The following is a 114185-nucleotide window of genomic DNA, read 5'->3' on the forward strand; positions in this document are numbered from 1 at the left end:
CACCACCGCCAAGAACGCCCAGGCCACCGCGGAGAAGGCGGAAAAGACCGCCCAGGCCGGCGCCGCCGAGGCCAAGAAGCAACGCGGCATCGCCGAAGCAGAGAAGGCCAACGCCGAACGCGAGGCGGCTACCGCCGCCAGCGAACGCAAGAAGGCCGGGGAAGCCGAAGCGCGGACCCAGACGGAACGCGACGCGGCGGGCCGCGCCCGCACCTCCGCCGAGGCGGCGGGGGCGACGGCGAGCGACAAGCGCAAGGAAGCCGAAGCAGCGGAGGCCAGGGCATTCACTGCTCGGAACAAGGCTCTCCAGGCCGAAAAGGAGCAGAAGGCACAGGAGGCCCGGGCCGCCGCACTGGAAGCGGCTGCGGACGCCGCCGAGAGCGAAGGCGCGGCAGGCGGAGCGCGGCAGGCAGCCACCGAGGCGCGCACGGCTGCCAACGATGCGGTGACGGCAGCGACCGCGGCCCGTGCAGCTGCCAACGACGCCTCCACGGCGGCGGTTAACGCCCGGGCCGCTGCGACCCGGGCCCAGGCCGCAGCATCACGCGCGAAGGCGGCAGCTGATGCCTCATGGTCGGCGTTCCAGAAGACCACCGCGGCGGCGGCGACCGCGCACGCGGCGGCCGCAAAGGCCATCGACGCGGCGGCAGCAGCAAAGGCGAAGGCCGAGCAGGCCGACGCCGAGGCGAAGAAGGCGCAGGCCGCTGCGAAGAAGGCCCGCGAGGAAGCAGACGCAGCCAAGGACGAGGCGGCCAAGACCTCTGCCTGGTCGGCCAAGACCTCCGGCTTCGCCCAGGCTGCGGCACTGGCAGCCCAGGGGGCCCGCGACTCCGCCACTGCGGTGACCAAGGCCGCCGACGAGGCAATCTCCATCGGCTCCCCGTATCAGGAGCTCGACACTTCGGCAGCCTTCGCGGTCCTCATCGGCCAGAACTCCAAGACCCTGGCCGAGCAGCAGGCATCGGCAGCCGAGGCCAAGAGCAAGGAAGCCGCAAAGGCCGCCGTCGACGCCAAGGCCCTCGCTGACAAGGCCGCCGGAGACGCCAAGATCGCAGCCCAAGCAGCCGCGACAGCAGCAGCCGACGCCGCCCGCGCCGTCAAGGCCGCAGAAGCGGCCCGCGCCTCGGCAGCCGAGGCCGACAAGGCGGCCAAGGCCGCCCAGAAGGCCGACGACAACGCCCAGAAATACGCCGCCGAAGCCGGCACCGACGCGTACTACGCGGGGATGGCCGCCAACGACGCCCAAACGGCCGCCAACGACGCCGACCGCGACGCCACAGACGCCGAGAAGGACGCGGCCAGCGCCGACGCGGCCGCCACCGCCGCTGAGACAGATGCCGCCAGCGCCGACGCCACTGCGACGAAGGCGGAAGGCGACGCCACCGCGGCCGAGACCGCGGCGAAGAACGCCGACGGCGCCGCCAAGGACGCCGACACCGCAGCCACCCGTACCGAGAACGCGGAAGCCCGCAAGACCATCGACACCGGCGGGGCCACCGGCGTGGCGCACATGTTCACCACGCAGAAGATCGACCCTATGGAGGACCCCAAGCCCCTGAACGACTGTGTGCTTGGCATGGGCAACAGCGGCTGCGACGTTAAGTTCCGGCTGCACTTCAAACTGACCCTCGACTTCTTCCTGTGCACCGACCCCGGAGCTCCCGACGACGTCGACGCCGCCACCTGCCCGGGGGACAGCATCGTCTGGCTGGGCCGCGACACCAAGGAGCACACCGCCGAGGTCACCAAGCACTTCAGCAACTGGGACATCACCAAGATCTTCGACAAAGCGATCCTCAAGGCTCTGTGGGACGGCCTTACGCAGGACTTCGTCGATTGCGCCAAGGGCAGCATCGGCGGGTGCGCCTTGGCGGCGACCTGGTTCATTCCGCCGTCCAAGATCACCCAAGCCGTCGACCTGATCCGTGCGCTTGACGGCGCGCTGCAGACCGGAATCGGCGTCGGCGACGCCTACAAGGCACTCAAGGCGCTGGGACTCGACGCCGAGGTAATGGCCAACATCGAGCGCGAGACCATGATTGTCGAGGACGCGCTCACGTCCTGCACGCGAAACAGCTTTCCGGGCGATACACAGGTGCTGATGGCGGACGGCGCGCACCGAGCAATCAGCTCGCTGACCATCGGCGACCTGGTCCTGACGGCTGATCCCGAGACCGGCGATCGACGGGCCGAGCCCGTCGGCTCGACCTTCAAGCACGAGACCGACCGTCTCGTGGACGTCGCATTCGCTGACGGAACCAGCCTGACCAGCACCGCCGGACACCGCGTCTATGTTGCCGAACGTGGTTGGACCCTCGTGTCGGACCTGCGGAGAGCCGATCGGCTGCGCGGTCCCGAAGGTGACTTGCACACGGTCATCGGTCTGGACGATCGGACCGGGATCGCGCCACGAACGGTGTACGACCTGACTGTCGACCACCTGCACACATTCTTCGTGAGCACCGAGGGGGAGGGTTCCAAGGACGTACTGGTCCACAACTGCATGAACCTCCAGTTGCACGAGGACGACCGAGGGGCGCACACCATCAAGGACCACGTCAACATCGACGATGAGCGTGCGTTCAATAAGGCCATGGACGAGTACAAGGCTGGCCGCCAGGGGGTGACCGGTGTCTGGACCAGCCTGGATGTCGCCCAGGGCGCGGTGGACGAGGCCATGAAGAAGTGGCTCACCGGCGGTACCCCGAAGCAGAACATGGCGAACCAGAAGAAGCTGAAGAACTGGATGGCCAAGACGGCGAAGGACTCCAACAGCCCCTTGGAGCTGTTCCCGATCAAGATCGACATCGGCGGATCCTCGCTCGGTAAGGTCTTTAGCTACGACCGCACGTCGCGTGCGGCCGGGAGCACCGTGGCAATCACCCTCAAACGAACTCCCCACAAGCCCGGATACATGGTCTACACGTCCTACCCGATCTGAGAGAGGACCATGGCACACGAACGTCAGGACATCTGGGTCGACTTCGGGCTCAGCGGTCTCACCAAGTGGTTCCACGGGCCGTGGGGCGGCGAAGCGACTCCGCACGAACTCGTTGCGGCCGCTGCCGACTGGGGCAGCGGTGTCTACGCCTTCACGCTTTCGGAGGATGCCCTCCGACTGCTGCAGTCACCACTGCCCACCCGAGTGATCACCGTTCTGTGGTACGCCGCGACAGGTGGGAATTACGACCTCGACCGCCTCGGGATGGACGGCCGCGCATGGCTGCGCCAGATCGTGGACGTCTGCGCCGAACGAATTGGCCAGGACGACCCGTCCTTCACGCCCGGCGCTCCAGGGCCCGCCCGTGACGAGCTGAGGGAGGAGGTTTTGGCAGAGATCCGGACGGTCCGGCCTGGGGTGGAAGCCGCCACCGGAACCCACCCCTATCACCCCGTCTCGGACGTGGTGTCGGCGTTGGAGCAGGTCGTCACCCAGGTCGACCCGGATCTGGGGTTCAGGCTCTTCCTACGGATCATGAAGGTCTATCAGGTTCCGATCAGCGAATCCCGGTACGACCGGTACCACGAGCTCGGCCAGCGCTTTAGCTATAACGAGTTCCTCGTCGACGACGGGGACCTCTGCGTCAAGCCGGACCTGGACTGACGGGCACACGTCACAACGGCGAGGGCGGCACCCCGAGTATTTCGGAGTGCCGCCCTCGGCTGGTGCCACAGCCACCGGGGCTGGACCGCCGCAAACACTGATTCCTAATGCGGTCTGTCAAGCCGCGAGAACCGTGGGTGGGGTCGCCTCATAGCACCGTCCGTCACGCAAGAGGGCCCAGAGCACATTGACGCGGCGGCGTGCGAGCGCGAGGACGGCCTGTGTGTGACGCTTGCCCTCGGCTCGCTTGCGATCGTAAAACCGGCGGGACTCGGGGCAGTGGCGGATGCTGAACAACGCCGAGATGTAGAAGACCCGTTGGAGACGGCGGTTGTATCGCTGCGGGCGCCGCAGGTTGCCGCTGACCTTCCCGGAGTCGCGAGGCACCGGAGCGACACCGCCGAAGCCGGCGAGACGGTCGGCGGTGCCGAAGAGGTTCATGTCGCCGCCGGTGGCTGCCAGGAACTCGGCTCCGAGGATGATGCCCAGACCGGGCATGCTCGTGATCACCTCAAAGGTGGCGTGGTCGCGAAACCGTGCCTCGATAGCCTTGTCGAGCTCGGCTATCCGCTGGTTGAGGGCCGTCACCTCCGTCGCGAGTGTGTGCACCAACTGGGCGGTCAGCTTCTCTCCGGGCAGGCTGGTGTGCTGTCGCTCGGCGGCCTGGACGGCGATCTCGGCGAGCCGGTCAGCGCGAAGTACGTGCCGGTTGCGCAGCCAGGTCTCCAGCCGTTTGCTGCCGATCCGGCGGATGGCAGCAGGGGTCTGGTAGCCGGCCAGCAAGGTGAGCGGGCCGGTGTTGGTCACATCCAACGCCCGTTCCAGTCCGGGGAAGATGCCCGTCAGCTGGGCACGGAGGCGGTTGACAGTCCGCGTGCGGTCGGCGACCAGGTCCGTGCGTCGGCCCGTGAGGATCTTGAGGTCGGTGACGGCTCCGTCGTCGGCGTGTAAGGACTGCAGATCACGGCGGACGCGGACCTGGTCTGCGATGACGGCAGCGTCCTTGGCGTCGGTTTTGCCCTCGCCGCGGTAGCTCTCGGATGCACGGTGGATGGCTCGGCCGGAGATGTAGTGCACCGGCTGGTCGTGGCTGAGGAAAATCGCGATGGCCAGGGCGGCTCCGCCATCGGCCAGGTCAATGCCCCAGGTCACCTCGTCGCTGAGAGCTTGGACGTCGGCGAGGAGTTCGAGCAGTTGGGGTTCGTCGTTGGCGACGCGTCGTGACAGCAGCCGGCGGCCGCTGTCGTCGATCGCGACGCAGTGGTGATGGGTCTTGCCTGCGTCGATGCCGGCCCAGATCGCGGCCATGTGGTGCCTCCGTGCGGTGTGCTGCTGGTTCCTCCTACGGACGACCTCGCTGTCGATTCCCTACTCAGCGATCATTCGCAATTCCTAATTGGCAGCCGAGTCGTCGTGGGGCACCGGGCGGCCAATCAGTGAGAGCCACAAGCGGCAGAGCCTTTTCAACCACACCCGGTGCCCCTGGGTGAGTGAACCATACGAAGGGCTCACCGCCTCCCGCAGAACAATGTAGGGAGCCTTTTCCAACCTACCTATGAGGCACGGCAGTTGTGCTGATAAGGTGATGAAGCCCCTGGTAGATGGGTTTTCGATCAAGAGAACCATCCCCCAGAGGCTTCACATGTTTGTCTACCCGTCGGGTGTCGACGTATCCAGCTCTGCCTTCCAGTTCCTCTGTCAATGGCCATCTCTCGTGCTCCCCGTCGGCGGCCGTTCTGTTTCCCCGTCTGTGGCCGTCGAGTGCGGCTCATCCAAGATTTCCGGATGCTGTTGGTGATCTTCGTTCGTCCCAGTGAAGGCCGGTGGTGAGGTCTTCCGTCGGCGTGCCGAGCGTGCTCCGCTGGTTGCAGCGGGGTGGTTCGAGCGGTCGGAGGGGTGACCGCGATGGCGATGGGGTCGAGTTCTGGGCGGGTGATCCCGCCGTTGACGGTGCGGATGGCGCGGGCCAGCAACCCGCGGGGGACCGCGGCGATGTGGGTGCGTGACCGGCTGGACGAGCTGTTCACGGACGAGGATTTCGCTGATTGGTTTCCGGCCGACGGGAGGCGGGGGCTGTCGCCGGCGCGGCTGGCGATGGTGTCGGTGCTGCAGTACGCGGAGAACCTCACCGACCGGCAGGCCGCCGAAGCGGTCCGCTGCAGGCTGGACTGGAAGTACTGGCTCGGGCTCGAGCTGGATGATCCGGGCTTTGATTTCTCGGTGCTCAGCGAGTTCCGGGACCGGATGGCTCAGGACGGTCGGGCGGATCGACTGCGCGCCGTGATGATCGAGCACATGGTGGCGGCGGGCCTGGTCAAACGGCATGGGCAGATGCGCACGGACTCCACTCATGTACTGGCCGCAGCAAGGAAGTTGAACCGGGTGGAGCTCGTCGCGGAGACTCTGCGGGCCGCGCTGGAGGAACTCGCCGCCGCGGATGACGCGTGGCTGGCACCGATGGTCACTACCGGATGGGCAAAACGCTATGGGCGTCCGGCCCGCTACGGCCGGCTGCCCAAGGCGAAAGAGGACTTGGCCGCGTACGTGTTGCTGGTCGGTGAGGACGGCATGCGGCTGCTCCGCTTGGTCTACCAGGACGGCGCTCCGCCCCGACTGCGTGCGCTGGTGCAGGTGCAGGTGCTGCGGCAGGTGTGGATCCAGCAGTACTGGTACGACGCGGACGGCCAGCTGAGCTGGCGCGGCCCGAAGGACAGCCACGACCGGCTCAGCCGACGCGGTGCCCCGCGACGCCTGGACGGACCGGGCGAGGGCAGCCCGGGCATCGGCACGGCGCGGTTGCCCTGGTCGAGCACAGAGACCGTCACTCCACACGACGCCGAGGCCCGCTTCGCCCACCGGCCGGGCAAGGCGGCCTGGGTCGGCTACAAAGATCATCAGACGGAAACCTGCGACTCCGACGGGCCGAACGTCATCGTCCACGTCACTACCCAGACGGCCCCCGAACAGGACATCTCGACGCTGGAACCGATCCATCGCGCCCTGGCTGAACGGGACCTGCTGCCGGCCCAGCACCTCGTCGATGCCGGCTACGTCTCCCCGGCCGCCATCCCGCAGGCGGCTGTCGACCACGGCGTCATGCCGCTCGGGCCGGTACGGCCGGGCTCTCCCCGTCTGCGCCACCCCGGCTTCGACAAGCAGGACTTCCACATCGACTGGGACCAGCACACCGCGACCTGCCCACGCGGCGTGACCAGCCCACCCTGGAACGACACCCAGATCGCCGGCCAGCTCGGCCACTCGGTGCTCTTCCCCCGAGCCGCCTGCCGGGCCTGCGAGGACCGGCTCTCCTGCACCGGCAACACCGGCGGCCGCGGCCGCCATCTATTCCTCATGCCCCGCCCACAGCAGGAGATCCAAGACAGGGCCCGCGCCGAGCAGGAAACCCTTGCCTGGAAGGCCCGTTACGCGATGCGTGCGGGCTGCGAGGCCACCGTCTCCGAGACCGTCCACGCCCATGGCCTGCGCCACTGCCGCTATCGCGGGCTGGCGAAGGTACACGTTCAGCACGTCCTCACCGCCGCCGGAACGAACATCATCCGGCTCAGCGAGTGCTTCCCGCCCGGCACCACACCCCCACGCACCCCACGGCCACTCACACCATTCCAACGCCTCTGCCAGAACACCGAAAATCCGCCCGCCGCTTGATCGAACGAAGATCACCAACAGCATCCGGAAATCTTGGATGAGCCGCACGAGATGGCCATTGACAATCCCCCACCAACACCCCGTAACACCGTCCAGGGATCTCCAACCTCGCCCTCCAACCCTTTGGCACTGACGGCAGTCGAACGATCGCCCCATTCACAGCGCCCAGAAGCCTCACATGACCCTCCCGCCTTCCACCGACCTCCCCCAGCCCGAGGCATCCCGGCTTCCTCCCGGCGCAGCCGAGCTGCTTGAAGGGATGACCGAGGAACAGACGGCGTTGACTCTTGGCCTGGGAGTGCTCGTGCAACGCGCTGCCGAAACCGAGTACATCCTGCACGGCCTCTACGCCCACCTCGGTGGCGTCGAACGACCCTATACAGACAAGCCCAGCGCCCCCGTCTCACACTTCATCGACAACGCCAAGCCCCGGCTGGCCGCAACCCCCAACGACCAGATCCCGGACCAAGCCCGTTCCGCATTGCTGCACGACCTGAACCGATGCAGGGCCAGCTTCGATGCACGCAACCGGTACCTCCACAGATGCTGGGTGTTCGACGACGAAGTGCACGGATGGCGGACCGTCAAAGGAACAAAGGGCCTCAGCCGCCCAGAGATCAGTCTGGTCTCGAGCGATGACGTGTGGGACCCGGTCCGTGAGTTCGCCCGCCTGCGAGACAAGTTGATCGCGTGGGACGCCCACTTCTTCGGAACGCCCGACGATCCGGATATGGGGCTGTCTCCGACATCCTTGAAGCATCTGTGACACCAGTCCCTTGGGTGGCACGCAGCAGGCCCACCAACCGGAACTTCACCCCGGCTGATCGCTTCCACCCTCAGTGGCCCGCAGGCTCTGGGGAAGACTCCCTGCGGCGCTGCAATCGCCGTCCAGCTCAGGTTCGCGCGGCTCAGGTTCGCGCGGCGCCGGCAGCCCGTCAGCAGACCAACCACGGCCCGGCGCGTCACCGGTCCGAGGCAACCCAATCACCTCAACGAGGGGGTACCTGCGCCTTGCCCCGGCCTGTCCGCCCCTCAGGGCTGCGTCGCCTGATAGCCCCGCGGCGCGCCCGGACCGCCTTCTCTGACTCCGTCCTGTCACAGGCGGCACGCACCCGTGACAGGTTCTGCTCGATGATCTCCCGTGTGTCCGGGGGCAGTTCACGCCCCCTGAACAGCGGCACCAGACGGTTGGTGGAGGCCATGAACTTGTGGCAGGTGCCCACCAGGTCCAGGAACTCCAAGGTGCGGTCGATCGCCCGGACCACCGGGGCCACTGGGCTCTCCTCCTGGTTCCTCATCGACTGCGGGCTGGGAGTCGCCGTGCGGACGCAGCCGCTCTATCTCCAAGGCGTCGTCCCCGATTTTGAACTGGATCTTCGTCTCGTCCAGGACCAGCTGACGGTCCTCGGCGACCAGCTCCTCGTACCGGGTGCGCGTGACGCTCCCGACCTTCGTACTCGCGGGCATGAAACCCACCCCCTGCGGTGCGGGGCGTCGACACTCCCATTGCCGGCGACAAGCCCCGGCCCCACCCCCGCAGCTCTACCCCGCCGACCGATCCACAACAACCCGTGGCCACAGCTTGCGTGTACCGGCCTTCCAGTTCAGGTTCTTAGGGGGCGGCGTCGTCACCGGAGGACGAAGGCCTGGTCAGCCGCTCGGACAGTGACAACACCACAGCCAAGACCGCGAGATGACCCAACCCGGGCGCGCAGTCCAGTGGGCAGGAAGATGCCCCGCTGGGGTTCCAGCGGGGCATCCATGGGAGCTGCTCAGCGCTACCTCATCGCCGATCGGTCCGGCTCAGCCGCAATCGTGCGATGCCTGGACAACCCGGCGGCCTTCGCCGAGCGCGTAAGTACCGAAATCAGGGGCCAGGACCTCCATCGCCCCTCGGGCCGCGGCCTCCACGTCCCATACGAGAACCGGATACTCGCCGTCGGAGTCTGGCTGCGAGGAGTCGAGAACGACCGTTCCCCCCATGCCGTCGTACTCCACGGCAATCAAAGGATGCGGCATGCCCCATCGAACGCGTGCGTCCAACGTTTCGTAGGACGAGCCCCAAAGACGATCACCGCCTGCCTCAGTCTGGTATACGCCGAGGAACCCGGTTCCCCCGATATCGCAGGTTCCCAATTCCTCGAGGAGTCTGCGGTAGGACGGGGGGAACTTCAGGCCGAGATCGTTCTCCGCCGCAGCGATCATTTCCGGGGTGCAGCCATCCGCGTGGTTCGCGATGTCCTCACTGGCGCGCACCAGGTCGATGAACTCATCGACCGCTTCCACTGCCGCCGTCATCCGCCAAGCTCCTTGAGTCGATTCTTCCAGTACCGCTCCTTCCACAGCTTGAACTCCGGGCGGTCGATCCCGCTGGGGATCTTCGTGCCGGACTTCCAGTGCAACTGGTGACTGTTCTTGCTGTGCATGGTGGCGGTCACCTCGGCGATCGGACCGTCCTGTGTCTGCAGCATGTGATGCAGGATGATCCAGTCGTCGTTGCGTGTGTACGGGGTGAGCCCCTGCTTCATCAGCTTGCGGTTGCTGCGCCCGTACTTGTCCTTGGGGGAAACATAGTCCAGGTCGAGCAGGTCATCGCGCTGGTAGACACGCTGGTCTTCGAAGCTGGACCGCTTCCAGAATTTGCAGCCCGAGTTGTGCACCAGCGCGGTGGCCGCGCCCGCCTCCACAAAGTAGGTGTGGATGCCGTTGACGGATAGGTTGAATACCTGTTGCTGTTCGGACCAGGTCTGGGTCGAGGTGACCTTGACCCAGGTGCCCGATGCGGTGCGTAGAAGAGCCCCGGGCCGGACCTTTCCGGCTGGGGTCCAGGTCTTCTGGTCCTCGAGCCAGAAGGGATGGCCCTCCGTCGCGGTGACGGTGCCGGTGGCTTGGCCCTTGTCTCCGTCGGTGTCGACGGTGAGTTTGACCAACTGCTTGCTGCCGTTGCCGGTGATGAGGTCGTCAGCTGCCCGTGCCCCGGTCTCGCCGGTTACCGGGTCGGCCGCCAGGACTTGGTCGCCGACCTTGATGCTTTCAATGGGCTTGGTGGTGCCGTTGGCCAGGACCACCGGGGTGCCGGGGACGAAGCTATTGGTCTTGCACGCGGCGGCCATCGCCTCGTCGAGTCGCTTCGCCGAGGAGCCCTTGCCGCCGCCGAACAGCTTCTTGGTGTAGTTCCAGAGCTTGCTGCCGCCCTTGGTGGCCTTGCCGCCGTTGGCGACGCCGCCGCCCGGAATGATGCCGATGCAGGACGTGGCCGCGTCAACGGCCTGTCCCTCCGCGCCGTACCACACGCAATTGCCCGCATTGGCGGCATTGCTCAGAATAGGGATGTTGGTGCTGCCGACACCATCGAGGGTTAGGTGGCCGACGTCCTTCCAGAAGGTCCCCCAGTCGAAGTCCTCGTCGTCGGCCGCAGCAGCGAGGGCTTCCATCATCTTCTGGAATTCGGCAGCCTCCTCCTGCTGCTTTGCGTTCTCGCGCTGTGCCTTGGCCTCGGCCTCCTTCTTGTCAGCGACGATCTTCCACGCGTCAACGGAGGCCTGATGGGCCGCATCCTTGTCCTTGCCGGCCTGGGTGGCGTCAGCACGGGCCTGGTTGGCAGCAGACCATGCCTCGTCGGCGCTGGCGTGGGCCCATGAAGCGGAGTTCTCCGCGCGCGCCGCAGAGGCCTCTGCCTCGCGGGCCGCGGTGTGAGCCTCTGCCTCAGCCTGGCGGGCACGCTTGGCAGAGGCCGCGGCGTCCTTCGCCGACGCCTCCGCCCGGTCGGCGGACTTCTCTGCTTCCCTGGCGAACGTGTCGGCCTGCGCGGCAAACTCCGCTGCCAGCTTCTTGTACTTCTCGGCCTCAGTGGCGGCCGTCTTTGCCCAGGCAGCGGCCTCCAGGGCCGTGTGTGCGTCCTTCTGCGCAGTCGCTGCGATGCCTGCGGCTTCGGCGATCAGGCGCTCGACCTGGGCCACATGGGCCGCGGCGAGGCCGTCCTTGCGCTGGGCCATGTACTGGCCTGTCTGGATGAACGCGTGCAGCAGCTGTGGCGGGCCTTCCAGCGCGATGCTCGCCGCGGCCTTGACCTCAGGTCCGCCGCTGCTCAGCAGCTGGGTGGCGCGCAGCCGTTCATCGGCGGCCCGGGACGCGTACTGCCCCTCGGTGAGGAACTTCAGCAGGGCTTGGGGGGAACCGTTGTCCAGCGCGGCCTTGGCGGCGCCCTTCACATTGGTGCCGCCCATACTGCTGGCCTGCACCACCTTCAGCTGGTAGTCCCCAGCAGCGGCTTCATGCTGGCCGGTGCGCAGAAACTCCTGAACGGTCTTTGTATCGCCGCCGAGTGCCTTCTCGGCCGCCTGCTTGACCGGCGGGACCAGGCCTTCCTCGGCCAGGCGCGCGACGCGTGCCCGGTCGTCCTGCTCGGCCGCGCGCTTCCAGCCCGAGCGTACGTATTCGCGTACCTCCTGGTCGGAGTCGGCAAGGGCGACGGCGGCGGCGGTCTGGCTCCAGGGGCCGCGTGCCTTCATGGCGAACATGGCCAGCTGACGGCCCTTGGCGACCACCTGGTCGTCCGGCACACCAGGCTTAGCGGCATCCTGTGCGAGCTGGGCCGCCTGCGTGTCGAGGGCACTGGCTTCCTTGACCGCCTTGGCCTCGTCCGCCTTGCTCTTGTCATCTTCGGCCTTGAGGTCCTTGGCCCGCTGGACTGCCGCCGCGGTGCGGGTGGCGAGGTCCGCTGCTTCCGCCTTGCCTGCCAGTTCATGTGTCTGGCGCGCAGTCCTGACCGCCCTGTCCGCGACGGCTGCGGCGGCCTGGGCGGCCTCGGCATGCGTCTTGGCCTCTACTGAGGCTTTCCCCGACTTTTCTGCCTCGTCGGCGGCCTTGTCTGCTGCGGCAGCTGCATTGCGGGCATGCTGGGCGGCCTCCTGGGCTGCTGCACGTGCCTCCTTGGCCGCGGCGGCGGACTGGCGGGCCAGCGCGGAGGCCGCCCTGGCCGCCCGGGTCGCCTCGTTCGCGTACCGCTTGGCACGGGCGGAAGCCGCCCTAGCCTCGGCCGCGTGCTCATCGGCGACGCCGGCGAGCTGGCTCGCTTCCCCGGCGGCGTTGGCTGCGGCGTCCGCGTTGGCGCCGGCGCGCACCGCGGCGTCCGCGGCGTCTCCCGCCTCGGTTGCCGCTATGCCGGCCTGCGTCGCCGCGGCCCCGGAGTCGTCGGCGGCCTTCGCCGCATCCCGGGCTCGCTGGGCTGCCTGTCGCGCGGTCGAGGCCTTGGTCTTGTCGTTGGCGGTGTCGGCCGCCGCACTCTGGGCCCGGGCCGCGGCCTGAGCCGCACCGGCTGCCGCCGCGGCCGCCTGCGAGGCCGCACTCGCTGCGACTTGGGCCGACTGGGTCGCCTTGCGTGCTGCGGTGATCGCCTGCTGGGCGGCTTGTGCCGCGCCATTCGCCGCCTCTGCGGCCTGATTGGCCTTCTGCGCTGCCAGCGTGGCGTTCGCACCGGCTTGCGCCGTCTCCTTGGCTGCCTCTTCGGCCGCCTCCTTGGCGAGCTTCGATGCCTCAACTGCGCGGTCGGATGCCTCCTTGGCCTCGTCGGTCTCCCGCTTGGCCTGCTGCCCTGCCTCCTTGGCCTGCTGCGCAAGCTGTTCGACGGTGGCGCGCTCCTGATCCCGGGCACGGGCTACGTGCTGGCCCACCGCGATGAACTCGCGCACATCGTCGGCCGAGCCGGACAGTGCCAGCTGCGCTGCCTGCTTGGTCGCCGGCCCGCCGGTGCTCAAAATCTGGGTAGTCAGGAGCCGGTCGTCCGCCTCCAACGCCTTCTTCTGCGCTGTCTTGAGGAACTCGCGGACATCGTCGATCGAGCCGTTGAGGGCCTGCTGCGCGGCTCCCCTGACCACAGGGCCGCCGGTGCTGAGGATCTGGGTCACCTGCAGACGCTGATCTGCCTCCAGTGGCCTTTCCCAGCCGTCCTTCAGAAAGTTCTGCAGACTCTGCGGTGTCTTGAGCGCCTCGGTCGCCGCACCCCGCACATTGGGACCACTGAGCGAGATCATCTGCACGGTCTCGAGATAGTCGTCCGTGTGCTCGGCAGCGGGCTTTTCGCTGTCCAAGAAGCGCTTTACATCGGTGTCGGTGCCCAGCAGAGCCGCTTCTGCGGCCAGCCGCACAGCTGGACCGCCGTCCTTCCAGAACTGGACCACCCGGCCGCGGTCCGTCGCCGGAATCGGGGTGTTCCCCTCGTCATCATCCGTTCCCTCGACCGCATGGGCGGGAGTGATCCCGACCAGGCCGGCAAGGAGTGCAAGCGGCAGTGCACCTGCGCACACGGCCCGTATGCCTCGCGGCGGCCACTTCCCCTTCGATCTCATCACATGGTTCTTTCTCGCTGGTTCAGTTGTCACCGAATTCTCGGCGCGGCGACCTTAACCGCCTCGACCTACGGGGATACGCGAGGTCGGCCCTGGACGCCAGCGGCCAGGCGTACGGGGTTTTAACTGCCGTGAAGCGGCTCGGGACCGAGCATCCGGCACGCTCTCACACACCAACTCGCCGCCGTTCACTGAAGTTTAGGAGTAGTTACGGGGCCCCATCCGACCGCCAGATCTCCCCTTGACACAGGTATAGGTATCTCCATGAAAGAGTAAAGAATCGTGCCCAACTTGTAACCTTGGAGCCCTCATTGGCTCACCTGCTGGCATAAGTGGTAAGTTCTGGGCCGCCTATGAGCCCGCCAATTCTTGCGGCTCAATCAAGGCTTTCTTCGAGCCACTCCTGAAAGGACCCTTGGTGACACTTCGCACCCGGAAGAGGTTCATCGCCCCCATAGTCGCCACTGTCGCCGCGATCGGCGCCCTCAGCGCCGTTGCCCAGGCCGCCCCGACCACCACTGCGACGGCCATCGCCAATACCGAGCCGCCCTCCGCTGTCGAGGACTTCAACTACCCCGGGGCGGACCGGATCCTCGCAGAGCAAGACCTCAAGCTTGGCAAGGGCGACGGTGGAATCCTCCTGACGGAATGCACCGCAGATTCCTGGAATATCAAGGTGGCGGCCATCAAGAACTGGGCCACTTCCGAGCACTGCTTCAAGACCCCAGGCAAGACCGGATACCTCTCACTGGAGGTCACCGGCACCTTCAGCATCCAGACCGCCGACCGCTCGGTGCGCGCAACCCTGACGTCCGAAGGCAAGAAGAAGACCGTCGACGCCCCGAAGGGCCTTGTGACGCCGGTAGGCGCCGGCGACATCCCGGGGGGCGGCAAGGACGCCACCCTCGTTGAACTCCGCGTCACCGGCTGACCCGAGCCGCTACCGCAAACCGGCAAGCCCGGGACTCCGCCACCCCAGCACCACGGGACGCTGCCCGCGACAACATGCGCGGCCAAGCGCTGCGTGAAGTCCGCGCATCTACACCACTCGGTCCCGACGCCGCTCACAGCCGAACTCTGCGCATTCTTGCGACCGCATGCCTCCCGCACGCGCACGCCGCACGCCCACTGGACGCCCCACAGTCCTCTTCGCCGGCTGCCTGTGCCCGGCCCCGAATTTCTTTGTTTAAGGACCCCTTAATGTCTGCACTGAGGTCACGCGCGGCGTGGACCACCAGCCTGCTCGCCCTCGCCACGGCCAGCGGTCTCGTCACCGCATCCCCCGCCGGTGCCGTCTCCGGCGACACCGTTCCCTCCGGCAGCTACGCCTTCACCGCGAAGCTGACCATCGGGGACGGGAAGCGCAGTTGTTCGGGTGCGCTGGTGGACGGGCAGTGGGTGCTCACCGCTGCCAGCTGCTTCGCCGACGCCAATGGCAAGGTGGCGGCCGGCGCGCCGGCGGAGAAGACCACCGTGACTGTGGACGGGCCGTCGTTGTCGGGGGCGGTCCCGGTCACCGTCCTGCGGCTCGTCCCACATCCGGACCGCGATCTCGTCATGGCCCAGCTGCGCACGATCGTGCCCATTGCATCCACGGTTCCGGCGTTCAAGGTGGACCCGATTGATGTCGCCTCGAAGCCGGTGACGGCGGGCGAGAGCCTGCGGGTGACCGGGTACGGGCGGACCAAGACCGAGTGGGTGCCCGATGCCCCGCACACCGCCACCCCCACCCTCGCCGGGGCCGACGACGCCACGCTGACCCTGGCCGGCAGCAACGGGCAGACCGCGGGCGTCTGCAAGGGCGACGCGGGCGGGCCCACCTTCCGCCAGACCAGCAACGGGCGTTACGAGCTCGTCGGCATCCACTCCCGCACCTGGGAGGCCGGCTGCTTCAACTCCGACGAGACCCGCGACCAGGCGATCGACACCCGCGTCGACACCGTCAGCTCCTGGATCCAGCAGACCCGACTGACCACCAAGTCGATCCTGACCACGAAGGTCGTCACCGGCGCCGACTTCAACGGCGACGGCCGCACCGACATCGCCGCCGTCATGACCGATGGCAGCCTGCACGCCTTCTACTCCGGCCCGGACGGGACCCTCGAATACGGCCGCGCACTGTGGAAGGACAGCACCTGGGACAAGGTCAAGCGGATCGTCGCCGGTGACTTCAACGGCGACGGCCGCACCGACATCGCCGCCATGTGGGAGGACGGTGTCCTCTACCTCTACCCGGGCCAGGCCGACGGCTCCCTCGGGGAGCGCACCAAGATGTGGTCCGACAACTCCTGGGGGACCATGCGCCAGGTCGCCCGCTTCAAAGCCGACCGAGGCGGACGCGATGGCCTGCTGGCCATCTGGGGCGACGGCTCCCTCTACGCCTACACCACCAACGCCAACGGCACCCTGAGCACCGACAAGCGCCGCATGTGGCCCGACAGCACCTGGGACGGCAAGACCCAGTTCGCCACCGCCGACTACAACGCCGACGGCCTCGACGACATCGCCACCGTCGCCCCCACCGGCGCCCTCCAGCTGTACGCCAACAACGGCAAGGGCTCCTTCGACGCGGCCCGCCCGCTGTGGCCCGACACCAGCTGGAAGAACATGCAGATCATCGCGGGCGGCGACTTCAACGGCGACGGCAAGGGCGACCTCGCCGGCCTCTCCGACGTCGCCTCCGGCCACCCCCTCACCCACCCCAACCTCCGCTGGTACCAGGGCGACGGCAAGGGCAACCTCACCTCCGGCCGCTCCATGTGGCCCACCCGCCCCTGACCGCTCGCCCACAAGCCCGTGGGTCGGCGCACCCATCAAGTGCCGGCCCATGGCAACCGTTTGTCGGGCGTAACCAAATGCCTAGAAGTTGGTCCAGTCTGTGCGGGGAGGAGAATTTACGGCGTAAATCTCGCCGACGATGGCGATTGCCCTGCCCGTCAGCCTGCCGAACTATGGCAGCACCCACGCGTTGAGCGAGCAGACGAAGCCCGTACGGAGACCTCGGGTTCACGGCACCGGCAGGACTCGGGAACGGTCAGCAGCGCAGACCGATGGTGCCCCATCCACGGCGCTCCGCTTCTATAGCCACCTCACCCCAGTCCGTGAGAAGGGCGGTGAACTCCTCGTAGGTCTGTCAATGGCCCTTACTTCTCTAGTGCGACTTCGTGTCGCACTCTCATGAGATCGGTGCCAGGGAACCGTAATCGGCGAAGTTGTGGCCCTCTTCAGGAAGGACGATGAAGACCCTGGATTCAGCAGGATCCTCCGCGGATGCCGCGTCGACGGGCAGGGCCAGCACGACCTTGCAGACAACGGCGGTTGAGCTTCTGACCGCTGGTGGACCGCGATCCCTTCGTACGGTCTGGGAGTGTGGAAGAAGCCCCCGCCAGGTTCTGGCGGGGGCTTCTTCCACACTCCGGGGTGGGCTTCACGGTCACCGGCCTCGCCGCCAAGTCCGACGGCACAGACGAGGCGATGCAGTGGAAGTGCAGGCCCGGCGGCGGCATGAGGATAGGCAGGCTCGACGCCGTCGCCGACGCGGACCTCTCGCACGATGACATCTCCGAGGCCAGGACCCAGCTCTTCTCCACCCAGGACAGGCCCCGGACCCCGGTCGGAACCCTGCGCCGCCAGAAATCGGGGGAGAACTACTTCGTGTACCGCTGGGGCCGGGGCGCGATGGGCCGCTACGACTGGATCTAAGCCGACGAGAAGGCCCCGGCCCGTACCGCACCTACCACCACCCAGAAGACGGCGAGCAGACCGACAGCGCCACCTACAGCAAGCTGACCTCGCGCCTGGCCGTACAGCTCGGCTGGGACGACCACGGCTACCAGCAGGCCACCCTCGTCTTCCACGGCCAGCCGTACTACTGGGACTCGGTGGCCTGGTTCAAGGAGACCCTCTGATCGACAAGTACATTCCCACGGTCACGGGGACACTGACGCTCACCGGGCCTGCGACCCTCAACCTCCCGGAGAAGCCCGTGATCAGCACCGAGGAGGTCAAGTTCAAGGGCACCGGGTCGAACTACCCGATCGACTTCACCCGGGACGTGCCGCTCAAGGACCTGTCGCCAGGCACCTACACGCTGTCACTGACCAACGCCATCAAGAGGGGCGGCTACTCGTTCGGCAGCAACGTCACGACCTTCACGGTGAAGGACCACATCGTCACCTTCACCGTGGGCGGCTGAACTCGGCACCATGGCCCCGGCCCACTCCGCGAAGGAGCGGGCCGGCACGCCCCTCAGGCGTTCGGCATCGTCGGCGACGAGATGTGATTCCGGCCGCCGCGTTAAAGCCGCGAGGAGCGCGTCGACCAACTTCCCGGAACGGCCGTCCGCGAGCATGCGGGCGCGCGACCCCACGGGGACAGGCTCGAAGCGCAGGTCGGGGCCGCTCCGTGGGGAGAAGAGCTCCGCCTGCGAGGCGGGATCGGTGGCCCCGCCGCAGCGGACGCAGCATGGCGCCGGGCGTTGGCGTTCGGCGAGCGGGACAACCACCCGCCGAAAGTCAGGCACGGCGTTCCACCCGGTCCTCGCACGGCAGCAGGTCCCTGGCCCTGCGCTCCATCAGGACCGGCAGGTAGGTACGCACCCGTGCGTACCGGAACCCCTCGTACGCCGTCCGTACCGAGCTGCGCACCACGGCGGCATCCAGCTGGGGATACGCCCGCATCAGCCGCTCAGCGACCGTGCGCACCGCCAGGCCATCGTCCGGATCCACCCTCATAGCCTCAGCCCTCCCCGGGAAACCGCACTCTCCCAGACTCACAGCGCGGTCCTTCAGCCAGGAAGCCGACCTTCCGCCGTAATACGCGGCGGCCCCGCAGCACACACCGGCCGAAACGCGCAGGCCCCTCCCCGGCCATCACTGCCGCCAGACCCTGCCGCGCTCTCGGGCGTCCATCCATCGGTGAGAGCGGTGCGGATGCTGTCAGCCACCTGGGCAGGCAGGATCGGGCTCCCTTGGGTGACGACCCGAAACAGGCACGGAAGGCCAAACCGCCCCGGTGCCAGCTAACCCTCGGCGCCCTACAGGCTGGCCATGGCCAAGGTGGTGACCAGCTGTCCTGCCTCAAGGTGGTGGGTGAGGTCGAGACCGCTGTCCATCATGGTGAGGACGGCGTGATGCCGGGCGGCGGGGATGGCGGCGATCTGGCTTCCGTCGCGGTTGACCCTGATGGTCGCCGGCTTCTTTCCTGGGTGGGTCAGGGTGACGGGCCCGTCTTCGGTGCCCGGGCCTACCCATGTAAGGGGGATGGTCGCGGGGCGGCCCCGCAGCAGTTCGTTGAGCGGGTTAGCCGGCGTGCTGACGTAGTCGAGGAGGTCCTCGACTTCGTACGTGTTGGCCTTGTACGCGGTGACCCAGCCGTCGATCTGCTGATTGGCGACCCAGGTGCGGAGCTCGCCGGGGCCGATGTCGGCCTCCGAAGCGGCCCGGCCGATCTGGTGGGCCAGGCGGCGGGAGGTGATGCCGGAGGTCAGCAGCGTGATGGCCTGCTCGGTGTCGACACCGTGCCGGATGTGCCAGGCCGTCTGTGCGAACAGGCGGGGTGTGGTGGGTGTTAGCAGGGGGTGGGTGTTGACGAGGTTGACCAGGGCTCCGGCTGTCCAGCTGATCGCGTGCTCGAAGGCCTGCTTGATGCTCTGGACGGTCAGCTCCAGCAGCCGGGGATGGGTCGGCATGCTGTCGGGCATCCAGATGCGGGCCAGTTCCGGGATGGAGGTGCCGGAGATCCAGTCCCGGACTGCGTCGTCGATCGGCACGTCGACGTTGAAGCTCTCGCTGTGCTGGCTGGTGAGCCTCCAGCTCCCGAGAGCCTCGGGCGTCAGGAGAAGGTCTTTGAAGGCGCCCTGCTCGGCAAGGAAGTCCAAGGTCTGGTCCAGCGGCCACTCGGGCGGCCCGAAGAAGACGCTGATCTCGTCCAAGGTGTCCTCGGGGGCCGCGTAGGCGACGAGTTGCTCGGCAAGGCGTCGGGCTACCTGGTCGAGGAAACGGGCGGATCCGATGCTGGTTCCGGTGCTGGCCCACCGGCGGGTCGAGACGGGGTCGGTGGCGTCGTAGACCGCGGTGACCTTCTCCGCGAGCGCCATCCAGCGGGCTGGGATCGAAGGGTCGTCGGCCTGTTCCATCGCAAGCAGCGACCGCACCGGGTCCAGCCGGTCGCCGGGCGCTTGGAGGGTCTCGGCGTGGGTCTGCAGGACCAGCCACACGAACGCGGCGAAATCGGCCGCGACGGTTCCCACCACGCCGAACAGGCCGTCGAGCGTGTCCTGTAGCTGCCCCTCGGCATTGGACAGCGACCGCAGGGCGTCTTCGCTGAGCAGTTCGGAGGTGGCGGTGAGCCGCTCGCTGTCGGGGGTGAGCGTCTCGAACTCCGCAACCCGGGGCGGGTAGGGGCGTGTGAGGATGATCCATCCCTCGCTCTCGCGCCCGGCCCTGCCGGCACGGCCGATGGCATTGAGCAGTTTCGCGGGACTGAGGCCGCGTTGGTTCCCGCGTGTGGGATCACCCTCGACCGTGTGATGGATGATGACGGTGCGCACCGGGAGGTTGACACCGTCGGTGAGGGTGGTGGTGCTGGCGATGGCCAGCAGGTCTCCGTCACGAAGTCCTTGTTCGACGGCGTGGAGGACGTCGTCGGGAAGGTCGGCGTGGTGGAAGGCGACGCCGTGGCGGGTGCAGTCGACCAGGGGATGCTGCTCTCCGAGGGTCTCGGCCAGGAACTCGGTGAGCGCCGCAGCCTCGGGGCGGACGTCCATGTGCTCGGCCATGGCGTGCGCGGCGTTCCTGGCGATGACTTTGCTGGCGACGACCATCAGGACGCTGCCCGCCCGGGTCAGGGCGGCGGCGCCGGCGGCGAACACCTTGTAGTCGGGGATGCCGCTGAGCTTGGTGGCAGCCTTCCACTGCCGGGAGTTGGGGGAGGCGTATGCCCTCGTGCCGACAGGCGGGACGGTAAGACCGAAGGTGTCGCTGTTGGCGGTCGGCCGGATGTCGAGCCGGGGAGCCACCGGCACAGTGGCCCGGGTGGTGGACGGCTGGTTCTTGCTCGGCTTGCGTGGAGTGCGCTCGGCCTGATCCTTGAGCAGCTGCGGGTACATGAGGCCGTGCAGCCGCCGGGGGCCGCGCCAGTCGTCGGTGAAATACACCTCCTCCGCCGGCCGCGTCGGGTCCAGCCACGACGCCAGGGCAGCTCGGTTGCCGACAGCGGCGGACAGCAGCACCAGCCGGATGTCGGAGCGGGTCCGCAGAAGGGCGAGCAGGCTCTCCAGCACGAACCCGCGCCGGCCCTGCGCGAGGTGGTGGGCCTCGTCAACGACGATGAGGCTGACCTCGTCCAGCGCGGTGCCTGGGTTGTTGCGGATCATGTGCATGAGCCGCTCCGGGGTCACGATGTCCACGTCCCCGACAAGGGAGCCGCTGCCGTCGGCGAGCGGGAAGTCCGGCTGCTCGGCGACCAGCTTGCGCTCCAGCAGCCGCAGCCGGCCCCGCAGCGCGCCCCGCATCTCCCGGCCCAGGCTGCGCATCGGCGACACATAGACCACGCGGCCGGGCTTCTGCGCCAGGTGGGAACAGATCACCAGCTGGGCCATCAGTGTCTTGCCCGCGCTGGTGGGCACGCTGATCAGGCTCCGGCCGGTGGCAGGGTCGACCGGGTTGCCGCGCTCCAGGCTCAGCAACTGGCGCTGCGGGCGCCACAGGGTCATCACCGGCGGATCGGACATCGCGAAGGTCCGGGCGACCGCATCGGGGGTTCCCTCCGGGAGCAGCGTGTACAGGCTGCTGGCGGCCATCTCGCCGCTCAGGCCGAGGAGGTGGGCCGCGACCCATCGGGCGGCCGGGTCGCTGCGGCCGGCCCGGCCGTCGAGCACGCTGCCCAGCAGGTTCCGTGCGTCCTGCAGGCGGTCCAGATCGCCGAACGAGAGGAACAGGCGCAGGTGGTGGACTGCTTCGACGACGGCTTGGGCAGGTCCATACATCGTGCCGGCGAGCGGATCGCCGTCCATCAGCCCACGGAGCTCCGCGAACTGCCGACGCCAGGCGGACAGGACCCGGTTCAGGTCGGGCCGGTCGAAGCCCAGGAACACGACGCCGGCCTCCAAGGCCAGGGTGTCGATGTGCGCCGGGAGCGAGGAGGTGAAGTTCACCAGGTTCTTGACCTGACGGTAGACGGCGGTGGCGTTGGGCTCCTGCTCGCACCTGCGGTACCCCGCCTGGGCGGCGAAGGCGATCCGCAGCCGCTCGGTGGGGGAGTGTCGCTCGTCGGCCAGGGCGAGGTCCATCACGTGCGCGCTGACCGCGAGAGCCTGTCGGGTCCGCATCGGGTCGAACCCCGGCGTCTCGGGCTCGACCGCGGCTAGTCCGTGCAGGAGCCACGCCGTCGCCAGCACGTCGTCGGGGATCTCCCGGTCGCTGCCGAAGGCGGCGATCTCCAGGTGCGTGATAGCCGTCAGCAGTTCCTGCGCCGAGGGCAGGACCCCGCCGGGGCGGTGTTCGCCGAGTGCGGTCGCGAGTACGGCTGGATCTAGAGTGCGGTCCACACGTACTTCCTCACCTCATGGGCGAAGCCCTCGAGATTGTCGATCGCCACCACCAGCCCCTGCAGCGCGCCGGGGTGTTTGTGGGTGGTGAAGTGTTTTTGCGCGAGGTGGAAGGCCGTCGTAGGGATCGCCGTGGTGTTCAGCGCGACGCTGACGCCGCCGCCCGCCGACTCTTCCTCATCGACCCACTGCTCGGCCAGGCTGCCCACGAACTCCCGGGCGTCATCAGCAAGCTCTTTGTCGCCCCAGGAGAGCATGCCCAGGTAGGTCGCTCCCTTGGTGCTGAGCTGCATCCAGCCGTTGCGGATTGCCCCGTCCGGCTGGTTCGCCTGTCCGGTGTACTTCTTCATCTCCCACAGACGGAAGGAGAAGCCCCGGGCCGTTCCGCTTTCCCGGTAGACGATGAGTCCGTCGCCGCCTCCGTCGTTGACGGCGGCCTTCGGCGGGCCGAGGATCTCCACGGGGCGCGCTGGATCCTCGGGCAGGTCGCGGGTCAGGAGGTACCACAGCCACTCGCCCACGTACCCGGCCAGCCCGTGATTGCCCTGCTTCTTCGCGGCGGCCGCTTCGAAGACAGGCTCCGCGAATGCCTTCACCAGGACGTGCTCCTTCCCGGTCAGCTTCGCCCCGTTCAAGGTGGCCTCGCGCCACACTCCGTAGGTCCGGGGGCGCCCGCCCGTGCGCTCGCGCATGATCTCGTCGGCGATGATCCACCCGGCGGCCGCACGGTCCTCGGGGCTGGCACTTAGGGTCACGACGAGCTCCCAGCGGCACGTCTGGTCGTCTCCTCGGGGCTCCCGTCGTACCAGGTGGGCCACCCGCCCACCGACGGCCGTCGCTCGGGCCAGCGCCTGCGCGGGCGAAACGTCCGCCACCCGAACCCCCTGCTCGTCCCCGACCACCCGCGCCATACCAATTGGTTGGGCGCTGGGGGCCGAGGCGGCCCTCGGCGAGACCACCCTACCGAGTGACGCTCTTGGCGCACCCATTGGTCGCGGGCGCCTTCCATCTGCAGACGGCCCTGTGCCAGGACGGCTGCGGCGTTAGTTTCCGCGCCAATCCGCGCACCGCGCACTGCCGCCATGCCGCCATGCCGCCATGCCGCCGACGACAGCACCGCCTACGGCACTGATGAGGCCGACTCCTCCCGCAATGACCGCTGCCCACCCTTGATCCACGGGTGCACGGTTGCATAGTGCCGAGGCGGCCGTGACTGCCTTTCAGAACCGCGTCCGAATTCGTGCACACCGCAGATCGAGCAACGCGCACTTCGACGGACCCGCGACAACCACAAGGGATTGCGCAGAGATTCGGCGGGTGGAGTCAGGAGCTGGCTGCCGCTATTGCGGTCGTTCCCTGCTGGGAGCGGGGGGTTTTCTCGCCGACGCGGCCGGGTTCGATGGTGCGGGGGTCGATGGCTTCGCCGGGGGCGCCGATCTGGTAGACGCCGTGGGGCTGGGTGTCGCGGTCGTGGGGCAGGAGGAAGAAAACGCGGCGGCGGTGCAGGCCGCTGTCGGGGTCGGCTTCGGCGTGCTGGTCGAGTTCGGTGTAGCCGATCATGCGCCCGTCGCGGTGGTAGCGGGGCTTGCCGCGCCGGCGGGGGGTTTTGTCCAGGGCCTGGCGGACGTAGTCGAGCGGCGTCGGGTCTTCCAGCCACACCACGTCGCTCTCGTGGCGCAGTTCGCTCTCGTGCAGTAGCGAGCTCACAGCTGCGGCCCCTTCCGGTCGGTGGTGCGGGCTGGCGTGTGGACGGCTGCCCGGGTTTCGTCGTACGTGCGTGCAACAGGGTGCGGCAGGGCGCGCGGTTCAGCCACGGCCGCCCCCGCCGTGCTGGTCGGGGTCGGTGTCCTCGGGCAGCAGGCCCAGGCCCGGGTAGTACTTCTTGCCGCTGGACCCTTGGTCATGTCCGCCGGTGAGGCCAGGCCCAGTTCACTGCGCACCCGGGTGGCGAAGGCGCGGGCGGTCGCGGGGCGGATGCCCTCCCCGGCCAGACACCAGGAGCAGTAGGCGCTGTAGAGGAGGCCTTGCTCGACGCGCAGGTCGCCGCTGTCGCCGACGGCCGGGTCGCGGGTGCAGCGTTCGGTGAGGAAGCGGCCGATGTGGTCTTCGGTGGGCCACCTCAGGGGCCGGGGCCCTGCCGAGGGGTTCGCCTGGCGACCATGACCGCCGCGATACCGGTGCAGAGACCGCCGAAAGCAGATGCGATCGCCGCTCCGGCAAGCGCGATATCCGTGGCACTGGTCGTCTCCCCACTGGCCTTCGCAGGCGGGGAGGTCTCCCCACCGTCCGTCTCCCCGCCACTCGTCTCGGAAGGAGGCGTCACCGCCCCGACCCCTCCGCTATCAGCGCTGCTTTCTGTCGGAACGGCCGTGGACGTGGGCGATCCGCTATCAGCGCTGGTCTCCGTCGGAACGGCCGTGAATGTGGCCGAGGTGGAATCGACCGGCTCGGGGAGACTGGAACGTTCCGGTCGGCCCCAGAGGAAAAGAACCAGCACGAGACTGGTGACCAGACAGAGCCCGGCGAGGACCGCGAGCCACGCGATCAGGCGCTTCCGTGCTTTCACTGCCATGGCATGCCCCTCGCGGACCTCTGGGTGACCGGCAAGATCCTTCCTACGTCACGAACTGCTCCGGCGCCGCTCGGCGCGACGGCGTGTCATGTGGGAAAACGCTTCTGCGACCCGGACGTGCTTCACGTCGCCCCAGGGCGGGAGCAGGTGGATTCAGCAATGGCCTCCATTGGCCGCCCAGGACGTCAGCCGGTTCGTCGAGCAGCGCCGGGGCGGGGCGCCCCGCGGGTTCTAGGGATAGCGCCGAGGCAAGCCCAGAAGCCGCAGGTACTTGATCTTGGCGGGTGGTGCTCGGTCCGCTCAACGTAGGCTGGCAGCCGGGAGTGCGTTGACGCGGTTCTCGTACCAGCGGGGGCCTTGCGCTGGGCCGGGCTTGCCGCGGTGCCGTCGAAGGCTGGCAGGGGCCGAGGAGTTGGCGGTGGACGGCGGGCGCGACAGTGACGCGAAGGGTGCAGCCCTGGCCGCGCCGTACGGTCACGCACTGGTCGAGCGCTGTCCGCTCGGCGGCCTCCAGTTCGGCGGCGCGGAGGAAGTCGGCGACCTTGCCCGGCATGTCGAGGGTAACCGGTAGCTCCGAGGCGTCCTTGTGGCCGGTGGTGTGCTTGGGCATGGGGTCGGCGACGGCGATACAGATGGCACCCTGTCAGAAACCGAGGCGCAGCAGGGCGACGGCGGTGGGCAAGTACTGGAGATAGTCCCGGCTCAGACGGCTACACGAGTGGGCGCAGCGTCCGCACGTCCGTAGGCGAGCACCTGGGCAAGGACCTCTCGGAAGCGGATGGTGTCCTCGGCCGGTGCTTCGATGACGGCCTCGATCTCGCCGTCGCTCAACCGCAGGTCCTCCAGTGCTTCAGGACGGAGCGAGACGCGAAGGACATTGCCCGTCAGAACGGCTTCGCGGACACAGCCATACGCGGTGTCCGGCGGTGACGAGGCAGTGTGTGTCCATGCCCGAGGCGACTTCCTGATCGTCTGGGTCGTCCTCGCCCGCCATGAACATCAAGACGAATCCGCTTCCGTCCTCCCCTTCGGCGAGAGCAGCCTCGGTGAAGTAGCCGTCAGGGTCGATCTCGGTTATGGCGACACGAGCAGTGAATCGGTACGTCATGACGGGGTTCTACCAGCGCGCTCAACCGAGGCAGGACGCAGGGGCGGGGCGCCAACGTTCCCCCTTCCCAACAACGGCGCCCATGACGCGGACTCCCGGATCCCCCTGGGGAAAGGCCCCGCCGTAACCCTGCTGGCCCGGCGGCCGTTGAATCAGACGTCGCGTGTGTGCACCCGGTCCCCCCGGATACGCGAACCGTCGGGGGCCTGACCCCCGAGCTCAGGCCCCCGCAGCCAACCGCACGGGGACCGGATCCGTTCCCGCTCACATGGCCCTGCGCACGTCCACGCGGGCAGGATGGTCCCCGTCCACAAGAGCGAGCCTGCGCGCACCGATCGGTCTCGTGTGCCATCAGGCGGCGTCTTTTCGCAACTCTGTACATGCGCCAGGAGAATTGATGAGCAACCTCGCCACCGGTTTGAGGGATGCCGCCGGCCAGTACCCGCAACGCCCGGCCATCAGCCTGCGCGGGAGCGTCCTGACCTACGCCGATCTCGATGAACTCAGCGCCCGGGCGGCCGGCGGAATGCTCGCGCGGGGCGTCCGTGCCGGCGATCGGGTCGGACTCGCGTTGCTTGATGTCCCGGCATTCGCGGTCCTCCACTTCGGCGCCCTGCGTATCGGCGCAGTGGTCGTCACGGGTGACGCGCGCAGCGGGCACCGCAACCTACGGCGCCACTTCGGCTCGGTCGGGCCGCAGCTGATCTTCGTCGCGTCCGGCGCGATGCCGCCGCAGGACCACAACGCTGCCAGCATGTGGGTGCCCGCCGGCCCGGGCATCCTGGCCGAGATCGCGTTGTGGCCGCGACACGACGACCTCACCCAGCGGGACGACGACCCGGCTGTCGCCTACGTCCGTCCCGGGCTGGCGGACATTTGCACGGCGGCCGAGCTGACGCACGGCACCATGCGAGGGGACGCGTACGTGGCGGCCGTGGCGCTTCTGGGTTCGACGCCGGAGGACACCGTCGTGGCCACACTGCCGGTGATCCATCCAGCTGGCCAGAGCTGCGGACTCAACGCAACTGTCCTCGCTGGCGCATGCCTGACGCTGCACCCGGACGCAGAAGCACCCCGCGCACTGTCGGCCCGCGAACCCCTCTCCGAGGCCGCCCTCGTCGCCGGCAAGACCCACCAACTGCACAGCGATGTCCCGCCGAACGTCACAAGGCTGACGCCGCGTACGCCTTCGGCGGCATCCCGGTGCTGAGCATAGGTGACGAGAAGTATCGCGTAGGTGGAAGACCGCCTGGTGCACTCCAGGGGCCTGCGCAAGCCCGTCATGGTGCGGCTGTGCGGTCGCTGTCGTGCGATGCCAACCTGGGGCCGCGACTGACCGCGCGGCAGTACGGTCAGCGCCGGATCGATTCCGTCGCCGAGCTGGGCCGCCTCCTGGGCACGCACGCCGTTGCGACCGGCGGGTTGATGGAGCGTCCCGTCCCAGCCCACGCGACCGTAGGCGGGCTGAACGTCTTGGGCCTGCTCCCCCTGATGCCCGAGTACCCAGGACACTCGAGCCTGCTGGGGGCCACGGCCATGAGCACGTCGCATGAGACCCGCAGGGGTGGGTGCAGGCTGTGCTGTTCGACCTGGACGGCACGCTGGCCGACACCGAGGCGATCAGCACGGGCGCGCTGCGCGGGGCCTGGGCCCGCGCGCAACAGGCAGGAGAGGCACCGCTGGAGGAGTTGCCGGCCATGGCCGGCCAGCCGCTGGAGACCATCCTCGCCCGCCTGGGATTGCCCGCGCGCCTCGCGGAGCTCTACCGGCAGGAGGCCGCCACGCTGACCAGCCGGGCACGGTTGTTCGATGCGGCCCTGACATGGCTGACCATACTGCGCGCACGCCAGGTACCCGTTGGAGTGATCACCGGCAAGCAGCGCGCCCGCGCCACCGGGCTGCTCCAGCAGCTGTGTATCGCTGATCTGATCGGCGCGGTGGTCGACGGGAGTGGCCATGAACGTCCTCAACCGGCGGCGTACGCCGGCCCTCTTCTGCACGGCACCGATGATCGCGGCCGGTTTGGCAGCGGCGCCCGGCGCGGCCGCCGCGCAGGCACCGGTCACGTCTGCGGAGCGCGGGTGTACCGTCCGTGACGGATACCCACCGGCCGCCCGGAACACCAGCGTCGGCGGGACCCTGACGAAGTACAAGTACACGAACTCTCCCTACATAGGCGACCGCTACGACAGCTGCGCCCACAGCCTCAAGCTGTACTACGGCGGTTACTCCAGCCCCCGGTGGCGTACTACGAGGTGTCGTACGCCCATCCCACCGGGCGCGAGTGGAGCACCTGGCAGGGACGTATGGGTGAGAACCGGGTCGTGACCTGGAACGACCCCGAGATCGGCAGCTGGAACTTCAAGGTGCGGGCGTGCGCACAGTCGATCGACGAGGACCAGAGGCGCAGCTGCACGTCCTGGTCGCCGCGTCGGCCGCTTACATCCACCCACGGACGCGCCCGTGCTCGTCGTCGGCCATCTCCGCCAGGGCGACGGCACCGGCCGTGGCTGCCAGGGTCCTCGCCCGTCCCAGCTCGGCGAGGGCTTGGGGGCCGGAGCGGGAGGCGGCCAGCGCGCTTCCCGCGATCAGGCGTGCCCTCGCCTCGTATAAGGGCATGCGGGCCGCCGCGAACACCTCCGCCGCCCGTAGCGCGGTCGACGCCGCGGCGGCCTCCCGCCGGAGGAGCTCCACCTCGGCACGGGCGAGCAGGGCGAAGCCCGCGGAGGCCGGCGGCCCGCCCGGTGTCACGGCGGCCGCCGCGCAACGCACCCACCGCCCGGCGGCCGCGATATCGCCCCGGGCCAGTTCCGCACTGGTCAGCACGCCGAACCACAAGGGGCGCAACGGCGCCTCGTAGCCGACGAGTTCCGGCCCGCCGCCCCCGTCGAGGACGGTGCGTACGCATCCCTCGGGGTCGCCGGTGAGCAGCAGTGCCTGGCCGAGCAGCGCGGTCACCGTCGCTCTGCGGGACTCCGGGTCGGTGCTGGTCCGGGACAGGGAATCCCGGCAGAGCTTCTGTGCTCCCGGGGCGTCCCCCCGCCACAGGAGGACCGCGGCGCGTACAGATTCGGCCAGCGAGCAGGGTTCGTCGCTGCCAACCAGCGCCGCCGCCTCCAGGGCGTCGTCGGCGCCGGCCGCGGCCTCGTCCAGGCGACCCAGCCACAGGTGTACGTAGGCCCTGGCCTCCAGCAGGTCGGCCAGGAGCGTGCTGCGACCGGTGCGCTGGCAGATGTCCAGGCCCCGGTCGATCCGTTGCAGCGCGGCGTCGTAGCGGCCCTGGAACATCTGCGTCCATCCCACCGTGACCAGGGCGTTGAGCCAGTCGGCCGATGGCTCGTCGGCCATGCAGGCGAGTGCGCCCAGAGCCCGGTCCAGGTGGTGGGCCGAGCGGGCGTCGTCTCCCGCCTGTATGTGGGCCAGGGCCAGCAGGCCGTGCGCTTCGGCGAGGCACGGCAGGTTCCCGCTGCGGTCAGAGGCGTCCCGTGCGCGTTCGGCCCAGTCGACGGCCGCGGGCAGGTCGAAGGAACGCAGTGCCGCAGCCGCGGCCGCCAGGTGCAGGGCCGGGGCCGGGGAGTCCGCTCGACCCGCTCTGCGCGCCAGTTCCTCCCGCAGGAGCGACAGCGCTTCCCCGTACCGGCCGAGCAGCCACTGCGTCCTGGCGAGCGAGGCGGTCAGACGGGCCCGCGCGTCCCAGGCGTCGGTGGGCAGCAGCGTGGCGACTTCTCGCAGGACGACTCGGCTGTCCCTCAGCCGCCCGGCCAGGCTCAGCGCTTCGGCCTGCTGGAGCAGGAGCTCCGGCCGATCGGCGCCGGTCGCACCGAGTAGTCGTAGCGCCTCGCCCGTCCAGGAGGCCGAGGTGACTGGGGCGGCGGCCATGATCTGACGGGCGGCCCGCACCAGCAGCCCGGCCGCGTCCGTGTCACCCAGGCGGGCCGAACGCTGGACGTGCGAGGCCCTGTCGGCCGGCGAAGCGCCGCGTGCTGCAAGCCCGTCGGCGGCTCGGGCATGGGCCTGGATCCGCCATCCCGCCCCCAGCCCCTGGTACACCGCCGCACGCACCAGCGGATGGCGGAACCGGAACCGCCGGGTGAAGTCCACCTGCCGCACGAGGTCCCGCTCCACGAGCTGGTCCAGAGCTGACAGGGTGCGGGGCAGGTCGATCCGCGCCACGGCCGCCGCCAGCTCCGCGTCGAAGGCGTCCCCGAGCACGGCACCGGCACCGGCCGTGGCCCGCGCGGCGGGCGACAAGGCCTCCAGCTCCTCCTCCAGCGCGGCCCGCACCGAGTGCGGCAGCTCGTCCACGCACCCCGGCGCGCCCGGGGCGGAGGGCGGACGGCTCCGGGCGCTGCGAGCCAGCGCCTCCAGGTAGAACGGGTTGCCCTCCGAGGCCGCGTACAGTCGGCCGAACTCCCAGCTCCGCGCCGCCGCGCCGCACAGCTCGGCACTCTCGGCCGGTGTGAGCGGTCCCACCTCGACCCGGGTGCAGTGGCCCGCCCTCTGGGCGCGGGCCAGCGCTGCCACCAGCCGGGGCGGGGACTGGCGGGCCCGGTGGGCGAGCACGAGCAGCAGCGGCGTGCGGGGCGGGTGCCTCACCACGTGGTCGATGAACTCGACGGTCGCCGGGTCCGACCAGTGGAGGTCGTCCAGGCGGAGGACGAGCCCGCCGGAGCCGCCGAGCGCGTTCAGCAGCGCCTGTAAGGAACGGTGGAACCAGTACCGTTCCGCTTCCACCGGCTTCGCTCCTGGGCGCCGCTCGGCCAGGGCGGGGAAGACCGTGCCGAGCAGGTCGAGCGAGAGGTCCGGCAGTTCGAGGGGCGCGCCCAGGTGTTCGTCCAGCGCGTCCACCAGCACGCCGTACGGAGCCTGGTCGAACTCCGGGCAACGGCCGGTCAAAACCGTCAGACCGCGTCGGCGGGCCCGCTCGCCCACCTCCTCCAGCAGCCGGGTCTTCCCGATGCCCGGCTCACCCACGAGCTCCAGCACGGCCGGCCCGCCGGTCAGGGTGTCCTCGATCGCCCCCTCAGCGAGCGCGAGTTCGGCCGTGCGCCCGACGAGCCGGCGGGCCGGGGCGGCGCGGAGCAGGACAGCGGGCTCGGCGACAGCGGCGGGTCCGGCGCCGACCGGAAGGTCGAGCGCGGGGTCGGTGGTGAGGATCCACTGGTGCAGCTCCCGCAGCCGGGGGCCCGGGTCGCAGCCGAGTTCCTCGCACAGCCGCTCCCTGAGCTGCCGGTAGTGGTGCAGGGCATCTGCCGGCCGACCGCACCGGTACAGGGCGAGCATGAGCTGCCCGGCCAGTCTCTCGTCCAGCGGGTGTGTCCGTGCGCGGCGGGCCAGTTCGCCCGACAGCTCGGCGTGGCGGCCGCACCGGAGCCGGGCGTCGGTGCGGTCCAGCTCGGCCCCGAAACGCTCGTGGTCCAAGGTGTCGCGCAGTTCGTTGCTCCAGAGCGTGTCGAGGCCAGCCAGGGCGTCCCCGCGCCACAGGCCAAGGGCCCGGTCGAACAGGTCGGCCGCCCGGTCGTCGCGTTCGGCAGTCCGGGCCCTGCCCACGAGATCGCGGAACTCGCGCAGATCCACCACCGCCCGTCCGACACCGAGGACATAACCACCGGAGCTACGGGAGATGTCCACGCCTTCCACGTCCGCGAGCGCGCGCCGCAACCGGGAGACGTAGCCGTACAGCGTGTCGCGGGCGCGCCGGGGGGAGGCGGGGTCCGCCCACACCCTCTCGACGAGCCGGTCGGCCGGCACGACGCGGTCGACGTCCACCAGGAGTGCCGCCAGCACGCACCGCTGCCGTGCGTGGCCGAGGTCCAAGGGCCGTCCGTCGACGCGTGCCTCGACGCTGCCGAGCAGACCGAACTCCACCAGCCGGTTCAAGGTTTCCCCCAGATCCACCACAGGCCGACCGTGCACCGTAACGGAACGAACGATGGCATGAGCACGCGTGGGGAATCCACCGCTGCTCAGCCCTTCCACCCACCCATCAAGGGAGCGTGCACCATGCGGAGAATCGGCACGAAGGCCGGAGCCCTGCTCGGCGGGGTCGCGTTGATCGGGGGCGCGGCCCTCGCGACCGCACCGCTCGCCCAGGCCGACAGCGGCCCGGCGGTGAAGACGGCCGGGACAGCGGCGCGGTTCGAAGGGAGGACGATCGACCTGTCCAAGGACTGGGGCGCCGCGAAGGCGTGCACCATCTGGCGGAGCCAGGGCGTGGTCGAGTGCTACCGCACGCAGAAGGAGCAGGAGCAGGCGGCCACGAAACTGGCGCGACTTCGGACCGAGAGCGTGGCCCTCGCCTCCTGCTCCACGCCACTGCGCCTGTACGAGCACGGCGAGTTCAACTACAACGGCAGCGTCAACGGCCGCACCCTGTCCTTCTACGACCGGGGCTCCTGGCAGAACCTGACCGACTACGGCTTCAACGACGAGACGTCGTCGTACCGGACGGGCAGCTGCGGAGCGCACCTGGCCGAGCACATCGGGGGACAGGGCTACTGGTATCCGGGCAACACCAACGCCTGGTACTCCGAAGGGGTCTTGTACCAGGGCTGGAACGACCGGATCAGCTCCATCTACAACGCCTGATCCCGCCACCGGGCACATCGGCCCGACCGCGTGGGCAGCTCCTGCCGGAGAGGAGCTGCCCACGCGTGTCAACGGCCTCTTGATCGTCCCCGCTGGCGGCAACGACAAATGCCAGCCTTGCCGCGATGGCTGGCGTCCCCGGGTTCCCCGCCGTCGCCGTCGGCGGCCCCGGCAACGACACCATCGCGATCGAAGGTCTCGGTGACCTCAGCAATGACCTCGGATGCTTCGTTGCGAGGGTGCAGGGCGCTGACGGCCAGGACGCCATCACCAGCCAGGGAGCGGTTTCCGCCTTCTGCACCTACCGCGGCGGTGAGGGAAACGACACCATCACCGACACCTGCACCGTGGGCGATGGGGGGCTAGAGCCTGTCTCCTTGATAGGTCGATCCACCGATCGGCGGCCCCTCTGAATGCCTGCGGCATCGTGCGTGGAAGCCTCTCCACATGGACACGTTCGCGGAGCGACTCGACGGCGGGTGGAAGTGGTGGGAGGTCGCCATCGAAAAGGCACAGGAGGGGCGCTGGGTCCGTGATGCCGTGGAACGGCAAGTGATCGAGGACATCGGCGCCGCCACAAACCCTCTCCATGGCGGGCGGATGGCCCCGTTCACCGAGGACTCGTGGCACGTACACATCGGGAGGATCGCGAACTGGGCCGGGGTGCTGCGGCTCGCGGCCCGGTCAGGCGGCTGGGTACTCCAACCGGTCGCCGGGCGCAACCCACCGCGCCCTTCAGGCATGACCGAGTTGCTGTCTGGCATCTACGCGGTTGCCGAGCAAGGAGAAATCTGGATGCAGCAGCTCATGAAGGGCGAACTGCCGCCAGAAGACGAGGTGGCCCCACCGGCCAGGTGCTCGCTCAGCGACCGCTGCACAGGCGCAGCTCTTGGTGTACCGGGGGTCTTCAAACTCGGCAGGCGGCTGCTTGGGCCGGGCTCCGCTGCGGGTCTTCGCATGGCCTGCCGACTCCCCCACGGCTCCCGGCGGGTTCTCCGGTAGCGTCCGATCCATGATCGCCCTCGATGCGCTTGTCCGTCTCTGCCGGCCGCCGGTCAATCCGCCACTCGCAGTGGACTGGGCTCATACAGAGCTGGCCCTCGGTACGGCGCTGCCCGCCGACTACAAACAGCTCGTCGAGACATACGGCGACGGCGTCTTCGACGAGACGATCTGGCTGCTTGTACCGGACTCCGCCTACGACGACTGCGACCTGCACGCGCAGACGGCAGAACGGGACGAGATCCTGACCGACTTGTGGGAGTTCGAGGACAAGCCGGCCGGCCTACAGGAGGCGGGAGCGAAAGTCCTGCCGTGGGCATTCGAGGAGGGCACAGGGGCGTTCCTGTACTGGCTCGCGCGGCCCGGTCAGCACCCCGACGAGTGGACCGTGCTCTACAACGAGGGGCGCGGCCCCCTGTGGGAGCACCACGACATGGGGTGCCTGGCCTTCCTGCTGGCGGTGCTCACCGGAACGGTGAAAACGGAGTACTTCGGCCACCTGTACGAAGTGCTGAAGCCGGCGGAGCACCGCTTCGCGACGGCCGACCAGACCCTTGGAACGACCGGGCAATGACGCCGCCCACCGCTCTCAACCACCTGACTCGCCACATACCGCACAGCTTCTCGAAATCCTCACTTTCACGGCCCCGTTCACGGCAATTCCGCCCAACAGGCGGTCATCGGCAGATGATTTGCGCCATGCTGCTGGCTATCCACGGAGATGAGAGGGGTCTGTGTGGCAGATGCCGTCCACTGTCCCTAAAAGCGAACATCAATTCCCTTTGGCGCAGCCGCATCGCTACTGAACCCTTCCGTGATCGCCAAAGCAGACAAGGCTCCCTCCCCGGGGTGTGCCAGCCGCCCGGGGGCCTGGTCCTTCGGCGTCCGCCCACACCCTCCTCTCAGCTGTTCAGAAGGAAAGAGGTTCAGCGACGGTGAACGGGGACACCGTCGACGGCCACCGAACACACCCCGACCGCGATCCCGTGCGCCCCTTTGCGACCGACGGCGGGGCGCCTGTCGAGCACGCCCGCCTGCGCGCCCGAGGCGTCATCCCCTCGGCGGCGTCATCCGCCTGGTCGCCCTCAGGGACTTGTCCGAACTCTCCGAGCCAACTGCGCTGTGCACAGGGAAGTGCCGGTTGGTGGCGTGTTATCGCTCTGTTAAGGGGTGGTGCCAGCATCGTCCGCGTCGGCCACGAAGTTGCGACCCGCTCCAGCGGTCAGCTGCCGGGTGTCTAGGGCAGTCGGCTGGCAATTCAGCTCCACGGACGAGAAAAGAGACTGGCGTGAAGAAGATTTCCTTTGGACGCATAGCCAAGGTCGCCGTTCCGGCAGCCGCCGCGCTGGCGCTGGTGACGGCCGGAGACGCGACCGCCGCGACGGAATACACGGGCCATGTGACCGCGAGCTACGGCAACGCCACGCTGATGACGTACGCCACCAACTCGAACCTGGGCCTCCAGACCGTGGTGGCCGACACCGCGGCCGACAGCCACTCGGTCCAGCTGAACTGGACGGTGCACATTCCCGGCGGAGAGCAGGTGGCGAATGACTCGTTCGTGATGTCGGCGGGCAGCGGAAGCGGCCAGGGCAAGACGTGGTGGTACTCGCCCTCCACCCTCAAGGGCAACACGACGGGGTACATCGAGTACAACATCTGCAAGTACTCGGGCGGGTTCAACAGCTCATGCACCCAGACGTACTCGATGCGGTTCGACATCAGCTGACAACGGCCCGGCCGGCGATCCGGCACGGGGCCGCTGTTCCTCGTGCCGGCACACGCCGAACGTGGGCCCGCGAGCCTGGTGCTCGGCTGTTCTGCGGGGCAGCCGATGTCCCGGCGGAGGTGGCCTCGATGGCGTGGCGCTCCCCGAGCAGCCATGGAGGGTGCACAGCTCGGTATTTCCCGCCCCGGTCGCGGCCGCGCTCGCTCCGCTGGCTCCGCAGCACGCCTGTACGGCCTACCAGGCCCGCTACGACGAGCGCGGCCACCGTCGTCAGCCCGCTGACGACGGTGCGGGCAGGGCTGCCGTACGCCTCGCGGGCACAGGAGATCCGCGCTGTGGCAGGCGCCCTCGTCGCGGGCGCGGCGAACCGTGCGCTGCCCTTGCCACCCTCTCCGCCTCCTGTCCGTCGTCCGAAGCAGCCGGCCCCAGCGCAGGCGCAGCCGCGACCGACGACGCCCGCCGCTAGAGGGCCCTGGTCAGGCACAGCCTCCAGGACTCTGACCGGCACGGCACCAGCCGAAGTCCCCATCCCTCCCGGGCTGCGAAGCCTTCGCAGCCGTCGTGCTCGAACGCGCCCACAGTGCGGTGCCGTTGTGGCTCGTGCTGAGCGGGGGCCTCGGAGCAGCTTCAGCACCCTCCGGGGCGACGGACTCAGCGGCCGGGGGCTGTCGACGAGCCGAGCACCGGCGGCGGAAGCTCGGGGCGCTGGCTCGCTGACTGTTCGGGCGCGCAAGCCTGTCCCGCCGCGGACCGCTGAGCCACGGCTTGGGTGATGGCCCGCAGTCGGGCTCCGTGCCCGCTCGTCAGCTCAAGCCCCTGGGGCTGCGGGTGCCACGGGGCCTCGGAGGGATTCCACTGGCCCGGCTGGCGGGAGGCAAGGAGCAGAGTGAGAAAGGCATCGGCCGCAGCGGCCGCCTGGCTCCCGGTGACGCAGCCGTTCAGGCCGGGGACCTGGCGGGCTGCCACCGGGTAGCGGGCAGGCCAGGCAGGCCCGGGGGGGCTCAAAGGACGTGGGGACTGCGTGCCCCGAAGCAACCCAACTACTACCCGGCCGATACGGGGCTGGGGATCCCGGGTGAGCGTCACAGCCTGGGCCTGCGCCGACTGGCGGTGCTAGAGGCCGTCCGCGGCTCCTACGGCCACCCCCTCCTGCGACGGGGTGCGGAGTATCGGTCCTCCCCCGGCCCGGCCGCACGGTCACTACGCTCCTGCCATGACGCAGACGCCTACCGCGAAGAAGCCTCCGCGCGGCCCCCCTCCTCGCCCGGCCGGCCCCCCGGGCCCACCACGCCCGACAAGAACCCGCCTACGCCGCCCCAGCATCCCCCGCCGCCCGGAGCCTGACATGCCCGTTCCGCGCCTGGCCTGGCGCCAGCTGCCTGGCGAGGTCCAGGCCGCCGTGGAGGCCCGCCTAAGCGGTCCCTACACGGTCACCGACATGCAAGGCGGCGCGAACTCGGGTGTAGCCGCGCTGCTGCGTCCCGCCGGGGGCGGTGCGGGCGTCTTCGTCAAGGGCCAGCCCGCCGCCTATACCGAAGGCCACGATCATGTTGACGATCTTGAGACCGAGTGGCGGATCAACCCCTACCTCCCCGGGTCGGCCCCCCGGCTGCGGTGGCAGGTGAAGGCAGACGGCTGGCGGCTGTTGGCCTTCGACGCCGTCAACGGAGCGCATGCTGACTTTGCCCCCGGCGCCCGCGACCTGGATCTCATCGTGGACGCCTTGCGGCAGGCCGCTACCGTACTGGCCCGGGACATCGGGTTGCTGAGCGCGTGGGACCGCTGGGGCTACTACTGCGAGCCTCAAGACGAGCCACTCCTGTCAGGCCACCACCTCCTGCACACCGACCTCGCCGCCACCAACATCCTCATCGGCTCCGACCGCGCCCACCTGATCGACTGGTCCTGGGCTGCGGTCGGACCTGCGTGGGTGGATGCCGCACGGTGGGCGATCCGCCTGATCTCCGACGGCGGCCACAGCCCCGAACAAGCCCACGGCCAAGCCGAACGGGTCCCCACCTTCGCCACCGCGTCCTCCAAGGCCCTACGCCTCCTGGCCCACGCCGAAGCATCCCGCTGGGAAGACCTTCGCGACGAGGGGGTGCCCGGCATCGAGTCAGTCACCAAGGGAGCCCGCGCCTGGGCATAGTTCTGCGCTTAGCCGATCACGGGCTCGCACGCTTCCCCCACGACCAGCCGACACCCTCAGCGCTCCGGACTCCAACAGCCCCGAAATCACCGCAGTTCCAACCATCGCTACGCGTCCAAGAGTATCGCCAGGCCCCTCTGGGCCGCCACACCGACAAGCAGCAGAGCGCAGAGCAACACGCCCCGCCGCACCAACAACTGTCCCTATTCATCCGTACGAAGCTGGGGACGTAACTGGGGCACCGCGGCCTCACGGTCGCCATGTGCGCGGCGGTGACCGTAACTACCAGCAGCAGGCCGATACAGTCCGTTGTCACGTGCCGCTTGCGGCCCGGCACCTTCTTCCCGCCGTCGTAACCGCGCGTGGCAGTGCACCGAGCCGGCAGCCCGCACCGACTGCCAGTCGATGATGCCGGCGGTCGGCTCCGCCGCCCGCCCCTCGCCGATGCGGACCTTGCCTCGTAGCCGGTCGTGGAACTCCACGTCCAGGCCCTGGAGGCGCCAGCGGTCTGATCCATAGGCGAAACGCGTGTACCGGAACAACCAAGTTCTGCAATCGCAGGTGCCGCAGCCGCGAGCGGACCCAGCGCCGTAAGGGGCTGGCCCGCTCCCCGGCGGTACCGCTCCGGTGCTGTTCGCGTGGACACACTGAGCGCCTGGAATCCGGCGGGGGCTAGCAGGTTATGAGCATCACACCCCCCTTCGGTACGGAGGCGTGAGCTGTAAGTTCCGACTTTGAGCATTAGCCGACAAATAATCAGTAAGGAGTAACTTCCTGCAACTCCACTATGTGTCCCGGGCATGGTGCGCTGTCATATTCCTGACCCGTTCATCTCGTTCAACCCGTCAGGGGAAGGCAGGAAAATGGGCAGGTTCAGGTACGGCGCCACGGCGTCGGCGATCGCACTGGCCGCGTTGGGAGCGCTCGCTGCCGCGGGAGGCACAGCTCACGCGGAAGCGGGCCAGGACACCATCACCATGTACAAGCAGGAGAAGACCCAGTGGTGCTGGGTCGCCTCCGGGCTGACCATCGCCAAGTTCCAGGGCTTCGGCTCCACGCAGACGGACTTCTGCAACCGGGCCCAGCCCTACTACGGCTGCAACAACCAGCCCGCCACGCTCGACGACATGGCCAAGGGGTGGAGCAGCCTCGGCATGACTCACACCGGCACCGGGTTGAGCAGCGCGGCCACGTTCAACCAGGTGTACACCGACGTCAAGGCGGCCCGGCCGATCGGTGCCCGCATCGGGTGGACGTCGGGGGGCGGCCATATGAACGTGGTCTACGGCTTCGACACGTCGAACAACACGATCGCCGTGGCCGACCCGTGGCCGGACACCACCACGTACACGTGGTGGAACTACAACGACTACGTGAGCAACAGCTCGTCGAAGTGGACCCATTCCCGCATCGGTATCTCCCGCTAAGGCAGGCGACATGCGCGACACCAGCGGCACCGAAACGTCCAGCAAGCGGGCGGTCTCTCGCTCCTCCCGTCTCTCCCTCGTCATCACACTGAGCGCGTCCGCGCTGCTGTCCGTCGTCGGTCCGACGCACGCGGCCCCCGCCAAGGACCCCCTCCCGGCCGACATCCCCGACTACCAGGCCGCCCTCAACGCGGTGAAGTCCGCCGACGTCCTCAACACCGTCTGCCGTTTCCTGCGCACTCCGGTGCCCACCGACGGCGCCGGCGAGCCGGTGCAGACGATCCCCGAAACGGCCGAGCCCTGCCAGGGCCTCCCGGCCTTCACGATCAACGACCCGGTGGCGCGCAACGAGATCACCCCCGGGTTCGTCGCGGGCACCGCGAACCCACTGCCCACCGAGGCGATCAAGCTGACACAGCTCGTTTCCTCGCTGAGCGCCACCGTCAACGGCCGCAACGCCACCGTCACACTCGCCCCCACCCAGGGCGGCGGCTGGCATCTGGCAGCCGTAAGCGACGGCGACAGCGACGCCGCGTACGCCAGCAAGGCCACCCTGGGCACACTGGTCTTCACCGAGCCGCAAATCCGCGGCTGGTACCAGCTCAAACTCACCACCGTCGAGCCCCTCAACGACCAGGCACGGCAAGGACTGGGCGGCCAGGCATCGGTGTCACTCAGCGACTACCAGAAACTGGTCAAGGCCCGCTACGCCGACAAACTCCCTGACTCGGAGTACGCCACCAAGGGCTACTCCAGCGGCTACAGCCTCCAGCGCACGCAGGACAACGCCCCGTCCTCCACCCTGCTCCTCGCCAGCGGTTCCAGCGCGGCGCTCGCCCTGGTGGGCGGAGCCGTCGTGCTCCGCCAGCGCCGGCGCGCAAGCACCCACTGACCCCAACCCCGCACCGCCTCTACGCTCCTCCCGGCAACCAGCCGGGAGGAGCGTAGAGGCGGTGCGGCCATCGCACTGTGGGTTGTGTAAGTGCCATCACTGCAAACCCCGCCGCCGTCGCTCAGGAACTCCGCCTTCAGCGCAGACGAGGGCCTGTCCGGGCGCGGTGCGGCGGTCAGCATCTTCCTCTGCTCAGCCCAATGATCCAAACGAAGCACTACTAGCCCGGCGCCTCGGCTCTCCGCTGCTCACCCACATGCAGGCGGCTCCGGGGCCAGGTCCGCACCCGCAGCTCCCTGTTGACGTGCAGGACCCTGTTCTCCATGGGAAACCGCTCGGGACCCACCGTGGGCCGATTCTCCAGGTCAGCGTCCGAGAGTTCACGGACCCCCGCGTTCCATCTCCCGTACATCTCATCGAGCTGCTTCAGCGCCTCGTCAGCGGTCCCCGCGTAGGCGAATGTCTCGGAGTCGACGTCCTGGCCGCCGAAGTACCATCCGACCCGATAGCCCAAGCACGAGACGATGATGTGCGCCAGCCGCCAGGCAACCGTGGTCACCGGCGCCGGCTCCGGGCCAGGGGAGGCGAAGTCCATCGTCCACTCCCCCGAACCTGCCGACATCGGTGCGGCCGACGTGCCACGTGGGCGGATACTCCAACAGCCGCGCACCGGCTCCCAGAAGTACTCCTCATCGGTAAGACCGTCCAGCCGCGGCCGCAGGTTCTTGTGCCAGTACCAGTCCAGCTGGTCCGCGAGTCGCTCGCTTCTTGTCATTTCCGCACACTACATACAACGGCATCTCCTGCCGTGAGGTGGCAGCCGTCGCTGACCGCACACGAGCTGACCGCACTGCGGCTGCTGTGTCACCCGAACGGCGCGCCCACCATTCGCACCTCGCCCCGCAGTTCGCCGTGCGCGAGAGGCCCCTTGGCCAGCTCTTCCTCCAGGACTGCGAACAGCTTCTCGCTCAGCTTCGGCCGGACCGCCGAGCCTCTGGAGCGCAAAGAGATGTCCCCGCTTTCCCGCCAGGCTCGGTGCCAACGTTGCACAGAGCGCACATTGACCCGCAGTTGCTCGGCCACCCTCATGTTGTTCTGCCCGACGGCGAACATCTCGGCCGCCTCCAGCCGGATGCGCTCACGAAATGCCCGCCGTTCAGAGGTCAGACCACCACCTTGCGGATACCTCATACTTCGGGCCTACTCGCGGCCAACCCTTGTCAGCCCCTACGACATCACGCCCACAAGCTCAGTAACCGCGTCCCGCGACGTCTCGGTGAGCGCCTCCGGGTGGAGCGCGAGTTGATGGAGTACCTGCGCGAGGTCCGCAACGGCGTGGAGGACGCCGACGATCGGCGTCCGTGTGAGCGTGTGCTGCGGCTGCTGGGCCGGGCTCATCTGCGGCATACGCAGCTGCTGGAGAAGGTCATCGATGCCCGGCCGGCGTTCTTGCGGTCTCAGGCCGTGCAGCGTTTTCGCCCGTCGCCGCGTCTGGCGCTCGTGGGCGCTACGAGCGGCAGCCGTCACGGATGTGGTCGGACCGTCAGGGACGGTAAGACGTTCGGGTCTGACTGGCCCCCACCCGGCACCGGCGACCGGGATGCGGCAGTGTCGGCCGGTCCGCACGGATGCGCGATCTCATCACCCGATCGTGAGTTCCTGAGGCCGTGGGCAGGCTGCGCCGCGATCCTGGGAGTGACGGCATATGCCGGGCGCCCGCTCGGTCATGCCGCAGGTGAGGGGATGCCATGACCGGGGATACGGGACGGCACAGGGGCTTCGACGAGACGACGGTCCTCTTAGCGGTGGGCCTTGCCGACTTGGCGGTGAGCACGGTGGGCTCGGCCCTGGGGACCGTGTGGTCAGCGTTGCACCGCTCGGATGCCGCCGAGCTCGCGGCGGACGCCGAGCACGAGCTGCTGGCGCGCGGCCGCCTGGTGATGGACCGCTACGCGGCCGCCCCGCCCGCCCACCTGGAGGTTCTCGCCCAGCGCGCACTGGCGCGGCGGGCTGGCAATGACGGCTGACCGGTGGGAGGCGGCCGCGTTCAAGGCGCGGGTCGACAACGTACTGCAGGAGTTCGTGGCTGAGGAAGCCGGGCAGGTGGCGGCCATCGATCCTCTTCTTGACCCGGTGGCACGCGAGTTGGAGTCCACGGTCGCCGACGGCAAGCGGCTGCGGTCGGCATTCTGTTACTGGGGCTGGCGCGCGGCGGGGCAGCCGGACAGCGACGCGATGGTGCGAGCGGCGGCCTCGATGGAGCTGGTGCACGCTGCCGCGGTCGTCCATGACGACCTCATCGACGACAGCCCGCTGCGGCACGGCCGGCCCACGCCACACATCGCGCTACGCGGCGCAGTGCGCCGTCAGCCGCGTGCCGTAGCCGCCGCGAGGTCGCTTGCGATGCTGGTGGGAGACCTGCTGATGTCGCTGGCCGGCCAGCTCTTCGCCACCAGCGGCCTGCCTGCCGCCTACCTGGCGCGGGCCCGCCCGCTGTGGTCATTGCTCGCCCGTGAGCTGATCGCGGGCGAGTGCCTGGAGATCCTACGCACGGGGAGTCTTCCTGACACCTCGGCATCTCTGAAGGTCATCCGGTACAAGACCGCCAAGTACACCGTGGAACAGCCCCTGCTGATCGGTTCTGCCCTCGCCGGGGGCGGCAAGCTGCTCCGGCAGGGCTACTCCGCGTACGGACTGCCGCTGGGAGAGGCCTTCCAGCTCCGGGACGATCTGCTCGGACTGTTCGGCGACCCCCAGCGCACGGGCAAGACCACCGCGGACGATGTGCGCGGACAGCGGCCCACCGCCCTGCTGGCCGAGACCTGGCGCCTGGCCGACGAGGGCGAACGGGAGAGGCTCGGTGCACTGCTCGGCCGCCGCGATCTGGACGAGCAGGCACTGGTCGAGGTCCGCGCGGTGATGCGCCGGGTGAAGGCCCCCGACCGCATCGAGGCCATGATCACCGATCGGGTCGAGGAGGCCCTGGCCGCGCTGCACACCCTCAACGCTCCGGCACCCGCCACCGCTGCCCTGACCACGCTGGCACGCTCTGCCGCGATCCGTCTGTCGTGACCCGCCCCACCCAGGACCGCGCGTGCGCCGCCGGGGACACGCCGCGGTCTGTCGCCGACCACCCGTCAAGGACGAGGAGTGCTGTCATGACCTACACCGAGGCATCCATGGACGCCCTGCGGCGCGCTGGTGACGAACTGGCCGACGCCACCGTGGCTACGCTGTTCGAACGGGGAGAGGTGGGCAAGTTCAACACCCTGATGCGGTACGTCTCCACCGTCGGCGCCCCCTTGCCCGACGGGCTGCCCGATGTAGCGCGGGAGTACCTCCGGGTCACCAGTACGCCGCCGACCTGGGTGGACTGGGGCGAGATGGAGCGGGCCCGGCTCTTCTTCATCGACAACAACGTGCACATCTCCACCGCCCTGTCCTTCGCCTCCATGCCGGCCTGCTACGTCGTCCCGCACGTGGCCAAGCTCCTCTCGGCCACCCACGGCCTGAAGTACCCCTCCAAGCGGATGGCGGAGACGGGGCAGTTCACCGTCTATCTGATGCAACCCGATGCCTTCGAGGCAGGCAGCCGGTTCATCCCCGCGGCCCAGAAGGTCCGTCTCCTGCACGCCTCCATCCGCCACCACCTCAAGCGCGAGAACCAGTGGGACACCGCGACGCTCGGCACGCCGATCTGCCAAGAGGACATGATCGGCGGGCAGATGTTCTTCTCCCTGCTCGTCCTCGACAGCCTGCACCGCCTCGGCATCCACATGTCCACCGAAGGCGCCGAGGCGTACTACTACGCCTGGCGCGTGGTCGGTGCCATGCTCGGCATCGACCAGGACGCCGTCCCCACCACCCTTGATCAAGCACGGCAGTTCCTCGACCTGTACATGGTCCGCCACATGGCCCCGTCCGACGAGGGCGCCCATCTGACCCGGCAGCTCATCGACCTGTACGAGGAGATCGTGCCCGGCACCTTCTTCGACCCGATCGTCTCCGCCCTTATCCGCCACCTCATCGGCGACACCTGCGCCGACTGGCTCCAGGTACCGCGCAGCCGCTGGGACACCGTCGTCAAGACGGTGCCGCACCTCCTGGGCGTGCTGGAGACGATTGAGGACCACTCCCCTCTCGGCGCCTGGGCCCTCGACCGCCTCGGCCACCTGACCTCCGTCCTGGAACTGTCCTCCCTGACCCGTGGGCGCGTCATGCACTACGCCATCCCGGAACAGCTCAAGAAGGACTTCGGCGTCGACGTGGCGGTATCCCGCACCCACCGCTGGACACCACCGGCCGCCGCGGTCTCCCCCTGACGCCTCAATTCACCCGGCCACACTCTCTCCCCCCCACTGGCTGCTTGGCGGCGGCGAAGTGCAGCAGACCTTCCTCGACCAGCGTGTGCACTATCTGACGTCGGCCCTTTGCAAAAGCTCGCGATGTAGGGGCGGAGCCTCCCGCTCAGGCCGGGTTCGGCCGACGCTGTGGTTACTGCATCCGGCTCGTCCTCCCCGGGTGGGGAGGCCAGGAGGCCCTGATGAACGCACAGATCGAGGACCGTCCGGTCATCGGGATCGATCTGCACCGGCGTCGCAGCGTGGCGGTCCGGCTGGCGGCCGACGGACAGCAGATCGGGCGGGCCACGCGGTTCGCCAACGATGTACCGCATCTACTCTCCCAGCTCACAGGCGCCGGCGAGCATCCCCGTGTGGCGATCGAGGCAACCTAGGGGTGGTACTGGGCCGTTGACGCACTGGCCGGCCAGGGCGCCGAGATGCATCTGGACAAGAGGCCAATTGACACTCGTTGACGATGCCGCCCGGTGGTTCCTTCTGCAGGTCGCCCTGCCTGCGGGCCGCATGCTGGGGGCGCGGCAGACCGTGGAGTCGACGCTCAGGTCCCACGTGATCGCACCTTCCGCGTCGGCCAGGGACTGGAGCCGGGTGAGGATCCGCTGCCAGGTGCCGTTGCGCTGCCATCGGCGGAAGAGGTCGTAGACCCGGCCCCACGGCCCGTACTCGACGGGCACGTCCCGCCACGGAGCACCGGTCCGGACCCGGAACCGTATGCCGTCGATCAGCTGCCGCCAAGGCCAGACGGGCGGCCGTCCCGCCCTTGTGCCCTTCGGCAACAACGGCTCCAGCACCGCCCACTGCTCGTCCGTGAGATCTCCCGCCCCATGAACCGTGATCATTCACAGCCCAAGATCTACTTTCGACACACGGCCTAGATCAGCCGTCTACTGGACACACCCTGGCAGGGCGCCGACCTCCTGGCCGACGCCCTGTTGGTTCAGGCGAGCTGCCGCAGTATCCACAGGTGGTCGTCGGCGCCGTCCCAGGCCCATCCCTCGTGCCAGCACGGGTAGATGGTCAGCGGACTACCGTTGCCCCGATCAGTGCCGTCGTGCGCCCACCCCGGGACATCAAGGCACTTGTTGGAAGCCAGGTTCACGTAGTACCAGCCACCGGAGTTACCGGGCATGACGAACCATTCTTGGTTGTCGCCGGAGGAGATGCAATTGTGCATCCAGACCGGTGTGGTGGCAGGATTGTCGCCGGTGCTGGGAAGATCCATGCACTGGCGGCTCTTGACATTGCGTATCAAGAACAGGTCCTGCAGCGTACCGCCGACATTGACCGAGCGCGTGGGGACCAACTCCCACTGCTGATTGTCGGCCGATGTGTAGTCGCACGGGTACTGGTAGACGTTGGAGTTGTACGTGGCGCCGTAGTTCGGCAGATCCACACACCACCCGGTCGCCACGTTGTAAAAGTTCACGGCCGTTCCCGCGGCCGTTCTGGCCTGTGCTTGCGTGGGCAAGGCCACGATCGCCATAGTCGGCAGGAGCACGCTGAGGATCGCCACAGCCCTCCACCGGCTCATCCGTGCGCGGAAATTCCTGATGCTCATCGACAGCCTCCGCTGCTCGACACCATGGACGCTTGCTGGTCGGACGGCACCCACCATCGCCAAAGCCCACGTTGTCCGCCCCCCCGTGCCGACGAAAGCACAGACAGACACCGGACTCGAAGGCGGACAATTCCGGTTGTCCGCCGGACAACCCGTCCGTGTTGAGGCCTCTCCGGATGCGGCCACGCGACCGTCCCCGTGAGGAAGGCGAGGACCAGAGCCCTGCTTGCGCAGCCGGGGGGGCTCGCCGAACGCGACGTGCAGGCACTGCGCGAACTGCTGTCGGCGTGTCCCCGGACGCAGTTCGCTGCGGCCTGGCATGGGCACGGCGTGCCTGAGTAGCCGGGGACGACGGTGTTGGTCGGGTCGGGAAGGATCACGACCTGGGGAGGTCATATATCTTCCCGGCCCCACCATCCCGCACTCCCCGCCAGTCGCCCGGGCCACCGCTGCCGAAGCACCGGCCGAAAACCCCGCATTCTCCGCGCAGAACAGCGCGTCCGGGTCGTGTCCGCTCACGTGGTGAGCGGATCACATTCCGTTTAGGGGTAGCACTCCCACGGCCAGCACGGCCTCCCGTTGGCCTGCGTGATGCGGTCGCCGGGCACCAGCGCCCGTACGGCGGTGACATAGGTGACGGAGAACAGCATCCCAACGGCCTCGGCCAGCGGAAGCACCACGTACAGCAGCCGGATCCGCGGGCCGAACGCCCAGGCCAGCGGGATCAGCGCGTACAGCACCAGCCGGACCAGGTCGCACACGATCAGCAGCTTGCGGGGGTCCAGCCGGTCGACCACGATCCCGGCGAACACCCGGGTGAAGACCGGGACCGCGGCCGCGCTGGCGGTGAGCAGGCCCATCTGCGCGACCGAGCTGGTGGCGTGCAGCAGCGGCAGGGCGACCGGGTCACCGACGAAGGACAGGGTCGGCGCGGCACAGAAGACGGCGAATCGCGGTCGCGCCACAGCGAACGCGAGCGGGCCGACAAGGGCTCGTGACCGGTGAGTTCGGATCCGGGGAGGGGAGTACGCGACGGACGCCGAGTCCCCCGTTTTCCGTGTGTCCCACCCGCGGCCCGGGCCCGCGGTCAGATCCAGTCGTGCCGCGCCGCGTGCAGCGCGAGCTGGAAGCGGGAGGCGGAGCCGGCGAGCCGGTGGAGCTGCTCCAGGTTGCGGGAGAGGGTGCGGCGGCTGACGCCCAGCAGGTCCGCGATGTCGTCGTCGCTCACTCCGGTGGCGAGCAGCTCCAGGATCCGGCGCTGGACGGGCCGCAGCGCACGCGGCACCTGACCGCTCAGATGCATCGGGTACGCCGAGCGCCAGGCCGTCTCGAAGAGGCCGGTCAGGGCGGAGAGCAGGCTGGAGGGGCGGACCAGCAGCAGCGAGTCGTTCGCCTCGGCCTCCACCGACGACATCGACACGATCGCCAGCCGCCGGTCGAAGACGGTGAGTTTGACCGGCACGGCGGGCAGCACGCGGGCCTGCTCCCCCGCCGCGATGCACGGCTGGATGTTGTCCGCGTAGTACGCGGTGTTGCGCACCGCGGAGGCGGAGTACACCACGCGGTACACCACCCCCCGCGCCAGCTTCTCCACTTCGGTGGGGTTGGGGCCGCCCGCCGTGTGGTACGGCGGTGAGTCGAAGCGCAGGACCTCGCTCTCGGCGGCGCCCTCCACCTGCCAGATGCGCTCGGCGACCTGGGGCCCCGAGACGACTTCCAGGAGGTCGTCGGTGGGCTGTGAGTGCACCGAACGCCGGAAGTCGCGAAAGGCGTTGAGGGCCGCCACATGGGCCCGGCGCAGTTCGGCGGAGCGGGCGTGGGCCAACTGGTCGAGGGCGATGGTCGGTTCGACCGGCGAGACGGCGTCCGCCTCGCCGTCGAGCACGGCGACCAGACCGAGGCCCACGAGCCTGCGGGTGAGGCGTTCCGCCTCGGCGGACTCCCGGCCCAGCCGCTCGGCCAGTTCGGCCACCGGCATCCGGCCACGGCGGAGCAGCGCGGTGTACACCGCGGCCTCGCCGGGCCCCAGGCCCAGTCGGCGCAGCTCTGTCGGCAGTCCCGTCTCGTCGATGGCGGACATCGTGCCATGCCGGCGCGCCCGTGCGGCGCCAGATGCGGAAGGTGACGTTCGGGCCGGTTTGCGCCATCGGCAGGGGTGCCCGTTCTCGCCACTGGCGACGACGGGACACCACCCGCCCGTCAACGGCGGTACACCAAACGGACGCGGAAGGTCCGCCCCCGCACCGCCTCCCCCTAGGAGCTGACGTGCACGCACGTGCCCGACTCTGCGCCCTGACCGCCCTGCTGGCCACCGTTGCCGTACTGCCTCTGCAACTGGCGCACGCGGCGAACCGGCCACCCGCCGACGCGGGACCACCGGCCGGAGTCCGCCAGGTGCCGGACGCGATCGACGGCCGTTACATCGTGGTCCTCAAGGACCGGACAGCGACCGGCGGTTCGGTCGCCGCCGGACGGCTCACCCACCTCCACGGCGGCACCGTGCGGCACACCTACACCACGGTCCTGCACGGATACGCGGCCGAGATGACCGCCCAGCAGGCCCGCGCCACGGCCGCCGACCCCGCGGTGGCGTATGTGGAGCAGGACGCCCGCCAGCACTCCTCGGCGACCCAGAGCAACCCGCCCTCCTGGGGCCTGGACCGCATCGACCAGCGCGCCCTGCCGCTGGACAGGAGCTATACGTACGCCACCACCGCGAGCAACGTCACCGTGTACCTCGTCGACAGCGGGCTGCGCACCACCCACACGCAGTTCCAGGGCCGGGCGAGTGTCGGTGTGGACGAGGTGGGCGACGGACGTGCCGGGCAGGACTGCCTGGGCCACGGCACCCATGTGGCGGGCACGGTCGGCGGGAAGGACTACGGGGTCGCCAAGGGCGTCAAACTGGTCGCCGTCCGCGTCACCGACTGCCACGACAGCGCCAGTACGTCGGCGATCATCGCGGCGGCCGACTGGATCACCGCACACGCGGTGAAACCGGCGGTCGTCAACATGAGCATCAACAGCGGCTCCCCGATCAGCAGCGAGGACACCGCGATCAGGAAGTCCATCGCGGCCGGGGTCACCTGGGTGGTGTCGTCGGGCAACAAGAACACCGACGCCTGCCACAACTCGCCGGGCGACATCGCCGAAGCCGTGGTCGTCAACAACGCGGACTCCTCCGACCGGCGGCGCTCCGACTCGAACTACGGGCGCTGCACCGACCTGTTCGCCCCCGGCACCGGCATCAGCTCCGCCTGGAACAGCGGCGACAGCGCCACCAAGTCGCTCACCGGCACCTCGATGGCCGCGCCCCACGTCACCGGCGCGGCGGCCCTGTGGCTCTCCGCGCACCCCGACGCCCGGCCCGCCGACGTACAGCAGCGGCTCACCGACACCGCCACCCGCGGCGCCGTCTCCGACGCCGGCAGCGGCACACCCAACCGCCTCCTGTACACCGGCACCACCACCGCCCGGAACTGACCCCCGGCCCCCCGGACATCCCCGCCGAGCGAGCCGCTCCCTCCCCCACCGACCGCCACCCCCCACACCCACCCGCACACCGACCAAGAGGAGTCCAAGTGATCCGTCTCCCACGCGCTTCGAGCCTGCTCGGCATACCCGCCCTCGCGCTCCTGGCACTCAGCCTCTCCGCGCCGCACGGGTCCCCACCGGCTGCGACCGCCGCCCAGCCGGTGGCGAAGGCGGCCGCACTCCCGGCGTTCGACCACGTGGTGGTCGTCCTGTTCGAGAACAAGAACTACAGCTCCATCACCAGCTCCAGCGCCCCCTACTTCACCAACCTCGCCTCCCAGGGCACGCTCTTCACCAAGTCGTTCGCCCTCACCCACCCCAGCCAGCCCAACTACATCGGCCTCTTCTCGGGCTCCCAGCAGGGCGTCAGCAACGACGACTGCCCCAAGAACTTCCGCACCGGCAACCTGGGGCAGCAGCTCCTGAGCGCGGGCAAGACCTTCAAGGGCTACTCGGAGGCGCTGCCCAGCGCCGGGTACACCGGGTGCAGCAGCGGCAAGTACCGGCGCAAGCACGCCCCCTGGGTGGACTTCCCCACCGTCAACGGCGCCTCGTACAACGTGCCGTTCTCCGCCTTCCCCAGCGACTACACCAAACTGCCCAGCGTGGCGTTCGTGACGCCGGACATGTGCAACGACATGCACGACTGCTCCGTCGGCACCGGCGACTCCTGGCTGAAGAGCAGGCTGGACGGCTACGCCCAGTGGGCCAAGACCCACAACAGCCTCCTCGTCGTCACCTTCGACGAGGACCACTCCACCTCCGTCAACCAGATCTACACCGCGTTCGTGGGCGCCCATGTGAAGACCGGCTACAAGTCCACCACGCAACTCAACCACTACGGCCTGCTGCGCACCCTGGAGGACATCCACGGACTGCCCGCGCTGGGCAGCGCCGCCGACAAGTCCCCGGTGACGGACGCCTGGACCACCTCCTGACGGGGGGAGGTGAGGGCCGCGACTGATCCGCGGCCCTACGGCCGGTGTCCCGGGCCACCGCAGACCCGGGACACCGGCACTCCTTCCCGTCCATCCCGGTATCCCTCCACCCCGGTATCCGTACATCCCGCGAGGAGGCGGCCCCGCCGTGTATCTCTCCACCATCGACCGGCCGTCGCACGGCGGCGCGGGCCCCGGCCGCCGCGGCACGCTCACGGCCGTCGGCGCGAACGTCCTGGCGCTCGGCACGGTGAGTCTGCTCACCGACATCTCCTCGGAGATGGTCACGGCGGTGCTGCCGCTCTACTTCGTCCTCACCCTGCACCTCGGCCCGGCCGCGTACGGCGTGATGGACGGCCTCTACACCGGGGCGACCGCCCTGCTGCGGCTGGTCGGCGGCTATACGGCGGACCGGTTCCGCACCCGCAAGGCCGTCGCGGCGGTCGGCTACGGCATGTCGGCGCTGGCCAAACTGGGCCTGATCGCGGCCGGGAGCGTCCCGGCGCTCGGCGCCGTCCTCGTCGCTGACCGCGCCGGCAAGGGCCTGCGCACCGCGCCCCGCGACGCGCTGATCACCCTTTCGGTGCCCGAGCCGCTGCTCGGCCGGGCTTTCGGGGTGCACCGGGCGATGGACAGCGCGGGGGCGTTCGCCGGGCCGCTGGTCGCGCTCGCCGTACTGTCCGCGGCGGGCACGACGACATCGCGGGCGTTCTCCGCGCTCTTCCTCACCAGCTTCTGCATCGCGGCAGCGGCCCTGCTGGTACTCGCGGTCTTCACCCGCGACCGGACGCAACACCACCCCTCCCCGGCCGCCGCCCCCTCACCGCGCGCCGCTCTCGGGCTGCTGCGCGGCGGCGACACCCGACGCCTGCTGTACGTGGCCACCGCGCTGGGCCTGAGCACGGTCGGGGACGGCTTCGTCTATCTGGTGCTGCTGCGGCGCCAGGGCTTCGCCACCGGCTGGTTCCCCTGGCTGGCGGTCGGCACCAGCCTGGTCTACCTCGTCCTCGCCCCGGCGTTCGGCGCGCTCGCCGACCGATATGGGCGAGCGGTGCTGCTGCGCTGGGGCTTTCTGGCGCTCGGCGGGGTGTACCTGCTGCTCGGCAGCCCCCTGTCCGGCACCGCGGTGACCGTGGCCTGCCTCTGCCTGTACGGGGCGTTCTACGCGGCCACGGACGGCGTCCTGATGGCGCTCGCCGCCCCTGCCTTCCCCGAGGCGCTGCGCACCACCGGCCTCGCCTGCGTCCAGAGCGCCCAGGCGCTCGCCTACTTCACCTCGTCCGTGGCCTTCGGCCTCGCCTGGGCCGCCTGGGGCCCGGCGACCGCGTCCCGGTGCGCCGCGGCCGCGGTGGCGGTGGCCGTCGGCGTCACGATCATGGCCCTGCGGGGCCACCGTACGAAGGAGGCCGTCCGATGACCGCCCGGACCACCTGGCTCACCCACCTCTCCCGCTCGCCCCGACGGCGTCTCGTCAGCGCGTCCGTCGGCTTCACGGCGCTGACCGTGCTGGCCGGATCGGCCATCGTGGCAGCCCGTCCGGACACCACGGCCGAGGCGGCCGGACAGGGCACGGTCTCGCTCCTCCCGGTGTCGCCGTCCGTCCAGGAGGGGCCGCAGGTCGCGGCGTTGAGCACCGCGTCCGACGCCCACGGCAGAGTGATGACGCAGTCGGCGGGAACGTCCACAACCGTCGCCCCTCTGACCTGCGCACGCTTCCACGCCGCAGCCGGCACCGGGCTGTGTCTGCGCCTGGACGGCAACTTGACGACCTATCAGCTCACGGTGCTGGACGCCCGGCTCCGGGTGCGTGACGAGATCCCGCTGGTGGGTGTGCCCAACCGGGCGCGTGTCTCGCCCAGCGGGCATCTGGTGGCCTGGACGGTGTTCGTCACCGGCGACTCCTACAACGGCGGGCGCTTCTCCACCCGGGTCGGCATCCTCGACACCCGCACCGACACGCTCGTCCCCACCCTGGAGGACTGGGCGGTCACCGTGGCGGACCGCCCGTACCACGCGAAGGACCTCAACTTCTGGGGTGTCACCTTCGCCCCGGACGACCGCCACTTCTACGCCACCATGTCCACGGCGGGCCACCGCTATCTGGTGCGCGGAGACCTGGCCACGCACCGGCTGACCACCGTGCGCGACGGTGTGGAGTGCCCCTCGCTGTCCCCCGACGGCACCCGTATCGCCTTCAAGGCCGCCCGCGACGGCGACCCCCGGCACGGCTGGCGCCTTTCGGTGCTCGACCTCGCCACTGGCCGGGTCACCCCGCTCGCCGAGGAGCACAGCGTCGACGACCAGGCGGTGTGGCTCGACTCCCGCACGCCCGCCTACGCCCTGCGCCGCGGCCGGGACCACGCCGACGTATGGCGAACTCCGGCCGACGGAACGGGCCGCCCGCGCATCCTGCTCCCGGACGCGGAGTCCCCGGCGGTGCTCACCGCGCCCTGAGGCGCGCGGCGGCCGCCGTCGGTCACAAGTCGTGCACCGCCGTACGAGCGGCGAAGGCGAAGGCCAGGACCGACTCCCGGAAGGGGGCGTAGCACCAGTCGACCTGGGGCGCGCGGGCCGTACCGCGGCTGGTGACCCAGCCGGCGAGCACGCCCGTACCAACGGTCAACGACGAGATCCACAGGGCGGAGTCAGCCACGCCCGGGACTCTTCCCCGGCGCCCACCACGACTCGGCGGCGGGCCGGCCTCACGCGGCCCCGCCGTCGACCCGCAGTTGGACGACGGGAGGACGAACGGATCCCGCGCGCCCCGCGGCCGGGTTCAACGTGAGGTCGAGGGTGAGTGTGACCCGCATGGATAATCCGCCGACAGGCTGAAGGACATCACATCGCCGCCCGGTCCGACCTGGCCGAAGGGCACGGTCGTCTGGACGCTGGCGGTCAGGCTCCACCTTCCCTTGAAGTACCAGTGTGTCTCCCCGGCCCGGGCCTGTCCGCTCTCCTCCCGCCAGCCCTGCCGGACCAGAGCGGTGAACACCTCGTCCGGTACGACCCCTCGCCGGACCTCGGCTGACGGAGACTGCCGTTCCCCTCCCCCGCACGCGCCCCGGCCTCTACGCTGAACCACGTGTCCACCGCACCCGCGCCGCCGCCCGGCGGGCCTCCGCCACCGGGCCGATGGCAACGGCTGCGGGCACACTGGGCCGACCGGCACGCCCTGCCCCGCTTCGCCTTCTGGCTGCTCAGCCGCGGCACCGTCGTGCTCGGGGGCTGCGGAGCGCTGTACGGGCTCAACGGGTTCCTGATCGGCTGGGCAAATGCCTACGACGTGATGACCGGCATCACGTCACCCGCGGCCGTTCAGCCTCAATGGTGCGCGTGGCCCTTGTCCTTGACCGGCTGGGTTGCCATCCCCGCCATCGTCGGGGCCGCGGCAGGCTACGTCATCACCGAGCAGGTCCAGGCCCACCACGCCCGCGAACTGGAGGACGTCCTCGCCGAACTGCGCCGTCTGGCCGAACCGCCCCCTGCCCCCTCCCGGGGCGGCTCGTGATCACGTTGCACGACGTCTACGAGCAGGGCAACGACGCGGTCAAGGCCGCAGTCCAGTCCTTCGGCGCCCGTCACTCCCGCAGTCCAGGCGTGCCGGACATCGAGCCGGACTGGAAGGAGGCCGAAAGGCACTTCACCAACATCATCGAGACGATCATGGGATCCGCCGCGCCTCCCCCGCCTGGCAGCGCGGACGGGCCCGTACGGCGAGCGGAAAACGCAGCCATCGGCTTCCTGCTGGCGGCCAGAGTCCGGGGAGACTATCGCTGCCCTATCTGCGCCAAGCGGCAAGGAGCCGCTCGGAATCCCCCGCCTACCCTGGAGATGTGATGACGGAACGGGAGCGAGAACACCATGCAGCTGCTCTGCGTGGGCTGCTGTATCTTGCCTGCCCCGACGCCTCCGGAACCGCCATCAGCGAAACCGCAGACGCTATCGCACAGCACACACAGGAAACACCTCACACACCAGTCCCCGAAGCCTGGCACCTCGGGCCTGCGTATCGGATCACTGGCCCACTGAACCTCAAGGGTGCGGACCTGAGCGACGCGGACCTGAGCGGCGCTGTCCTGCGCCGTGCGGACCTGCGCGACACGAACATGCGCGGCGCGAACATGCACCACGCCGACCTAGAGGACGCGCTCCTGGACGGCGCAGACCTGCTCGACGCGGACCTCAGTGGTGCGGTCCTGCGCCATGCGCTCATGAACAGAGCGGACCTGAGCGGCGCAGACCTGAGCGGCGCAGACCTGGACAGCGCGGTCCTGGTCGGTGCGACGCTGCATCGTGCCGACCTGCGCGGCGCGATCCTCGAAACCGTGATGCACATGACGCTTCCGCTTGGCGCGACCTGGGATTCACACACACGTTGGCCACACGGCTTGGCAACGCGTGCCGCCGAAGAGTCCGACGAAGTGGCTCCAGGTGTCTACCGGGTGCGCGACGAGGGGATTCTGAACCGGGCGAATCCCGTACGCGTGTAAGGCACACCGCAACTTGAATGAGCGTCAGCGCCATGAGCGGGTCGGCCTGGACGCTGTCCCCCCGTCCCGCTTCACGGCGATCGCCCTACAGGGACGCGGGGCCGTATGCCCTGCCTTCGCCGATACGTCCCGCGTTGATGATCTGAGCAGTCATGCCGACCTACCGGGGCCCGTAGGTCATCAGCGAGCTGTGGGAGCCGCCCGCGATCCGCCGGGCACCCCGCGCCAGCTCCGCACCGTAGATGCGCTCGGCCGCGAGCTGCCCCATGCAGTTCACGGCCGCCACCACCAACTCTGTCTCGCCCGCCATGAACTGGCCCCAGCGACGGCGCGCCGCACCGCTGGATCCTCGCGGAGGACTTCGGGATACCCGCGCCGGCGAGGCACCGCTCGACCGCCCCCGTGTACAACGAGGACGGGCGGACAGGGCGGGCGGCCCGGCTGCCCGGCAGCAGGAGCACGCCCCCCCACTTTCCAGCTCGGCCATCGCCTCGACCGCCCCACCCCTTTTGGTCCTGCCCCGGTAAAGAGCAAGGGCTGCGCCGCCTCCGCAACCACCTTGATCCCGGCTGGATTCGTGGCTGCCACTACCTGTCGACGGCGCCGGTCACGTCCTGCCACTTGTCCAGGTCGGCGATCCGGGCCTCCAGGGCCGGGCGCATGCCTGCAGCGCTGGAGGCGCCAAGGGCCAGGCGCAGCGGAGGGTTGGGGCTGTCGACGGCGGTGCGGATACCTGCGGCGATCCGCGCTGCGGCGGAGAACGCGGACGCCGGCAGCTCCGCGATGCCCTTCTGGACCTCGCGGACGCTGTGGTCGTAGTCGCCCAGGCCGGCTGCGACATCGAGGTTGGCCAGGAAGGGGGTCGCGGTCATCCCGGGCTGGATGATCGTCACCTTGATGCCGAGCGGTGCGACCTCGGCCGCGAGCGCGTCCGAGAGCCCCTCGACCGCGTACTTGGTGGCGGCCAGCAGACCCACGCCGGGGTGGGCGCACTGTCCGTAGAGCGACGAGCCCTGGAGGATGTGCCCGGCCCGCTGGGCGCGGAGCACCGGCAGCGTTGCGCGGAGCACGTTGAGCACTCCGAAGACGTTGGTGTCGAACACGGCGCGGACTTGTGCGTCGGAGGCCTCCTCGACGGCTCCGAACAGTCCGTATCCCGCGTTGTTGGCGACGACGTCGATGCGGCCGAACCGTGCGAGCGTGCCGTCCACCGCGCCCCGGACGGCGCGCTCGTCGCGTACGTCCACCTGGAGGAGGAGCAGCCGGTCGCCGTGCTCTTGCGCCACTTCGGCCAGGGAAGAGGTGTCGCGGGCAAGTGCCGCAACGCTTTCGCCGTTCTCCAGTGCCTGGAGGGTCAGTTCTCGACCGATGCCGGACGTCGCGCCGGTGATCAGCCACGTGCGGAGGTGGGTCTGGTGGTTGAATGTCTCACTCATGTTGCGACCGTACTCAGTTAGCTCGCAACGCGTCAACTGGGATCGACCGATAAGTTGCCCACTAGCTGCATTAGCGCATCCCCTGCTGCTGTAGAGTGGGCGGATGAGCACCTCAGCAGCCAGATCCCCCAAACCCAGCCCGCGCACCCTCACGCCGACGCCGGAGACCGTTCTCTCGTTCGTGAACACGCGCGCGGACGGATCGGGCCGCCAAGAGGTGTTCGGGGACGGGGACTCGTTCGCGGCATGGCTGGCGGAGCACGCCGAATTGGGCGGAGAGACCGTGGCCACCGACGCTGACGCCGCGGTCGCGCGCGAGCTGCGCGATGCCCTGGTAACCCTGCTGCTCGCACACTCGGGCGATGAGGAAAGCCTGGGTGAACCACTACTGCGAGCCGAGCGGCACCTGCGACGTGCGGGGTCGCTTTACCCGCTTGCGACGGCGATCACGGCGGACGGTGCAGAGCTGGCCTCGCCACAGGCGGGGGTGCCGCGCGTGTTCGGAACCGTGCTGGCCGCTGTGACGATGTTGGCGCAGAGCAGCGACTGGGGGCGCATCAAGGCATGCCGCAACCCCCCCTGCCATTTCGGCTTCTTCGACCGCACCCGCAATGGCGCAGGACTGTACTGCAGTACTGGCTGCGGCTCTCAGGTGTCCATGCGCAAACACCGCCAGCGGCAGCACCGTGGCGGTGACACACCGCCCGCCCCCTGAGCCTCCTTTGGGCGCGGTTCCTCCGCAGGGGATGCGTTGAGCTGATGGCTGTGGTGATGGCCGAAATGACCGCGAATGCCACGGTGGCGTCGAGGCGAGAGCCGGAGGCTGAATGGGTAGTCGACGAGGAGGTGTCGTCGCCGTACGCGGGGGCGGAGCGGCAGGTGGTGGGAGCGCCGGCCGTGCCCAGGTGGCGGCCGGGGAGGACGTCCTGTCGCGGGGGTACCAGGACATTCTGGAGGTCATCGCGGACGCGCCGGGGCCAGTGCGGGCCAAGCAGGTCGTCCCGAGGATCGGGCTTCCCGTCCCGGTGCATGATCCACCGCAGCAGGTAGGTGTTGACGCGGTCGACTGCGGGCGTCAGCTCGGTGTGGTGGAAGGCCCCGTAGCAGGCCCCCCGCAGAGCGGCTCCGAAGGGCCAGACCTTCATCGCCCGTACAGGCACCGCTTGATCAGCGCACTCCATCACCCACACGTCCTCCACGCCGCCGATCCGCCCGGCTCTGAGGCACGATCGACAGGGTGTTGAAATCCGGATGATGCGAAAGGGGCAGGGGCACTAGCGTGCACGTATGGATCTTGAACCTGGAAAGACCGTGTCTGCCGTTGCCGTTCCTCTCGATGCCGAACTTCAGGTCGCTTATGACGCCTACCTGGCGGAGAAACCGGACTTGGCGCCGATGAGCCCCGAGAAGCTGTCGGTGATCCGCGCGGAGGACGACGCCGCAGTGGCAGCGCTCGAGGACCTCAGCCATGGCGGGCGCTTCACTGTCTTGCAGCCTTCGGTGCCCGGCCTGGACGGCGCCCCCGAGATACCGCTGCTGGTGTGCACACCCTCCGGCGCGCCCGCATCGCGGCCGGCGCTCTACTTCATACACGGCGGCGGCTTCTACTGCGGCGATCACCGCACCGGGCTCGACCAGATCCTCGAGACGGCCGAGCAGTTCGGGGCCACACTTATCTCGGTCGGCTACCGGCTCGCGCCCGAGCACCCCTACCCCGCCCAGATCAACGACGCTTACGCCGGTCTGCTGTGGGTCGCCGACCACGCGGACGAGCTCGGCATCGACTCGGAGCGCATCGTCGTCACGGGCTTCAGCGCCGGCGGCGGCCTCAGCGCCGCGCTGGCCTTGACCGTGCGCGACAAGGGCGGCCCCCGCCTGCTCGGCCAGCTGCTGATGGCCCCGCTGCTCGACGACCGCAACAACAGCGCCTCGGCCCTGCAGATGGACGACGTCGAACTCTACGATCGCAGCCGGAACGGGTTCGCCTGGGGCTCGCTGCTCGGCGACCTCCAGGGCGGATCTGACGTGCCGCAGTACGCCGCACCCGCCCGCGCCACTGACCTGGCCGGCCTGCCGCCCACATTCCTCGACGTCGGCTCCGCCGAGTGCCTGCGCGATGAGATCCTCGCCTACACCGACCGGATCTGGCAGGCCGGCGGCGAAGCCGAGCTGCACGTGTGGCCCGGCGGAATCCACGGTTTCGACCGCAAAGCCCCCGAGGCGCGGATCAGCAAGGCCGCTGTCGCGGCACGCCGCAACTGGCTGGAGCACCTTCTCGCCACCAACTGACGACCTCCTCCGACGCAGGGTCCAAGCCGCTGATGTCGTGCGGCATCGCCGCTTGGATCGCGGGGGTCTGGCTCGGCCGGTATCGGCGCGGTAGAGGTCGTCTGCGACGACATTCCGCCTGATCGGCGGGGGCCCTTCAGCCGCACAGAGCGTCGGCCGGCCAGCGCCCCGTACCCAGCCTGCCGCCCCGGGTACCTCTGCCCCGGCTACCGCGCGGGACAGAGGTACCGGCGAGCCAATCACGTCTGTCTACGCGCCTCGAGTGGGAAGCCCCCGGGCCGACGGCACGGCGATGTCAACCGCCTCCGGAGAGGCTCCCTCCAACCGGAAGTCCACCACTCGCCCACCTGATGCGAACTGCGGCCGCAGGAAAACCACCGATCCCGGCAGAGCCGCCAGCACCTCCCGCACCGCCCTCGGGTGAAGGGCCGTGACCGGGCTTGGCCGCCGCCGGCCTGTGGTCCGTCATGCTCCGATCATGTCATGGCAGCTGCACCCAGCGGCTTACGGTCACGGTGACGATGGCCGACCGCCTTGCCCTGGCGTACCTCTCAGTCGGCTGGACGCGCGTTCGGCGGCGGGTGTCTGATCGTGAAGCTGCCCCCGGAAGTGGACCTCTGTAACGCCGAGCTGGACCGGACCGTGCGCTACGGGTGCATCTCCCAACAGGACGATCCCTGGCTGCGGTGGATCCTGAAGGAGGCAGCGCAGACGGCCGAACGCTCCCCGCAGTTCGTGGCCTGATGGTGCCGCACGGCGGCGCCGATCCGCCGGTTTCGACCAGGCCCGTGGATCATCGGGGGCGGGTGTCAACAGCGTTGTTCGGCCTTGAGTTTGAGCACTACAAGCCGGACGGTGGCTCCTTCGACATGGTCGGGCGCCATGCCACCGCCGATGTTGAAGAGGATGGCGTACATCGCCTTGGGGTTACCGGGCACGGCCGTCCACACCGTTCCCATCAACTGCGCGTCCTCCTCCAGCGTGCCCGTGCCGTCGACGGGACGGCGGTACGCAGCCTTCACCTCGGCGAAGGTCGAGCCGGTGCCGATCCCCTCGGGCGTGCGCACGTTGTCGGCGGTGAGCGAGGAGATGCCGAGCCTGCCCGACCAGCCGACCGTGATGCCACTGGACCCGGTGTCCGACATGCAGGCGCCCACCGTTTCCTTGCGGCGCTTCCATTCCCCCGTCGCCTCCGCCTGGTCGAGCGTCATGCCGAGCTTGAACGGACCGAGGCCCTCGGGTCCCAGCGTCCGTGCGTTCCCGCCACCGGCCGGATCGGCGGGACCCGCCGAGCCGCCCCCGATCGCGATGTCGCAGCCGCTCATCGCGACCGCGGCCAAGCATGCGGGCGCAGCCGCGCCCAGCGCGCGCCCCATGCGTCTGTACATGCCATCCCCCAGGTGAACTGGGCGGAGTCTAGATCAATCAGCCGTGCGCGGCACTCGACTTCGCACGGTCGTGCAGGATCCGCACGCGCGCCGTGAGTTCCTGCCGGTGCGGGTCCGCGATCTTGACTTTGGCCGCGCTGATGGTTCCCTCGGCGGGATCCGCCTCAACGCGGGCGCGGTCACCGGCGACTTCCCCGCAGAGCCCCGCCGGCCAATGCGTCTACTGGCCTACGGAGGAGTCGTCGAAGGGAGCACCCATCACTCCCGAGGACTGGCAGAAGGCGATGGCCCCCGTGCTCACCTTGATCTTGCAGACCTCGATGTAGGCGTTGCCGATGTAACCGCCCGGCGCGGCGTACGTCGTCCACGTCGCGGTGTCCTGGCCCGACAGGATGGTCCGCATCCGCCATACGATGTGGCCGTTGTCACCGTTGGTAATGAGCCGGGCGCCGATGGCGTAGCCGTCGGGGGCGTCGTCCTGGACACTGATCGTGACGGGGTCCAGTGCTTGAGGCGCATGGATCCCCTAGGAAAAGACCTCACCCAGGCTGTCCCCGGACCACTGACCGATGCATGCCTAGAGAGCCGAGATGGAGGCCGGTGCGCGTTCGGCGCGGCTCAGGGCGCGCAGCACATCAGTCGCTCCATGGCGGCGCAGTGCGATCCGTGACAGCAGGTCCACGACTGTCTCAACCGCCAGGGCCGGGAACTCCGGTGTGGGCAGCCCGACACTGCACGCGAGGTCGTCGGAGTGGACGATGAGCTCCAGGGTCCGGCTGGTGACGAAGTCGTCGAGACTGATCGACCACGGTCCCCAGGTCGGGCGGCGGACGCGTCGATCCGGCGCGGCCGGCAAGGTGCCGCGCAGCTCGTCGACGCACGTGGCGACCCGCGCGGCCAGTGCGGCGGGACCATCGGCCGCCTCGTCCTCTCCGCCGGATCGGATGCCCTGATTGAACGGCGTGTCGATGTCCGAGCCTATCCAACTCACCCGCCTGTAGTACTCGTGGATCGAGATGGTGGGCTCGGAAGGTTCTGGCTCAGCCAGCACTGCGGGAATGAAGAAGACCTGCCCGGCCAGGTGGCCCGCCAGCCCACGGACACTGAGCTTCGCCAGCGCGGAGGGCTGGTGCCAGCCGCCCGCGACCGCCGGCTCAGCCAGCAGCCTCCCCGCTGATTCCGCCACGCTCAGGTAGAGCTCCCTGACCTGTGTCACCTTCTCATCCTCCTGTCGTCAGCAATCGCTCCACCCGTCAACATCGCGAACAGGTGAAGCATTCCGGACACAACTCGCCTGGTCCCGTACGGACGATGTACTGGTCCAGGCCCCGCCGGGAGGGCGAATCCCGCAGATTGAGCACGACTCGATACGCGCCCCCGGCGTCGCGGTCAACCCGACGGCGGCGCGCGGGTCGGTGCGTGGAGACATGACCGTCTCCGCACCACCTTTCAGACTGCTGGAGGATGTTCCACCGCACGTGCCTCTCGTGGCTTTGGAGGGCTGCGATGCGCCGTTCGACTTCGCTTTGACTGCAGGGCGCTTGAGGGAACTCGCGGGCATTGGTGGTGATCATCCGCAGTTCGCGGATCGCGGCGAGGGTCCGGTAGCCCGACCATCGGGTGCCGTCGAAGCCGTAGGTATCGGCGAAGGCCTGGTCGTGCGGCTGGTCGTGCCCAAAACGCCTGCAGCGGATCTCGACGGTGACCAGGTCCCACTCCGGTTGGCGGCGCGCCACCGTGTCCCATCCACAACGGAGGTCAGGCCCTCCCGACTGAGCGTTTGGTCCGGTGATTCGCGCTTGGTTCAGGGTCAGGTTCAGCGGCAGTTGGGGGTGGCTTGGCCGGTGAGTCTGCGGGCCACGGGGTCGGTCATCGCGAGGTGGGTCATGGCTTCGGAGCGGTGCGGGCGAGTTTCGTAGTCGCGGGCGAGAGGTCGGTGGTGCATGAGCCAGCCGATGCCGCGTTCGACGGTCCGGCGGCGCGGGTTGATCGTGAACCCGCGGGCGCTGGACGGGGTGGACATCGATGCCGAGGGAGCCCCGTGGTCGATGGCGGTGGCGCGGTAGCCGGCATCCACCCACGCCTTCGTGACCCGCGGGTGGGCGGCGGCGATGCGGGAGAGCAGGGTGGCACCAGCCACGGTGCCGCGGCGCGGGTAGCGCTTGACCAGCGCATAGAAGCCACGGAGGAGTTGGAGCGACGCGAGGCACTCGCGCTGGAGCGGCTCGTTGAACTGCGCGGCGAGAGCGGCCGGACGGTGCGGCCCCACCCGGTCCCAGCAACGAGCTCGGCGACCGACTCCCCGCGATGCTGAGCCGGGATACCGCAGAGCGCACGGTACGCCATGACGGCACGAGCCGCCCTGCTCTTCACCCCGTACGGACCTGGCGGAGCGCCTTCATGCGATGGTGGAGCCCTGGCGGATCGGTCGCGTCCGCCCTCACCCCTATGACGACCGATTGGATCGCGGAAGCCCAACGTACTGCCCAGGGACCGTGCTTTGAGGAGCTCAGCGGCCTTCCCTACTGCGGATGTCACGTTCTCCCACCGGGGCGGCGGGGCAGATCGCCGCGTCCAGTTCGTCGACCAGGCCGGCACGTCCGCGACCATCGTGCGCTACCGCGACTGGTGGCAGGCCGACGCCGTGAAATGCCGGGGCCCAGAGACCTGTGGGACGAAGTCGTAGCAGCATTCACCTGGTACGCGGCACACGACCGGCCCCCAGCCCCCCCATCACGGAAATCGGCCTGACCGTGGCCCCAGCAGGACAACACGCCTGGTACGGCACCCCAGACCATCTTGTGAACACCGGCCGCACATGAGGACCGCAGCCGTAGGGCTACACCCTTCGCCAGAGACGGACACTGCAAGGAGGCGGCCGGGTGCCCTGGTGTGCTTCTGGGCTGGCCCAGCGGCCCGCACCACGATTGGCCGTCGCTCATCAGGGGGTGGTGGCCGGTGGGACGTAGAAGTCGGTGGTGGCCGTCGTCATCACCGCGGCGGTTTCGGCAGGCGTGCCGTATGCCTCGTTCGCCCTGCCCCAGGCCTGGCTGCTGGCGGCCAGGTACGTCCGTGCTTCCGCGGACTCGCTCCACGCCTGCGTCGCCTCGCGGTCGAAGGCTTCGCCCTGGACGAGGTACCACCCCAAGCTGACCAAACCCAGGTCCCAGCCGACACCGGTCGCTCCAGGACCGAAGGTCTTCCAGAACGTCGGGTCGGTCATGACCGTGACGTGCTCCAGCTCGAAGACGGTGCGCTGCCCACCTTGGGGGGTCAGACGCACCTCGACCTCGCTGAGATCGCCCTCGTTCGGCTGCCCGAAGATCCAGCTGACCCGCAGCAGACGGGGCGGCTCGCAGCGCAGCACCTCGCCGCCCGCATTGCCCTCCAGCTGGTACCGACCGCCCGGCCTCAGCTCGCCGCTTACCGGCAGGAACCAGCGCCCCAGTCGCTCCGCGTCGGTGCACGCCTCCCAGACGTCGTCGACGGCGGCGTCGTAGGTGCGACGCATGATGATGCTGCGCGCTGTCCCGCTCGGGGTCTCGGTGTCCCGCACCTGACGGTGCATGGCGTTGATCTGGTCAACGATGTCAGTCATCGGAACTCTCCTCGTTGTCAGCTCCGGCAGAGCACTGCCGTATGTCTCCACCCCCTCGTGTGCCGTTCTGCAACCGGCGGGACCGCCTGCCGCGGGTCAGCTCCGTGCCTAGGGCATCCAAGCGCTGTTCCCAAAACCGCGGAGGGCCCAGCCAGACGTCCACCTCACGTAGTGGAGCCGCGCTGCACCCACACGGACATCAGCGCTCATCTACAGCTGCCACGGCGGATTGTCGCTGCCGGGGGCGATGATGTCGTCGCGAGCGTGCAGGGGCCGCAAAGTAGCTGAACCCGACATGTACTCCTCGGGATGGTAGCGGAGGATCTTGCTGTCCAGATAGTAGTCGTGATATCCCCGGGTCATCGCATTGTAGTTCTCGACCAACCCGGCCGCCTCGGCGAATTCACCATCGTCGACGCACTCGAATTTCAACTGCGCAACAGCGGCCTCGCTTGCGGCCTGGTACTGGTTCATCAGTCCGTCCAATATGTCATCAACGAGGGCGATGCTCCGCGTGACGGAGCATCGCAGGTGCCTGACCCCGATCACGACCGCGTTGTGCGGATATCCCATCGCGATCTCCTTGTCCGCCGACCAGATGTCGTTGTGCAGACCACCCCACTGTGAACTGAGCCGCCGGGCGTCGGCCAGCCCGGGCAGTGCCCTGATTTCCGGGCGGACATCGATCCCGTTGAGACGTTCGGCCAGCTGCAGGAAGGCGATGCAGTTGAAGCTCCAGGCTCGGTGGTCCAGATACTCTGCGAGCGACATTCCGGTCTTCGCCCGACGCACTTCGGTGACATACGAGCCGATCCATCTTTCGTTGTCCAACGCGAACATCTCGATCCAGCCGGAGGACTGGCTCTCATTGAGACGCTCGATCAAATCGGCCCAGGCCCGAGTGATAGAGCCTCCGCCGAATCCCCGGCGAAGCCGGGTGGCATCGAGAAGGTCCTGCGCGAACACAGCCACGGTATCGGTGTCGTGCTCGGTGATGGCATCGTCGAAGATGTCGTCGATGACGAAGGTACACGCCATGTACTGGTTGCCCAGCACCATCATCTCCCGATCACACCAAGGGTAGAAGAAGCCGGTACAGACCTGGGGGCGCGTGCGTAGCAGATGGTTACGCATCTCCCCTCGCAGCGCCCCAAATGAATCAAGCCACTCAAGGGTCTCGCCTTGCACGTCCTCGGCATGCGGGTTCATGCCGTAGCGCGGAAACGGCATGTAGAAGTCGGGAAGCTCATAGCTGAAAGAATGGCGTGTTTCGGACATGAAAGAACTCCTCGGCGATGTTGTGCGCCAAAGACCGGACAACTGCCGGATGGCATCATTCCCACACGCCGCGCCTTGATACCCCCAACGACCGCTGAAACGGCCATGTTGGCTGGCTCTGACGTTGTCACTGATGCGACGAAGGGGCGGGACCGCCCGCTCCCGCCGGGTGCGCAAGATACTCGGCACAGGCGACGGGCCCGCACCCCAGAACCGTCCAGCACCCCTGCTCCCGACACCCCGTGAAAATCACGACCACCGAGACCATGAGCCACCCCGGGACCATTGCCCCTCACCATCCGAGGGCCAGGACAGCTTCAGCCACCAGTACAGCTCGGACCCCAGCAAGCCCGAGGACACCTTCCAGATCGGCAGCATCTGCTTCCGCTGCCAGAACTACCTGCCGCAGTGGGCCCGGATCTCGCTCACCATCACCGACCGCCGCATCCCCGAGACCGTCGCGCAGGGCCAGGAGAGCTTCTGGCCGAGCGTGACCGTGGAGAACACCGGCCTGGAGCGGACCGGCACACAGACCGTCACCGTCCGCGCCGCCCCGCAGGGGATGTGGTTCACCGAACCCCGGCTGTACTGGGGGCGCAACGGCGCGCCACAGAACTACTCAACCCTGGGCGAGCTGTCGGCAGACCGCACCACCCTGACAGCACGGATTCCCCTGAACCTCAACCCCGGTGAATTCGCGACCCTCTGGGCACCGCTTCAGGTCGGAGCGGACGCGCCGACCGGCCTAGCCCATGTGGCATTCGAAGCGGGAGCGGCACGCGGGGCAGCCATACCAGGGGTCACGCCGAAGAAGTAGCACACGAGGTGGGGCCTTCCACCCGCGGAAGGCCCCACGAGGAAACGCCGGTGGGCCCACTGGTGGCTGACAGGAGGCCGCCACTGCGCCTCGGCGGTGCTCTTCGCCGCCGGACACGCCATGAGCGGTAGCGCCATGGGTGCTACTTCTCTGGCCTGCGGTTTCCTCCGGGGTCTCGCAATGTGTCGGGCGTTGGTCTCACCCCTGAGTCAGGTTCCCTGAGCTGTGGTCCGCCGGACCCGGTAGCCCCAACGTGTGAGTGACCGCACGACCGTCTCGGCGCCAATGGGGTTGGCACTGTGCACGAAGACCGTTCCGATGCGGAACGGCTGTCCGGTGAAGGCGGCTTCTTCCATGAGGGTCACCACGGGCAGAATACTGTCCTCGCCACCGAGATCGTGGTCGAGCCAGAGTTCGTTGATAAAGCTGTCGCGGTGGTCTTGCAGGAGCTGGATTCCCTCGCTGCTGGTACGGGCGATCCGTGTCGCCCGGGGCAGCGGACGGAGGTCGTCAATGCCCAGGATGACAGGCGCTGGTATCGGCTGGTCTTCTTTCACCTCACCATCATCACAATCCATCGGAGGCAGGCGGCGCGAGGAGGGCAGCGACCGCACCATCGTTGGCTTCGCGGATGTCACGAAGTTCCATTCCATCGCCCGCAGCGGCTCCACGATCCCGATGTGCATGGTCTTGACCCCGTGGCGGCGCTCACCCGGATCGCGAGGTTGACGAAGCCGCAGCAGATGATCCGACAGTGCCAGAAGCGGCGAACTCTCCCGCGGTGTCGCGGTAGTGGGAGATGCCTGCGATGTCGGTGGTCGCTGGGGAGGCGGTTCGGGTGAGGGCCGCGACGGGCGAACCCCGGGAGTTCTACGCGTCGGTCGTGCACTGCACCGCGAGGTCGTCGATACGTACAGTCCTCGATGTCCCGTCGTACGAGCTGATCACGGCCTCGACGAATACGTTGGTGTTGCCACGCGGTGACCATGCCGAGGTGTCGACGGCCTGGTATGAGGAGTTCGCGTTGAGCCAGGGCACGGTCTCCCCCAGTTTGTTGCCGTTCGCATCCCACACCCTGAGGGCGAACTGCACACCGTTCTGCGGCCAGACATAGATACGGGCCGCGCAGGTGGAGTTCCACGAAATACCGTTGAGCGCGGCCCAGGTCCCTTCGCGAGCCCACCCCTGACGTGCGTAGAGCCAACCGTTGTTCTGGCCCCAGTGGGCGGTCGCGGTGTTGACTTCGAAACCCGCGCGGGCATCGTCCCCAGTGAGGTGGTCCCACTTGTCGAGCTGGCTGCCCTCGAATCCGTTCGAGAACACGAGCACTCCGGCGTGCGCGGGAGTCGACAGCGCCAGGACGGCCGCCGGCACCACACCGGCGGCGAGCCATCTGGTCAGACGCCGGGCACGGCTGCCGACGGTACGTCGGGGGTCTACATCTTGGCGACGTATTCTCATGTGTTCCCTCCTAGGGTCGCCGTCCAGGCTCGCAGCCCCCATCCGCCCCACCAATCCCCAAAGTTGGGGATTGCGAGACGGGGCGCCGAGCATTCCGTGCCACCGAGTGGGATGGCCAACGGATGCCCATGCGTGCGGTGTACGGCCGCCTTCTGGGAAGCCCGCTGTGATCAGGCGAACTCGTCCGCCCCGCTGGGCAGTGCGGCGACGCACCCCGAGGAGCAGGCGTTCACCAGCAGGGGCAGCACGTCGGTCGCCACACGCAGGGAGATCCACACCTGGTGGAGCCCGGCCTGCACGATCGGGCGGGTACAGACGCCGCAGCTATGGATGACAGTGACGCCCCAACGCCGGGGATGCAGGACTGAAGGGTCGAGGTCCGCAACGAATTCCGGGGATGGCTGCAGGCGCGGGAAGGGCGGGCGCAGCTTGTAGTTACCGATCAGGGATCGCGTGCTGACAGTACTGCGGGTCAGCTTGCGGCACCGGGTGATCTCATACGGGAACCAGTGGAGCCGGTAGGAGGTGTAGGGGGGTGAACTCCTCCAGGCTGGTCATAGCTCCGATCTCGGGCGGGATCCGCACCAGGTTGCTGCCGCAGAGCACGAGGTGCCTGACCTCGGTGAGCTTGGCGATGCTCGGCAGGAGGGTGACGACCTGCCGCCGCTCGCCGGCGCTGAGCTCGGTCAGCGGGCGGAACTCCTCACGCCCGTCGGCGCTCCCAGCAAGACCTGGACCGCCACAACGCCACGCCCCCGCTGCGCGCCTTCCTGGAAAACCTGCCGGCTTTCCTGGAGCAGTCCCCGGAGGGCTACTTCGACACCATGCTCAGCCCATACCCCGAAACCGAACCGAGTCCCGCCTGAGAGACCCGCCACATCGCCCGCCGACTCGCCCGCACCCCTTTCATCGCCGTGTCCCGCTCAAGCGGAGAGGCACAGGATCGCTCCGGCACCAATGTATGTGTCGGTCGCAACGCCCTCCATCTGACCTCGTACAAGGACGAACCTAGGACGGAGTCAGGACGACCGAAGGATCTTTGCCCCTAGCCTCACTCATGAATTCCCTGGTAGTTGTCAAACGATGGGGGAAGCAATGAAGTCGAAGATCAGATCCGCACTCATGGCGCTGGCCCTGGCGGCCGGATCGACCGTCGGCATGGTGGCGGCACCCACGGCACAAGCGGGCACCTGCACGAGGACCGTCGGTGCCGTGATGGAGGTCGTCACCACGGCCAACTACGACCTCGGCACCTTCTACCAGGGCTATGACTTCTGTCAGAAGCGGGCCTACGCGGAGTTCCACTTCAAGGACATGTGGGTCTCACAGGTAGCCTCGGCCAGCAGCCAGGTCTGGATCGTCAGCGCCGCGCCGGGCGATCCCGGGATGCACCACTACAACCCGGCGGGCATCGAGTGGTGGGACGCCGGAAGCCAGGGCATCTACAGCACAAGCAGCGAGGACTACCAGGCCGGCTTCTACCTGGCCTGGAACGGCAACATCTGCCAGGGGTACAGCGACTGGTACTACGGCACCGGGAAACAGCTCGGTTACGGCGTCGGCGGCCCCAGCTGCAAGAAGATCGGCACCGGGGCGACCCCGTAACCATCCCTCTCCGCCTCCACGTCGGCCCCGGACCATTCGCGATTCGACGTGGAGGCAGGGGACTTTCGGGCGCGGCCATGCCCGAGCTCACGGCAGGAACCGCCGATGAATAGATCAACCCCCGGACGCAGCCCCAGCGTTCGACAGTGTTGCCAGACCCACCCCCACAGGGGTGCTGGGCCGCGGGCGCGCTCAGTGGGCCGCTCATAGCGTCGGAACATGACGGATGCCAGGAACGAACAACGAACGGACACCACCAGGCGAACGGCGCTGCGCGGTCTGGGGCTCGCGGTGGGGGCACGGCCCTGGCCGGCGGACTCGGGGCCTCACGAGCGGTGGCACAGCCACGACGCGGGCCCACCACCTACGTGCTGGTGCACGGTACCCACAGCGCCGGCGCCTTCTGGATGCCGATCGCGCGGGAGCTGACGCTGCGCGGTCACCGCGTCGCCATGGCGGACCAGCCACGGCACGGCGCGGAGGCCTTCGTCGCCGAGGCGTATCAGCGCCAGGACCTCAGAGCGATGGCGGTCGAGTCATCCCCACTGAACGGCCTCGGGCTGGACGACTACGAAGCGCGCGTGACGGGCATCGTACGGCGCGCGGCGCGAAACGGCCCGGTGGTGCTGGTCGGACACAGCCTGGGCGGTGTATCGGTCAGCCGTGTCGGCAACGCCGTGGCGCCTGTGGACCAGACCACGTTCAGGGCCCGGTCAGGTTGGCGCTCGCGTCGGTGGTCTTCCGGAGGGGGCCGCCTTCTGCCACCACGGGTTCGGCGTGCGGTTTACCGGTACGCAGGGCATGGTTGACGCGCTCGGTGTCCAAGGCGTTCTCCCAGCGGGCGACGACCAGGGTGGCCACGCTGTTGCAGCGAGGTTGGTCATGGCAAGACGGCTGCCGGGGACGGGTAGAGGGGGCTGCCGTCGAGTTGAAGGAGTAGCCGGTGGGGATGAACAGAGCCTGCCCAAGGCCCCCGCTGACAGACCCCAACGGCCAAGACACCGGGGCGCCGGAGGGACTCCGGGATCGGTCGCGCCGTCTGCCCGGCCTTCCCACGAGAAGGCGCCGACGTCGTCTTCACCCAGCACGCTTCCTGGGCTGCCGGTCCGGCTCTACCGAGATTTGCCAGTGGTCTCGTACCGGAATGCGTAACGCTTGATCCCCCCACACCCCGCCCTGGGGCACGACCCCCCCCCACTGCGGTAGCCGTTCCAGGCAGCCGGTCAGGCGGCAGCGGCCACCTGACCGGCTGCCCGTTCACGCCGCGCGGGTGAGTTCGGCCCGGCCGAACAGCAGGGCGTAGCCGGTGGGGAGTTGATCGAGGATGCGGGTGATGAGGCCGGGGCCGGCGTGGGCAGCGACGGCCGAGAAGACGGAGCCGGTGTCCCAGCGGGTGGTGGCCAGGGAAGCACGGGAACGGACGGCGAGGTCCTTGACGAACGCCCAGCCGGTCAGCGGGCGGGGGGCGGGGATCTGCGCGGTCAGCACCCGGGCGGCCTCCAGGGGCAGGCAGGCCGCCAGATCGACGCGTTCGTCCCCGGTCAGCTGACGCCCGAGTCCCGCGAGGACCAGCCGGACGGCTTCCTCGGCCCGCTCGCGGGTGGGGTAGGCGCCTTCGTAGCGGACCTTTTCCAGGAGTTGCTCGTACGCCGTCGAGTACGGCTGCGGGTGCTCAAGCGGTACGCGCGCGTCGGAGATCACTGCGGTGTATGCCTTTCATGAGCCATGGGGGTGCCGGATGCGACGCCCCCGGTTTTGGTCGGGTGGACCGGCGGTCGGCCGAAGAGGGAAAAGTCCATCGCTGACAGCGGGTTGGAGAAGGATGAGCTCTGCCCAGGCAGGTCCGGTCCTCGCCTGCCGGTCGGCGGCGGTGGACCGCCTGGTGCTGGTGCCCCCGGTCGAGGTCTGCTCGGTGGCGCCCCCGGTCGAGGCGGTGGGCGCACGGGCAAACCGCGCGGGAGGGCCGGGGGCCCCGCAGCGGGGGCACGAGGGCGGCGAAGGCCTCCGCGGGAGGCGTGCCCCGACCTGGGGGCCGTCTCGCTGACGGGGTGCGCGCCGAGCAGGGCGAGCGTGCACTGGGCGGGCCGCGGGTTCGGCCTCCTGCGCAGGGGCGTGCAGGCCGCGTTCCTTCACTTGGTCGAGGAACGCTGCGCGTCGCACAGTCACCGGCCGCACTCCCCCTCTTCGCGTTGGGACTGCCCGCGGGGATGCGGAGGACGGGGTGGAGGGGGAGGCCGATACCCGTCCTCCGCACCGGTCCGGCCGGTGTCAGCCGGAGATCTCCTTGCGGCCGGTCCCGCCGCCGATGGAGATCTTGCGGGGCTTGGCGCGCTCGGCGATCGGGATCCGCAGGGTGAGCACGCCCGCGTCGTAGTCGGCCTGGATGTGCTCGGTGTCCAGGGTGTCGGCGAGCACGATCTGGCGGGAGAAGACGCCCAGTGGCCGCTCGGACAGGTCCATCTGCACGTCGTCGGCCTTCGCCGCCGGCCGCCGCTCGGCCTTGACGGTGAGCATGTTGCGCTCGACGTCGATGTCGATCGCGTCCGCGCTGACGCCGGGGATGTCGAAGGCCACTACGTACGCGTCGTTCTCGCGGTAGGCGTCCATCGGCATCGCGGACGGCTTCGACCAGGTGCCCGGGCCCACCAGATGCTGAGCCAGCCGGTCCAGCTCACGGAAGGGGTCAGTGCGCATCAACATCGTGAAAACACCTCCAGCAGGTTCAGGCAGTGGCTGCCAATGCGCTTCTTCACTCGCACCGTTGTAACATGTCATCTGATGGATGACAAACATGATGTCGTCGACGTGATGACGCTCCCAGGGAGGTGCCCGTGACCGCAGCCGACAAACCTTCCACGGCCAGCAACGACGCCCACAGCCCGGCGTCCTTTCTCGCCGCCGCGGCGGCCCTGGCCGCTATAGACGACGCCCTGCGCGATGCCCAGCTGGAGACCGCCGACGCGGCCGGCCCCGGTCCCGAGCAGGCGCTGGCCTCCCTGATGCTGCTGCGCCAGGTACGCGAGCAACTCGCCGGGTGGGAGACCGGCCTGATCGAAACCGCCCGCGACGCCGGGGCCAGCTGGGCCGACCTCGCCCACCCCCTCGGCGTCGCCAGCCGCCAAGCCGCCGAGCGCCGCTACCTGCGCGGTCGGCCCGGCGCTGTGGGCACCACCGGCGAGCAGCGTGTAACGGCAACCCGCCAGGCCCGGGCCGCCGAACGCGCCACCGCCACCTGGGCCCGCGCCAACGCCGCCGACCTGCGCCGCCTCGCCGCACAGATCACGGCGCTGACCCACCTCGCACCCCAAGCCCGCCCGGCCCAGGCCGCCCTGCACGCGGCACTCGGCGCCACCGACGCCGCCGAGCTGATCGCCCCCCTCACCGCCATGCGCCCCTACCTCGACGCCCACCACACCGACCTCGCCACATCCCTGGACACCCTCGACGAGCAGCTCGCGGCGACAGCAGCTGACGACACCTGAGCACCTGCGTCGGACTCCAGGTCGCTTCAGCGCCCGGCGCGCGAGCCCCTCCGGGCAGACTCAGGGGATTCGACAACACACGGCGACGGCCGTTACAGGAGGTCACCACGAGAGCGGGTGCCCTCCGGCCCGCCGCGAACCACGCCGAGGCGGCATGTGTCCGTCGCGGCCGAGTCCTATCCGTACATGACGTTCCCACAGAAAGAGACCCGCATGGGCAGCAATGCCGAGACGCTGGAATTCCAGGCTGAGACCCGCCAGTTGCTCCGGCTGGTGATTCACTCGATCTACTCGAACAAGGACATCTTCCTGCGCGAGCTGATCTCGAACGCCTCCGACGCACTGGACAAGCTGAGGCTGGAATCACTGACCGACTCCAGCCTCGTCGAGGACACCACCGACCTCCACATCTGGCTGGAGGCCGACAAGGACGCCCGCACACTGACCGTCCGTGACAACGGGATCGGTATGAGCCGGGACGATCTCGTGGAGCTGATCGGCACGATCGCCAAGTCCGGCACCGCCGACCTGCTACAGAAGATCAAGGAGTCCAAGGACACCGCCACCGCCGAGAGCCTGATCGGGCAGTTCGGGGTCGGCTTCTACTCGGCATTCATGGTGGCCGACAAAGTCACCCTGCGCACCCGGCGGGCCGGCACCTCCTCCGGTACGCAGTGGGAGTCCGACGGCGAGGGCGTCTACACCATCCAGGAAGTCGACGGCCTGCCCGTGGGCACCACGGTCACCCTGCACCTCAAGCCCACCGACAGCGAGGACGGGCTCGCCGACTACCTGTCCGAGCCGAAGATCCGTCAGATCGTCAAGCAGTACTCGGACTTCATCCGCTGGCCGATCCGGATGGCCACCGAACACACCAACGCCGACGGCGAGACCACGCGCGACATCGACACGCTCAACTCGATGAAGGCCCTGTGGGCCCGGCCTCGCAGCGAGGTGAGCGAGGACGAATACCACGAGTTCTACCAGCAGATCAGCCACGACTGGCAGGCCCCGGCCGAGACGATCCATATGCGCGCCGAAGGCACCTTCGAGTACGAGGCGCTGCTGTTCATCCCCTCGCAGGCACCCTTCGACCTGTTCTCCCGCGAGACCAAGCCCGGCGTGCAGCTGTACGTCAAGCGGGTGTTCATCATGGACGACTGCGAAGCGCTCATGCCCAACTACCTGCGCTTCGTCAAGGGCGTCGTCGACGCCCACGACCTGTCACTCAACGTCTCCCGCGAGATCCTCCAGCACGACCGCCAGATCCGCGGCGTGCGCCGACGTCTGGTCAAGAAAGTCCTCGGCGCCCTCAAGGACATGCAGGCCAAAGACGCCGAGCGCTACGCGAAGGTGTGGACGCAGTTCGGCCGCGCGCTGAAGGAGGGCCTGATCGAGGACACGGACAACACCGATGCCCTGCTTGAGCTGGTGTCGGCCGCCTCCACCCACGACCCGGAGAAGACCACCACGCTGCGCCAGTACGTGGAGCGCATGAAGGACGGCCAGGAGAGCATCTACTACCTGACCGGCGAGACCCGTGCGATGGTGGAGAACTCCCCGCACATGGAAGCCTTCACCGCCAAGGGATACGAGGTCCTGATCCTCACCGACCCCGTCGACGAGGTGTGGGTGGACCAGGTCCCGGCCTTCGACGGGCACCGTCTGCAGTCAATCGCCAAGGGCCAGGTCGACCTCGACGCATCCGCCGACGGCGACCAGGAAACCGACGCCGACAAGGCCCAGCGCGAGCAGGACTTCGCCGCCCTGCTGACGTGGCTGGCCACCACCCTGTCCGAGCAGGTCAAGCAGGTCCGCCTGTCGTCCCGACTGACCACATCGGCTGCGTGCATCGTCGGCGACGCCCACGACGTGACGCCGACTCTGGAGAAGATGTACCGGGCGATGGGGCAGCAACTGCCCACCGTCAAGCGGATCCTGGAACTCAACCCCACGCACCCGCTGATCACCGCACTGCGCACCGCACACGCCGCCAACGCCGATGACCCCGCACTGGCGGAGATCGCCGAGCTGGTATACGGCAGCGCACTGCTCGCCGAAGGCGGCGACCTGCCCGACCCGGCCCGCTTCACCCGGCTGCTCACCGACCGCCTGACCAGAGCTCTGTGACCACGGGTGGGTGTGGCCCGGCACAACCGAAGTACCCGACCACACCCACCCCGGCCACGCCCCACGCGCGCCGACCGCTCCGGCACCCCCGCCCCGAGCGCCGGGGTGCCCCGGGGCACGGCCCAGGCCGCGTCCGACTCCTGGTGTCCGGTCCGCGTACGGTCGGCCGGGCCTTCCTTGCCACCGGGGATCAGCCGCAAGTGGCGGGTACGGGCAGGGCGGGCCGACCGCGGAGCGCGAATGAGCGGCTGCCCCGTGCCTGGGCGGCCGCACGGCCGTGCCCCGGTTGCGGCCCGCAGGTTTTCGGCGCGCGAGGCCGGTCACCCGCAGGGAGGCTTGTCCCGTACGAGGAAGCTCACGACGGAAGCACGCGACGAGAAGGCGAGATGGATTGCCATGCCGAGTCCCCACGCACGCGTCACCGGCCTGCCCTCCCGTACCTGGATCCGCTGGCGACGGGGCCGTGACCTCCCCCTCTCCACTCCCGTGTCCGGAACCGAGGAGGCCAACCGGCAGTTTCTGCTCTACGGTGTGCTGCCCCTGTGGGTGGTGCCGGGCCTCGCCGACTGGTGGATGCACCGGCGCACCCGGATCGAGGACACCTCGGGCGTGCGCGAGTCGGCCGTGCACGCGCTGATGATGACCGAGGCCGGCCTCCCCGTGACGGTGGGATTGCTCGCGAGGATCAACCCGCTGGTGCTCTCCACCATGGGCGGCGCCGCGCTCGCCCACGGCGCCACCGCTCTGTGGGACGTGAACCTTGCCACCAAGGAGCGCGAGGTCCGCCCGATCGAGCAGCACATCCACAGTTTCCTCGAAGTCCTTCCCCTGACGGCGATGGCGTTCGCCGCGTGCCTGCACCCCGAAGCGGTCCGGGCGACGCTGCGGGGCGGCCCGGGTCCCGACGACTGGAAGCTGCTGCCCAAGGACAGGCCTCTTCCCGCACGCTATCTGGCCGCCTTGGCCGCCACCATCACCCTGGGCGTAGCGCTTCCGTACGCGGAGGAGATGCGTCGTTGCCTGCGGGCCCGGCGCGTGCGGGCGGCGTTGTGAGCCGCGCCCCTCAGTGCCGGACCCGTCCACTGGGACCGCCGCCGTTCTCGCCCTGACCCGGCGCGATGTCGACCAGTGGCGGGTGAGCATCCATGCCGCTCCCCCGCTGCCCGTCGCGGCACCCGTGTGCACGCGCTGTTCAACAACTGCTGCGGGGACTATGGCGGAGCTGCTGGCGCCCTAGCGGCCGCGTGTATGGGCACGGTCGGTGCTCGGCGGCCGTTACCTCTCCTCCCCGGCGGGCACCCGGACGCCGAGAAAGGGGCCCACACACGGCCATCGACGACCTGAGCGGCAGGAGCAGCACGTCATGCGCGCACTTACTTGGCAGGGCAAGCGGGACGTCCGGGTGGAAACCGTTCCCGATCCGCGGATCGAGCAGCCGGACGACATCGTCGTACGGGTCACCTCGACCGGGATCTGCGGCTCCGACCTGCATCTGTACGAGCTCTTCGGGCCGTATCTGGACCCCGGCGACATCCTCGGCCACGAGGCGATGGGTGTCGTCGAGGAGGTCGGGCCGGACGTGTCGGAGCTCTCCCCGGGAGACCGGGTGGTCATCCCGTTCAACATCTCGTGCCGTGACTGTTTCATGTGCAACCAGGGGCTCCACTCCCAGTGCGAGACCACTCAGGTGCGCGACCGCGGCATGGGGGCCTCGCTCTTCGGCTACACGAAGCTGTACGGACAGGTCCCGGGCGGACAGGCGGAGCTCCTGCGCGTCCCGTTCGGCAACAAACTCCCCATCAAGGTGCCCGACGGTCCGCCCGACGACCGCTTCGTCTACCTTTCCGACGTGCTGCCCACGGCGTGGCAGGCAGTCGCGTACGCGGACGTTCCCGAGGGCGGCACAGTCGCCGTTCTGGGCCTCGGGCCCATCGGCGACATGGCCACCCGCATCGCCCAGCATCAGGGTGCCCGTACCGTCATCGGCGTCGACCTCGTCCCCGAGCGCCTCTCGCGCGCCCACGCGCACGGTGTGACCTGCCTCGACGTGCGCCGGGGAAGCGAGGAGGTCGCGGAGGCCGTCCGGGAGCTCACCGAGGGGCGCGGCGCGGACGCCGTCATCGACGCCGTCGGCATGGAGGCGCACGGCGCCCCGTTCGCCAAGGCCGCACAGTGGATGACCGGTCTGCTGCCCGACGCGGTGGCCCAGCCGCTGATGGAGCGCGCGGGGATCGACCGCCTCTCGGCCCTGTACGCCGGCATCGAACTCGTCCGCCGGGGCGGCACGTTGTCCCTGTCGGGGGTGTACGGCGGGGCGGCCAGTCCGATGCCGTTGCTGACCATGTTCGACAAGCAGATCCAGCTGCGTATGGGGCAGGCCAACGTATGGCGCTGGGTGAAGGACATCCTCCCCCTGCTGACGGACGAGGACCCGCTCGGCGTCGACTCGTTCAAGACGCACGCCATGTCCCTGGAGCAGGCCCCGAAGGCGTACGCGATGTTCCAGGCGAAGGAGGACGGCATGGTGAAGACGCTGCTCAAGCCCTGACCCTGCGCCTACCCAGTGCTAGGTGGCGCTCGTGGGCGGCCCCGGCGTCATCTGGTTGTAGCGGCGTGCGGCGCGGTCGTTGAGGGCACTGCCCAGCTTGCGGATCTTCTCCGGCCAGCCTCCGCGAGGGACGTCGTTGAGCGCGTGCCCCTGTCGGATGCGCCCTCCGCCGCCCGCCGTCCCGTCGGCGTCGGGCAGGAACCGGTTCGCCACTCCCGACAGGCGTGTCACGACGGTGGGGGCCACACCATGGGCCAGTCCGGCGGCGTGCGCCGCCGGAGTCAGGACGACCCGGGTGCGGCGGCGCTCCAGCGCCCGTACGACCTTCTCCGCCGCCCGCTCGGCGTCCATGGAGACGACGGGAGCGCCCGCGAGGCCGGAGAACCAGGCGAACTCACGCGAGGACTGGCCCCCGAACTCGGCCTGGAGGTGGGAACCGGTGCGCATCAGACCGGGGTGGACCGTGGTCACGGAGACGCCCGTTCCGTCCAGTTCACTGCGCAGGCCCTCGCCGAGCACGCCCACGGCCGCCTTGGCGCAGGAGTACGGGAGCAGATGCGGGACGGCGAGCAGGGCGCCCACCGAGCCGATGAGCGCCAGCCGGCCACCGGCGGAGCTCTCGCGCAGGTGGGGCAGCGCGGCCATGGAGACATGGACTGCGCCGTCGAAGATGGTCGACATGGCGTCCTGGAACGCGTCGGCGTCGAGTGCGTCGACCGGGGCCACCTGGATGACGCCAGCGTTGGCGACGACCAGGTCGAGCCCGTTCTGGTCGGTGGCGACCCGCCGTACGGCCTTCGCGACCGCCGCCTCCTCCCGTACGTCGCACACCTGGGTCGACGCCGGGACCCCGGTGTGTCGCTCGATCCACTGGGCCGCGCGTTCGAGTTCCGCCGCGTCCCTGGCGGCGATCGTGACCTGGCAGCCGCGAACGGCCAGCCGGGCCGCGATCAGCAGCCCCAGTCCCCGCGAGCCACCGGTGACCAGCGCGGACTGCCCGCCCAGGTCCTTCTCGGTTCCGAATCCCACCATGGGTCACACCTCCAGTCGCACACCCGCCGGGTACCCCCTCGCGTCCGTCGAAGACGGGAAGAAGGCTGGTACGAATCGAAGGACCGGGGAACTGGTCTGTTCATGGAACCAGCACAGACGCCTACCGAAGCCACGTCCACGACCCCGCTGCGCGCGGTGGCGCTGGTGTGCTCGCTGCGCCCCTCCCCCGCATCCTCCAGCTCCCAGCTCCTGGCCGAGCAGACCATGGAAGCGCTCAAGGAGCACGGGGTCACCGGCAAGGTGATCCGCGTGGCGGACCACGATGTCAAACCGGGCGTGGAGACCGACATGGGCGACGGGGACGCGTGGCCCGGCATCCGCGAGACCATCCTCGCGTCCGACATCCTGATCCTGTCCACCCCCATCTGGCTGGGCCACCCGTGCAGTCTCGCCCAGCGCGTCCTGGAGCGCCTCGACGCGGAGATCGGCGAGACCGACGACGAGGGCCGGATGCTCACGTACGGCAAGGTCGCGGGGGTGTGTGTGGTCGGCAACGAGGACGGCGCCCACAACGTGAGCGCCGACCTGTTCCAGGGCCTGAACGACGTGGGTTTCAGCCTGGCGCCCAACGCGGTGACGTACTGGGTGGGCGAGGCCATGCACGGCACCGACTACCAGGACCTCGACAAGACTCCCGAGAAGACCGCCGCCACGACGGCGACCCTGGCCGCCAACACCGCCCATCTCGCCCGCCGCCTCAAGGCCGCGCCCTACCCGGCGAGCTGACCTCGGCGCGCAGGCTCACGCGGCCTCTCCGGGCGCGGCGCACATCGTCTCGTCGCGCAGGTTCTCGCAGCACTGCCGGAGCAGCCGGCAGACGTGCATCTGGGAGATGCCGAGCTCGCGGCCGATGTGCTTCCGCTCCTCGGGAACGCGGGGTTCACCTTCTGGTGGAACGGGGCGCGGGCCGGAAAACCCGCGCTCACGTCCCGCGCCGGCCGTTCCGCGGGGGCGTATGTCCGCTGGGGCGGGAGTCATGCGCTCAAAAGGTAGGAAATCGTGGCCTTCTTCCCCGGGTGTGAGCATGACCTGTGGGTACCTGACGGACACCGTTGGAAGGCAACGCCGAAAGGGAGCCGTCATGTCCACCGATGCCATCGTGCTTCTCAAGGACGACCACAAGGAGATCCGCAAGCTGTTCCGGGCCTTCCAGGCCGCGGGTGCGGATGCGAAGGCCACCAAGCACAACCTCGTCGACAAGATCGTGGAAGCCCTGACCGTCCACACCTACATCGAGAACCAGGTCATGTACCCCAAGGTCCGCGTGCTCGTCCCGGACCTGGAGTCCGACATCCTGGAGTCCTTCGAGGAGCACCACGTGGCCGACCTGCTCTGCGCCGAGCTGGACCTCATGGGCCCTGACGACGAACGCTTCGACGCAAAGACGACCGTTCTGATCGAGTCGGTGAGCCACCACATGGACGAGGAGGAGAGCGACTGGTTCCCCAAGGTGCGCTCGGCTCTGGGCCGCAAGGAACTCCAGGAGATCGGCGCACGCATGATCGAGGTCCGCGCGAACGCCCCCCGGCGCCCGGCGCAGCCCGGGGCGCTCAAGAAGGCCGCCACCGCACTCTTCGGATAAGCGGTCCGTTCCGGACGGCGGCCTGCGCAGTGAGCCGTCAATGAGCCCCTACGCCACCGGGCCCGCCGAGGAGGCCGCATCGCCACTCGGCGGGCCTCCGTCGCGGTCCGTCGCGGCCGGGCAGCCTGTAGACGTGGAAGGCCCCGCCGATCACCGGCTGCGCCACGTTGCGCACCCGCACTCCCCCGCTGGTGCGGCCGTGTTCCGTACCGGAGTGGGCGTGACCGTGTACGGCGAGGTCGGCGCCCGCCGTGTCGATGGCCTCGGCGAGCAGATAGCTGCCGAGGAACGGATAGATCTCCAGGGGCTCGCCGGCCAGGGTGTCGGGAACGGGCGAGAAGTGCGTCAGGGCGATCCGTACGTCGCACTCCCGCTGCCCCAGGTCCTCCAAGGCCACTCGCAGGGTATCGGCGCGGTGGCGTGAGTAGCGTACGAACTCCCTCATGACGGGTTCGCCGAACTCGCCCGCGCAGCGACCCACGAAGCCTCCGCCGAAGCCCTTGGTACCGGCCACGCCGATCCGGTGGCCGCCGTGGGTGACGACGGTGGCCTCGCCCTCCAGGACATGGGCTCCGGCGTCCTTGAGGATCTCCGTGACCAGCTCCGGGTTGTCGTTGTGGTGGTCGTGGTTGCCCAGCACGGCGACCACCGGAACGGCCAGGTCCTTGATCTCCCGCGCCACGACCCGCGCCTCCTCCGCCGTCCCGTGCCGGGTGAGGTCGCCGGCCAGCAGCAGGACGTCCGCGCACTCCGGCAGTGTCTCGAAGGCGGGTCGGAGCGTGCCCTCGTTGTCCGGGCCCATGTGGATGTCGCCGACGGCCGCGATCCGGGTCATGGCAGGTCCTCCGCATGGGCAGGCGCCGCTGTCTCCGCGACGACGAGGTCACAGTGCACGGGCAGGTCCGCGAGCGCTTCGCGGGCGGTACGGATGATGTCGTCGCGGCACTCGGCCGACGGCACGGTTCCGGTCAGCAGGACCGCCCCACCACGGGCCTCGGCCCGTACACCCAGCTCGCCCCACTCACCGGCGGCGAGCCGGTCGGCGAGGTGGGCGACGCGGTATTCCAGGCTCTCCGGCTGGTCTTTCATGGCTGCTCCCGCGGGGGTGCGGAGGGCTGCTCGGGTTCGATGACGTGCAGCCTTTCCAGGAGGAAGAGGAACGCGGCCGGCATCGGCTCGTCCGCGCACCGGCGCCGCACATCGCTCCAGTCCACCTTCTCGCGCAGCGCGCGGGCCACCGGAAGCACGGCCCCGAAGTCGCAGTGGTGCTCGGAGAAGGCGCTGTTCAGGCTGACCAGGACATCAGTCGCCGAGAGCACCGGCATGTGCACGGAGTCGACGGGCAGCTCCTCCGCACGCGCCAGCAGGTCCACGGTGACCGGGCGGTGGGCCAGCTCGAAGATGAGGTCGACGTTCTGGTCGAAGCAGGTGGTCTTCAGCAGCCAGTCCTCCGGCGGGTGGTGGACGTCGAGCCCGGCCTCGCGCAGTGACGCGGCCACGGCTTCGGCGTCCTCGGGAAGCACGCAGAAGTCGGCGTCGTGCTGGAGCGTTCCGTTGCCGCCGTGGGCGTAGACCGCCACGCTCCCGGCCAGCGCGAACTTGTGCCCGGCCCGTTTCAGGATGGCGCCCACCTGCTTGGCGGCCTCCAGGATCGCCTGGCTGTGGTCGCGCGGCAGCTCCCGCTCCTTGCCCGCGGGGGGCCGGGTGGACTCCTGAGTGGCGAGGGGCAGCTCGGGCGTGGCGTCGTCACGGGGGCCCGGCGTGTCCTGTCCGTTCATCCTCATGGCCACTTCCTTCGCACTGCGGTGGACGCCGGGTGTCCGTGTCGCCGTTCGGGCCGCGCTCCCCGAACCGGGTCGGTGAACCGCGAACGCCTCCCCGGTACCCTCCCTCGTCGCCATGACACCCCGCCCTCCGGGCAGTGGCCAGGCCTCCCGCCTGGTGCGTCGCGGGCACGTCAGTCCTCGGCGACGACCCGTACGGTCTCCAGCTGTGTGTCCGCCGCGTCGGGGAGGTTCATCCCGGCCTCGACGCCGCTGCGCAGGTAGCGCAGCACCGGCTCGGTCAGTTCCTCACCCGGCAGAACCACCGGAATGCCCGGCGGGTACGGCGTGACCATCTCCGCCGCGACACGCCCCGCCGCCTCCTTCCAGGACACGTCCTCCGTGGTGCTGAAGTAGGCGTCCCTGGGCAGCCAGGACTGCTTCATCCGCAGGTTCTCGGGGTCGGGAACGGCGACCTCCGGCGCGGGCCGCAGAGCGTCGGCGTGCTCGACGAGGCCCCTCAGCGCGGTCAGCAGGCGCCCGGTGGTGGCGGCGTCGTCGGCGTGGGTGAGCTGCGCGCTGATCCGCCGGTGGTCGAAGAGGTGAAAATCGATGTGGTGCTGGGCGCGCGTCCAGTCGGCGGCGCGATAGCCCGTGGTGCCGAGCCGCGCGATGTCGATGACGACGGGCAGCGGATCGAACTCGGCCGCGAGACCCGGGCCGCAGAAGTCGTCCTCGTCGTTGACGTGCAGGCCGTCGATCGCCTCGATGTCCGCGCGGACCTCGGCCGCGAGGTCCAGCGCCCGGCTCATCAGGCGGTGGCCGTGCAGGGCCATCTGGCGGCGCCATCCGTCGATGCCCGCGTACAGCAGCACCGAGGGGCTGGTGGTGCCCAGGAGGTCGGCGCGGGAGGCGAGCGCGGCCGGGTCGATCAGGTTGCCCTGGAGGTGGAAGACGGAGCCCTGTTCCAGTCCGCTGCCCATCTTGTGGATGCTGGTGACGCACACGTCGGCCCCGGCATCCATCGCCCACGACGGCAGGGCCGGGTGGAACGGCAGGTGCGCGCCCCATGCCTCGTCCACGATCAGCGGGCACGACCGCCGGTGGCACACCTCGGCGATGTCCCGCAGCGCGGCAGCCGAGCCGTACGGGGTGGGGCTGGTCACCAGGGCACCCCGGGCGTCCGGGTGCTCGGCGAAGGCCCGCTCGAAGGCGTCGGCCGAGGGCGGGTGCGCGAGGTGGCGCTCCCGGTCCCACTGCGGCTCGATCCACACCGGCTCGATACCGGACAGGATCAGCCCCGCGATCACTGACTTGTGCGCGTCACGGCCCACCAGGAGCTTCTGGCCGTGCGCGGCGACGGTGAGCATGGCCGCCTTGACCGACAGCGAGCTGCCGCAGGTGGAGAAGAAGGTGTGCTCCGCGTGGACCGCGTCCGCCATCAGCTCCTCGGCCCGTTCCAGCACCCGGCCCTTGGTGCGCCGGTCGTCCAGGCCTCCGCTGGCCAGCACGTCGCCGTGGAAGACCGCGTCTCCCAGCACCGCCCGCACAGCGGGATCGGCGCCCCGCGCCTGTTTGTGGCCGGGCGGGGTGAACCCGAGCTCGTCCGCCTCGCGATACCGGGCGAGGGCTTCCAACACGGGGGCCTCATGGTGATCGAGATGCATGACGGCCGGGTGCCCCATCAGCCGCTTCCGATAACCCCGTCCACCCGTGCGTGGGCGTGCTCTGCGCCGTTCGGCCGTCATCGTCCGCGGCCCTTCGCCGAGCCGATTGCGAGGTGACTTTCAGGATCAGATGGCGAACACACCGTAATCGAACCAGCCAAGGAGTCGTCATACCTCGCGGATCCAGCCCCAAGCGGGAACGCCAGTACGAGCACATCAAGGAAGGTGCCGAGCAGCGCGGCGAGAGCACCAAGCGGGCGAAGGAGATCGCCGCCAGGACCGTCAACAAGGAGCGCGCCCGCTCCGGCGAGTCCAAGACCGCCAGCAAGAGCTCCACGCAGGACATGTCGTCCTCCAAGCGCGGTGGCCAGCGCTCGCACAGCGGCTCCGAGGGACCGACGTACGACCAGCTCTACGCCGAGGCCCAGCGCCGCAACATCCACGGCCGCTCCGACATGAACAAGGCCCAGCTCAAGCGCGCACTGGGCGGCAGCTGACCGAAGGCGGTCCGGGCCGCGGCGGGGCGCGTGTGCGTCCCGCCGGCCGTACCGGGCGAGTGCCCAAGGTGTCGTCGGCCTGTCGAAGGGCACCCGGTGCGCATGAAAGAGACGCGGACAACCGGCGGATCGTATTGGATCGAAACCGCTCCCGGCACTGCGTATCCACCTCTGGACACGGACACCGAAGCCGATGCGGTCGTTCTCGGAGCGGGCATCGCCGGTCTGAGCACCGCATGGGAACTCGCCCGTGCCGACCGCAGCGTGGTCGTCCTCGAAGCCGGACGGATCGCCCGGGGCGTCAGCGGCCACACCACCGCCAAACTCACCGCACTGCACACCTTCGCCTACGACCGGCTGCTGCGCACTCGCGGCACGGAGGCCGCCCACCTGTACGCGCGCTCACAGACGGACGCCGTCGAACACGCCGCCCATATCGTGAACGAGCTGGGCATCGACTGCGACTGGGAACGCGTCCCGGCCTACACCTACCTGCGCGATGCGAGCCGCACAGGGGAGCTTCGAGCGGAGGCGGAGGCGGCCCGGTCGGCGGGCCTTCCCGCCGAATTCGTCCCGGAGACAGGACTGCCCTACGCCGTGGCGGGCGCCGTACGGCTGGCGGACCAGGCCCAGTTCCACCCGCGCAAATACCTCCTGGCCCTCGCCGACGACCTGCGCGCCCACGGCGGTCGGATCTACGAGCACACCACTGCCGTGGGCCTGGACGAGGGCGAGCCCTGCCGGGTGACCACCGAGACCGGGGCGACGGTGACCGCCCACGACGTCGTCGTGGCCACCCACTACCCCATCTTCGACCGGGCGATGCTGTTCACCCGCCTGGCCACGCACCGCGAACTCGCCGTCGCCGCGCCGATCCCCGCCGACCGCGACCCCCAGGGCATGTACATCACCCCGGAACTCAACACCCGCTCGGTACGGACCGCACCCTACGAGGACGGCCGACGGCTGCTGATCGTCACCGGCGAGAGCTTCAACCCCGGCGCGGAGGACACCCCCGCGCGCTTCGACCTGCTCACCGACTGGGCACAACAGCACTTCCCCGGCATCACCATCACCCACCGCTGGGCCGCCCAAGACACCGACCCCACCGACCAGGTCCCCCTGGTCGGCCATCTCCACGCACGAGCCTCCCACGCCTACGTCGCCACCGGGTTCGGCGGCTGGGGCATGAGCGGCGGCATCATGGCCGGCCGCCTCCTCACCGCGCTCATCACCGACGACCGACTGCCGTGGAGCGACCTCTACGACCCCACCCGCATCCTCAGCACGGTGCGCCAGGCTCCGGCGTTCCTGCACCACCAGGCGAACGTCGCACGCCACTTCGTGGGCGACCGGTTGCGCCCGCCGCAGGCCAAGGACGTCGCCGACATCGAGCCGGGCAGCGGGGCCGTGGTCCGCATCGACGGCGAGCGCTGCGCCGTCTACCGCGACGAGCGGGGCGAAGCGCACGCCCTCTCGGCACGCTGCACCCACCTGGGCTGCCTGGTCGCCTTCAACAGCGCGGAGCACACCTGGGAGTGCCCCTGCCACGGCTCCCGCTTCGACACCGACGGGAAGGTCGTCCAAGGCCCCGCGACCCGTCCCTTGGGCCGCCGGAAGGTGTGACCGAGATCAGGCGCCGCCGGAAGGTGTGACCGGGATCAGGCCATGCGTCAGCCCCAGGGGACGTCCGGTCGTCCCCTGGGGCTGACGCGTGGGTTCAATGGTTCAGTGTCGCAACGCAGGGCGGTTCCAGTGCCGGTGGGCGGCGACCGCCTCGGTGAAGCGGCCGGTGAACTCCTCGCCCTCGTCCGGGGTCGGCGCCGAGGGAGCCGTGACGACGCCCTGCCCGCTGTCGGCGGTGACGCCCAGGCGCTCCAGCAGGGCCACCGCCGAGCCCAGGGCGCCGATGGGCTTGCCGTGGCGGTAGGCGTCACGGACGAAGCGCACCGCGGCCTCCTGGGTGAGCAGCGGTGAGTCTCCGGGCGGACAGTCCGGCAGCAGGACCGCGTCGTAGAGCACAGAGGCGACCGTCGGCAGGGACCGGTCGACGACATAGCCGCTGCCGTCCCGGCCGGTGATCTTGCCGTCGTGCGGGGCGATGGCCTCCACGGTCGCACCGCGCGAGGACAGTGCCTCGCGGAGCGGCGCGAGGTGTTCCGTGTCGAGGCCGTCGGCCACCAGGAGGGCGATCCGGCGGGTGCGGATGGAGCCGTCGCCGCGCTGCGACTCCTGGCTGAGCGCGGGCGAACTCCCCTTGTGGCGCTCGGCACCCTGGCGCGGCACGGGGACGCCGATGCCTTCGGCGACCGCCCTGGCCAGCGTCCCGTCCACCGACGCCAGCACATCGACGGTACGCGCCCGTACGCCCATCGCCTCGACCTTGCCCAGCTCGAAGCGGAAGGCGTCGACGATGTGCTGCTTCTCCCAGTCGGCCATGCTGTTCCAGAACAGGGCCGCCTGGCTGTAGTGGTCCTGGAAGCTCGCGCTGCGGCGGCGGATGGTTTCGCCGTCCACGCGTTCCACGTGGTGCCGGTAGGCGTCCGCCGCGGCCCCCGCGATGGCGGGGCAGCCCCCGCCGAGGGAGTTGGGGGTGTAGCTGGTGGCGCCGGAGTGGACGGCGCTCTGGTGCGGGCCGTCGCGGTGGTTGGTACGGACCGCTGCGACGGGCTGGTTCACCGGCAGCTGGGCGAAGTTGGGGCCGCCCAGGCGCAGCAGTTGGGTGTCCAGGTAGGAGAAGTTCCGGGCCTGGAGCAGCGGGTCGTTGGTGAAGTCGATACCGGGCACCACGTTGGCGGTGTGGAAGGCGACCTGTTCGGTCTCGGCGAAGAAGTTCTCGGGGTTGCGGTCCAGAACCATACGGCCGATGGGCCGCACGGGCACCTGCTCCTCGGGGATGAGTTTGGTGGCGTCGAGCAGATCGAAGTCGAAGGCGAACTCGTCGTCCTGCGGCACGAGTTGGACGCCGAGCTCCCACTCGGGGAAATCCCCCGCCTCGATGGCCTGCCAGAGATCTCGGCGGTGGAAGTCCGGATCGCGCCCCTGGCACTCCTGGGCCTCGTCCCACACCAGCGACTGGACACCGAGCTTCGGCGTCCAGTGGAACTTCACGAAGGTCCCGTTCCCCTCCGCGTCGACGAAGCGGAAGGTGTGCACCCCGAACCCCTGCATCATCCGGAAGCTGCGCGGAATCGCCCGGTCCGACATCAGCCACATGATGGCGTGCAGCGTCTCCGGCTGGAGGGACACGAAGTCCCACAGGGTGTCGTGGGCCGAGGCCCCGGTGGGGATCTCGTTGTGCGGCTCGGGTTTCAGCGCGTGCACGAAGTCAGGAAACTTGATGCCGTCCTGGATGAAGAAGACGGGAACGTTGTTGCCCACGAGGTCGTAATTGCCCTGCGAGGTATAGAACTTGGTGGCGAAGCCGCGTATGTCCCGTACGGTGTCGGCGGAGCCGCGCGGGCCCTGCACCGTCGAGAACCGCACGAACACGGGCGTCTTGACGTCGGGGTCCTGCAGGAACGCGGCCCGCGTGAAGGCTGCACAGGACTCGTACGGCTGGAAGTACCCGTACGCACCCGCGCCGCGCGCGTGCACCACGCGCTCCGGGATCCGCTCGTGGTCGAAGTGGGTCAGCTTCTCCCGGAAGTGGAAGTCCTCCAGCAAGGTGGGCCCGCGTTCGCCGACCCGCAGGGAGTCGTCGGTGTGGTCCACCGTGACTGCCTGGTCGGTGGTCAGCGGGCCCGACGCGGGATCGTGTGCCCGGAAGGCGTCTCGCTGCGTCTGCTTGGCGTCGGTCACCGTACGGTCCTCCCCTTCTTGTCGAACTCCCTGGTCAGCGCCTCGCAGAAGGCGGGCAGATCGTCCGGTTTACGGCTGGTGATCAGGATGTTCGGCCCGTGGTCGCAGATCTTCACCTGCTCGTCGACCCAGTCACCGCCGGCGTTGCGGATGTCCGTCCGCAGGCTCGGCCAGGACGTCAGGACCCGCCCGCGCACCACATCCGCCTCCACCAGCGTCCAGGGCGCGTGGCAGATCGCCGCCACCGGCTTGCCCGTGTCGAAGAAGGCTTTGGTGAACGCCACGGCCTTCTCGTCGAGCCGCAGGAAGTCGGGGTTGGCCACCCCGCCGGGCAGGACGAGTCCGTCGAACTCCGCCACATCCGCCTCGCCGACGATCTCGTCGACCGGGAACGTGTCCCCCTTGTCGAGGTGGTGGAAGGCCTGGATCTCCCCCTTCTCGGTGGAGACCAGCACGGGCACGCCGCCGGTGGCACGTACCGCCTGCCACGGTTCGGTCAGCTCTTTCTGCTCCACGCCCTCGGGCGCGGTGAGGAATGCGATCCGCATGGGTGCTCGGTCCTTTCCGTGTGTGCGCGGCTCCTTGCTCCGATGTCTCAGCTCGACAGGACTTCGAGGAGGTCGCCGACCTGCGGTGAGGGCAGCGACCGCGCCACGTCCGCCAGGGCGACCATGCCGACCAGGGTGTGGCCGTCGATGACGGGCAGCCGCCGGACGCGGTGGGACTTCATCGTCGTGAAGATCTCGTCCACGTCGTCGTCCGCGCCGATGGTGACGGCCTCGCCCTGGGCAAGCTCGCCGGCGGTGGTCTCGGCGGGGTCCTTGCCCGCACCCAGCACCTTGACGACGATGTCACGGTCAGTGATCACGCCCTTCAGCCGGTTGTCACTGCCGCAGATGGGCAGCGATCCCACGCCGAGCTCGGTGAGCTTGACGGCGGCCTCCAGGACGGACTCCTGGGCCGCGGCGCACTCGGCGCCGGGCGTCATGATGTCGCGTGCGGTGGTCATGTGCCTTCTCCTTGCTTCTCTACGTGTGCCTGTACGGTCTGCTTGTACTTCTGCATGCCCGTACGTCTGTGCGCCGTACGGGGGTGATGGCCGCCGGGTACCCCGTAGCACCAGGCGGACACACCGGCCGGGCCAGATCGGCGATCACCGCCGAAAGCGACGCCCGGCCCCAGCCTCACTCCTGCGGCCGGCCGCCCCCGCGAGAGCGATCGTCCGTCGACGCATCCTGCTGGGCCCCGGACGGACGGGTGCCGGAGTTCCCGAAGCCGGGAAGTCTGTGCGGGGTCGACCGCGGCACGTCACGCGGCACCTCATCCGGCTCGCGCCGCTCGATGATCTCGCCCACCGGCCCCGACTCGGGCAGCCGTGGCTGCTCCTCCGGCCGCGGCACCCGGGCCCGCCTGCGTTGCCCGCGCCACACCAGGGCGATGAGCAGCGCGACGAGAACCACGCCGACGACGAAGGGGGCCGCGCCGACCGCCAAGTCCCTGCCCGCGGCCAGTTCTATGCTGCACAAGGTCATGACTGCCGGGTACCCGACAGCTCCGCCCGAAACGGACGGAGGGCTTCGATCCAGTCACCTACGGCCCGCACCACCGCCGACCCCAGAAGGGTGAATCCGGTTCACACCGTCCGCGCGGGGTACGTCCTGCGCGAGAGGACCGGAGCGGACTGGCAGCAGAAGGCCTTCGCCGTGGGCGGGCTGCCGGCGGTGCGCGATCTGATCACCAGCCAGAGCCTGCTGGCCTGACGCTCTCCCCCACCCAGTCCTCGGGCAGGAGCGGCGCCGGGACGAGTGCGGCGAAGGCGATCTGTGCCATGACCTGGAACGCCAGTGGCTCTGGCGCGCTGGAGGCGATGAGCGGCCGGGCGAACACGCTCAGCGGCATCGCCAGCAGGAACCGGAAGCGGACCACATCCATGCGGCGATGCGCTGATACCGCCGTCATCGCGACGAGCAGGGTCGGGACACCGACGATCAGGAGCAGGCCCGCCCCTACCCTCGTGGCCTCCAGGAACGACATGTCCCAGTGGGCCGTTTCACGACACCCTCAGGGAATCCGGCCGCTCAGCAGCACTGCATGGTGCACATCGCCCGATCGAAGCGGCGCTCGGCCAGGTCCTGGGGCCGTATAAGCCAGTAGAGGGCGCCGCAGTCGCCCCACATCATGTCGGCGTCGTCGTCCGTGTCGAACTGCGCCAGCAGGACCCAGCGCTCGGCCTCCTCGGCCACGCGGGGATCGTCCCAGCGCACGTCCTTGCCGAGGACGCCGTGGGCGACCTCGAACTCGACCGGGTTCTGCACCGGATCGGCGTGACCGCCCACCCGGTGGCCGGGGCCTGCGGAGTGGTCGTAGAGCGCGTCGGTGAAGGCGCTGGGCCATCCCTCGCCCCGGGGGTCCACGCCCACGGTCCGCTCCACGACCGGATGCCAGATGTCGGGTGCGGTGGGCTCCAGACGGGCCGTCAACGGCACTTCGGGATAGGCCTCAAGACCCGCGGGAGTGGGGCGCTCCGTCACCTTCGCACCGGCGGGCGCGTAGATCACCCGCGCCCCCGCCCACGTCTCCGGCTCGTCCGGGGCCACGAACGCCTCGCCGTCGTCGATCTGGCCGTCGAAGTAGAAGAACGACAGCGTGCCGTCGGCGGGCAGCGGTATGTCCAGGACGTGGACCGGCAGGGCCGCGCAGTCGACGCGGGCCACGAACGCGAGGGGCCCCTGCCCCTCCCACACCGGCCACTCCTCGCCCTCGGGCAGCTCCGGTGCCCCGCCGAGCCGCCCGGCCAGCGGCTCACCCGGCTCGGCCTTCGCCAGACCGGCGCCGGGGCGCAGCAGGGTGAGCCACCGTGCGGCCATGTCGGCGGGCAGGTGCGTACGGGCAAGGTCGTGCAAAGACGTCTGGGAAGTCATGCCCTTGATGATGCATCCCACCACTGACAACGGCCGCCGCGCGCGATGGTGGGGCGCTTTCCGGAGGGTGTCAGCTCTGTGCCGCCTGGCGGGAGACCGGCTGCGGGCCCAGGCGCTCGGCGGTGGCGACGAACGTCGGCACGCGCGGTCTCCTGGCCGTGCTCCGCACCGGGGGCCCACTCGATGATCGGCGCGTCGTGGAGCGGGACAAGGTGACGCCGGGAGGCGTATATGCCAAGTGGCGTGCTCATTCATGGGACTGACGACCTGGTGGTCGGCGACCTGCGGAACGATCTCGTGGATGGACCCGGCATGCGCACCGCGCCAGATCGGACGGCCCAGCGGGGTGCGGCCGGGCAGCATGACTTCCATCCAGTAGTCGGGCACCTTCGGGCCCGGGGTCGAAAAAAGACTCCGTCCTTGAGGTCCTCCATGGACACCGACTCCCGCCCGGCCCAGGGGGAGCTGTCGGCGAAGGGTCTCACGCACGGGGAGATCTCGGCTCATCTCGCCGAGGTGTCTGGCGCCGAGGCCTCCAAGAGGACGATCTCCACGATCCCCGACGCGGTGGTGGAGGGTATGTCCGCCTAGCAGAACCACCCCCCTGGACCGCCCTCCCCCATAGCAATCGGTTCCACCGAAGGCCACCTCGCACCCTGATACGACGTCAAATATGCCTGGCGAACTCATCCTTCACCCACATAGGCTCAGCGCATTCCTTCCCAAACCCATGAAGCAAGGTGAAGACAATGACTCTTCGTATATCCAAGCGCGTCGCGGCAATGGCGATAACCACCACCGTGGCAGCGAGCGCCACCATCGCCGGCGCGGCCGGTACTGCCGCCGCTGCCACAGGTGGCGGCTGCACCGGCCCGGCATCCAAATACGCGTGCGTGCGCACGGTCGACAACAACGGCCATACCCATGTGGTATTCGAAGCCGCTTTCGACCCCCTCAACGGTGGGGCGGACTGCCATGTCCGTATGACCGCGTGGGACGACACCGACGGGTGGCCATGGGTGTCCGAGCCCCGACCGTGCGGCAGGGGACATAAGTTTACATTCGACCTGCCCAACCCCACCCCCGGTCACATCTACCGTACGGAGCTGCGCATCGCTCCCGCCAGAAGCGACTTCGAATTCCCGGAAATCGTGACAGCCCCGCCGCTCAGGTACTGACCCACCCTGCACCAGCACACAGCGCCTGCCCTTATCAGGCGTGATAACGATGGCCACCTCTCCGTGAAACCTGATGAGTCGAGGGGGATTTCACCCCTCGACTCTCACAGAACCGTGCGCAACAGTCGCCCGTTACACCGCTCTTGTCGTCCTAATCATCAGACCGACTCCGCATCCGTGGTCAGCCGCCAGTGCGCGAACATGCGGGGGCATCGCCGAACGTTCTCCACAAGCTTCGCGTGGGTCTTCCGCTTGAGTGCGAGCCGTTTGTACATGATCATGCCTGGAGAACACACAAGGAGCCCTGCGGGTTACCGCTGAAACGGATCTGCCCGTAGCGCCCGACGACAACTCCCAGCAAGACGGGTGCTGTCGGTGACCCCAGGATTGACGAGGGTTCTGAGCGGGGTGGGCGTCGCCGTGCTGGACGATGTGGACGCGGCCCGGGAGTGGGCTGCTGCTGGGGAGGCGTCGGCTATCGGGGCGAGCCACTGCCGGTCCGGGCCCGCCCTCACGTCCAATCTCCGGTAGGCGCTGGTGCGTTGCCGCATGGGCGGTACGGACAACGACGCCTGTGGCGAGGGTTGGAGCCGTCCGTCGGAAGCAGCCCTCACCCCATCAGCGCAGCCGTCATCCGATTGATGGCCGCTCTGCAACGGCGCCCCGCCGTTGCCGACTGCGGCGCCTTGACCGTCCATGTAGTTAGGTGCCATATTAGTTGCATGATGGATGACGAGACGGATCGCGAGGCGCCCACGCTGGACCAGGCCAGGCAGCAGGTCGGGCGTTACGGTCTCGACGTCGATCCACAGGCGGTGCTGGTCGCGGTGCGGCTGATCTCCGCCGGTGCGCGGGTCGGCCGGGCGGCCGAGGCGCACTTCTCCCGGTTCGGCCTGTCGACCGGGCGTTACCGGCTGCTCGCCGACCTGGAGGACTGCGGCGGGGAGAAGCCCCCGTCCCGGCTGGCGGCCGACCTCGGTGTCTCCCGGGCCACGGTCACCGGCCTGGTGGACGGCCTGGAGCGGGACGGCCTGGTCGCCCGCCGTGCGTCCGTCGAGGACGGGCGCGGCGCGGTTGTCGTGCTCACCGCCCGTGGTGCGCAGCGCCTACGCGAGATGGCGCCCGAGCACTTCGGACGGCTGGAGGAGATGGTGAGTGGCCTCAGCATCGAGGAGCGCGCGGTCTTCCTGGATCTGCTCGCGCGCGTGGTGCGGGGCAGTTCCGCCCTGACCGAGGAGTAGCCCGGCCCACGTCCGTCCTGGCTCCGCATCTTGGCGGGGCCTGTTTTCCGGCCCAATAGTTAGCTGCCTAATTAGATTGGCCCGGGTGGGTTCTTATCCCCGCCCCGGGTCGAGAGAGAGGCCCGCATGACGTCACCGAAAGACGCTGTCACCCCCGGCCGTGCGGACACCCGTCCGTTCACGCTGTGGCGCGAAGTCCTGACCGCCTACGCCGCCCCGGCACTGATGGCCGGCGCGGCCGGATTCGCCACCGGCCAGAGCGGACTGGTCCTGGCGGCATTCACCTCCATCGCCGGCACCTCCGCCGTGGTGGCGTACCTGCTCGGCGCCTGGCTGCGGCACGGCGGACACCCGCGGCGCTGGACCACCACCCTGCCGCGCCCGGTACTGACGGGGCTGCTGGCCGCCGCCACGACCGCCGCGGCCGCCTCGCTGGGCTGGTTCGCCGCGGGCTGGCTGCCCGCCCACACCGCCGTTCCGACGGGGAAGTGTCTGGACCGGCTCCGCCTGGACCTACCGATCTCCGCCGCCCTCGCCACCACCATCGTCACCCTGCGCTGGCGGGCCGCCATCGGCCGTTGCCGCGCCTGACCTGGACCCTCACCCCACCGACACCCGAGGAATGGACGCACAATGATCACCGTCATGGGAGCCACCGGAGCCACCGGCAGGGCGCTGCTCCAGAGCCTGCGCACGCTCGGCGTGCCCGCCCGCGCGCTGACCCGCACCCCGCAGCAGATAGACGACGCCGCCGACGACCCGCTCGTCGAGGTCCGGTACGCCGACGCCACCGACCCCGGGTCGCTGCACGCCGCCTTCGAGGGCGCCACCCAGCTCTTCCTCGCGATGGCCAACGGCCCCGCGCAGGTCGAACTCGAAACCCGGGCCGTCGACATCGCCGCAGCCGCCGGCATCGGCCACATCGTCAAGATCTCCGCCCCGGCCGCCGAAACCGACTCGCCCGTCGCCGTCTCCCGCGGGCACCACGCCGTTGAGGAGCACCTGCGCGCCGCCGGCCCCGCCCACACGGTCCTGCGGCCCTACGCCTTCATGCAGAACCTGCTGCGCCTGGCCCCGGCCGTGGCGGCCCGGTCCGCGTTCCTCGGCGCCATGGGTGACGCGCCCTGCAACTACGTCGACTGCCGCGACATCGGCGACGTCGCCGCCGCCGCGCTGACCAGGGCCGAGCTCGCCGGCGGCACGTACACCTTGACCGGCCCGGAAACCGTCAGCCACCCCGAACTCGCGGACCGGCTGACCGCGCTGACCGGTACTCGGGTCCGCTACGTCGACCTGCCCGCGCAGGAGCTGCGCGAGAGCCTGGTCCACCACGCCGGGATGCCCGACTGGCTCGCCGACCACGTGATCGAGATCCAGCAACTGGCCAAGGCCCGCCCCGAACGTCCCACCGGCACGGTCGCGGACCTCCTGGGCCGCCCGCCCCGTACCCTGCACGCCTTCCTGCAGGAGCACCGGGCGGACTTCCGTCGCTGACGACGGGCCCCCCTCGCCCACCGGCGGGCAACCAGCCAGCCGATAGCGCCGCCGACCAGCAGCGTGACGGCCCGTACCAGCCAGAGCGGAAGCGTGACGGTCGGGATCCAGGGCTGGATGCTCACCTAGTCCGCGTTGGGCAGCGATCCGCACAAGGGTGTCGTGCCTGCGCAGATAGACCAGCGCAACGATCGCCCGTAGCGAGGGCCGGAGCTTGCACCGGCGGTCACCCTCCCGGGTGACGATGAGCATGGTGACCCACTCGACGAGGGCGTGCGGCAGGTCCAGTGCGACCAACGGGGCTCCCTGGCGGAACAGTTGAGACTTCAGGCACCCCTCTCAACCGCTGGGGGCCTCGTTCGCCATGCCCTCACACCGACAACACACCCGTCAGTCGATTGATGGCCGCTCTGAAAAGGTTCAGCGGTCTTGCCCGGGATCGGCCACGGGGTCCGGAATAAAGAGGCTCAGCCGGTAGGTGGTGGGCTGCATCAGACGCCCACAGAGCATGTCCACCCGCACCGCCGACCAGTCCAACTGCTCCTCTGACGCTCGCAACAGGTGAACGTGCTCACGCCATTCCGTCTCATCCTGCGTCTCGAAGAGCACTTCCCAGTGACCCTCCTCAGCAGCGAGACGAGCGGCGGCTCGCTGCCTTTCCTCGAGCTGCCGCCGCTTCCTCTTTCGTTGTCCTGGCATCGGCCCAGCATCGCCAGAACACGGCACTACGGCAACACGATTACCCACACCACCAACCCACATACAACTGATCACTTGTCAGACAGGATCTGTTCCGCGGCCGAGCCCACGAGCAACCCATTCGGTCCCCTTCCCCCGATCCAGGACCGCTTCGTCGGCAACAGGATCCCTGAACTGGAGCGGGACTGTCCACGCACAAGCCGCGTTGTCCGACCACCGTCCGGTGCCGACCTGCGGCTTGGTCGGCACAAGGTGCGGACAACGGTGCCTGCGGCGATGGTTGGTGCCATCCGCCAGGGCCGTGAAGCGGTTCTCGTGTCAGGAGCCGCCGCACACACGGCCCTATCCCTTGGCGCAGAAGGAGACCCGCGACGAAACGCATCACACGGCGGTGGGCCACCGGCGCGAGCCTCGGCATACTCGCCCTCGCCACGGGCGGGATGCTCCGGGTGTTGTTGAACGGTACACAACAGCTCTCACCGGGTGATCCCCCTGGGGACACGGGTCTTGGGACAGCGATGTGGATCGCTGATGAGGACGGCGCACCGGGCCCGACGGCCCTTCCCTGGCGCATGCAGTGACGGGATGACCGCCGGCCGCGGCGGCATACCGCGCCAAACCGGTTCCCGTCGGGGCCGCCGGGGCATGCCTGCCATTCCGGAGTCGAAGGGGGATCCACCTCATGTCGCACACCCACACCGCACCGGTACCCTGCCGGACCCGCTCGGGCCTGCTCCGCCGTCCGACCGCGTTGGCTGCCGGGGCCACCCTGGCGGTGGCCGGCCTGCTGACCTTCACTGGCCCGGCGCATGCCGAATCCGTCGCGCAGATCACCGGGTCCGCCGCATGAGTGCCGGTCAACGCCCCCTACGTCTACACCGTCACCGTGCCCACCCAGCCCGATTGGTTCTACGGCCTCTCCGCTGCGCTCTCCGGTTCGGCGGCGACCTTCACCGCCGTGACCTCCTCCGACCCCGAGGGGTTCTGCACCATCAGCTCCGGGACGCAGGTGAACTGCTATGCGACCCATCCCGGCATCACCTCCGACACCGTCACCCTGACGGTGCTGCCCACCGCCCCCGGCACGGTGACCGCCGCCGCGCATGTGGACAGCGACACCTACACCGGTGACGACTCCACCACCACAACCATCACCCCGGCCGGCCCGACCTAGCGTCTGGAAGGACACCTGCCGCACCCTCGACCTCAAACTCGCCGACAACAGCGAGCGCCTGGCCCACGTCAAGTTCAGCTGACCCTGTTCGGTCCCCAGGCAGTGCCCGGCCCTTGCGCCGGGCACCGCCGTTCTGCGCGCCCGACGGCCGTGGCGGTGCACTCCAACGGGGTGCGCTATCCCGATGGGCGCGACCTGACCGCCCAGCAGCGCGCCCGGCGGGAGCAGATACGGTTCGAGGCCGCCGAACTGTTCGCGCGCCGCGTCCCGCCGCCGCACCGCTGCGGGTCTCCCGGAAATCGGGCCTTACGCCTGGTACGCGCGCTGGCGCGGCGGTGGGGTGCGCGCCCTGCGTTCCCAAGGTCCCTGCGGTCGGCCGTCCCGGATGCGGGCGCCCTGGCGGGCTCATCTGGCGGCGGCGCTGGCGCAAGGTCCTGTCGCCCACGGCTGGGCGGAAGACCAGAGACGCGAACGGAGCCTGGCGAACCTTGCCTCGTGCACCACCAACGAACTCGCCGCCCTGGCCCGGACCCGGCTGAAGAAGCTCCAGTACCAATCCCACCTGCTCGACGGATTCATCGCCGAAACCGGCCTACTCCACACACCGCCCTAAGCGTCGCCCTCAAGCGAAATCCTCAGTGGTCAGCCGGCCCCTGCCGGCCCGTTACACGGAGATCGTGACGTCACGGGCCGCCGCCACGGCCCCCCGCAACGTCACGACCAGCTACGGGCGTCGTTCCGCTCACGGGGGTACGGACCGGCGCCCGCCGTCGCCACCACGATGAGCCCGCACCGGGTGCCCGGTGCGGGCAGGACCGACGTGGCACGGTCTGCGTCCGTTCCCACCAACTGCCCGGCGCATAGGGATGGTTGGGCCCGCACGAACGAGCCCGCACCACCCGGGGTACTCGGGGGTGCGGGCTCATCCGTGACGTCACCCTGTGGAACCGGGAGGACGGGGGTTCACGTGCGGGGCCGCGCTCGCGGGGTGGGGGTCGTCAGACTGCGGTCAGGGTGTACGTCCCCGTTCCGTCCTGCCTGCCGCTGGAGTACTGGCGGATCAACTCGCCGTCGGCGTACCGGTCGTGGCCCATCATGGAGCCGGTGTACTTGTTCTGAAGGCCGATCTTCGTGCTGCCGGGTACGTCGCGGTAGATGTAGAACCGCTGGAGGTCGTCCTCTCCGCAGTTGGCCGTTGTCAGGTAGGCCTGCTCCTGGTTGGCGATGTTCGCCGGGATGGTCGCGCAGCCGCCGTTGCCCCAGTTCCACAGGGACGCCTCGATGACCCCGTTTCGCTCGGTCACGTTGCACAGGCGCCAGTTGTCCAGGTGGGCGCTGAAGAAGTTCGATTCGCGCAGGCGGATGCCGTCGTTGGCCAGGAGCGGTGCGCTCCAGTTCAGGGGCTTGCCGGGGACGCCGATCCGGTAGACGGCGGGCTGGCAGTTCAGGGCAGCCTGCGTGACGGGCTTGGCGGCCTGCGTGGCCTTCATGTTCTGGACGGCCTTGGCGGCTGTTGCGGCGTTGTCGGCGTCGTGCTTGGCCTGGTCGGCCTTGGCCGAGGGGACGGGACCCGCCGGGTGCTTCGCGACGGCGGCGGGCGAGCCGCAGTCCAACAGGCCCTGGGCCTTGGCCATGATGCTGGTGGCGGGGACCTTGTCCTCGCAGCGCACCGCGCCCTCTTCGAGAGTGGTGTACGTGGTGTAGGACCCGGTGTCGGGGCCCTCAACCCACTTCAGGCCGCCCGCATCCGACCGGTTGCAGTTGAGGCTCCCGTACGTACCCGTGACCTTCTTCGTGCCCTCGTACAGACCGTAGTAGCCGGGCTTGCGGAAGTCCCACGAGATCGACTTGTTCGTGGTCGAGGTGTGGGTGTAGTTGACCTGCACGTTCAGGCCGAGCATGCCCCCGACCATACCGAGGGCCTCGACCTGGAAGTTGCCCTGGATGTTGCCGTTGACGCCGACGGACACCGAGATGGTGTCCTGGACGCTGGTGTCCACGCTCTGCGAACCGGTGGAGCCGTCGGTGACATACCAGCCCTTGAAATGGGTGATCACCGGGGATACCTCGGTGCTCTTGATGATCGGGCGGCGGGTCCCGAGATCGGCTGCGGTACACGTCTGGCCGGGCTGGACCGTCTGCCCGGAGGCGGGCGCGGCCGGGGCGGCGGCAGCCGGGGTGGCGGCCAGGCCCACGGCCGCCGCCGCGGTGGCTATGAGCGCTCCGAGTCCTCTGCCCAGGCGGGTTCCTGTGCGGCGCATCGTCGTTTCCCCCTGTTTGTGTGTGGTCTGTGAGATGAGTGTGAGTGAAACTAGCGTCACCGAGGACGGCAGGTCTAGACCACAACTGGCCAAATACGATCAAGAAACGTCGTGTTCTCGGTAGGCATGAACGGGAGTTGCCCGGTTCCATACCTTCGGTGCGCCCACCAACGGGCCACCGCCGGAAGGGACCACCTTTTGAAACACGTCAGACGCTGCGTGGTGGCACTCGCCTCGCTCGCTCTCACCCTGACCACCCTCACCACAACGGCTCAGGCCGCCACACCCCCGCCGCCGCACCCGGCCCGCGCCACCACGCCCCCGGCCGCGCCCGGCAAGACCTGCGGCCCGGTCGCGCCCGGGACCAAGGCCTACAAGGAAGGCGCGGTGAAGTCCTGCATCGAGGTCCGCCCCGGAAAGGCCCGGACCGCCCCCAAGCCCCGTATTGGGGTGACGGGTTGCATCGGGGACAAGGGGTACGCCTCGACCCGGCACAGCTACTGCCTGGAAGCCACTGCCGACTACACCCTCTACGGCAAGGACGCCAACACCGGCGCGGAGGTGGAGATCGGCAAGTCCACCATGCACATAGCCCAGCACGCCTCCCTCGACTATCGGGGGGCGTCCTGGAAGGAGCAGGTGGAAGCCACGGTCGTCCAGGGGACACCCACCATCGGCGAGATGATCTTCGATTTCGAGGCCTCGTGCTCGGGCCAGTGCACGCTGGCCAACCGCAGGATGCGCTCGAACATCGGCATTGGCGAAACCAAGACGGCCGCCTTCACCTTTCAGACCACGGTCGGCAACAACGCACAGACCGAGATCGTGCCGTCCTACCATCTGAGCGCGTACTCCACCAAAGAGAACGACCCCAGCGGGCACCACGAACTCAACAACCGGTGGAACAACCCCAACACGCTGCGCTGTGACCAGGCGGTCAGCAAGGATGCGAACACCGGCTGCATCGTCATGGGAAACATGGCCGATGTGAAGATCTCCATTGCCAAGTACGGTGCTGCGGCCATCACCTACCAGTGGGCACAGAAGACGCTGATCGGCGGCAACTTCGGAACGCCGGGCCACACGCTGAACCGGTTCCGCGACGACGACGGCAAGATCAGGGACCGTAACCGCTACCAGTCCTGCGAGGCCGCCCCGAACCCCTTCAAACCCATCCTCGGCACACCGGAGAAAGACTCGTGTGACGAGTTCCCGTTCGCCGCGACCTCGCAGGGCGGCACCAACGGAAACCTGTGCTCGGAGATACAGCCGTGGTTCAACTCCGCCACCGGCCAGTGGGAAGTCAAGCTACTCAGGTATCCAGGGCCGATGGTGAACTGCGTCCGCAGTCATGTGCCGATCAGCCAGAACACCGGCGCGGGCAGCGAGTACGGCAACGCCATCCTGACCGAACGCATCCTGGACGGCGAGAACTTCACCGTCACCATCACCGACTAGGCGTCGGCCGGAGACAACAGCGGGCCCCCTCCCCACCGCGCCGGGGAAGGGGCTGTTCGCCGTTGCGGGTGCCGCGGTAGAGCGGGCGGCCGGCGGACCGGCCCATACCGCGTGAACGCCGCTCACCGCCGAGAACGCCGTCTACCCATTGATTCCGTATTTATCCAATATTGACTGGACACACCTACGGTCACGTAACGAACGAATCCCGTCCCACACTCCACAGGAGACGCTCATGTTACGAAGATCGCGAATCGGGATCATCGCCGCCCTAGCGGCCACCGTACTGCTGGCCGGCGGGATGGAGGCGTCCGCCCTCGCCGCGCCGGGTGTCGCGAAACCGGCCCCGACGGCGGGCGTACGCATGGGTACCGACGGCCAGGACGCGCCCCTGCGGCCAATCTCCGAACGTACGGCCGAGGCGCTGCGGGAGCGCCGGGCGAGCCCGCAGGCCGCGGCCGCGGCAGGGCCGGTCGACGCCCTTCAGGCGCTCGTCGACATCATCGCCTATCTGATCCAGATCTTCAGCAACCACAAGGCCAAGGACCAGGGGGCCTTCGTCCAAGGCGTGATCAACGACTCGTGCGCCATGGTCCAGGGCCATTACAACGTGTTGATGGTCAAGGAAGAAGCCTCCTACGACACCCACTTCAACGGCGTGCGCTGGGAGGGCCGGCTCCACTACAGCTGGGACGGCTCTGCCACATACCACTACTGGATCTTCGAATCCGGCAGCTTCCGTCTGAGGAGCGACGGCGGGTGGCGCAACTGGGGCTTCTGCGGGCGCTACACCAGGAACGGTCCCGACGTCGTCTTCCAGCAGGCCGACGGGAACAGCCTGAAGAAGCAGGACCAGCAGAACAAGTGCGTGGACGTGCAGTCGAGTTCCACCAACAGGGGCACCCCGATCCAGATGTACGACTGCAACACAACGAACGCGCAGTGGTGGTACCGGGACGGACTCGCGCTCAGGTCCGGCCTGCCCGGCAACAAGTGCCTCGACGCGGGCGGAGGCGGCTGGACCGACAAGGTACAGCTGTGGGACTGCAACGGGAGCCCGCCCCAGCAGTGGGACTACGTCGGCAACGGCTCCCTGCGCAACCGCAAATGGAACTACTGCCTGGACATCCCCAACGGTGACACCGGCAACGGCAACCGGCTCCAGATGATGCCGTGCAGCGACGGCCCCTCTCAGCGGTTCACCCTTCCCTAGCCCCGGAGACGAGACGAAGATGACGACTACAGCAGTCCGGCGCGGCGCGCGCATCACGCTGCTCGCCTGCACGGCACTCGCGCTCGGAGCCGGCGGTGTCCTCCCGGCCCAGGCCGCGCCCGCCCGTCCGGCGGCCGCACACGCCACCGCCGACGACGAGGTGAACATCACCCAGGGGCAGCCCGTCTGGGGGCTCGACCAACGGCTGCGCGACCTCCACCAGCAGAACAAGTCCAAGAGCCGGGGCGACTATGTCCAGAGCCTGGTCAACGGCCTGGGCCCGTCCCTGAACGGCCATTACAACCTGCTCGTGACGGTCTCCGACGCCCGCTTCACCCACAACCTCACCGGCTTCAGATTCCGGGCCCTGGTACGGAAGTCGAGCGGCGTCTACTACAACATCTGGGTCTTCGAATCGGGCGACTTCCAGCTCCAGAGCGACGGCGGCTGGTCCAACTGGGGTTTCTACGGGCACGGGAACCGGTCAGGCGGGAACGTCTCCTTCCAGCGGGTCCCCGGCGGCGAGATCCAGGGCGAGGACGGAAAATGCCTGGACGTCGCCGGCTCCCGGGCCGAGAACGGCCGGGCCATCCAGACGTACGACTGCAACAACACCAACGCCCAGTGGTGGCGCCGCGAAGGCTCGGCACTGCGCGCCGGTGACCTGGGCAACTGGTGCCTGGACGCGGCGGGTGCGTCCACGGGTGCACAGGCCCAGCTCTGGGTGTGCAACGGCACGCCGCCTCAGCAGTGGTCCTACGAGTCAGGGCAGTTACGGAACGCCCAGTGGGGGTACTGCCTGGACGTGCCCAACGGCAATACGTCCAATGGCAGTCGGCTCCAGATGTCCGCGTGCGACGGGTCCGACCGGCAGCGGTTCACGATCCCCGGAGACTGATCACCCCGACGCGTACCGGACGCGGGCCGTAGCGGTCCGCGTCCGGCACACGTCGGCGGGCGCCGGCGCACAGCGGGCATCGAGAGAATCCGCCCGCCCAGCCGTCACCAGCCGCCCGCAACTGCCGCACGGCCGACCCGAACCCCCGCCCCCATAACGCTTACGCGTGAGGGACGTGCGGCACGCCCGCGACCACGTCACCCCGATGACGGACCCGCTGTACGACAGCGCACGACTCGTCGTGACCCGTGACCCGTGACCCGTGACCCGTGACACCGGACCGTGACTTTCGCAACATCACCTCAGGCGGGAGCCGGTTGGGTCTCGGGGTACGGGCTGAGCATGGTGTCGAAGTAGCCCTCCGGGGTTTCCTCCAGGAACGTCGACAGGTTTTCCAGGAAGGCGCGTAGCGGGGGCGTCGCGTTGTGCCGGTCCAGGTCTTCCTGGGAGCGCCAGACCTCGTACAGGAAGAAGCGGCCGTCCTCGTGTTCGTGGAGGTGGTACTGCAGGTTGCCGGGCTCTTGCCGGGTGGGTTCCACGAAGGAGGAGAGGATGCGCCGGACCTCGTCCGCGCGCTCCGGCCTGGGGCGCAGGAACCCATAGAGGGCGATGGGGCGATCGGTGTTCGTCATGACCCTCACGCTAAGATCTCACATCAATGTGAGGTTCAAGGGATTGTGAGGAGCAGCACATGAAGATCGGTGAGCTCGCCGCCGCGACGGGCACCTCAGTCCGGCTGCTGCGCTACTACGAGGAGCAGAGCCTCCTGGAGTCCTCCCGCCTCGACAGCGGCCACCGCCGCTACGACGACAGTGCCCCCGCCGTGGTCCGCCGGATTCGCGCACTGCTGGATGCCGGCCTGCCCACCCGGGTCATCCGCGACCTGCTGCCGTGCGTTCGCCAGGACGGTACGGTCGCCGATTGCCAGCTGGAGACCCTCCAGGAGCACCTCCAGGGGCTGGATGACAGGATCACCGCACTGTCGGAAACCCGCACCTCTCTGGCCGGACTCATCTCCGCCACCCAGGCCCGCGAGCCGGCACTCGCGTAACACCACCACCGCTGTCGCATGTCCGCGGCGGCGAACTACTGGCCGCGGCAAGCAGACCACGGTGGTACGGCGGCTGGACGCCCGCGTACAACCTCTGTCCCACCGTCCCGCCCGAGAGCCTTCAGCCCGTACGAAGGCTGTCCGCATTTTCCCCTGCACACCGCGGGTCAACTTCCGCGAAGGCCAACTCGTTCGGGAACCACCCCACATCTCAGATGCTTGTACTCACCCCGGCCGCAGGTGTGGCAGGAACGGGCCTTGAGCTGCTCGGTGTCACCGAGGCCGCCAATGCCCGAGTCGCGCCAGACCCGCTCGCCAAGGGCTTCGCTGAGGCGCTGTTCGAGGCGGCGGACCGGGCTGCGAGGCGGCCGGTACGGGCATCGGCAGCCGCGAGGCCGACCTTGAGCGAGGCGCGGGTGACCGCAGGGTCGCGGCCGCCGGCTCGGCGGCCTGGGCGCGGATCTGAGTGAGTACGCGGTGGCGGACCGGCGCCCGGCAAGCCCATGCCGATTCGCCCGCCTGCGGACAGAGCTGCCCGGCCGATCCGCCTCGTTCCCGCAGCCCGACGCTGACCGCAACGGCCCTCAGGGGCACCGGCGAAGCGACCGCGATCCGTGTTCCGGGTTGCCCGACCTACATAATGTCAGTATGACGATTACGGAGGCGGAGATATCGGCCGCCCATCGGGAGCTCGCCCGCGCCCTGGTCGGCCACGACGTCTACCCGGTCGAGTTCGGCGCGGCTGGCGAAGGCCATCCCTTTGTGCGGGTCGAGGACGGTGTGATCCACCGTTTCCTGATGGACCGCGGGCAGCAGCACGACTTGGGCACGTACACCGACCTGGATGAGTTCATGTACGTCGTCGCGGAGGAAGCCACCAGCTCCATCGCCCGGCGGTGGGAGCTGGGCCAGCGTCACAAATGGCCTGAAGGCCGGGACTCGCGTATCGGCTGGGTCGCCAAGCAGCTCCAGCTCCTCAGCACCTTGAATCCCGTGTGGGCGCAACGCTTCAGGTTCACCGTCGAGACTCGATTTCCCGGGTTGTCCCTCGCCGACGTTGACGAGCACCCCGTCAACGAATCGCTGATATCACGCCTCACACCATGGCGGGTAGGGCGTGGACGGCACCGATGAAACTCCCGCGATCCGACGACAAGCTGCTGGTCGTAGCCTGAATGGTCACCGGAAGTCCGCCCGCCGAGCGGTGGGAGACGATCTCCGATAGCGCGGGAAATGACCTCAACCGACAGGTGTGATGCTGCACCGGTGAACAGTGGCGCGATACCAGAGCAGGCTGCGGCGCTGCGGCTGACCGACCCGTACCAGGCGCTCTCGGCCCTGGAGGCGGCTGTGCCCGGAATGGCTTCGTTGCGCCGGGCCGAGCCGACACGCTTCGATTGGGCGGCAGTCGAGTCCGGTCTCGGTGCGGCGCTGCCCGATGACTTCACACTCCTCGCGGAGCTGTATCCGCCTCTGAGTTTCGGCGACTGCATGGTCTTCCACACGTCGCCGCTCGGCGCGGAGCAGGAGTGGGCCGAGGCTGCGCTCGCCACCTGAAAGGATCAGTCCGCCACCCACCGGGCGCCGCTCGTCATTCATCCAGCCGGCGCAGGTCCTCCTCGTTCCACTTCCTGGTGTCGCGCGGCTCGGTGTAGGGCTCCTTCTCCGGTGGCAGGCCGCCCGCGATCGCCCGCTGCCGCACCGTCTCGGCGTCGAACTCCAGCCCGAGCAGGATCGCCAGGTTGCTGATCCACAGCCAGACGAGGAAGACAATGACCCCGGCCATGGTGCCGTAGGTCTTGTTGTACGAGGCGAAGTTGGCGACGTAGAACGCGAACGCGGCCGATGCGACCAGCCAGATGACCAAGGCGAGGAAGCTGCCCGGGGTGATCCACTTGAATCCCTTCACCCTCGCGTTCGGACTCGCCCAGTACAGAAGCGCGATCATAATCGTGACCAGCACCACCAGGACGGGCCACTTGGCGATCGACCACACCGTCAGCGCGGTGTCGCCGATCCCCAGGGCCTTTCCGGCCTGGCGGGCCAGCGTGCCGGTGAAGACGACGATCAAGGCGCTGACGACCGCAAGCAGCAGCAGGACGACCGTCAGCCCGACGCGCACGGGAAGGATCTTCCACACCGGGCGGCCTTCCGGCATGTCGTAGACCTGGTTGGCGGCGCGGATGAACGCCGCCACGTATCCGGAGGCCGACCACACCGCCAGGACGATACCGACGATCGCCATGATCGACCCGATACCTGCGTTGTCCTGCAACTGCGAGACGGCATCTGTGATGATGTCACGGGCGGAGCCGGGAGCGAACTGCTTGATATTGCTCAGCAGCCTGTTTGTGGTTGACCTACCGGTGAGGCCGAGCAACGACACCAGCACCAGCAGGGCCGGGAACAGTGACAGCAGACCGTAGTACGTCAGCGCCGCGGCCCGGTCGGTCAGCTCGTCGTCCTTGAACTCCTTGAGGCTGCCCTTCAGCACCGCCCCCCACGCCCTCTTCGGAAGCTTCGTCGGCGTGTCCGGCGCACGACGCTCCACCGCGGGCCCGGGACCCACCTCCTCAGGACGCGGGATGTCCCCTTCCGAGGTCTCGCCGCTGCCGTGGTGCTCTTTACGCCCAGGAAGATGCAACTTCATACCCGCCGAGTACCCCCGGTCACCCGCTCAATCAGGATGTTGATGCGGCTGGAGACTCCGCAGTCACTGCTTTCCAGGACGATCTCGTCGGTGGGGGAACAGGCCCCGGGGAGCCGGGTTTCGCCTGCCAGGAACCCCGCGGGGCAGGTAAAGGTGACCCAGCTCGTGAACTGCCATGCGGCAGCAGCGTTACGCTGCCTCGCTCGCCTCGCCGGTCCCGATGGCACGCCACCAACTGTCGCAGAGCACGGAACAGCGCCTTACGATCGTCCACCGCGACTGACGTCAGGACCGGGCACGCGAATGCCCTGCCGTTCGCGTGCCGGGGTCTCGCCTCAGCCCCGGAGGAGGTGTCCTTCACCAACTCGCATGCCGAACTCCGCGACCGCATCGCCGAGACGGTGCGCGCCCCGGCCGCCCGCTACGCGTAGCGCACTCGCCTTCGCGAGCAAGTGGGGTGTACGCCTCCCCTGCGTTGCCGTGTTGTCCGCGGACAACACGTGTTGTCCACCTGTCTGCACCTGCCGACCTCGACGTTTTTGTGTCGGCTCTGGCGGACAACGCCCCCTCCCGCCACGGTGTCGCGGTGCCCGTACGGCACAGCGGAGCACAGTACGAGCCGCCGTCAGAACCGCCCGTTGGGTCGACGCCGGCACCGGCCAAAGATCCACAGCCAGCAGGGAATCACCAGGCCCTGCCCCCTGCGGATCCCGCCTTTCAACCTCTGCCGATCTCAGAGGCGGAGGAACTCTGGAGGTGAACATGAACAAGCAGACGGAACTGCTCAAACGGCGATTAACCAGTGGCTTGCTGTCCCTCGCCCTGGTCACCGCCGCCCTGATCACATCAGCGGGCGCCGTGCAGGCGCAGCCGCCGACCAGCACGAAGAGCGCGCCCACCTCGACAGCCACCGCCGGCTGCGCCCATTTGCGCGCCGCGCTGAAGACCATGAAGCCGGGCAAGGCCGCCTGTATGGACAAGGTGGCCGCAGTACCCGACACAGCCGCGGTGAAGCACTGGCAACGCTCGCTCACCGTGGCTCCCGGCGCCGTTCCGTGCCAACTCGGGCAGCTCGCGCTGGACCGTACGTCCTCGTGCTACGAGGAGTTCACCACGTACAGGGTGATACAGGTGCCCGGTGGCGAGGTCCTCGGCACGGGGACGATCGGGGTGGCGTCCACGACCGCCCTCGACACGGAGTCCCGAACCTGGCGGCACAACGTCCGGCTCGGACTGCTGGATGCCACGGGCGTCGTGGCGATCGGCACGACCGCGAACGTAAGTCTCGACTGCACGACGGGCACCACCGGTGGCAATCCCCCGTGCACCGCGGTCGGAGGCGGCGTCCAAAGCCTGCCGTATCCGACCACCAACGTGGACTACCCGTTCAGCGTCACCTCGCCCAACGTGACGTACCCGAGCTGGGATCAGTACACGCACAGCCCGACCCCGATCCTGACAGTGTTCAATCCCGCGGCCACAGAGCAGGCACCGCCGGGACGTATGAGCCAGGCGGGGCAGGTGCGCTGTGACAGCACGCCGTACGTCAGCAGTCGCGCGGGAGGCTGCGTCTATCCCGCGTACACACCGACCTACAGCATCAGCGTCCACGACCCCCTGGTGGACCAGGTGGCCTGGCACATCCTCTGGGCCCAGCAGAACCTCAACAACGCCTGGGGGGTCGAAGGCGTGGGTCCCGCGCTGCACCGCACGACCAGCAGGGACGTCATCAACGCCAACCGCCGTACCGCGTGCCCTCGCTCGCGCCACCGCCCACCGGGCACGTCGTGCGACGAGTACCCGTTCGCCTCGAGCTATGAGGGGGCCTCGCGCAACGCCGACTACTCCTGGCACATGGTGCCCAGGGACCAGAACTCCCGGGAAGGCGGTTCCGACTACCGGCTGAAGTTCTACCGGGACAACCGCGTCCTCGACCATGATGCCTTCTGGGTTCACATCGTCAGGTAGAGAGGGCACGGCACATGACGCAGCCGACCACGCACCGACGGGCCAGGCTCGGTGTCGAGTCCGGGCAGTACTTCCTCTTCAGCCCGGACACCGGCATGCAGGCTCTTCCGGGGCTGCCCGAGCGAGTCGACAACGGCGTGGCCGTCGTCGCCGACGACGGGGTGTGTCTCCTGTCCGGCATGGACAGCGGTGACATCTGGCTCGGAGTCGAGGTCTGGGAGGCACCGCCACCCCTCGACCTGGACTCCTGGGACGACGTGGTGGAGACGACCATCACGTCCACCACCGGGGAGTTGACCCCGGCCGAGGTGAACGCGGAGCCGGACGAGGAACAAGTCGACTGGCCGAACCTCGCCGCGACCGGGCCAGGCACCTACCGCCTGCGGATCAGTGTGCGAGGCCGCGACGCAGGAGCCGACGCCGACTATCTGGAGGAGGACGAGGAACCGGTCGAGGAACACCGCCTCCAGGCGTGGCCGGCACCGGCAGAGCCCGACGTGATCCACCAGGCCGGCGACAGGATAGGAGCCTACTGGCGTACCGGAGCCTGACCGTGGCCGTCCGCGGGGCCTGACCCTCGCGGACTCGGCCGTCTCGCCAGCCGAGACAAGGACGTGAATCCCGTCCGCGACGAACCAGGCGGCTGAGAAGGGTGGCAGGCCGGGCCGACGCGCAGGGCTTGGACCTTCACATACGAGGTGTTCTGCCGGTACGGCGCCGCGCAGACGACGGTGACCCGGCCGCCGCAAGAGGCGGACGCTGTTGGCTAATTCCGCCCTGCTGGATCTGATCCAGCAGGGCGGAGTGGTGCGAAGTGGCTGGTGCGGGTGCGGGCAAGTGGGGTGTTCGTCAGGTGCGCGTCGATGCCGACGAGGTTGATCGCGGCGCCGGTGAGCTGGTGCTGGAGGCTGGTTCTGGCCAGCCCTCGGTAGCGCGACCTGCGCAGGCCGCAGCGCCCGACTGCTTGGGAGATGGCGCCTTCGACTCCGGCACGGATCTTGTATCGCTCCTTGCACTCCTCGGTCTGCTGCAGAGCATGACCGTGGGCGCCTGCCGGACCCGGGCGGCGCGCCTTCTCTGCTCGGCCGCTGGGGTGGAACCGCCTGCGCGTCGGCGCGTCGCACGGTATCGTGCGCGGCCGGCCGGGGGGATCCTCTGCTGACGATGATCCGTCCCGGCTGGTCCGCGCCCTGCCGTCTGTGTGTGTGTTTGTGCTGCTTCTCTGCCTCGCTCTGCCCACGATGGGCAGGGCCGACGCTGCCGAGGACGCTTCGACGGACTGCCGAGCCGACCAGCTCAAGAGGGCCGAGGTCACGGCATTGGCTGGGTTCAAACACCGTGGCGACGACTTCAGCATGGTCACGAGCACCGTGGACATCAGCGTGCCAGCCGCTTGGACTCACGCCTCCGACCTGCTCCTGGACGCCCATTCGCCCGCCTATCGGTCTGCGCTGGCGTGCCTGGTGGGCAAACCCCCGCAAGATCAGGGCGACTTCCGTGATGACGAGTGGCGGTTCAAGCCGGTGACGGTGAAGGCCGACGGCCAGAGGGACCAGTACCGTACGAGTGGCGAGCGTGGCGAAATCATCACACTCCGTTATACGCAGGGCTGATGCGCTGAGGTGTCGGACGCCAAGGGCGGGCAGGAGTTGAGTCAACGCTCAACCAGCCGCGGACGCGGGGCTTCATCCGTGGATTCCGCGTCGGCGTCCTCGGTGCCGACCGGGCCGCGGGGAAGCATCCGGTCCAGCCACTTCGGCAGCCACCAGTTGGTCCGGCCGAGGAGTGTCATGGTCGCCGGTACCAGCACCATGCGTACGACTGTGGCGTCGATGAAGATCGCGGTGGCCAGGCCAAGCCCGAACATTTTGGTGGAGGGGTCCTCGGCGACGGCGAAGGACAGGAAGACCGCCACCATGATGAGGGCGGCCGACGTGATGATCCGGGCGGTGCGCGAGACGCCCTCGACGATCGCCGTGTCGTTGTCGCCGGTGCGCAGGTACTCCTCGCGTACACGGGAGAGGAGGAACACCTCGTAGTCCATCGACAGGCCGAACAGGATGGCGAAGAGGAACATCGGGATGAACGACACGATCGGAACCGTTGCTTCCAGTCCGATGAGGGCGCCTCCCCAGCCCCACTGGAAGACCGCGACCATGATGCCGTAGGACGCGCCGATGCTCAGCAGGTTCAGCAGTACCGCCTTGAGCGGTACGAGTATCGAGCGGAAGACCAGCATCAGCAGCAGGAACGACATCGCCAGTACGGCGGCGACGAACACCGGCAGGCGTTGGCTGGTGCGTCGGCCCACGTCGGACAGGCTCGCGGCGGCGCCTCCGACGTGGGCCCTGGCCGGGTCGCGCCCGATCGCCGTGGGCAGCACGTCGGTGCGCAGCCGGGCGATGGTGTCGGCCGTGGCCTTGTCCTGAGGGCTGGTGGTCGGGAACACCACGAAGGTCGCGATGCCGGTCGCCCGATCGATCTGCGTCGGCGCGACGGATGCGATGCCCGGATCCGCCGCGACCGTGGTGACGAGACGGTCCACCACTCCCCCATCGCCGGAGGGGTCCGCGGCGATGACGAGGGGACCGTTGGTGCCCGGGCCGAACCCCTCGGCGACGAGGTCGTAGGCGCGGCGTTCAGTACGGCTCTGCGGCAGTGAGCCGTCGTCGGGCAGGCCGACGCGCAGGCCGAGCACGGGCAGCGCCGCCGTCAGCAGCAGCCCCGCCGCGCCGACCGCGTACGGCACCGGGTGCCGGCTGACGTGTCCGATCCAGCGACGCCACCCGGCGGCATGGGCGGCACCTGCCGCCGGGTGGCGCCGCCGCGCGAATCGGCCCAACTTCCTGGTCTGCAGAGCCCGGACGATCCGGCCGGCCCGGGCCAGCCGCGGCCCGGCCGCGCCCAGGAAGGCCGGCAGCAACGTCACCGACGCGAGCACCATCGTCAGGACGACGATCGAGACGGCAAACCCGCCCACCGTCATGAACGGCACGTTCGCGACCGCCATGCCGAGGATCGATACGACGACGGTGCCGCCGGCGAAGACCACGGGCCGCCCCGCCGTTGCCACCGCCCGTCCGGCTGCCTCGTGTGGCTCGAGCCCGCGCGCGAGGTACTCGCGGTGTCTGGCGAGCACGAAAAGCGCGTAGTCGATGCCCACGCCGAGCCCGACCATGCTGCCCAGGACCGGTGCGAAGGTGGGGACGTCCGTCACCCCCGCCAGTACCGTCACCGTGGCAACGCCGACGGTCAGCCCGAAGACCGCCATGCCGATCGGCAGCGCCGCGGCGACGAGCGAACCGAACGCCAGGAACAGGATCGCGGCGGCGGCAAGGATCCCGATCAACTCGCTTGCGCCGCCGTCGGGATCGGAGAAGGCGTAGAAGAGACTCCCGCCCATCTCGACCCGCAGGGGCAGCTCGGCGCGCAGCCGGTCGCCGAGATCGACGAGGGCGTGGAGGTCCTCGGCCGACAGTCGGCTCTGGTCGGGGTACTGCACGCGGACAACCGCTATCCGCCCGTCGGCCGAGACAAGTCCGCCGCGCACGGCGGTGCCCCGGCCTGCGTCGAGTGCCCGCGCCGGGTCGCTCGTGCCGAGCACGTGCGGCAGCCGCTTCACGTCGGCCTGCAGCCGCGTGAGAGCGGTGCGCGCGCCGTCGTCGTCGAAGAAGGTCGCACCGCCGTCGCGGGGGGTGACGACCACTTGGGCAGTCATACCCTCCTGACCCGTGCCCGCCCGCTCGATCAGTTCCGCGGCCCGTTGGGAGTCCAGTCCCGGAGCGGTCATCGAGTCCGCGGTCCGCCCGCCGAAGGCGACGGCGGCCAGGACGGCAAGCATGGCGGCGAGCAGCCATGCCGCGATCACCCGCCAGGGGTGTCGGGCGGCGCTTGTCCCCAGGCGCAACAGGGCTTTCGAGAGCATCGGGTCCTCCAACCACCTCGGCGGCCGTCCTTGTACGGCCGCCGATGCCGAGACTCGTCGCCACGGCGCTCCGCTACATCGGCCCGCAGGCCGCCGATCCGTCGGCCCCGGGGCGGAGTGAGGACCCGTCCTTTCGGCCGATGCGCGGCACGCCGCGGCCCCTAGGCTGAGAACCGTGCTCCGAGACGACCTGCGAACCCTGTGGACCGAACCCCGGCCGCCCGCCGCACCCGCCCGCGTGCGGCGGGACTGGGCGCTGCTCGCCGCGGGCCTTGCCGGTGTGGCACTGGAGGCCACCCTGCGCGAGAACGTCGTGTGGCGGCCGGTGGCGGTGGTGTTCGCCGTATGGCTGTGCCTGCTGCCCCTGTGGCGCCGGACCCGCCCGCTGGCGACGGTCACCCTGGGGTTCGGCGCGGTGATCCTGCTCCAGGTGGCCTCGCTCGTCGCCGGGCCGCGCGAGCCCGTCGGCCTGTACACCGGCGCCCTCGTGCTCGTGCTCGTGTACGCGCTGCCCCGGTGGGGATCGGGACGCGAGATCGTGCTGGGCAGCGCGGTGATCCTCGCGGCGGATGCGCTGTGTGTCGTCACGGACGAGAACCCGGTCGTCGAAAAGGTCGTGGGCTTCGTCTTCCTGCTGCTGCCCGGCGTGGTCGGGGCTGCCGTACGGTTCCGGGTGACCGCTCGCGAGCGGCAGTTGGAGCAGGTGCGCTCCCGCGAGCGCGAGCAGCTCGCCCGGGAACTGCACGACACGGTGGCCCACCACGTGTCGGCCATGGTGATCATCGCCCAGGCGGGCCGGGTGCTCGCGGGCGCCGACCCGTCCGCCGCCGTCGAGGCACTGGAGGGGGTCGAGGAGGAAGGGGCGCGCACACTGGAGGAAATGCGCGCCATGGTCGCCGCGCTGCGCGACCGCGGGATCGGCGCCGAACTGGCGCCCCCCGCCGGAGTCGCGGATCTGGAGTGCCTGGTGCGCACCCCGGGCGGTCGCCTCAAGGTCGACCTGGGGCTCGACGGCGAACTGGACGCGCTGCCCCCGGCCGTGGACGCGGCCGTCTACCGGATCGTGCAGGAGTCGGTGACCAACGCGCTGCGCCATGCGGTCGACGCGACCGAGCTCGTCGTCCGGGTCGCCGCGGAACGGCACACGGTACGAGTGAGCGTGCGCGACAACGGCCGACGCACCGGCCGCGGTCGCGACGGATACGGACTTACCGGACTGCGCGAGCGCGCGACCCTGCTCGGCGGCACACTACAAGCCGGCCCGGATACTGACCGAGGCTGGCATGTCGAAGCCGAACTGCCGAGAGCGAGGAGCGAGAACGGTGTCCATTCGCGTCCTCGTCGCTGACGACCAGACGATCATCCGCACCGGGTTGCGGATCATACTCAACGCCCAGCCCGGCATCGAGGTGGTCGGCGAGGCCGCCGACGGGCGGGAAGCGGTACGTCTGGCCCGCGAACTACGCCCCGACGTCTGCCTGTTCGACATCCGCATGCCCATACTCGACGGACTCGAAGCCACCCGGCTGATCGCCGGCCCGGGCGTCACCGACCCGCTGGCCGTGGTCGTCATCACCACGTTCGACCTCGACGAGTACGTCTACGGCTCACTGCGTGCCGGCGCCCGCGGATTCCTCCTCAAGGACACGGGACCCGACCTTCTGGCACAGGCCGTACGGTCGGCGTCCGACGGTGAGGCCCTCATCGCGCCCAGCGTCACCGTCCGCCTGCTGCAGACATTCGCGGACCTGCCCGCCGGCCGGCGCATGGCCCAGCCGGTCTCCCCCGTCACCGCCCGCGAGGAGCAGGTGCTCCTCGCCGTCGCTCGCGGGCTGACCAACACCGAGGTCGCCGACGCACTGCACATCAGCCTCAGCACGGTGAAGACGCATCTGGCCAGCCTGATGGCCAAACTCGGCGCCCGCAACCGGGTCGAGATCGCGATGTGGGCCTACGAAACGCGCCGTATCCTCCCCGGAACCTGAACCGGGTCCGGGCCACGTCCCATGAGCCAGCCTCGGCCCGGACAACCGTGCACCGATCGGCTCACGTCGGCTCCACGCGCCTCACCCGCCCCAGAGCGTGACGCACCACGAGGCGGGAACTGGGACGGTGAGACACCCCGATACGACAAAATTCCCGACAGCAACCTCGCCCCGTCTCCACCTGCACGCCTCAATGACCTGGATCAAAGACCTCACCAGGACCACCCCATGTGCTGAGGGGGCAGTGGTCGACGACTTCGAACAACTGGTCCGCCTCAGCCAGGCCCCGGCTCGGTTGCGCCCCACACACACGGCGCATCGCTGAGGACGAGAGTCCCCCGGCATTTGGGGGTACTGGGGGTGGGTCACCGCGTTCGGGGCCGCGCCCCCGGACCGCCACCAGCGCACCCGGCGCGTGTCTGCCCGTGGAGGCATCCATGCCACTCCCCCGCTCATGACCGCAATCCTGGTGGGTTCCTGTTCCTGGACCAGCCCGGAGCTCGCGTCCTCCGGCTGGTATCCGCCCGGCTCCCGCGACACCGAGGGTCGGCTGCGTCACTACGCCTCGCGGTTTCCCGTGGTGGAGGTCGACTCCACGTACTACGCCCTGCCCAGCGCCCACAATTCCCGCCTGTGGGCCGCGCGCACACCCACCGGCTTCACCTTCGACGTCAAGGCATTCGCAGCCCTCACGGGCCACCCGTTCCCCGCCCGCGCGCTTCCGCCCGAACTACGGCCGACCGGGCCCGCCAACGCACGGCTGCACCCCAACAAGCTACCCAGAGCCACACTCGACGAATTGTGGGCCCGCTTCCACGCGGGCATCGAGCCGTTGCGCGCCGCCGGGCGGCTCGGCAGTGCGCTGTTCCAGTTCCCGCCGTGGTTCCGCCCCGGCGCAGAGGCGAGGGCACGCATCGAGGAGTGCCGGGCGAGAGCCGAAGTGCCGATCACCGTCGAGTTCCGGCACCCCGACTGGCTCAGCGACGGCCAACTCGACGACACCCTGCGCTTTCTGTCGGAGCTTCACATCCCCCTCGTGGGTGTGGACGCACCGGGGATGCCCGCTGTCGCCGAGGCCACCTCGCCACACCTGTCCGTCGTACGGTTCCACGGCCGCAGCCTTGCCTGGGGCACCGGCTCGAAGGAGGAGCGCTACCGCCA

111 protein-coding genes and 5 pseudogenes (2 of these 116 running past the window's edge) are annotated in these 114185 nt (G+C 69.2%); 64 read left to right on the forward strand and 52 right to left on the reverse strand.

All coding sequences use genetic code 11. The features are described from left to right. A protein-coding gene (locus BX283_RS01290) for a polymorphic toxin-type HINT domain-containing protein (RefSeq protein ID WP_101385838.1) crosses the window boundary here: on the forward strand, nt 1-2941 show its 3' portion. It extends 1418 nt beyond the left edge of the window; only the last 2941 of its 4359 coding nucleotides appear in the window; the start codon falls outside the window, past its left edge; the stop codon is at nt 2939-2941. Nucleotides 2942-2950: 9 nt separating this feature from the next. Next, nucleotides 2951-3604, forward strand: a complete 654-nt coding sequence (locus tag BX283_RS01295; RefSeq protein WP_101385839.1) for a hypothetical protein — start codon at nt 2951-2953, stop codon at nt 3602-3604. Between the two features lie 117 nt (nt 3605-3721). On the opposite strand, the gene BX283_RS01300 is transcribed toward BX283_RS01295, so the two are convergent. Beyond that, entirely contained in the window at nt 3722-4912 is a 1191-nt protein-coding gene (locus BX283_RS01300) for an IS110 family transposase (protein WP_101385840.1), read from the reverse strand. 597 nt (nt 4913-5509) lie between these two features. Here BX283_RS01300 and BX283_RS01305 point away from each other — a divergent pair. Together BX283_RS01305 and BX283_RS01310 are read left to right on the forward strand one after the other, a co-directional pair. After that, nucleotides 5510-7270 (forward strand): IS1182 family transposase, encoded by a 1761-nt coding sequence (locus BX283_RS01305; protein WP_257584213.1) that lies wholly within the window; start codon nt 5510-5512, stop codon nt 7268-7270. Nucleotides 7271-7448: 178 nt separating this feature from the next. After that, nucleotides 7449-8036 carry a hypothetical protein gene (locus BX283_RS01310; RefSeq protein ID WP_101385841.1) on the forward strand — a complete coding sequence of 196 codons (588 nt, stop codon included), beginning with the start codon at nt 7449-7451 and terminating at the stop codon, nt 8034-8036. Between the two features lie 223 nt (nt 8037-8259). Here BX283_RS01310 and BX283_RS01315 read toward each other — a convergent pair whose 3' ends face one another. The 3 genes from BX283_RS01315 to BX283_RS01325 form a co-directional block, all read right to left on the reverse strand. Continuing rightward, on the reverse strand, nt 8260-8568 hold the full coding sequence (locus BX283_RS01315; RefSeq protein WP_257581677.1) for a DUF6192 family protein: 309 nt from the start codon (nt 8566-8568) through the stop codon (nt 8260-8262). A gap of 505 nt (nt 8569-9073) precedes the next feature. After that, nucleotides 9074-9568, reverse strand: a complete 495-nt coding sequence (locus BX283_RS01320; protein WP_101385843.1) for an SMI1/KNR4 family protein — start codon at nt 9566-9568, stop codon at nt 9074-9076. Beyond that, nucleotides 9565-13575 (reverse strand): HNH/ENDO VII family nuclease, encoded by a 4011-nt coding sequence (locus BX283_RS01325; RefSeq protein ID WP_180356998.1) that lies wholly within the window; start codon nt 13573-13575, stop codon nt 9565-9567. Before BX283_RS01325 ends, BX283_RS01320 begins: the two co-directional genes overlap by 4 nt. A 460-nt stretch (nt 13576-14035) precedes the next feature. Between BX283_RS01325 and BX283_RS01330 the strand changes: the two genes are divergently transcribed. From BX283_RS01330 to BX283_RS40345, 4 genes are all read left to right on the forward strand, one after another. Continuing rightward, complete coding sequence (locus BX283_RS01330) at nt 14036-14548, forward strand: hypothetical protein (RefSeq protein ID WP_101385845.1); 513 nt, start codon at nt 14036-14038, stop codon at nt 14546-14548. Nucleotides 14549-14817: 269 nt separating this feature from the next. Continuing rightward, nucleotides 14818-16395, forward strand: a complete 1578-nt coding sequence (locus tag BX283_RS01335; RefSeq protein WP_101385846.1) for an FG-GAP-like repeat-containing protein — start codon at nt 14818-14820, stop codon at nt 16393-16395. A gap of 642 nt (nt 16396-17037) precedes the next feature. Continuing rightward, complete coding sequence (locus BX283_RS01340; protein ID WP_101385847.1) at nt 17038-17319, forward strand: hypothetical protein; 282 nt, start codon at nt 17038-17040, stop codon at nt 17317-17319. A gap of 283 nt (nt 17320-17602) precedes the next feature. Then, entirely contained in the window at nt 17603-17812 is a 210-nt protein-coding gene (locus BX283_RS40345) for a hypothetical protein (RefSeq protein ID WP_180356999.1), read from the forward strand. A gap of 319 nt (nt 17813-18131) precedes the next feature. Here the strand turns inward: BX283_RS40345 and BX283_RS01350 are convergent, their stop codons facing one another. The 5 genes and pseudogenes from BX283_RS01350 to BX283_RS41275 form a co-directional block, all read right to left on the reverse strand. Beyond that, nucleotides 18132-18344: a three-helix bundle dimerization domain-containing protein gene (locus BX283_RS01350; protein WP_143676335.1), complete on the reverse strand. Its 213-nt coding sequence runs from the start codon at nt 18342-18344 to the stop codon at nt 18132-18134. Between the two features lie 308 nt (nt 18345-18652). After that, nucleotides 18653-22165: a DEAD/DEAH box helicase gene (locus BX283_RS01355; protein WP_101385849.1), complete on the reverse strand. Its 3513-nt coding sequence runs from the start codon at nt 22163-22165 to the stop codon at nt 18653-18655. Next, nucleotides 22150-23040, reverse strand: a complete 891-nt coding sequence (locus tag BX283_RS01360; protein WP_257581683.1) for a hypothetical protein — start codon at nt 23038-23040, stop codon at nt 22150-22152. Before BX283_RS01360 ends, BX283_RS01355 begins: the two co-directional genes overlap by 16 nt. A gap of 448 nt (nt 23041-23488) precedes the next feature. Beyond that, nucleotides 23489-23872 (reverse strand): DUF6009 family protein, encoded by a 384-nt coding sequence (locus BX283_RS01365; protein WP_101385851.1) that lies wholly within the window; start codon nt 23870-23872, stop codon nt 23489-23491. 99 nt (nt 23873-23971) lie between these two features. Beyond that, nucleotides 23972-24276, reverse strand: a pseudogene (locus tag BX283_RS41275) (DNA primase); the annotation flags it as partial. A gap of 879 nt (nt 24277-25155) precedes the next feature. Here BX283_RS41275 and BX283_RS40350 point away from each other — a divergent pair. Then, a complete protein-coding gene (locus BX283_RS40350) occupies nt 25156-25308 on the forward strand; it encodes a hypothetical protein (RefSeq protein ID WP_180357000.1) in 153 nt (50 codons plus the stop codon). 131 nt (nt 25309-25439) lie between these two features. Here BX283_RS40350 and BX283_RS42090 read toward each other — a convergent pair whose 3' ends face one another. Both BX283_RS42090 and BX283_RS42095 read right to left on the reverse strand, forming a co-directional pair. Next, nucleotides 25440-25568, reverse strand: a complete 129-nt coding sequence (locus BX283_RS42090; RefSeq protein WP_306822767.1) for a hypothetical protein — start codon at nt 25566-25568, stop codon at nt 25440-25442. Nucleotides 25569-25587: 19 nt separating this feature from the next. Beyond that, nucleotides 25588-25845 carry a hypothetical protein gene (locus BX283_RS42095; RefSeq protein WP_306822768.1) on the reverse strand — a complete coding sequence of 86 codons (258 nt, stop codon included), beginning with the start codon at nt 25843-25845 and terminating at the stop codon, nt 25588-25590. Nucleotides 25846-26242: 397 nt separating this feature from the next. Here BX283_RS42095 and BX283_RS01385 point away from each other — a divergent pair, with 397 nt between their 5' ends. Next, the gene (locus BX283_RS01385) at nt 26243-27055 is read left to right on the forward strand and encodes an AMP-binding protein (RefSeq protein ID WP_180357001.1); all 813 of its coding nucleotides are present in this window, start codon (nt 26243-26245) and stop codon (nt 27053-27055) included. Between the two features lie 367 nt (nt 27056-27422). Beyond that, complete coding sequence (locus BX283_RS01390; protein ID WP_180357002.1) at nt 27423-27941, forward strand: HAD family hydrolase; 519 nt, start codon at nt 27423-27425, stop codon at nt 27939-27941. A 343-nt stretch (nt 27942-28284) separates the two neighbouring features. Here BX283_RS01390 and BX283_RS01395 read toward each other — a convergent pair whose 3' ends face one another. After that, entirely contained in the window at nt 28285-31725 is a 3441-nt protein-coding gene (locus BX283_RS01395) for a BTAD domain-containing putative transcriptional regulator (protein ID WP_257581689.1), read from the reverse strand. A 123-nt stretch (nt 31726-31848) separates the two neighbouring features. Between BX283_RS01395 and BX283_RS41280 the strand changes: the two genes are divergently transcribed. From BX283_RS41280 to BX283_RS01435, 8 genes are all read left to right on the forward strand, one after another. Continuing rightward, entirely contained in the window at nt 31849-32433 is a 585-nt protein-coding gene (locus BX283_RS41280; RefSeq protein ID WP_257581691.1) for a hypothetical protein, read from the forward strand. A gap of 125 nt (nt 32434-32558) precedes the next feature. Continuing rightward, on the forward strand, nt 32559-32846 hold the full coding sequence (locus tag BX283_RS01400) for a hypothetical protein (protein ID WP_101385855.1): 288 nt from the start codon (nt 32559-32561) through the stop codon (nt 32844-32846). A 34-nt stretch (nt 32847-32880) separates the two neighbouring features. Further along, nucleotides 32881-33435, forward strand: coding sequence for a hypothetical protein (locus BX283_RS01405; RefSeq protein ID WP_257581693.1), 555 nt, complete (start codon nt 32881-32883; stop codon nt 33433-33435). A 10-nt stretch (nt 33436-33445) separates the two neighbouring features. Next, nucleotides 33446-34009 carry an SMI1/KNR4 family protein gene (locus tag BX283_RS01410; RefSeq protein WP_257581695.1) on the forward strand — a complete coding sequence of 188 codons (564 nt, stop codon included), beginning with the start codon at nt 33446-33448 and terminating at the stop codon, nt 34007-34009. A 714-nt stretch (nt 34010-34723) separates the two neighbouring features. Next, nucleotides 34724-35164 (forward strand): hypothetical protein, encoded by a 441-nt coding sequence (locus BX283_RS01415; RefSeq protein WP_101385856.1) that lies wholly within the window; start codon nt 34724-34726, stop codon nt 35162-35164. A 1345-nt stretch (nt 35165-36509) separates the two neighbouring features. Then, a complete protein-coding gene (locus BX283_RS01420) occupies nt 36510-37313 on the forward strand; it encodes an aminoglycoside phosphotransferase (protein ID WP_101385857.1) in 804 nt (267 codons plus the stop codon). 863 nt (nt 37314-38176) lie between these two features. Further along, nucleotides 38177-38740, forward strand: coding sequence for a papain-like cysteine protease family protein (locus BX283_RS01430; protein ID WP_101385858.1), 564 nt, complete (start codon nt 38177-38179; stop codon nt 38738-38740). Between the two features lie 10 nt (nt 38741-38750). Next, the gene (locus BX283_RS01435; RefSeq protein WP_101385859.1) at nt 38751-39632 is read left to right on the forward strand and encodes a hypothetical protein; all 882 of its coding nucleotides are present in this window, start codon (nt 38751-38753) and stop codon (nt 39630-39632) included. Nucleotides 39633-39852: 220 nt separating this feature from the next. Here BX283_RS01435 and BX283_RS01440 read toward each other — a convergent pair whose 3' ends face one another. The 3 genes from BX283_RS01440 to BX283_RS01450 form a co-directional block, all read right to left on the reverse strand. Next, nucleotides 39853-40407, reverse strand: coding sequence for a DinB family protein (locus tag BX283_RS01440; protein ID WP_257581696.1), 555 nt, complete (start codon nt 40405-40407; stop codon nt 39853-39855). Between the two features lie 89 nt (nt 40408-40496). Beyond that, a complete protein-coding gene (locus BX283_RS01445; protein ID WP_101385860.1) occupies nt 40497-40823 on the reverse strand; it encodes a helix-turn-helix domain-containing protein in 327 nt (108 codons plus the stop codon). A 36-nt stretch (nt 40824-40859) separates the two neighbouring features. Beyond that, entirely contained in the window at nt 40860-41039 is a 180-nt protein-coding gene (locus tag BX283_RS01450; protein ID WP_101385861.1) for a hypothetical protein, read from the reverse strand. A gap of 341 nt (nt 41040-41380) precedes the next feature. On the opposite strand from BX283_RS01450, the gene BX283_RS01455 reads away from it, so the two are divergent. The 4 genes from BX283_RS01455 (at nt 41381) to BX283_RS01470 (ending at nt 44367) form a co-directional block, all read left to right on the forward strand. Beyond that, complete coding sequence (locus BX283_RS01455) at nt 41381-41659, forward strand: polyprenyl synthetase (RefSeq protein ID WP_101385862.1); 279 nt, start codon at nt 41381-41383, stop codon at nt 41657-41659. Next, nucleotides 41649-42704 (forward strand): polyprenyl synthetase family protein, encoded by a 1056-nt coding sequence (locus BX283_RS01460; RefSeq protein ID WP_101385863.1) that lies wholly within the window; start codon nt 41649-41651, stop codon nt 42702-42704. The genes BX283_RS01455 and BX283_RS01460 overlap by 11 nt, the downstream gene beginning before the upstream one ends. Nucleotides 42705-42790: 86 nt before the next feature. Next, nucleotides 42791-43954, forward strand: a complete 1164-nt coding sequence (locus BX283_RS01465; protein WP_101385864.1) for an oxygenase MpaB family protein — start codon at nt 42791-42793, stop codon at nt 43952-43954. Nucleotides 43955-44175: 221 nt separating this feature from the next. Beyond that, nucleotides 44176-44367 carry a hypothetical protein gene (locus BX283_RS01470; protein ID WP_101385865.1) on the forward strand — a complete coding sequence of 64 codons (192 nt, stop codon included), beginning with the start codon at nt 44176-44178 and terminating at the stop codon, nt 44365-44367. On the opposite strand, the gene BX283_RS01475 is transcribed toward BX283_RS01470, so the two are convergent. From BX283_RS01475 to BX283_RS01490, 4 genes are all read right to left on the reverse strand, one after another. Next, nucleotides 44308-44832 carry a transposase gene (locus BX283_RS01475; protein ID WP_257581697.1) on the reverse strand — a complete coding sequence of 175 codons (525 nt, stop codon included), beginning with the start codon at nt 44830-44832 and terminating at the stop codon, nt 44308-44310. The genes BX283_RS01470 and BX283_RS01475 overlap by 60 nt on opposite strands. Nucleotides 44833-44930: 98 nt before the next feature. Then, nucleotides 44931-45506 carry an RICIN domain-containing protein gene (locus tag BX283_RS40355; protein ID WP_180357003.1) on the reverse strand — a complete coding sequence of 192 codons (576 nt, stop codon included), beginning with the start codon at nt 45504-45506 and terminating at the stop codon, nt 44931-44933. Between the two features lie 587 nt (nt 45507-46093). Then, nucleotides 46094-46516 (reverse strand): hypothetical protein, encoded by a 423-nt coding sequence (locus BX283_RS01485; protein ID WP_101385867.1) that lies wholly within the window; start codon nt 46514-46516, stop codon nt 46094-46096. Nucleotides 46517-46638: 122 nt separating this feature from the next. Further along, nucleotides 46639-47631, reverse strand: a complete 993-nt coding sequence (locus BX283_RS01490; protein ID WP_101385868.1) for a helix-turn-helix domain-containing protein — start codon at nt 47629-47631, stop codon at nt 46639-46641. A gap of 185 nt (nt 47632-47816) precedes the next feature. Between BX283_RS01490 and BX283_RS01495 the strand changes: the two genes are divergently transcribed. The 4 genes from BX283_RS01495 (at nt 47817) to BX283_RS01510 (ending at nt 52477) form a co-directional block, all read left to right on the forward strand. Then, nucleotides 47817-49034 carry a S8 family peptidase gene (locus BX283_RS01495; RefSeq protein WP_257581700.1) on the forward strand — a complete coding sequence of 406 codons (1218 nt, stop codon included), beginning with the start codon at nt 47817-47819 and terminating at the stop codon, nt 49032-49034. A 98-nt stretch (nt 49035-49132) separates the two neighbouring features. Next, nucleotides 49133-50023 (forward strand): alkaline phosphatase family protein, encoded by an 891-nt coding sequence (locus BX283_RS01500; protein WP_180357004.1) that lies wholly within the window; start codon nt 49133-49135, stop codon nt 50021-50023. Nucleotides 50024-50171: 148 nt separating this feature from the next. After that, the gene (locus BX283_RS01505; RefSeq protein ID WP_101385870.1) at nt 50172-51440 is read left to right on the forward strand and encodes an MFS transporter; all 1269 of its coding nucleotides are present in this window, start codon (nt 50172-50174) and stop codon (nt 51438-51440) included. Then, nucleotides 51437-52477 (forward strand): hypothetical protein, encoded by a 1041-nt coding sequence (locus BX283_RS01510; RefSeq protein ID WP_101385871.1) that lies wholly within the window; start codon nt 51437-51439, stop codon nt 52475-52477. The genes BX283_RS01505 and BX283_RS01510 overlap by 4 nt, the downstream gene beginning before the upstream one ends. A gap of 22 nt (nt 52478-52499) precedes the next feature. Here the strand turns inward: BX283_RS01510 and BX283_RS40360 are convergent, their stop codons facing one another. Continuing rightward, nucleotides 52500-52676, reverse strand: a complete 177-nt coding sequence (locus tag BX283_RS40360) for a hypothetical protein (protein WP_180356948.1) — start codon at nt 52674-52676, stop codon at nt 52500-52502. Nucleotides 52677-53105: 429 nt separating this feature from the next. Here BX283_RS40360 and BX283_RS01515 point away from each other — a divergent pair, with 429 nt between their 5' ends. From BX283_RS01515 to BX283_RS01520, 3 genes are read left to right on the forward strand one after another with little or no spacing between them, the layout of a single operon-like run. Beyond that, on the forward strand, nt 53106-53531 hold the full coding sequence (locus BX283_RS01515; RefSeq protein WP_101385872.1) for a DUF6313 family protein: 426 nt from the start codon (nt 53106-53108) through the stop codon (nt 53529-53531). Next, nucleotides 53528-53860, forward strand: a complete 333-nt coding sequence (locus BX283_RS39930; protein ID WP_143676338.1) for a hypothetical protein — start codon at nt 53528-53530, stop codon at nt 53858-53860. Before BX283_RS01515 ends, BX283_RS39930 begins: the two co-directional genes overlap by 4 nt. Next, on the forward strand, nt 53860-54513 hold the full coding sequence (locus BX283_RS01520; protein ID WP_101392075.1) for a pentapeptide repeat-containing protein: 654 nt from the start codon (nt 53860-53862) through the stop codon (nt 54511-54513). Before BX283_RS39930 ends, BX283_RS01520 begins: the two co-directional genes overlap by 1 nt. A 160-nt stretch (nt 54514-54673) precedes the next feature. On the opposite strand, the gene BX283_RS40365 is transcribed toward BX283_RS01520, so the two are convergent. Both BX283_RS40365 and BX283_RS01525 read right to left on the reverse strand, forming a co-directional pair. Then, nucleotides 54674-54823 carry a hypothetical protein gene (locus BX283_RS40365; RefSeq protein ID WP_180357005.1) on the reverse strand — a complete coding sequence of 50 codons (150 nt, stop codon included), beginning with the start codon at nt 54821-54823 and terminating at the stop codon, nt 54674-54676. Nucleotides 54824-55100: 277 nt separating this feature from the next. After that, the gene (locus BX283_RS01525; RefSeq protein WP_101385873.1) at nt 55101-55949 is read right to left on the reverse strand and encodes an SDR family NAD(P)-dependent oxidoreductase; all 849 of its coding nucleotides are present in this window, start codon (nt 55947-55949) and stop codon (nt 55101-55103) included. Between the two features lie 103 nt (nt 55950-56052). Between BX283_RS01525 and BX283_RS01530 the strand changes: the two genes are divergently transcribed. The 3 genes from BX283_RS01530 (at nt 56053) to BX283_RS40370 (ending at nt 58982) form a co-directional block, all read left to right on the forward strand. Beyond that, the gene (locus BX283_RS01530) at nt 56053-56664 is read left to right on the forward strand and encodes a CGNR zinc finger domain-containing protein (protein WP_101385874.1); all 612 of its coding nucleotides are present in this window, start codon (nt 56053-56055) and stop codon (nt 56662-56664) included. A 572-nt stretch (nt 56665-57236) separates the two neighbouring features. Then, nucleotides 57237-58238, forward strand: coding sequence for an alpha/beta hydrolase (locus BX283_RS01540; protein WP_101385876.1), 1002 nt, complete (start codon nt 57237-57239; stop codon nt 58236-58238). A gap of 591 nt (nt 58239-58829) precedes the next feature. Then, nucleotides 58830-58982 (forward strand): hypothetical protein, encoded by a 153-nt coding sequence (locus tag BX283_RS40370; protein WP_180357006.1) that lies wholly within the window; start codon nt 58830-58832, stop codon nt 58980-58982. A 65-nt stretch (nt 58983-59047) separates the two neighbouring features. Here BX283_RS40370 and BX283_RS01545 read toward each other — a convergent pair whose 3' ends face one another. From BX283_RS01545 to BX283_RS01580, 7 genes and pseudogenes are all read right to left on the reverse strand, one after another. Further along, complete coding sequence (locus tag BX283_RS01545) at nt 59048-59614, reverse strand: hypothetical protein (RefSeq protein WP_101385877.1); 567 nt, start codon at nt 59612-59614, stop codon at nt 59048-59050. 232 nt (nt 59615-59846) lie between these two features. Further along, nucleotides 59847-60029 (reverse strand): hypothetical protein, encoded by a 183-nt coding sequence (locus BX283_RS01550; protein WP_101385878.1) that lies wholly within the window; start codon nt 60027-60029, stop codon nt 59847-59849. A gap of 174 nt (nt 60030-60203) precedes the next feature. Further along, nucleotides 60204-60842 (reverse strand): maleylpyruvate isomerase N-terminal domain-containing protein, encoded by a 639-nt coding sequence (locus tag BX283_RS01555; protein ID WP_101385879.1) that lies wholly within the window; start codon nt 60840-60842, stop codon nt 60204-60206. Between the two features lie 37 nt (nt 60843-60879). Further along, the gene (locus BX283_RS01560; RefSeq protein ID WP_101385880.1) at nt 60880-61362 is read right to left on the reverse strand and encodes a hypothetical protein; all 483 of its coding nucleotides are present in this window, start codon (nt 61360-61362) and stop codon (nt 60880-60882) included. Between the two features lie 80 nt (nt 61363-61442). Further along, nucleotides 61443-61760, reverse strand: a pseudogene (locus tag BX283_RS01565) (IS5/IS1182 family transposase); the annotation flags it as partial. Between the two features lie 807 nt (nt 61761-62567). Beyond that, nucleotides 62568-63224, reverse strand: a complete 657-nt coding sequence (locus BX283_RS01570) for an SRPBCC family protein (RefSeq protein WP_101385882.1) — start codon at nt 63222-63224, stop codon at nt 62568-62570. Between the two features lie 210 nt (nt 63225-63434). Next, complete coding sequence (locus BX283_RS01580; RefSeq protein WP_101385883.1) at nt 63435-64502, reverse strand: hypothetical protein; 1068 nt, start codon at nt 64500-64502, stop codon at nt 63435-63437. A gap of 133 nt (nt 64503-64635) precedes the next feature. Between BX283_RS01580 and BX283_RS01585 the strand changes: the two genes are divergently transcribed. After that, nucleotides 64636-65319 carry a hypothetical protein gene (locus tag BX283_RS01585; protein ID WP_143676339.1) on the forward strand — a complete coding sequence of 228 codons (684 nt, stop codon included), beginning with the start codon at nt 64636-64638 and terminating at the stop codon, nt 65317-65319. A gap of 209 nt (nt 65320-65528) precedes the next feature. Here the strand turns inward: BX283_RS01585 and BX283_RS01590 are convergent, their stop codons facing one another. The 3 genes from BX283_RS01590 to BX283_RS41290 form a co-directional block, all read right to left on the reverse strand. After that, nucleotides 65529-66005, reverse strand: coding sequence for a cyclic-phosphate processing receiver domain-containing protein (locus BX283_RS01590; RefSeq protein ID WP_257581708.1), 477 nt, complete (start codon nt 66003-66005; stop codon nt 65529-65531). Nucleotides 66006-66189: 184 nt separating this feature from the next. Continuing rightward, nucleotides 66190-66780 carry a hypothetical protein gene (locus BX283_RS01595; RefSeq protein WP_143676340.1) on the reverse strand — a complete coding sequence of 197 codons (591 nt, stop codon included), beginning with the start codon at nt 66778-66780 and terminating at the stop codon, nt 66190-66192. Nucleotides 66781-66950: 170 nt separating this feature from the next. After that, complete coding sequence (locus BX283_RS41290; protein ID WP_257581710.1) at nt 66951-67079, reverse strand: hypothetical protein; 129 nt, start codon at nt 67077-67079, stop codon at nt 66951-66953. Between the two features lie 796 nt (nt 67080-67875). Between BX283_RS41290 and BX283_RS01610 the strand changes: the two genes are divergently transcribed. Both BX283_RS01610 and BX283_RS01615 read left to right on the forward strand, forming a co-directional pair. Then, a complete protein-coding gene (locus BX283_RS01610) occupies nt 67876-68385 on the forward strand; it encodes a hypothetical protein (protein ID WP_101385886.1) in 510 nt (169 codons plus the stop codon). A gap of 368 nt (nt 68386-68753) precedes the next feature. Next, nucleotides 68754-69194: an alpha/beta hydrolase gene (locus BX283_RS01615; protein WP_257581713.1), complete on the forward strand. Its 441-nt coding sequence runs from the start codon at nt 68754-68756 to the stop codon at nt 69192-69194. A 448-nt stretch (nt 69195-69642) separates the two neighbouring features. Here the strand turns inward: BX283_RS01615 and BX283_RS01630 are convergent, their stop codons facing one another. Both BX283_RS01630 and BX283_RS01640 read right to left on the reverse strand, forming a co-directional pair. Continuing rightward, nucleotides 69643-70086 carry a DUF2267 domain-containing protein gene (locus BX283_RS01630; protein WP_101385888.1) on the reverse strand — a complete coding sequence of 148 codons (444 nt, stop codon included), beginning with the start codon at nt 70084-70086 and terminating at the stop codon, nt 69643-69645. Between the two features lie 567 nt (nt 70087-70653). Beyond that, nucleotides 70654-71085 (reverse strand): Hsp20/alpha crystallin family protein, encoded by a 432-nt coding sequence (locus BX283_RS01640; RefSeq protein ID WP_101385889.1) that lies wholly within the window; start codon nt 71083-71085, stop codon nt 70654-70656. Between the two features lie 131 nt (nt 71086-71216). Between BX283_RS01640 and BX283_RS01645 the strand changes: the two genes are divergently transcribed. The 4 genes from BX283_RS01645 to BX283_RS01660 all read left to right on the forward strand — a co-directional run bounded on the left by BX283_RS01645 (nt 71217) and on the right by BX283_RS01660 (nt 76545). Continuing rightward, the gene (locus BX283_RS01645) at nt 71217-71867 is read left to right on the forward strand and encodes a type III effector protein (protein ID WP_101385890.1); all 651 of its coding nucleotides are present in this window, start codon (nt 71217-71219) and stop codon (nt 71865-71867) included. Nucleotides 71868-72080: 213 nt separating this feature from the next. Further along, nucleotides 72081-73997: a molecular chaperone HtpG gene (gene htpG, locus BX283_RS01650; protein WP_101385891.1), complete on the forward strand. Its 1917-nt coding sequence runs from the start codon at nt 72081-72083 to the stop codon at nt 73995-73997. 396 nt (nt 73998-74393) lie between these two features. After that, nucleotides 74394-75050 carry a diguanylate cyclase gene (locus BX283_RS01655; protein WP_257581717.1) on the forward strand — a complete coding sequence of 219 codons (657 nt, stop codon included), beginning with the start codon at nt 74394-74396 and terminating at the stop codon, nt 75048-75050. Nucleotides 75051-75360: 310 nt separating this feature from the next. Continuing rightward, entirely contained in the window at nt 75361-76545 is a 1185-nt protein-coding gene (locus BX283_RS01660) for an alcohol dehydrogenase catalytic domain-containing protein (protein WP_101385892.1), read from the forward strand. A gap of 18 nt (nt 76546-76563) precedes the next feature. Here the strand turns inward: BX283_RS01660 and BX283_RS01665 are convergent, their stop codons facing one another. After that, a complete protein-coding gene (locus tag BX283_RS01665; RefSeq protein WP_101385893.1) occupies nt 76564-77577 on the reverse strand; it encodes an SDR family oxidoreductase in 1014 nt (337 codons plus the stop codon). A 102-nt stretch (nt 77578-77679) separates the two neighbouring features. Between BX283_RS01665 and BX283_RS01670 the strand changes: the two genes are divergently transcribed. Both BX283_RS01670 and BX283_RS01675 read left to right on the forward strand, forming a co-directional pair. Beyond that, nucleotides 77680-78324, forward strand: a complete 645-nt coding sequence (locus tag BX283_RS01670; protein ID WP_101385894.1) for a flavodoxin family protein — start codon at nt 77680-77682, stop codon at nt 78322-78324. Nucleotides 78325-78679: 355 nt separating this feature from the next. Then, a complete protein-coding gene (locus BX283_RS01675; RefSeq protein ID WP_101385895.1) occupies nt 78680-79180 on the forward strand; it encodes a hemerythrin domain-containing protein in 501 nt (166 codons plus the stop codon). Between the two features lie 37 nt (nt 79181-79217). On the opposite strand, the gene BX283_RS01680 is transcribed toward BX283_RS01675, so the two are convergent. From BX283_RS01680 to BX283_RS01695, 4 genes are all read right to left on the reverse strand, one after another. Next, nucleotides 79218-80015: a metallophosphoesterase gene (locus BX283_RS01680; protein ID WP_101385896.1), complete on the reverse strand. Its 798-nt coding sequence runs from the start codon at nt 80013-80015 to the stop codon at nt 79218-79220. Continuing rightward, nucleotides 80012-80269 (reverse strand): BON domain-containing protein, encoded by a 258-nt coding sequence (locus BX283_RS01685; RefSeq protein WP_101385897.1) that lies wholly within the window; start codon nt 80267-80269, stop codon nt 80012-80014. The genes BX283_RS01680 and BX283_RS01685 overlap by 4 nt, the downstream gene beginning before the upstream one ends. Continuing rightward, a complete protein-coding gene (locus BX283_RS01690; RefSeq protein ID WP_101385898.1) occupies nt 80266-80964 on the reverse strand; it encodes a nucleotidyltransferase family protein in 699 nt (232 codons plus the stop codon). Before BX283_RS01690 ends, BX283_RS01685 begins: the two co-directional genes overlap by 4 nt. A 173-nt stretch (nt 80965-81137) precedes the next feature. Then, nucleotides 81138-82610 (reverse strand): aminotransferase class I/II-fold pyridoxal phosphate-dependent enzyme, encoded by a 1473-nt coding sequence (locus BX283_RS01695; protein WP_101392078.1) that lies wholly within the window; start codon nt 82608-82610, stop codon nt 81138-81140. A gap of 170 nt (nt 82611-82780) precedes the next feature. On the opposite strand from BX283_RS01695, the gene BX283_RS01700 reads away from it, so the two are divergent. Both BX283_RS01700 and BX283_RS01705 read left to right on the forward strand, forming a co-directional pair. After that, nucleotides 82781-83107 (forward strand): plasmid stabilization protein, encoded by a 327-nt coding sequence (locus BX283_RS01700; RefSeq protein ID WP_101392079.1) that lies wholly within the window; start codon nt 82781-82783, stop codon nt 83105-83107. 102 nt (nt 83108-83209) lie between these two features. Further along, on the forward strand, nt 83210-84733 hold the full coding sequence (locus BX283_RS01705) for an FAD-dependent oxidoreductase (protein ID WP_101385899.1): 1524 nt from the start codon (nt 83210-83212) through the stop codon (nt 84731-84733). Between the two features lie 102 nt (nt 84734-84835). Here BX283_RS01705 and BX283_RS01710 read toward each other — a convergent pair whose 3' ends face one another. The 4 genes from BX283_RS01710 to BX283_RS01725 form a co-directional block, all read right to left on the reverse strand. Beyond that, entirely contained in the window at nt 84836-86908 is a 2073-nt protein-coding gene (locus tag BX283_RS01710; RefSeq protein WP_101385900.1) for a catalase, read from the reverse strand. Beyond that, nucleotides 86905-87456 carry a type 1 glutamine amidotransferase domain-containing protein gene (locus BX283_RS01715; RefSeq protein WP_101385901.1) on the reverse strand — a complete coding sequence of 184 codons (552 nt, stop codon included), beginning with the start codon at nt 87454-87456 and terminating at the stop codon, nt 86905-86907. The genes BX283_RS01710 and BX283_RS01715 overlap by 4 nt, the downstream gene beginning before the upstream one ends. 47 nt (nt 87457-87503) lie before the next feature. Further along, nucleotides 87504-87917 carry a CBS domain-containing protein gene (locus BX283_RS01720; protein WP_101385902.1) on the reverse strand — a complete coding sequence of 138 codons (414 nt, stop codon included), beginning with the start codon at nt 87915-87917 and terminating at the stop codon, nt 87504-87506. 175 nt (nt 87918-88092) lie between these two features. Then, on the reverse strand, nt 88093-88440 hold the full coding sequence (locus BX283_RS01725; protein ID WP_101385903.1) for a DUF6479 family protein: 348 nt from the start codon (nt 88438-88440) through the stop codon (nt 88093-88095). Nucleotides 88441-88530: 90 nt separating this feature from the next. On the opposite strand from BX283_RS01725, the gene BX283_RS40380 reads away from it, so the two are divergent. Continuing rightward, nucleotides 88531-88668 carry a hypothetical protein gene (locus BX283_RS40380; protein ID WP_180357008.1) on the forward strand — a complete coding sequence of 46 codons (138 nt, stop codon included), beginning with the start codon at nt 88531-88533 and terminating at the stop codon, nt 88666-88668. Here the strand turns inward: BX283_RS40380 and BX283_RS01730 are convergent. Together BX283_RS01730 and BX283_RS01735 are read right to left on the reverse strand one after the other, a co-directional pair. Beyond that, on the reverse strand, nt 88643-88942 hold the full coding sequence (locus BX283_RS01730) for a hypothetical protein (protein ID WP_101385904.1): 300 nt from the start codon (nt 88940-88942) through the stop codon (nt 88643-88645). The two genes, BX283_RS40380 and BX283_RS01730, sit on opposite strands and share 26 nt — an antisense overlap. Nucleotides 88943-88986: 44 nt before the next feature. Further along, complete coding sequence (locus BX283_RS01735) at nt 88987-89829, reverse strand: YwqG family protein (protein WP_101392080.1); 843 nt, start codon at nt 89827-89829, stop codon at nt 88987-88989. Nucleotides 89830-90294: 465 nt separating this feature from the next. Between BX283_RS01735 and BX283_RS40385 the strand changes: the two are divergent. From BX283_RS40385 to BX283_RS01750, 5 genes and pseudogenes are all read left to right on the forward strand, one after another. Next, nucleotides 90295-90417, forward strand: a pseudogene (locus tag BX283_RS40385) (transposase); the annotation flags it as partial. Between the two features lie 161 nt (nt 90418-90578). Beyond that, the gene (locus tag BX283_RS39935; RefSeq protein WP_143676342.1) at nt 90579-91007 is read left to right on the forward strand and encodes a hypothetical protein; all 429 of its coding nucleotides are present in this window, start codon (nt 90579-90581) and stop codon (nt 91005-91007) included. Between the two features lie 722 nt (nt 91008-91729). Continuing rightward, nucleotides 91730-92248: a MarR family winged helix-turn-helix transcriptional regulator gene (locus BX283_RS01740; protein WP_101385905.1), complete on the forward strand. Its 519-nt coding sequence runs from the start codon at nt 91730-91732 to the stop codon at nt 92246-92248. A gap of 126 nt (nt 92249-92374) precedes the next feature. Beyond that, nucleotides 92375-92839, forward strand: a complete 465-nt coding sequence (locus BX283_RS01745) for a hypothetical protein (RefSeq protein WP_101385906.1) — start codon at nt 92375-92377, stop codon at nt 92837-92839. Nucleotides 92840-92893: 54 nt separating this feature from the next. Further along, a complete protein-coding gene (locus BX283_RS01750) occupies nt 92894-93742 on the forward strand; it encodes an NmrA family NAD(P)-binding protein (RefSeq protein ID WP_306822769.1) in 849 nt (282 codons plus the stop codon). Between the two features lie 111 nt (nt 93743-93853). Here BX283_RS01750 and BX283_RS01760 read toward each other — a convergent pair. Continuing rightward, nucleotides 93854-93994 (reverse strand): annotated as a pseudogene (locus BX283_RS01760) (IS5/IS1182 family transposase); the annotation flags it as partial. Nucleotides 93995-94162: 168 nt separating this feature from the next. Beyond that, nucleotides 94163-94351 (reverse strand): hypothetical protein, encoded by a 189-nt coding sequence (locus tag BX283_RS01765; RefSeq protein WP_257581729.1) that lies wholly within the window; start codon nt 94349-94351, stop codon nt 94163-94165. 772 nt (nt 94352-95123) lie between these two features. Between BX283_RS01765 and BX283_RS40390 the strand changes: the two genes are divergently transcribed. Beyond that, nucleotides 95124-95291: a hypothetical protein gene (locus BX283_RS40390; protein ID WP_180357009.1), complete on the forward strand. Its 168-nt coding sequence runs from the start codon at nt 95124-95126 to the stop codon at nt 95289-95291. Further along, nucleotides 95292-95615: a hypothetical protein gene (locus tag BX283_RS01770; RefSeq protein ID WP_101385909.1), complete on the forward strand. Its 324-nt coding sequence runs from the start codon at nt 95292-95294 to the stop codon at nt 95613-95615. Nucleotides 95616-96613: 998 nt separating this feature from the next. On the opposite strand, the gene BX283_RS01780 is transcribed toward BX283_RS01770, so the two are convergent. Continuing rightward, nucleotides 96614-97876: a hypothetical protein gene (locus BX283_RS01780; protein ID WP_218976495.1), complete on the reverse strand. Its 1263-nt coding sequence runs from the start codon at nt 97874-97876 to the stop codon at nt 96614-96616. Between the two features lie 198 nt (nt 97877-98074). Between BX283_RS01780 and BX283_RS01785 the strand changes: the two genes are divergently transcribed. The 3 genes from BX283_RS01785 (at nt 98075) to BX283_RS01795 (ending at nt 101445) form a co-directional block, all read left to right on the forward strand. Further along, entirely contained in the window at nt 98075-99334 is a 1260-nt protein-coding gene (locus BX283_RS01785; RefSeq protein ID WP_143676343.1) for a hypothetical protein, read from the forward strand. A gap of 235 nt (nt 99335-99569) precedes the next feature. After that, nucleotides 99570-100547 (forward strand): ricin-type beta-trefoil lectin domain protein, encoded by a 978-nt coding sequence (locus tag BX283_RS01790; RefSeq protein ID WP_101385912.1) that lies wholly within the window; start codon nt 99570-99572, stop codon nt 100545-100547. Between the two features lie 19 nt (nt 100548-100566). Further along, nucleotides 100567-101445: a ricin-type beta-trefoil lectin domain protein gene (locus BX283_RS01795; RefSeq protein ID WP_101385913.1), complete on the forward strand. Its 879-nt coding sequence runs from the start codon at nt 100567-100569 to the stop codon at nt 101443-101445. A 302-nt stretch (nt 101446-101747) separates the two neighbouring features. On the opposite strand, the gene BX283_RS01800 is transcribed toward BX283_RS01795, so the two are convergent. Then, nucleotides 101748-102077 carry a putative quinol monooxygenase gene (locus BX283_RS01800; RefSeq protein ID WP_101385914.1) on the reverse strand — a complete coding sequence of 110 codons (330 nt, stop codon included), beginning with the start codon at nt 102075-102077 and terminating at the stop codon, nt 101748-101750. A gap of 59 nt (nt 102078-102136) precedes the next feature. On the opposite strand from BX283_RS01800, the gene BX283_RS01805 reads away from it, so the two are divergent. The 3 genes from BX283_RS01805 to BX283_RS01815 all read left to right on the forward strand — a co-directional run bounded on the left by BX283_RS01805 (nt 102137) and on the right by BX283_RS01815 (nt 104053). Beyond that, nucleotides 102137-102496 (forward strand): MerR family transcriptional regulator, encoded by a 360-nt coding sequence (locus BX283_RS01805; protein ID WP_101385915.1) that lies wholly within the window; start codon nt 102137-102139, stop codon nt 102494-102496. 648 nt (nt 102497-103144) lie between these two features. Beyond that, entirely contained in the window at nt 103145-103630 is a 486-nt protein-coding gene (locus tag BX283_RS01810; RefSeq protein ID WP_101385916.1) for an Imm63 family immunity protein, read from the forward strand. 99 nt (nt 103631-103729) lie between these two features. Then, nucleotides 103730-104053, forward strand: coding sequence for a hypothetical protein (locus BX283_RS01815; RefSeq protein WP_143676344.1), 324 nt, complete (start codon nt 103730-103732; stop codon nt 104051-104053). Between the two features lie 34 nt (nt 104054-104087). Here the strand turns inward: BX283_RS01815 and BX283_RS01820 are convergent, their stop codons facing one another. Continuing rightward, nucleotides 104088-105146: a YihY/virulence factor BrkB family protein gene (locus BX283_RS01820; RefSeq protein ID WP_101385918.1), complete on the reverse strand. Its 1059-nt coding sequence runs from the start codon at nt 105144-105146 to the stop codon at nt 104088-104090. A 762-nt stretch (nt 105147-105908) separates the two neighbouring features. On the opposite strand from BX283_RS01820, the gene BX283_RS40395 reads away from it, so the two are divergent. Both BX283_RS40395 and BX283_RS01830 read left to right on the forward strand, forming a co-directional pair. Continuing rightward, complete coding sequence (locus BX283_RS40395; protein ID WP_180357010.1) at nt 105909-107114, forward strand: NucA/NucB deoxyribonuclease domain-containing protein; 1206 nt, start codon at nt 105909-105911, stop codon at nt 107112-107114. Between the two features lie 14 nt (nt 107115-107128). After that, nucleotides 107129-107665 (forward strand): hypothetical protein, encoded by a 537-nt coding sequence (locus BX283_RS01830; RefSeq protein WP_101385920.1) that lies wholly within the window; start codon nt 107129-107131, stop codon nt 107663-107665. Nucleotides 107666-107880: 215 nt separating this feature from the next. Here the strand turns inward: BX283_RS01830 and BX283_RS01835 are convergent. Further along, a pseudogene (locus tag BX283_RS01835) lies at nt 107881-108159 on the reverse strand (transposase); the annotation flags it as partial. Between the two features lie 196 nt (nt 108160-108355). Here BX283_RS01835 and BX283_RS40400 point away from each other — a divergent pair. Then, the gene (locus BX283_RS40400) at nt 108356-108727 is read left to right on the forward strand and encodes a DUF6185 family protein (protein WP_218976599.1); all 372 of its coding nucleotides are present in this window, start codon (nt 108356-108358) and stop codon (nt 108725-108727) included. 41 nt (nt 108728-108768) lie between these two features. On the opposite strand, the gene BX283_RS01845 is transcribed toward BX283_RS40400, so the two are convergent. After that, nucleotides 108769-111039, reverse strand: a complete 2271-nt coding sequence (locus BX283_RS01845; protein ID WP_101392082.1) for an MMPL family transporter — start codon at nt 111037-111039, stop codon at nt 108769-108771. Nucleotides 111040-111214: 175 nt separating this feature from the next. Here BX283_RS01845 and BX283_RS01850 point away from each other — a divergent pair, with 175 nt between their 5' ends. The 3 genes from BX283_RS01850 to BX283_RS01860 all read left to right on the forward strand — a co-directional run. Then, complete coding sequence (locus BX283_RS01850) at nt 111215-112387, forward strand: sensor histidine kinase (RefSeq protein ID WP_101385922.1); 1173 nt, start codon at nt 111215-111217, stop codon at nt 112385-112387. Continuing rightward, nucleotides 112362-113024, forward strand: coding sequence for a response regulator transcription factor (locus BX283_RS01855; RefSeq protein ID WP_101385923.1), 663 nt, complete (start codon nt 112362-112364; stop codon nt 113022-113024). Before BX283_RS01850 ends, BX283_RS01855 begins: the two co-directional genes overlap by 26 nt. Before the next feature lie 454 nt (nt 113025-113478). Beyond that, nucleotides 113479-114185, forward strand: the 5' portion of a protein-coding gene (locus BX283_RS01860) for a DUF72 domain-containing protein (protein ID WP_101385924.1). Its footprint extends 154 nt past the window's final position; 707 of the gene's 861 nt are visible here — the first part of the coding sequence; its start codon is at nt 113479-113481; the stop codon falls past the right edge of the window.

Origin of the sequence: Streptomyces sp. TLI_146 (assembly GCF_002846415.1) — a bacterium.
Classification (GTDB): Bacteria; Actinomycetota; Actinomycetes; order Streptomycetales; family Streptomycetaceae; genus Streptomyces.

Coding starts and splice junctions, on each gene's coding strand:
- BX283_RS01295 (WP_101385839.1), top strand. CDS start 2,951: ATGGCACACGAACGTCAGGACATCTGGGTCGACTTCGGGCTCAGCGGT.
- BX283_RS01300 (WP_101385840.1), bottom strand. CDS start 4,912: ATGGCCGCGATCTGGGCCGGCATCGACGCAGGCAAGACCCATCACCAC.
- BX283_RS01305 (WP_257584213.1), top strand. CDS start 5,510: ATGGCGATGGGGTCGAGTTCTGGGCGGGTGATCCCGCCGTTGACGGTG.
- BX283_RS01310 (WP_101385841.1), top strand. CDS start 7,449: ATGACCCTCCCGCCTTCCACCGACCTCCCCCAGCCCGAGGCATCCCGG.
- BX283_RS01315 (WP_257581677.1), bottom strand. CDS start 8,568: ATGAGGAACCAGGAGGAGAGCCCAGTGGCCCCGGTGGTCCGGGCGATC.
- BX283_RS01320 (WP_101385843.1), bottom strand. CDS start 9,568: ATGACGGCGGCAGTGGAAGCGGTCGATGAGTTCATCGACCTGGTGCGC.
- BX283_RS01335 (WP_101385846.1), top strand. CDS start 14,818: ATGTCTGCACTGAGGTCACGCGCGGCGTGGACCACCAGCCTGCTCGCC.
- BX283_RS42095 (WP_306822768.1), bottom strand. CDS start 25,845: ATGACGTACCGATTCACTGCTCGTGTCGCCATAACCGAGATCGACCCT.
- BX283_RS01385 (WP_180357001.1), top strand. CDS start 26,243: ATGAGCAACCTCGCCACCGGTTTGAGGGATGCCGCCGGCCAGTACCCG.
- BX283_RS41280 (WP_257581691.1), top strand. CDS start 31,849: ATGCGGAGAATCGGCACGAAGGCCGGAGCCCTGCTCGGCGGGGTCGCG.
- BX283_RS01400 (WP_101385855.1), top strand. CDS start 32,559: ATGGCTGGCGTCCCCGGGTTCCCCGCCGTCGCCGTCGGCGGCCCCGGC.
- BX283_RS01405 (WP_257581693.1), top strand. CDS start 32,881: ATGGACACGTTCGCGGAGCGACTCGACGGCGGGTGGAAGTGGTGGGAG.
- BX283_RS01410 (WP_257581695.1), top strand. CDS start 33,446: ATGATCGCCCTCGATGCGCTTGTCCGTCTCTGCCGGCCGCCGGTCAAT.
- BX283_RS01420 (WP_101385857.1), top strand. CDS start 36,510: ATGCCCGTTCCGCGCCTGGCCTGGCGCCAGCTGCCTGGCGAGGTCCAG.
- BX283_RS01430 (WP_101385858.1), top strand. CDS start 38,177: ATGGGCAGGTTCAGGTACGGCGCCACGGCGTCGGCGATCGCACTGGCC.
- BX283_RS01435 (WP_101385859.1), top strand. CDS start 38,751: ATGCGCGACACCAGCGGCACCGAAACGTCCAGCAAGCGGGCGGTCTCT.
- BX283_RS01440 (WP_257581696.1), bottom strand. CDS start 40,407: ATGACAAGAAGCGAGCGACTCGCGGACCAGCTGGACTGGTACTGGCAC.
- BX283_RS01445 (WP_101385860.1), bottom strand. CDS start 40,823: ATGAGGTATCCGCAAGGTGGTGGTCTGACCTCTGAACGGCGGGCATTT.
- BX283_RS01450 (WP_101385861.1), bottom strand. CDS start 41,039: ATGCCGCAGATGAGCCCGGCCCAGCAGCCGCAGCACACGCTCACACGG.
- BX283_RS01455 (WP_101385862.1), top strand. CDS start 41,381: ATGACCGGGGATACGGGACGGCACAGGGGCTTCGACGAGACGACGGTC.
- BX283_RS01460 (WP_101385863.1), top strand. CDS start 41,649: ATGACGGCTGACCGGTGGGAGGCGGCCGCGTTCAAGGCGCGGGTCGAC.
- BX283_RS01465 (WP_101385864.1), top strand. CDS start 42,791: ATGACCTACACCGAGGCATCCATGGACGCCCTGCGGCGCGCTGGTGAC.
- BX283_RS01470 (WP_101385865.1), top strand. CDS start 44,176: ATGAACGCACAGATCGAGGACCGTCCGGTCATCGGGATCGATCTGCAC.
- BX283_RS01475 (WP_257581697.1), bottom strand. CDS start 44,832: ATGATCACGGTTCATGGGGCGGGAGATCTCACGGACGAGCAGTGGGCG.
- BX283_RS01490 (WP_101385868.1), bottom strand. CDS start 47,631: ATGTCCGCCATCGACGAGACGGGACTGCCGACAGAGCTGCGCCGACTG.
- BX283_RS01510 (WP_101385871.1), top strand. CDS start 51,437: ATGACCGCCCGGACCACCTGGCTCACCCACCTCTCCCGCTCGCCCCGA.
- BX283_RS01520 (WP_101392075.1), top strand. CDS start 53,860: ATGACGGAACGGGAGCGAGAACACCATGCAGCTGCTCTGCGTGGGCTG.
- BX283_RS40365 (WP_180357005.1), bottom strand. CDS start 54,823: ATGGCGGGCGAGACAGAGTTGGTGGTGGCGGCCGTGAACTGCATGGGG.
- BX283_RS01525 (WP_101385873.1), bottom strand. CDS start 55,949: ATGAGTGAGACATTCAACCACCAGACCCACCTCCGCACGTGGCTGATC.
- BX283_RS01530 (WP_101385874.1), top strand. CDS start 56,053: ATGAGCACCTCAGCAGCCAGATCCCCCAAACCCAGCCCGCGCACCCTC.
- BX283_RS01540 (WP_101385876.1), top strand. CDS start 57,237: ATGGATCTTGAACCTGGAAAGACCGTGTCTGCCGTTGCCGTTCCTCTC.
- BX283_RS01545 (WP_101385877.1), bottom strand. CDS start 59,614: ATGGGGCGCGCGCTGGGCGCGGCTGCGCCCGCATGCTTGGCCGCGGTC.
- BX283_RS01550 (WP_101385878.1), bottom strand. CDS start 60,029: ATGCGGACCATCCTGTCGGGCCAGGACACCGCGACGTGGACGACGTAC.
- BX283_RS01570 (WP_101385882.1), bottom strand. CDS start 63,224: ATGACTGACATCGTTGACCAGATCAACGCCATGCACCGTCAGGTGCGG.
- BX283_RS01580 (WP_101385883.1), bottom strand. CDS start 64,502: ATGTCCGAAACACGCCATTCTTTCAGCTATGAGCTTCCCGACTTCTAC.
- BX283_RS01585 (WP_143676339.1), top strand. CDS start 64,636: ATGCGACGAAGGGGCGGGACCGCCCGCTCCCGCCGGGTGCGCAAGATA.
- BX283_RS01590 (WP_257581708.1), bottom strand. CDS start 66,005: ATGCACATCGGGATCGTGGAGCCGCTGCGGGCGATGGAATGGAACTTC.
- BX283_RS01595 (WP_143676340.1), bottom strand. CDS start 66,780: ATGAGAATACGTCGCCAAGATGTAGACCCCCGACGTACCGTCGGCAGC.
- BX283_RS01610 (WP_101385886.1), top strand. CDS start 67,876: ATGAAGTCGAAGATCAGATCCGCACTCATGGCGCTGGCCCTGGCGGCC.
- BX283_RS01640 (WP_101385889.1), bottom strand. CDS start 71,085: ATGTTGATGCGCACTGACCCCTTCCGTGAGCTGGACCGGCTGGCTCAG.
- htpG (WP_101385891.1), top strand. CDS start 72,081: ATGGGCAGCAATGCCGAGACGCTGGAATTCCAGGCTGAGACCCGCCAG.
- BX283_RS01655 (WP_257581717.1), top strand. CDS start 74,394: ATGCCGAGTCCCCACGCACGCGTCACCGGCCTGCCCTCCCGTACCTGG.
- BX283_RS01660 (WP_101385892.1), top strand. CDS start 75,361: ATGCGCGCACTTACTTGGCAGGGCAAGCGGGACGTCCGGGTGGAAACC.
- BX283_RS01665 (WP_101385893.1), bottom strand. CDS start 77,577: ATGGTGGGATTCGGAACCGAGAAGGACCTGGGCGGGCAGTCCGCGCTG.
- BX283_RS01670 (WP_101385894.1), top strand. CDS start 77,680: ATGGAACCAGCACAGACGCCTACCGAAGCCACGTCCACGACCCCGCTG.
- BX283_RS01675 (WP_101385895.1), top strand. CDS start 78,680: ATGTCCACCGATGCCATCGTGCTTCTCAAGGACGACCACAAGGAGATC.
- BX283_RS01680 (WP_101385896.1), bottom strand. CDS start 80,015: ATGACCCGGATCGCGGCCGTCGGCGACATCCACATGGGCCCGGACAAC.
- BX283_RS01685 (WP_101385897.1), bottom strand. CDS start 80,269: ATGAAAGACCAGCCGGAGAGCCTGGAATACCGCGTCGCCCACCTCGCC.
- BX283_RS01690 (WP_101385898.1), bottom strand. CDS start 80,964: ATGAGGATGAACGGACAGGACACGCCGGGCCCCCGTGACGACGCCACG.
- BX283_RS01695 (WP_101392078.1), bottom strand. CDS start 82,610: ATGCATCTCGATCACCATGAGGCCCCCGTGTTGGAAGCCCTCGCCCGG.
- BX283_RS01705 (WP_101385899.1), top strand. CDS start 83,210: ATGAAAGAGACGCGGACAACCGGCGGATCGTATTGGATCGAAACCGCT.
- BX283_RS01715 (WP_101385901.1), bottom strand. CDS start 87,456: ATGCGGATCGCATTCCTCACCGCGCCCGAGGGCGTGGAGCAGAAAGAG.
- BX283_RS01720 (WP_101385902.1), bottom strand. CDS start 87,917: ATGACCACCGCACGCGACATCATGACGCCCGGCGCCGAGTGCGCCGCG.
- BX283_RS01725 (WP_101385903.1), bottom strand. CDS start 88,440: ATGACCTTGTGCAGCATAGAACTGGCCGCGGGCAGGGACTTGGCGGTC.
- BX283_RS01730 (WP_101385904.1), bottom strand. CDS start 88,942: ATGTCGTTCCTGGAGGCCACGAGGGTAGGGGCGGGCCTGCTCCTGATC.
- BX283_RS01735 (WP_101392080.1), bottom strand. CDS start 89,829: ATGACTTCCCAGACGTCTTTGCACGACCTTGCCCGTACGCACCTGCCC.
- BX283_RS39935 (WP_143676342.1), top strand. CDS start 90,579: ATGACTCTTCGTATATCCAAGCGCGTCGCGGCAATGGCGATAACCACC.
- BX283_RS01740 (WP_101385905.1), top strand. CDS start 91,730: ATGATGGATGACGAGACGGATCGCGAGGCGCCCACGCTGGACCAGGCC.
- BX283_RS01745 (WP_101385906.1), top strand. CDS start 92,375: ATGACGTCACCGAAAGACGCTGTCACCCCCGGCCGTGCGGACACCCGT.
- BX283_RS01750 (WP_306822769.1), top strand. CDS start 92,894: ATGGGAGCCACCGGAGCCACCGGCAGGGCGCTGCTCCAGAGCCTGCGC.
- BX283_RS40390 (WP_180357009.1), top strand. CDS start 95,124: ATGTCGCACACCCACACCGCACCGGTACCCTGCCGGACCCGCTCGGGC.
- BX283_RS01780 (WP_218976495.1), bottom strand. CDS start 97,876: ATGCGCCGCACAGGAACCCGCCTGGGCAGAGGACTCGGAGCGCTCATA.
- BX283_RS01790 (WP_101385912.1), top strand. CDS start 99,570: ATGTTACGAAGATCGCGAATCGGGATCATCGCCGCCCTAGCGGCCACC.
- BX283_RS01795 (WP_101385913.1), top strand. CDS start 100,567: ATGACGACTACAGCAGTCCGGCGCGGCGCGCGCATCACGCTGCTCGCC.
- BX283_RS01800 (WP_101385914.1), bottom strand. CDS start 102,077: ATGACGAACACCGATCGCCCCATCGCCCTCTATGGGTTCCTGCGCCCC.
- BX283_RS01805 (WP_101385915.1), top strand. CDS start 102,137: ATGAAGATCGGTGAGCTCGCCGCCGCGACGGGCACCTCAGTCCGGCTG.
- BX283_RS01810 (WP_101385916.1), top strand. CDS start 103,145: ATGACGATTACGGAGGCGGAGATATCGGCCGCCCATCGGGAGCTCGCC.
- BX283_RS01815 (WP_143676344.1), top strand. CDS start 103,730: ATGACCTCAACCGACAGGTGTGATGCTGCACCGGTGAACAGTGGCGCG.
- BX283_RS01820 (WP_101385918.1), bottom strand. CDS start 105,146: ATGAAGTTGCATCTTCCTGGGCGTAAAGAGCACCACGGCAGCGGCGAG.
- BX283_RS40395 (WP_180357010.1), top strand. CDS start 105,909: ATGAACAAGCAGACGGAACTGCTCAAACGGCGATTAACCAGTGGCTTG.
- BX283_RS01830 (WP_101385920.1), top strand. CDS start 107,129: ATGACGCAGCCGACCACGCACCGACGGGCCAGGCTCGGTGTCGAGTCC.
- BX283_RS40400 (WP_218976599.1), top strand. CDS start 108,356: ATGGGCAGGGCCGACGCTGCCGAGGACGCTTCGACGGACTGCCGAGCC.
- BX283_RS01845 (WP_101392082.1), bottom strand. CDS start 111,039: ATGCTCTCGAAAGCCCTGTTGCGCCTGGGGACAAGCGCCGCCCGACAC.